The following is a 109,946-nucleotide window of genomic DNA, read 5'->3' as shown; positions in this document are numbered from 1 at the left end:
GCCGCGTGGAGACCTTCGTCACCAACGGCGCGCCGAACGACACCGCGCTGAAGCCGACCAACCGCGGCATCGAGCTGGTCGCCGTCGGCCACCCGAATGACCTGTTCGCCGGCGAGGAAGCCACCTTCCGCGTGCTGGTCGATGGCAAGCCGGCCGCCGGCCTGGAATTCGAGATCGTGCGTGGTGCCACCCGCTACCGCAACGCACAGGACGAACTGAAGGTCACCAGCGATGCCAAGGGCGAGATCAAGGTGACCTGGCCGGAAGCCGGCATGTACTGGCTGGAGACCGGCACCGAGGACAACAAGACCTCGGTGAAGCAGGCCGCCAAGCGCCGCCTCAGCTACGTGGCCACGCTGGAAGTGCTGCCGCAGTAATGTGGACCGCGATGCCGGGCATTCCCCGGCATCGCCGCCGCAACGCATCACCATGACCGATTCCCAGCTCGACATCGCCCGCCTCGGCGGCACCACCATGGGCACCACGTGGAGCGTGTCGCTGGTCGCGCCGCGCCAGCGCGACCTGCACCCGCTGCATGCCGGCATCCAGGCGCGGCTGGATGCGGTGGTGGCGCAGATGAGCACCTGGGAGCCTGGCTCGGACCTGAGTCGCTACAACCGCGCCGACGCGGGCCAATGGTGCGTGCTGCCGGCCGAGACCCGCTACGTTGTGGCCTGCGCACAGGCCATCGCTGCCGCCAGTAGCGGCGCCTTTGATCCCACCGTCGGCCCGTTGGTGGCACTGTGGGGTTTCGGTGCACATGCCGGCGAACGCCGCCAACCCGACGCTGCCACCGTGCAGGCCACGCGCGAGCGCTGCGGTTGGCAGCGCCTGCAATGGCGCGGCGATGCGCTGCTGCAACCGGGCGGACTGGAACTGGATCTGTCGGCGATCGCCAAGGGGTTCGGCGTCGATCACGTGGCCGCCTGGCTGCGCGATCAGGGCATCGCTGCTGCACTGATCGAGGTCGGTGGCGAACTGGCCGGCTACGGCCGAAAACCGGACGGCCACCCCTGGCGCGTACTGGTGGAATCCGCACCGGAAGAAGACGCGCACACCGAAACACCACCGCGGGTGCTGGCGCTGGAGGACAAGGCGGTGGCCACCTCCGGTGATCGCTGGCACCAGTACCAGGCCGATGGCCAGGCCTACAGCCACAGCCTCGATCCGCGTACCGGCAGGCCGGTGCGCCAGGTCGCCGCAGCGGTCACCGTGGTGGCCGACGACGCCATGCACGCCGATGCCTGGGCTACCGCACTGACCGTGCTCGGCCACGAACAGGGCATGGCGCTGGCCGAACGCGAAGGCTTGGCTGCACGCTACCTGCAGCGTGCAGCAGACGGCCCGCGGGAATTTCTCAGCAGCGCCTTCCAGCGCCTGCTCGACGAGCAGGACGCATGAGCGCACGTCCATCGCGCGCGTGGCTTGGCAACGCACTGGTCCTGCTCCTGCTGGCGCTGATCGCCTGGGCGCTGCTGCGACTGCATCTCGGCGAAGCCTGGTGGCAGGGCGCGCCGCCGGCACGGCAAACGCAGATCGCGATCATCGCCACCGCACTGTATGCGCTGGCCTGCGCCGCACTGCGGTGGCGTGGGCGACCGCGCGACGATGCTGCCTCTGGCGACGTCGCACCGATCCTGATGGTCTGGTCCAGCCAGACCGGTTTTGCCCGCGAACTGGCCGAACGCAGTGCCGAGGCATTGCGCGGTGCCGGCGTGCCGGTGCGTGTGCGCGGCCTGCATGAGGTCGACGCCACGCTGCTGGTCGACAGCCAGCGTGCATTGTTCATCGCCAGCACCACTGGCGAAGGCGACCCACCCGATCATGCGCTGCCGTTCCTGCGCGGCGTGATGACCTCACCGCCTGCGCTGCAGCACCTGCAGTACGGCGTGCTCGCACTGGGCGACCGCAGTTACGGCCACTTCTGCGGATTCGGCCACCAGCTCGACCAATGGCTGCGCCAGCACGGTGCGCATCCGCTGTTCGATGCGATCGAGGTCGACAACGCCGATCCGGCCGCGCTGCGCCATTGGCAGCAATTGCTGGGCCAGCTCGGCGGCGGCGCCAGCGAACTGCCCGACTGGAGCCCGGCCGAATACCAGCCGTGGACGCTGCTGCAACGTGAGCATCTGAACCCGGGCAGCCCCGGCGGCGCGGTGTATTGGCTGCGCCTGCAGCCCCCGGCCGATGCAGATGCGCAGTGGCAGGCCGGTGACATCGCCGAGATCGGCCCGCAGCACGCACCGCACACCGTGCGTGCCTGGCTGGACGCACAACGCTTCGATGCGGATACCGTGCTGGATGACGGGCAGACGTTGCTGGCACGCGTCGCGCGCTCGCACCTGCCCTCATTGGTTCCCCCGGGTGATCTGCCCGCATTGCTGGCGACCCTGCAACCGCTGCCCCATCGCGAGTACTCGATCGCCTCGGTGATGGCCGACGGTGCGGTCGAGCTGCTGCTGCGCCGCCAGCTGCGCGCCGACGGAACACCCGGCATCGGCAGTGGCTGGCTGTGCGACCACGCGGCCATTGGCGAGCCGGTGCAGCTGCGCCTGCGCCGCAACGACAATTTCCACGGCGTGCCCGCCGAGGTACCGCTGCTGCTGATCGGCAACGGCACTGGCATCGCCGGCCTGCGCGCACACCTGCACGAACGCGTGCGCAGTGGCGCCCGCCGCACCTGGCTGCTGTTCGGTGAGCGCACCGCCACGCACGACTTCCACTTCGGTGAAGAACTGCAGGCGATGCTGGCCGACGGCACGCTGGCGCGGCTGGATGCAGTGTTCAGCCGCGATGGCGGTGCGCATCGCTACGTGCAGGACCGGTTGCTGGCCGAAGCGGCAACACTGCGGCGGTGGGTGGATGAGGGCGCCACGATCCTGGTCTGCGGCAGCCTGCAGGGCATGGCCCCGGCGGTGGATGCGGTGATCGAACAGGTGCTGGGTGTTGCGGGCAAGGAAGCGCTGTTGCTGGCCGGTCGTTACCGGCGCGATGTGTATTGAGGTTGCCGCATCCACGCATGGCGTGGATCTACTGAACGCACCGACGCCTGCGAACCGCCTTCTGGTGGGTGCGAACCTTGGTTCGCACCATGACGCAGCATTGGCGGCCGTATCCACGCATGGCGTGGATCTACTGCGCGGCGTGTCCAGGCATGGCAACTACACCCCAGTAGATCCACGCCATGCGTGGATTGAGCCACCGGCGCCCAGGCATCATCCCGCCGCCGCACTGACCCGTATCGCCAACAACTCGCCACCGCCCTGCAACGCGTGCCGCTGACGTTCGCCGGCCGCCAACCACGCGGTATCGCCGGCCCGTAGCGCGGGCAGGCCGCTGTCGGCACCGAACTCCGCCTGACCGGACAGCAGATGCAACGCCCAGGCCACGCCCGGTTCGCAGAAGAAGAACATCGCGCCCACCAGCGGCCGATGCAGCAGTTCGGCCTGCAGCAGATCGCGTTTCCACATCAGGTTGAAATCGTGGGTGGTGCCATCCACCAGTTCGCCGTGCAGCCTTTCCTCTCCCGCAAAGCGCACGCGCCCGTGCGGCGGCAGCACCTGGGCCACGCGGCCATCCTCGAAATGCAGGCGCACGCCATTGCCCTGCAGCAGCACCAGTTCTCGCTCCACGCCGGGGAAGGCGGAGAACGCGGCGTCCTGTTCGATTTCGGCCACCGACAGGCGCAGCGCCCAGTCATCCCCCTGCGCGGGCAGGCGCAGGATCTCGCGGGTCCAGCCCAGGCCGTTGCGCCAACGTTCGCGGCGGTAGTCCAGGCGGGAGATCAACTGGCTCGGAGTGTGCAGCAGGGAGTCGATGTTCATCGGCGCATTGCATCATGCCGCGCGCCGTCGTGCATCACCGCGTGGCGAGCGTGCCCTGGCCACCGCACCCGCCGGCCAGCAGCTGCGAGTGCTTCAACCAGTCCTGGTCGGGGTAGTAAGCAAACACCATCGTGCCACCACGCAACGCATCGATCAGCGGCTTGGCCACCGACAGCCGCACCGCCGGGCAACCCAGGCTGCGTCCCAGCCGCCCCTGCAGCTGCGCGGTGGCCGGGTTCACATACGGCGCACCATGGATGACGATCGCGCGATCGCGCGCACGGTCATTGAAGCCCGGTTCCAGGCCGGCCAGGCGCAGCGAATAGCCGTTGCCGCCCATGTAGGTCTCCTGCGCGGTGAACGCGCCGAGGCTGGACATGAAACTGCCGTCGCGGTTGGAGAAGTGCTCGGTGCGGTTCTCGCCGCTGTTGCGGCCATGCGCCACCCATTCCTCGAACAGCAGGCGCTGGTGGGCCAGGTCGAACACCCACAGGCGCGGCTCGGTGGACGGGCGCGAGTAATCGATCACGCTGAGCCGATCACCGTTGATGCCCAGCTCCGGCCGCTGCAGCGCGCAGCGCATGGCGCGCGCCGCCAGCTGCAACACGTGGCGGTCGGCCTTGGGCGCACTGCGCGACAGCAGGGCAGCCAGATCATCGGCAGAGGTGGCGAGGGCGGGCGTCTGTGCCAGCGCCGGGGCGCTGGCCGAGGTCGCCAGCAGGCCGAACGCGGCCAGCCGGCACAGGCGGGATGCAGTCATGGGCACAACGAGGGGACTCAGTTGCCCTTGAGGGTGGACCCTGGCGGCTCGGATTCCAAGACCGGCTGCATTCCAGATTCAGCCGGGCTTGGGCGGACCGCCGGCAGCGAGGTCACCAGCAGGGTCGTGCCCGGCACCAGCACCTGGTACAGCTGGCGGGCGAAATCGGCCGGCAGCGCCATCGGCAGCGAGGGCGTGGCCAGCAGGTCCGGCGTGGCCTGGGCGCGATCCTGGCCCAGCAACGGGTAGGCCGTCCACTGGTGCAGGCGCTGGTTCACGTCCAGCGGGCTGGGGGTGTCGCTGTAACCCTGCCCCATCACGAACAGCGTGGTCCCCTGGAAGGCCGGCAGCGCGTCCGCCTTCAACGGCGACTCGCCGATCATCACGCCATCGCGCAGCACGTACAGGCGCTGGTCGTGCAGGCTGACCAGGATGCCGACCTGCCCGGCCGGGGCTGCGCTGTCGTTCCACCACGCCTGCGCCGGCGCTCCGCCCTCTGCCTCCGGCAGGGCCTGCCCACGCGCATTCACGGGTGCCAGTACCGACGGATAGGCCAGGGTCATCGGCGAGCTCTTGGCGTCGGCCACGACCACGGTATCGCCACGCTGGGTTTCGCTGAACAGCTTCTGCGCGAAGGCCTGCGGCAGGCGCACGCAGCCGTGCGAGGCGGGATGCCCGGGCAGGCTGCCGCCATGCAGAGCGATACCGTCCCAGGTCAGCCGCTGCATGTACGGCATCGGCGCGCTGTTGTAGAGGTTGGACCTGTGGTCCTTGTCCTTCTGCAGGATGGTGAACACGCCGGTTGGCGTCTCGTGCCCGGCCTTGCCCGAGCTGATCGTGGTCAGGCCGATGGCGATACCGTTGCGGTAGACATAGGCGCGCTGCTCATCGAGGCTGACCACCAGCACGATCGGGCCGGTCGGCGAGATTTCCGGATGCCACAGGTATTCGCCCGGCTTGAGGTCGGTCGGTCCGCGTACCTCGGCGGTGGCCGCAGCGGCAGCTGCAGGCTTGGCGGCCGGCGTAGGCGCAGCGGCGTGGGCCTGCAGTGGCAGGGTCAGTGCCAAGGCGAGCATCAGGGTGGTGGGGCGGTGCACAAGCATCCAGCGGGGTCCTTTCCATGCGGAGCGGCCACCGTACACCATCGGCCCGTGGTGGCCGCGGCAAAACCAGGCGCCGGAAATGAAATTGCCCGGCGACACAGCCATGTGTCGTACCGGGCAATCGTTACGTCCTTGTCGGCCTGCTGCCGCCCCCTCGCATCCTGCGCTGTGGGGGTAGCGTTGCATCCTGCACGCGGCCGCGTCTGTCCTGTTTGTATCTCAGCCCCTTCCACAGGTCTGTGATGCCACCATCCTGGTGAGTGGTGCCGCGTCCTGCGGCGGTCGGTGGTCACGGGCGTCCTGTCCGTGACCGGTGAACCAGCGTCCTGCCGGTTCCGACGATTCCTGCTGTCAGCGCCTCGGTACGGTTCGCACCGGTACCGATCCGGGTACCGGATCCGCCGGCAACAACCTGTTGCCTAGGGTGATCCGCTGTCGATTCCGTTCGACGATGGCTTTCCCTATCCCCTTCACCTGCGCCAAGTCCTCGACGCGATGAAACGGGCCGTGTCTGCGCCGGTGCTCGACGATCGCCTCGGCCTTGGCGGCTCCGACCATCGTCAATCCCTGCTGCAGCGCCTGGGCATCGGCGCGGTTGATGTCGATCGGTTCGGCGGCATGCGCCCCAGCGATCCACACGACCAGCACCAGTGCCCTCAACACGACACTCCAAGGCACGACGTGTATCTCCTTGTGATTCTGGACGTCCCGACCGGCAATCCCGTCGGTAGGAACAGTGTCCGTCACCACATGCACACAGCCTATCGGTTTCCTGGATTTCTAAAAGCCAGCCAAATACCCGACGTGATGTAGGAAAAACCCTACCCGTGGCACAGGCGTAGAATGGCGGGATCAGCCCATGCAACCGGAGTTTCAGATGGACAGCGCCAAGCTCGGCCAATTCGTCAATGACAAGTGGGACAGTGAAATCGTCCCGCAGTTGGTCGACTACATCCGCATTCCCAACAAGTCGCCGATGTTCGACGCCAATTGGGTGCAGAACGGCTACATGGAACAGGCGGTCACGCTGATGGAGAACTGGGCCAGGGCCCAGCAGCTGCCCGGCCTGAAGGTTGAAGTGGTGCGCCTGGAAGGCCGCACCCCGCTGATCTTCCTGGAAATTCCGGCCTCCGGCCCGGAAACCGGCGACGACACCATCCTGCTCTACGGCCATCTGGACAAGCAGCCGGAAATGACCGGCTGGGACGACGATCTCGGCCCGTGGACCCCGGTCCTGCGCGGCGACAAACTGTATGGCCGCGGCGGTGCGGATGACGGCTACGCCATCTTCGGCTCGCTGGCCGCGGTGCTGGCGCTGCAGGCCCAGGGCCTGCCGCACGCCCGCTGCGTGGTGCTGATCGAAGCCTGTGAAGAATCGGGCAGCTACGACCTGCCGGCCTACGTCGACCACCTGGCCGACCGCATCGGCAAGCCGTCGCTGGTGGTCTGCCTGGATTCGGGCTGCGCCAACTACGACCAGCTGTGGTGCACCACCTCGCTGCGCGGCCTGACCGGCGGCAACTTCACCGTGAAGGTGCTCAACGAAGGCGTGCATTCCGGCGATGCCTCCGGCGTGGTGCCGTCCAGCTTCCGCCTGCTGCGCCAGCTGCTGTCGCGCATCGAGGACCAGGACACCGGCCGCATCCTGATCGACGGCATGAACGTGGAAATCCCGGCCGAACGCCTGGAACAGGCCAAGCGCGCGGCCGAAGTGGTGGATACCGAGATCTTCGAGAAGTTCCCGATGGTCGACGGCCTGCGCCCCATGAACGAGGACCTGACCGAGCTGGTGCTCAACCGCACCTGGCGCCCGGCGCTGTCGGTCACCGGCGTCGGTGGCATGCCGCCGCTGGAATCGGCCGGCAACGTGCTGCGTCCACAGACCTCGGTGAAGCTCTCGCTGCGCCTGCCGCCGACTGCCGATGGCAAGACCTGCGGGGAACTGCTGAAGGAAGCGCTGCTGCGCGACCCGCCGAACGGCGCGCAGGTCACCCTGGACCTGGAAAAGGCCTCCACCGGCTGGAACGCACCGGCCATGGCGCCGTGGCTGACCCAGGCCATTGACGACGCCAGCCAGGCTTTCTTCGGCAAGCCGGCGATGTACATGGGCGAAGGCGGCTCGATCCCGTTCATGGGCATGCTGGGCGAGAAGTTCCCGGGCGCGCAGTTCATGATCACCGGCGTGCTCGGCCCGCATTCCAATGCACATGGCCCCAACGAGTTCCTGCACATCCCGATGGGCAAGAAGGTCACCGCCTGCGTGTCCAAGGTGATCAGCGAGCACTATGCCGCCAGCCTGCGCGGCGAGACCAGCGGTTCGCCGGTGGCTGCCGACAGCGGCACCCGCCACGGCGACCACGGCTGCTGCTGATTACGGCACACCGTGACGGACGCAGCCTGGCCTTGCTAGGCTGCGTCCACCCAAAGCGGAACACATGCACATGAATGGTCTGTTCGGCAGCAGCAGCTGGCTGTACATCCTGCTGGTCGGCTTCGTCGTCGGCCTGCTCGGGCGCTTCTTCATGCCCGGCAACAACCGCATGGGCTGCCTGCTGACCATCGTGCTGGGCATCATTGGCGCGCTGGTGGCCGGTTGGTTCGGCCAGTACATGGGCTGGTACGCTCCCGGCGAACCGGCCGGTTTCCTCGGTGCGGTAGTGGGCGCGGTGGCCGTGCTGGCCGTCCTGCGCCTGTTCAGCGGCCGCCGCTGACCCCGTCCCTCCTTCCCCCCTGCTCCCGACGTTGGCGCGCCCGGCGCGCCCGGATATGCCCGCATGACCGAACCCGCCTCCGATCCCCAGCGCAGCGCGCAGCGCCTGCAGTGGGCCCGTACCCAGCTCGATGACGCCAACGCGGTAGTCGAACGCGCTTCGGTGGATGCCGGCATGCGCAGCTACTGGCGTACCACCAGCACGCGCGGCAGCCACATCGTGATGGACGCCCCGCCGGGGCTGGAAGATCCGCGGCCGTGGCTGCGCATGCGCGGCCTGCTGCACGACAACGGCCTGCGCGTACCTGCATTGCTGGCGCAGGACCTGGAAGCCGGCTTCCTGCTGCTGGAAGATCTCGGCGGCCCGACCCTGGCCAGGATCCTCGACGAGCGCAACGCCGATGAATGGTTCGGCCGTTCGATCGAACAGCTGCTGCGCCTGCAGGCGATCCCGGTACCGGCCGACTTCGGCCAGTTCGGCGAAGCGCTGCTGCAGCGCGATGCCGGCCTGTTCGACGAATGGTTCCTGCAACGCCACCTGCAGCTGGAACTGGACTGCGGCGAGATCGAAGGGCTGCAGCTGGTACACCGCCGGTTGATGGACAACGCATTGGGCCAGGCCCAGCTGATGACCCACCGCGACTACATGCCGCGCAACCTGATGCCGGTCGACGACGGCCCCGCGGTGCTGGATTTCCAGGACCTGGTGCGTGGCCCGATCGCCTACGATGCGGTGAGCCTGTTCAAGGACGCCTTCCTGAGCTGGCCGCTGCAGCGCGTGGACGAGTGGCTGGCGCAGTACCACGAGCGCGCACGCGACGCCGGCCTGCCGGTACCCGACCGCGCCACCTTCCTGCGCGATGCCGACTGGATGGGTATCCAGCGCCACGTGAAGATCCTTGGCCTGTTCTGCCGCCTGCGCTACCGCGACAACAAGGGCCATTACCTGGACGACGCGCCGCGCTTCATCGGCTACCTGGATGAAGTACTGCCGCGCTACCGCGAGCTGGCACCGCTGCAGCAGCTGCTGGACGAGCGCATCAAGCCGGCGCTGGCCGAGCTGGGTGCACCGATGCGCGTGGCCCGATGAAGGCGCTGGTCTTTGCCGCCGGCCTCGGCGAGCGCATGCGCCCGCTGACCCTGCACACGCCCAAGCCGCTGCTGGAAGTGGCTGGCAAGCCGCTGATCGTCTGGCACCTGGAACGCCTGGCCGCACTCGGCGTGCGCGAGGTGGTGGTCAACACCGCGTGGCTGGCCGAGCAGTTCCCTGCAACGCTGGGCGATGGCAGCCAATGGGGCGTGCGCCTGCATTTCCTGCACGAAGGGCCGACCCCGCTGGAAACCGGCGGCGGCATCCTCAACGCATTGCCGGTGCTGGGCGATGCCCCGTTCCTGGTGGTGAACGGCGATATCTGGACCGATTTCGATTTCGCCACGCTGCCGCGCGAGCCGCAGGGCCAGGCACACCTGGTGCTGGTCGACAATCCGGCGCAACACCCCGACGGTGACTACCGCCTCGATACGCAGGGGGTGCTGCACCATGACCGCGAAGGTCCCTGCCTGACCTATGCCGGCATCGGCGTGTACCGTCCTTCAATCGTGGCCGACTGGCGCGCGGTGATCGGCGATGCGCCGGGCAGCGAGCGGCTGCCGCCGAAGTTCTCGGTGGTGCCGCTGCAGAAGCATTTCATGGCGCAGGGGTTGATGACCGGGCAGCACCATCGCGGGCGCTGGACCGACGTCGGCACCGTGGATCGCCTGCGCGCGCTGGATGCTGAATTGGCGGTGAACGGCTGAGCCCCTCGTGGCTGGACGCGTAGAGTCGACTGTTAGTCGACTGTCATTGTGAGCTAGCCGGGCGGTGTGGATTCGCGGGTGACGCCGTGAACCCGTCCCTGGGGGCTTGGCCGCGGCATCCATGCCGCGGACACCCCCGCGAACCCACGCCGACCGGCCTCTGACAGTTTCCGTGGGCGTCCAGCCACGGAAGAAAGAAAGAAAAGCAAGAGCGGGTCGCTTCGCTGCGCTTGCTCTGGTGACGACCAACGGTCGTCACCCACCACAAGCAAGACACGTGTCGACCAAGGTCGACACCCACCAACAGCAGTGCAGTACGCAGTTCCGGCAGATCGCGGGAACCTGTCGAAGGCGGGGTGGCTCAGGTTGCGGGGGCGTGAGCGCCATGGATGGCGCGATCGAGGCTACATGGACGTACTTGCGCCGTCCCCCGCAACCTGAGCCACCCCGCCTCCCCTCAGGAAGCCCGCTTTTGACGTTGCTGTTGAAGCTGCCGGCCAGCGGCCGGCACTACCGCGGGTGCAGGGCGCAGCCCTGCAAACAAACCCCACCCTCAGTAACGGGGCCGGCCTTCTTCCAGCACCTGGCGCAGGAACGGCACGGTGATCCGCCGCTTCGCCGCCAGCGATTCGCGGTCCAGCCAGTCCAGCAGCGTGATCAACCCACCCAGCTCGCGCCCGGTGTGCGACAGCAGCCACTCGATGGCCGCTTCGTCGATGGCCAGGCCGCGTCGCAGCGCGCGCTCGCGCAGCACCGCAGCACGACCTTCCTCATCCAGCGGCTGCAGCAGCACGCGCACGCACTGGCCCAGCCGCGAACGCAGGTCCGGCAGTACCAGGCCCAGTTCTTCCGGCGCCTTCTGCGCCGTGTACAGCACGGTCACGCCTGCTGCACGCGCGCGGTTGTGGAAATCAAACAGCGCGATCTCGTCCTCGCGGTTGCCGGCAACTTCGTCCAGCCCGTCCAGCGCCACCAGTTCGCGTGCGTCCAGCCCGTCGAGCGCTGCACGAACGCGGCCGGCGGCGCTGGCCAGTGGCACGTACGTCGGCAGGCGCCCGGCCTGCTCGGCGCTGGAGCACGTCGCCAGCGCCTGGTGGGTCTTGCCGGTGCCCGCCGCGCCTTCCAGGTAGACCCAATCGTGGCTGGCGCCGACCGCGATCGCACGCAGCTGCGCCAGCGCGCCATCCGGCGCACCGATGAAGGTCTCCAGGCGCTGGTCCCGCGGGTAATGCAGGGCCAGCGGCAGTTGCGGCACGCCCATCACTTCAGGTCGGGGCCCTTGTCGGTCGGAACGATGATATGGGGGGCGTCGACCACGCCATCAAGCACGATCGCCGGCTTCTCGCCCACGTACAGCTCGCTCTGGCGGTAACGCTGGTGGGCATAGCGCAGCAGCACGTTGGTCACCGCCGCCACCGGCAGCGCCAGCAGCATGCCGAGGAAGCCGAACAGCTGGCCGCCGGCCATCACCGCGAAGATCACCGCCACCGGATGCAGGCCGATCTTGTCGCCGACAATGCGCGGGGTCAGTACGTAGCTCTCCAGCAGCTGGCCCACGGTGAACACCACGCCGACCAGGATCAGCAGCTTCAGGTCGAAGCCCTGTGCCTGCACCAGCGCGGCAATCACCGCCATCAGCACGCCGGTGGTCGCGCCCAGGTAGGGGATGAAGCTGATCAGGCCGGCAATCAGGCCAATCAGCAGGCCCAGCTTGAGGCCTACCAGCGACAGGCCGCCGGCGTAGATCACGCCCAATGCCAGCATCACCAGGAACTGGCCGCGGATGAACGCCCCCAACACCTCGTTGGACTCACGCGCCAGCGCAGTGATGGTGCCGATGTGGTTGCGCGGAATCACCGAGGCCACCCGCTCGACCAGCTTGTCCCAGTCGCGCAGGAAGTAGAACGCCAGGATCGGCAGCAGCAGGATGTTGACCACCCAGGTCACCATCGCAAAACCCGAACGCGAGACGTAGCCCATGAACGTGGTGGCGACGCCGCCGGCCTGCTGCCAGTGGCTGCGCACCCACTCGATCAGGCGGTCCGGATCCAGCCACTGCATCACTTCCAGGCCGGTCTTCTGCTCGAACCAGGGAATCCCCTTTTCCATCAGCCACGCCTGCGCCTGCGGCGCGACCGCGATCAGGGTGCTGATCTGGCGCTCGATCATCGGCACCAGCACCAGCAGCAGCGCCACGATCACCAGCACCATCGCCGCGAACACCAGCACCACGCCGGTCATGCGCGAGCGGCCGGTGGCCTCGATGCGGTCCACCAGCGGGTCGCCCAGCCAGGCCAGTGCCAGCGCCAGCACGAACGGGGTCAGGATCGGGGCCAGCAGCCACACCACCCAGCCGACCAGGCCGGCGAACAGGATGTACTTCAGCCGGCGCAGGAACTGCGCGATTTCCGCTTCCGGGGTCAGGGTCATCGCAGGCGGTACTCATTGCTGACCGGTGCTGCGACCGGGGCACCGGTGGTGTCGTCGATCGGCGTCGGCAGGGCCGGCAGCGGCGCGCTCGGCACCAGTACACCGTTGTCGCCCAGCATGCGGTTGAAGCCGGCCAGGCCGGTGGTCATCTCCAGGCTCAGCTCCAGCTGGCCGGCCGAAGCATGCAGCGGGGTGACGTTGCGCACCACCGGCACCTCGCGCAGGCCGGCGGCAAGGCGCAGGTAGTCGTCGGCACTGTTGATGCCGGTGACCACCACGCGGTAGGTTCCGGCCTGGCCGACGGCGGCGCCGGCCTTCGCATAGCGCCTGACCAGCGCATCGGCGGCGCCATCGGCGCCGGCCGCCATCGCCCGCATGGCGTTGGCGTCCTTGCTGGTCCACTTGTTCAGCTCACGGCCGTTGTCGACGAACACCCAGTCCGCCTGCCAGCCGCCGTTGGCGCGGTAGAGCTTGCCGATCAGCTGCATCGGCGGTGAGTAGCGCGAGGAGGCGCGGGCCACGGCGGCACTGTCCTGGCGCCAGATGGCACCGGCCAGCGCCTGCTCGGCGGCACCGCCGCTGGGCAGGCCGAGCTTGTAGCCGCGCTCGATGGCGCGGTTCAGCAGTGGGCGGGCGGCATTGGCTTGCTGCACGCTGACCAAGCGCGGTCCGCTGCCGTCATCCACGGCCAGCCACACCACCGGCTTTGGTCGCGGCTGCGGCCACAGCGGCAGGCCCAGCGCCGAGACCAGCGAATCGACGTCGTCCTCGCGGAAACGGGCCACCAGCAGGGTCCGGAAGCTCGGCGCGCCGCTGGCGCCTACGCTCTGGTCCTGCTTGTAGTCGTAGCTGGCCACGTAGTCCTTGGCATTGCGCAGTGCCTGCACCACACCGGGGCGCGACATCACGTTGCGATCACCGGACAGCTTGCCCAGTACCACGCTCAGGGCGCGGGCCAGGGCGCCGTTGCGATCGGCTTCGGCTTGGCTGTTGACGGGCACTTCGGCCTCGTACGCGCCACTGGCGGTGGCGACATCACCCTCGGTGCGAAGGCCGCTCTGGGCCATCGTGGCCACCGGCAGGCTCAGCGCAAGGAGCAGGGTCAGAATCAGGCTGCGGCGCATCAGGACATCCATTGGCTCGACGTATCCGGGGGAATTGTTGCCCGAATACGGCCTTTGCGCCAATGCGGCCTGTTAAAATCGCCCGTTCAACCCCTGCCAGCGCCGACGCCCGTGACCAACACCCCGTCTTCCGCCCCCTCCCCCCTTACCTATCGTGACGCGGGTGTCGACATCGACGCCGGCAACGCGCTGGTCGAGCGGATCAAGCCCCTGGTCAAGCGCAGCTTCCGGCCGGAAGTGATGGGCGGCCTGGGCGGCTTCGGCGCCCTGTTCGACCTGTCCAACAAGTACCGCGAGCCGGTGCTGGTGTCGGGTACCGACGGCGTGGGCACCAAGCTGAAGCTGGCGCACCAGCTGAACCGCCACGATACGATCGGCATCGACCTGGTCGCCATGTGCGTGAACGACGTGCTGGTACAGGGTGCCGAGCCGCTGTTCTTCCTGGACTACTTCGCGACCGGCAAGCTGGACATCGACACCGCCGCGGCGGTCGTGGGCGGCATCGCCAACGGCTGCACCGAGGCCGGCTGCGCGCTGATCGGTGGTGAAACCGCTGAAATGCCCGACATGTATGCCCCGGGCGAATACGACCTGGCCGGCTTCACGGTGGCCGCGGTCGAGAAGAGCGAGCTGAAGGACGGCGCCAGCGTGGCTGCCGGCGACGTGCTGATCGGCATCGCCTCGTCCGGCCCGCACTCCAACGGCTACTCGCTGGTGCGCCGCATCTACGACCGTGCCGGCCGCCCGGCCGAGCTGGAGCTGGAAGGCGGCGTGAAGCTGGTCGATGCGCTGATGGCGCCGACCCGCCTGTACGTCAAGCCGATCCTGGCGCTGCTGAAGTCACACGGCGAGGCCATTCACGGCATGGCCCACATCACCGGTGGCGGGCTGACCGAGAACATCATCCGCGTGGTGCCCGACGGCCTCGGCCTGGACATCCAGGCCTCGTCCTGGACCCTGCCGCCGGTATTCCAGTGGCTGCAGAAGGAAGGCGCCGTGGCCGACAGCGAGATGTGGCGCACCTTCAACTGCGGCATCGGCTTCGTGCTGATCGTCGCGCCGGACCAGGAGGCTGCCGTGTCCGAGGCGGTCAGGGCGCAGGGCCTGGAGCACTGGACCATCGGCCAGGTGGTCACCGCCGAAGGCGCCGAGCGCGTCCACATCGGCTGAGCCCGGCAACCAGGAGCCCGCATGGACGCAACGCCCCCCCTGGCACCCACCCCGGTACCACCGCCGTTGGCGGCGGTGCCGGTCTTCAGCAGGCAGGACGCTGACCACCTGCGCGCGCTGTCCATCGCCCACTATGTGTTCGGTGGCCTGATTGCGCTGCTCTCGCTGTTTTTCATTCTGTACATCGTGCTCGGCATCAGTGCGCTGAGCGGCCATCTGCCGATGAACTCCGGGGGCCAGCCCTCGTCGCCGGCCGAACAGCGCCTGTTCGGCTGGGTGTTCACGGTCCTGGGGACCGTGTTCGTCGCCGGCGGCCTGGGCATGGCCGCATTCGTCATCCATGCCGGCCGCTGCGTGGCCCGGCGGCGTCGTTACCTGCTGTGCCTGATCGTGGCCGGCCTGCTCTGCCTGTTCGCGCCGCTGGGCACCGTTCTAGGGGTTTTCACCCTGGTCACACTGCTGCGCCCGCAGGTGAAGGCCGCCTTCGATGCAGCTGGCACGGCTGCATGACGATGCCGGGCGCGCCTCCGCCATTGCCACAGCAGACCCTGGCGCAGCTGCAGTTGGCCAGCCACCTGCAGACGCTGAAGGTGCTGTTCTACGCGCTGGCAGGTTTCCACTGGCTGGCCGCGTTGGCCTTCCTCGGTTTCATCGGCCTGGTCGCCAGTTCCCGGGGGTTGGACGAAGGCGCGGCGCTGGGCACGGTCTACGGGGTCATTTCGTTGTTGGCGGCGGCGCTTGGCTTCGTACAGCTGCACACCGCGCGCCTGCTGTCGCGCCGCACCGGGCTGGCCTGGTGCCAGCGCGCGGCATGGCTGGCAGTGCTTGCCGGCCCGTTGGGCATGGCGCTGACGGCCTATGCCCGGGTGTTCCTGTCCAAGCCTGACATGGCCGCATTGTTCGACCGCGGCGACCACCTCAGTGCCTGAGCCCGCAGGCAACCCATCGCTCCCTCCTGACCGATCCGACATGTCCGCGCCCGCCACCGCCGCAAACGCCACTGCCCGCGGCTATCGTGTTTCACTGCCCAAGAAGCTGGCCTTCGCCGCCGTACTGGCCGTGTTCCTGGTCAGCTGGATCGATCCGCTGTGGCCCGTCGAACAGGCCCTGCACAGCTCGCTGACCGTCGTCGGCCTGGCTGCCCTGCTCTGGGTGGACCGGCGTGGCTGGCTGGGCAATGGCGCCTTCATCGCGATCTGTGGCTTCATCGCACTGCATTGCGTGGGCGCGCGCTGGCTGTACTCCAACGTGCCCTACGACGCTTGGGCACAGGCGCTGGCCGGCTGGTCGCCGAATGCCGCCTTCGGCTGGCAGCGCAACCACTTCGACCGTCTCATCCACTTGTTGTTCGGCGTCTGCTTCACCCCCGCGCTGCTGCAGCTGGCCCGGCATGCCTGGCCGGCGCTGCGCCTGGGCCAGGCCTTCAGCCTGGCGGTGATGACGGTGATGTGCGCCAGCCTGGTCTACGAGTGGTTCGAGTGGGCCATCGCGCTGGCCCTGTCGCCCGACGCCGCCGAGGCCTACAACGGGCAGCAGGGCGACATGTGGGACGCTCATGCCGACATGCTGCTGGCGACCCTGGGCAGTCTGCTGACCTGGCCGTTGATCCGCCGGAGTGCCCGGCAATGAGCACGCCCACCCGCATTGCCGTGCTCGCCTCCGGCCGCGGCAGCAACCTGCAGGCCATCCTTGACGCAATTGCTGACGGCCGCCTGCCCGCCGAGGTTGTCGGCGTGTTCTCCGACCGCCCAGCCGCAGCCGCGCTGCAACGGGTCGGCGACAGCCTGCGCTGGGCGCATGCACCGAAAGAATTCGGTGACCGCGCCGCCTACGAGCAGGCCTTGGGCGATGCACTGGCCGCGGTCGCGCCGGATCTGATCGTCTGCGCCGGCTACATGCGCATTCTCGGCGCCGACTTCGTGCAGCGCTTCAATGGCCGGCTGGTCAACATCCACCCCTCCCTGCTACCGCTGCACAAGGGGCTGGACACGCATGCGCGGGCGCTGCACGCCGGCGATGCGGAGCATGGGGCCAGCGTGCACCTGGTGGTGCCCGAGCTGGATGCCGGCGCCGTGCTGGCCCAGGCGCGGGTGCCGGTGATGCCCGGCGATGACGCCGACAGCCTGGCGGCGCGTGTGCTGGCGGTGGAGCATCCGCTGCTGATCGCCACCCTGCAGCTGCTGTGCGCCGGCCGCCTGGCTGAACGGGAGGGCCAGCCACTGCTGGATGGTCACCCCCTGTTTAGCCCACTGGTCCTAGATTCCGCCGGGAACCTGAACCGGTAACGCCCACGCACACGCCCCGCTGACTGCGGGGCTGGCATCCTGCCCCCCTCCTGCAGCTCCTGTCCTCCATGAAGACCACGACCCTGCTGTCCACTTCATTGCTGCTGTCGCTTGTCGTGCTTCCCGGCGTGGGTTGGGGCCAGGCACAGGCGGTTGCCTCGCCGGTTCCGGCGCCAGCGGTGCAACCGCCGGCCGAAACGACGGCCCCGGCCCTGCCGGCATTGGCGTGGGAACCGCCGCCGCTGCAGCCGTTCAGCGCCACCTACCAGGCCTTCTACAAGGGCAAGGAGGCCGGCGACGCCAGCATGCAGGTCACCCACACCGGCGGCAACCAGTGGCGGGTGGACATGCAGGTGGTCGGCCGCCGCGGGTTCGCCAGCGTGCTGGGACTGAACATCGAGCAGAGCACGGTCTTCGAGGAGCGCGCTGGCACCTATGCACCGCTGAGCCAGAGCACGGTGCGCAAGGGCCTGTTTCTCGGCAAGAAGGCGGTCGGCACGTACAACTGGCAGGCCGGTACCGCGCAGTGGAGCGGCGATGTCGAGAAGAAGCGCGCACAGCCGATTCCGCTGCAGCCGGGCGACCAGAGTGCGCTGCTGATCAATCTGGCAATCATGCGCGACGCCCGCCCAGGCGCCGCGATGCACTACCGCTACGTGGACATGGGCAAGGTCCGCCAGCATGACTACCAGGCCGCGCCGCAGACCGAGAACGTCGAGGTCGGCGACCTGTCCTACAACGCGCTGCGGGTCTACCGGACCAACGGCGGCAAAAATGAAACCATCCTCTGGATCGCCAACGGGGTCCCCACCCCGGTGCGCATCCTGCAACGCGAAGACGGCGAAGACCGCGTCGATCTGCGCCTGATCGAATACCAAGGAGTCTGAGCATGAGCATCCCGACCCGCCCCCTCGCCTGGATCGCGGCCGCTGCCCTGTCCGTGGCCAGCCTGCCGGCCATGGCCCTGCAACCTTTCAAGGCGGATTACCTGGCCAGCTACATGGGCATGCAGGCCAACGGCACGATGACCCTGTCCAACGAAGGCAGCAACAAGTGGCGCTACAGCCTGCAGGTGAAGAACCAGCTGGCCGACCTGAGCCAGAGCACCGTGTTCGAGGAAGTACGTGGGCAACTGCGCCCGCTGAGCAGTCAGGACCGCTCGGCGCTGCTGGTGAAGAAGCGCAACGTGCAGGCCAATTACAACTGGACCAGCAACCAGGCCACCTGGACCGGCGACATCAAGCCGGACCGTGCCGGCCCCATCGCGCTGAAGGCCGGTGACATGGATGCGCTGCTGATCAACCTGGCGATCACCCGTGACCTGGCCGCCGGCAAGCCCCTGACCTATCGCATGGTCGACGAAGGCCGCATCAAGAACATGACCTACCGCGTGGTCGGCAAGGAATCGATCAACGTGGGCGGCAAGAGCTACGAGGCCACCAAGGTCTCGCGCGCCGACGGCAACAAGGAGCTGATCGCCTGGATCGTGCCGGAGTTTCCGGTGCCGGCGCGCATGCTGCAGCGTGAGGGCGGACGCGATGCGCTGGACCTGACCATCAAGGCGCTGAACTGACCGGAGATCCACGTCATCCAGGCATGGCGTGGATCTACTGGAAACCTGGAGTAGATCCACGCCATGCGTGGATGGACGCCCCGGGGAAAAACGCCCGCTTTCGCGGGCGTTTTTCTTACTTCTTTTCCTCGGCCGCAGCGGGCTTGAACTCGGTGCGGCAGTCCACGCGGATCTGCTCGCCGGTGCTGCGCCAGACGAAGGTGCGGCAATGACGGTTGCCGTCCTGGCTGTCGTTCACCGCGACCGCGTAGAACGACTCGATGATCTCGTCGCGCGAGACCGTGCCATCGCCGTTCCAGTCCATGTCCCTCTGCTCGATGCCCTGGGTAATGGCGATGTTGGCGTACCAGGCATAGCCCAGCCACGCCAGCACGATCAGCACCAGGGCCAGCAGTGCCTTGCGACGCGGGCTGAACTTGCCACGCAGGATCATGGCACGCGCCGGATGGTGGCGCCGAGCGAAGACAGCTTCTCTTCGATGTTCTCGTAGCCACGATCAAGGTGGTAGATGCGGTCGATGGTGGTCTCGCCGCTGGCCATCAGGCCGGCCAGGATCAGCGAGGCCGACGCACGCAGGTCGGTGGCCATCACCGGCGCACCGCTCAGGTGCTCGCTGCCACGCACGATGGCGGTGTGGCCTTCAACCTGGATGTCCGCGCCCAGGCGCAGCAGTTCGTTGACGTGCATGAAACGGTTCTCGAAGATCGTTTCGTTGATCACGCCCACGCCGTCAGCCACGCAGTTGAGCGCCATGAACTGGGCCTGCATGTCGGTCGGGAATGCCGGGTACGGCGCGGTGGTCAGGTTGACCGCCTTCGGCCGCTTGCCCTGCATGTCCAGGGTGATGGTGTCGTCGGTGGTCTCGATCTTCGCACCGGCCTCGACCAGCTTGGACAGCACCGCGTCCATGGTGTTCGGGCGCGCACGGTTGACCGTGACCTTGCCGCCAGTCATCGCTGCGGCCACCAGGAAGGTGCCGGTCTCGATGCGGTCGGGCAGCACTTCGTGGCGGCCACCGGACAGGCGCTCGACGCCTTCGATCACCAGGCGGGCGGTGCCCAGTCCTTCGATCTTCGCGCCCAGCGCGATCAGGCAATGCGCCAGATCGGTCACTTCCGGCTCCATCGCACAGTTGTCGAGGATGGTGGTGCCTTCGGCCAGCACCGCGCCCATCAGCACGTTCTCGGTGCCGGTGACACTGACCATGTCGAAGGTGAAGTGGCCGCCCTTCAGGCGCTTGGCGCTGGCCTTGATGAAGCCGTTCTCGACCACGATCTCGGCACCCAGTGCCTGCAGGCCCTTGATGTGCTGGTCGACCGGACGCGAACCGATCGCGCAGCCGCCCGGCAGCGACACTTCGGCCGCGCCGAAGCGGGCCAGCAGCGGGCCCAGCACCAGGATCGAGGCGCGCATGGTCTTGACCAGCTCGTAAGGTGCCACGTGCTGGTTGACCGAACGCGGGTCGACCACGATCGCGCTGCCGCGCGACAGCGTGCCCTGGTCGATGGTGACCTTGGCACCCAGTTCGCCCAGCAGCTTCACCGTGGTGACCACGTCGTGCAGGTGCGGCACGTTGGTGATCTCCACCGGCGCATCGGCCAGCAGGGTCGCGCAGAGGATGGGAAGGACGGCGTTCTTGGCGCCGGAGATGCTCACTTCACCGTGCAGCGCAGCGCCGCCGGTCACAACGATCTTGGCCATGTATTGGGAATCTTCTGCGGTTCAGCCGGCTTCGGCCGGGGTCACGGTTTTCAGCGCCAGCGCGTGGATCGCGCCGCCCATCAGGTCGCCGAGGGTGGCATAGACCATCCGGTGGCGGGCCAGCGGCATCTTGCCGGCAAAGGCCTCGCAGACCACGGTCGCTTCGAAATGCACGCCATCGTCGCCACGCACATCGGCGCGGGCGCCAGGCAGGCCGGTTTCGATCAGATTGCGGATGGTGTCGGCGTCCAACGGGCTTTCCTAATAAAATGTGCATCCATTCTACTTCCGCTGCGTGGCGTCCGCATGGCCGAATCCCTGTTGCCCCCCCGTTCTGCCGACCCTGCCGGCCTGATCGCCAGTGGCCGCCGCGTGTTCGAGATCGAGCGGCAGGCGCTGGAGGCCGTGGCTGACCGCCTCGGCGAGGCCTTCCAGCAGGCCTGCCAGGCGATCCTGGCCAGCCGCGGGCGTGTGGTCGCCACCGGCATGGGCAAGTCCGGGCACATCGCCCGCAAGATCGCCGCCACCCTGGCCTCCACCGGCACCCCGGCGTTCTACGTGCACCCTGGCGAGGCCGGACACGGTGACCTGGGCATGATCACCGAGGACGATGTGGTGCTGGCGCTTTCCTATTCGGGGGAGTCGGACGAGCTGCTCATGCTGTTGCCGGTGCTCAAGCGCCAGGGCAACCTGCTGATCTCCATGACCGGCCGCCCGCAGTCCAGCCTGGCCACCGCCGCCGATATCCACCTGGACGTCAGCGTGCCGGCCGAGGCCTGCCCGCTGGCGCTGGCGCCGACCTCCAGCACCACCGCCTCGCTGGCGATGGGCGATGCGCTGGCCGTGGCCCTGCTCGACGCACGCGGCTTCACCGCCGACGATTTCGCCCGCTCGCACCCGGCCGGCAGCCTCGGCCGCCGCCTGCTGCTGCACATCACCGATGTCATGCACACCGGCGACGACCTGCCCAGCGTGGGCGCCGATGCCAGCCTCAGCGAGGCGCTGGTGGAAATGAGCCGCAAGCGGCTCGGCATGACCGCCGTGGTCGACGCCGATGGCGTGCTGATCGGCCTGTTCACCGACGGCGACCTGCGCCGGGCGCTGGACAGCGCGCTGGACGTGCGCACCGCGAAGATCGCCGATGTGATGACCCGCAACCCGCGCACCATCGGTGCCGACCAGCTGGCCGTAGAGGCCGCGCGGCAGATGGAGACCCAGAAAATCAACGGCCTGATCGTGGTCGATGGCCAGGGCCGTGCGGTCGGCGCCCTGAACATTCATGACCTGTTGCGGGCCCGGGTGGTTTAACCGACAGTCCGTAGACCCCATTCAGTCTGTAATGCCCCACCCGCCCCCACCGAGCCTGATCGCCTGATGCCCTGGTCCCCGCTGCCCGCGTTCCCCGCCCACCTGCATGCCGCTGCGGTCCGCGTCCGCCTGGCCTGCTTCGACGTGGACGGTACCCTCACCGACGGTCGGCTGTACTACGACAAGGACGGCAACGAGAGCAAGGCGTACTTCGTGCAGGACGGTCTGGGCCTGAAACTGCTGCAGCAGCACGGCATCCATCCCGTGCTGATCACCGCGCGCAACAGCCAGTCCGCGCTCAAGCGCGGCGCCGACCTCGGCATCGACACCCAGATCGCCGTGGGCGACAAGCTGGCCAGCGTGCAGGCGCTGTGCGCGCAGCACGGCGTCGGCCTGGAGCAGGTGGCCTTCATGGGCGACGACCTGCCGGACCTGGCGCCGCTGGGCGCGGTCGGCCTGGCAGTGGCCCCGGCCAACGCCCACCCGTGGATCGCCGAGCGCGTGCACTGGCAGACCCGCGCCGACGGCGGACGTGGCGCCGCCCGCGAACTGTGCGACATCCTGCTGGCCGCACAGGGCCACGTGGATTCGGTGCTGGCGAGGTTCGGCGCATGAGCCTGCCGACACTGAACTGGCGCACCCTGCTGGGCGTCGGCCTGCTGCTGGCGGCGCTGCTCAGCAGCTGGGCCGCCCTGCGCAACCGCGACAAGGGCCCGGCCAACGACAGCCAGGAGCCGGGTGTGGACTACGTTCTGCACGACTTCCAGATCGTGGCCCTGGATGAGCACGGCAAGGAGTCGACCACCCTGCGTGCGCCGCGGCTGGAGCGCCAGCGTGGCGACCAGACCATCAACATCGCCACGCCGCTGTTCGAGATGCCGGACAAGGATGGCAAGCACTGGACCCTGCGTGCCGAGACCGGCTGGCTCAGCGCCAAGGGCGACCAGATGAAGCTGCGCGGCAATGTGGCCGGCGACAGCCCGGCCGATCCGGGCGTGGTGCCGACCACCTTCCGCACCGACCATCTGGACGTGTTCCCGAAGGAGAACCGCGCCCGCACCGACGCCCTGGTGACCATGACCCGCCCGGGCATGGAACAGTCCGGCGTCGGCTTCGAAGTGGATTCGAAGAACAACACGTATCATTTCCTCAGCCAGTCCAAGGGCCGTTACACGCCCAAACGCTGATTCCGCCGCCAGCCCGCGACGTCTCCGGACAGGCGCAGGGCCGGCAGCCCCACCCTCCGCCCCCGGCCCGCCCGGGAGGCCCCCACCGGTAGAACGGACCCCGATGAAGATTTCCTTTGCCGCCGTACTCGCGCTCGGTCTTCTTGTCCCCAGCGCCGCCTTCGCCAAGTCCACCGACCGCAACGAAGACATGCACATCGATTCCGGCGCCCAGTCCGGCACGCTCACCGGCGACGGCAAGACCGTGCTGTCGCAGGGCGTGATCATCACCCAGGGCACGCTGGACCTGCGCTCGTCCGAGGCCGAGATCTACCTCAAGGATGGCGAAGCCGTGCGCGCGGTGTTCACTGGCAAGCAGGCCAAGATGAAGCAGCAGCTCGATGACGGCACCTGGATGGATGCCGTTGCCGACCGCATCGACTACGACATCAAGACCGAGATCATCACCCTGACCGGCAACTACAAGGTCACCAGCGCGCGCGGCACCAATGCCGGCCAGCGCATGGTCTACAACACCCGCACCGGCGAAATGAACTCCGGTGGTGACGGCAGCCGTGTGCGCACCGTCATCCCGCCGAAGAACAAGACCCCGGCCGCGCCTGCGGCACAGCCCAAGGCCACCACGCCGGCGCAGCCGGCCGGGAGCAGGAAGTAATGCTCGTCGCCAAGGGCCTGCGCAAGAAGTACAAGCAGCGCGAAGTCGTCAAGGATTTCGGGCTGACCCTCGACGCCGGCGAAGTGGTCGGCCTGCTGGGCCCCAACGGTGCCGGCAAGACCACCTGCTTCTACATGATCGTCGGCCTGGTTGCGGCTGACGCTGGCAGCATCGTGCTCGACGGCAAGGACATCACCGGCGACCCGATGTATACCCGCGCCAAGCAGGGCGTGGGCTATCTGCCGCAGGAACCGTCGGTATTCCGCAAGCTGACCGTGGCCGACAACATCCGCCTGGTGCTGGAGCTGCGCGAAGACCTGGATGCGGCCGGCCGCGAGCGCGAATTGAACAGCCTGCTCGACGAACTGCAGCTGGGCCATGTTGCCGACCAGCTTGGCGCCAGCCTGTCCGGTGGCGAACGCCGCCGCTGCGAGATCGCCCGCGCCCTGGCAGCGCAGCCGCGCCTGATCCTGCTTGACGAGCCGTTCGCCGGTGTCGATCCGATTTCGGTCGGCGAGATCCAGCGCATCGTCACCCATCTCAAGCAGCGTGGCATCGGCGTGCTGATCACCGACCACAACGTGCGCGAGACCTTGGGTATCTGCGACCGCGCGTATATCCTCGCCGAGGGCAGCGTGCTGGCCCAGGGTTCGCCGGAAGCGATCCTGGACAACGCCGATGTACGCCGCGTCTACCTCGGGGATTCCTTCAAGCTGTGAAGCAGTCGCCGGGTCCCTTTCCTTCCTTTCGGCACAGGCATGAAGACTCGGCTGCAGACATCGTTGGGACAGCAACTGGTGCTTACGCCCCAGTTGCAGCAGGCGATCAAGCTGCTGCAGATGTCCACTACCGAGCTGGAGCTGGAAATCGCGCAGGCGGTGGAAAGCAATCCGCTGCTGGACTGGGCCGACAGCAGTGACAGCAGCAGTCCTGCCGGCGAAGGCGACGACAACGGCAACGATGCGCCCGCAGAACGCACCGATGCCGGCGACGACTGGGCGCCGGCGGAACTGGACTGGAACGCGTCCGGCAGCGGCGGCAGCTTCGACGATGACGACGACAATGGCAGCGCCGCCGAGCGCGTAGCCGAAACCGAAACGCTGGCCGACCATCTGCTGTGGCAGCTGCATCTGTCGCATCTGTCCCCACGTGATCGCAGCATCGGTGCCGCGCTCATCGATGCACTGGACGATGACGGTTATCTGCGCGAACCGCTGGGCACCATCGCCGACACCCTGTTGCCGGCGATCCACGCCGGCGAGGACGAGATCCTCGCCGTGCTGCATCGCATCCAGCGCTTCGATCCGGTGGGTGTGGCTGCACGCACGCTGGGCGAATGCCTGCTGCTGCAGCTGGATGTGCTGCCCGGCGAAACGCCCGGGCTGGCGCTGGCGCGACAGATTGCCGCAGGCCCGCTGGAACGGCTGCCACGCAGTGGCGTCGCCGGGCTTGCTCATGAGTTGAAGCAGCCGATGGACGAGGTCGAGACTGCCGTCGCGCTGCTGCGCTCGCTGGACCCGCGCCCGGGCACGCAGATCGCACCGCTGTCGCAGGACACTTACGTGGTGCCGGACGTGGTGGTATGGCGGCAGAACGGCGTGTGGCGCGCTGCACTGGCCGCCCATGCCGGGCCGAAGGTGGTGATCCACCGCGGCTACGAACAGCTTATCCGGCGTTGCGGCGATGCCGATGCCGGCTACCTGCGTGCCCAGCTGCAGGAAGCACGCTGGCTGCTGAAAGGCCTGCAGCAGCGCGGCGAAACCCTGTTGCGCGTCGTGCGCAGCCTGATCCTGCAGCAGGCCGGCTTCCTTGAATTCGGCGAGCAGGCGCTGCGCCCACTGACCCTGCGCGAGATTGCCACCGAACTGGGCCTGCACGAATCCACGGTGTCGCGTGCGATCGCCCGCAAGCACGTGCGCACCCCGCGCGGCACCCTGCCACTGCGGGCCTTCTTCGCCTCCGGCATCGATACCGAAGGCGGCGGCGAGGCGTCCAGCACCGCCATCCAGGCGATGATCCGGCGCCTGATCGACGATGAGAATCCGCGCAAGCCGCTTTCTGACGCCAAGCTGGCTGACCTGCTCAAATCGTCGGGAATCCCAGTAGCGCGGCGCACCGTGGCGAAGTATCGTGAAGCCATGAACATTTCCGCCTCGCACGAAAGGGTCAGAATCGCTTGACGCGCCGCCGCGCCCGGCGGAGAGGTTCATTGGCACATCCGAACACAGGAGAAACCCGATGCGCATCGAAACGTTTGGCAAAGATGTCGAAGTCACCCCGGCCCTGCAGTCCTATGTGGAGGAAAAGCTGGCCCGGATCGGAAAGCACTTCGACCAGCACTGCGAAGCGCGGGTGACCCTCAAGCTGCAGAAGACCGAACACCATGTCGACGCCAGCCTCAACATCCCGGGCCAGACCCTGCACGCGGAGGCCAATGCCCAGACCATGTATGCCGCGATCGACCTGCTTGCGGACAAGCTTGACCGCCTGGTGATCAAGCACAAGGAGAAAAAACAGCAGCACGCGCCGCTGCCGGTGGGCGACAATGGTGGCTGATCGCCACCGTTCCCCGCAGACATGCCCCTGACTGACCTCCTGGCGGCCGTGCAGACCCAGCTCTGCACGGCCACCGACCGTGACAGCGTCCTGCAGGCCGCCGCCGGGTTGCTGGCCTGCCGCCAGGCCAATGCCGAACAGATCTACCTGAACCTGTGCCAGCGCGAAGCCCTGGGCAGCACCGCGATCGGCCACGGCATCGCCATCCCCCACGGCCGCGCGCCTACCCTTGATCGCCCCCGTGGCGCCCTGCTGCGATTGGCCGCCCCGGTCGATTTCGGCGGCGACGAACCGGTGGACCTGGTGTTCGCCATGGCCGTCCCCGCCCACTACACCCACCAGCACCTGATGCTGTTGTCCGAGCTGGCCGAACTGTTTTCCGCGCCGGACATCCGCCAGGCCCTGCGCGAAGCGGGCGATGCCCGGGCGCTGCGCGAGGCGCTGGACATGACCCCTCCTGCGAGTGCCGCATGAATACCAGCATTACCGCCCGTGAACTGTTCGAACAGCAGCGCGAGCGGCTGGGGTTGCGCTGGGCCGCCGGCAAGTCCGGTGAGAAGCGCGAGCTGGAGGCCGGCAATACCGTCTCGCGGCGTCCCTCGCTGGCCGGCTACCTCAACGCGATCTATCCCAACAAGGTGCAGATCCTGGGCACCGAGGAACTGTCCTGGCTGGATGCACTGGAACCACGCCAGCGCTGGGAGACCATCGAAAAGATCATGCAGTCGCACCCGCTGGCGCTGGTGCTGACCCGCAACCAGCCCTGCCCGGAAGACCTCCGCGCCGCTGCTGACGAATCCGGCACGCCGCTGTGGCTCTCGCCCAAGCGCGGCCACGAACTGCTCAACCACCTGTCCTACCATCTGGCGCGTACGCTGGCGCCGCGGGTGATCCTGCACGGCGTGTTCATGGAGATCTATTCCATCGGCGTGCTGATCACCGGCGAGGCCGGATCGGGCAAGAGCGAGCTGGCGCTGGAGCTGCTCACCCGCGGCCATCGCCTGGTCGCCGACGATGCCCCCGAGTTCACCCAGATCGCCCCGGACGTACTCGACGGCACCTGCCCCGAACTGCTGCAGGACCTGCTGGAAGTGCGCGGCCTGGGCGTGCTCAACGTGCGCGAGATGTTCGGCGACACGGCTGTAAAGAAGAACAAGTACCTTCGGCTGATCGTCCACCTGACCAAGCCGATGACCGAACCCACCCCACATGGCTACGAACGCCTGACCGGCGATTCGGGCACCCGCCATGTGCTGGACCTGGACGTTCCGCTGATCACCCTGCCGGTGATGCCCGGCCGCAACCTGGCCGTACTGACCGAAGCCGCGACCCGCCTGCACATCCTGCGCACCAAGGGCATCGACCCGGCGGCTATGTTCATCGCCCGCCACAGCAACCTGCTGGAACGGCGAACACCCTGATTTCCCTGCCCCTCGAAGAGCCTGTCCATGAGCACCGTCACCCCCTCCGCCCCGACCCTGATCATCGTCAGCGGCCTGTCCGGCTCGGGTAAATCCGTCGCCCTGAAGACCTTCGAGGACCAGGACTACTACTGCTCGGACAACCTGCCGATCAATCTGCTGCCCGACTTCGTGCGCAGCCTGCTGGCCAACCATGACGGCAGCGCGCCGCGCCGCCTGGCCGTGGGCATCGACGTTCGCGGACAGGCCGATCTGAGCCAGCTGGGCAACTGGCGGCAGCTGGCCACTGACGCCGGCGTGGAAGTGAAGGTACTGTTCTTCGAGGCCAGCGATGAGGCTGTGCTCAAGCGCTACGCCGACACCCGGCGCCGTCATCCGCTGAGCCAGCTGGGCCTGTCGCTGCCCGAAGCGATCGCACGCGAACGTGAATTGACGGCACCGCTGCGCCGCGAGGCCGATGCGGTGATCGATACCAGCAACCTCAACGTGCATCAGCTGCGGCGGCGGATCATCACCGAGTTCACGCTGGACCATGCCACCGGACTGTCCCTGCTGTTCGAATCGTTCGCGTACAAGCGCGGCGTGCCGGCCGAGGCGGACTTCGTATTCGATGCGCGGGTGCTGCCCAATCCACACTGGGACCCCGATCTGCGTGCGCTGAGCGGCCGCGAACCGGGCGTGCGCGACTATCTGGAAGCACAGCCGGACGTGCAGCGTTACCTGGCCCAGCTGATGGATTTCCTCGATACGTGGCTGCCGAAACTGGGGGATGGCACCCGCAGCTACGTGACGGTGGCGTTCGGCTGCACCGGCGGCAAGCACCGCTCGGTGTTCCTGGCCGAGCGCCTGGCCCGGCATGCCCGCGAGATGGGCTGGGAAGATGTGGCCACGTATCACCGCGAACAGGATTGAGGGTGGTCGGCCGGGCTGCGCCCAGCACCCGCCGGTAGTGCCGGCCGCTGGCCGGCAACAGCAACAGCAACAGCAGAAGCGGCATTCCGTGGGATGGCGGGGCGGTGTGGATCTGCAGGACACGCCGTAGACCCCGCTCCGCGGTCCGGCCCAGCCGCTGGCGGCTGGGCGTTCGGGCGCTTGCGAAGCAGTGCTTCGCAAGCAAAGCGCCCTCACCCCTGGGGGCTCGATGGCGCCATCCATGGCGCCAACGGTCCTGCAGACCCACACCGCCCCACCTCTGACAGATTTCTGCTGCTGGTGGGTGTCGACCCTGGTCGACACGATGGATCCACGCGTGCGTGGATGAATCGCTGTCAGGCATCGAAAAACGGATGGGGTCGGATCTCTTTCTCAACTGAAAGGCTCCCCTTGCGAGCAACGCTGAATACGGGACACAGTGCCCCTCATCTGCTGCTATCGCCAATTCACCTTGACCTGTTAACGTGCAGTAATGACCTGTGGCATTCTCCTCGTAACACATCCGGGGGTCGGGCCCGCCCTGCTTGAGGTGGCGACCCGGCTCCTGCGGCAATTGCCGCTGAAAACCGAAGCTTTCGAAGTGCCGTTCGACGCAGACCTGGACGCCCTGCTCCCGCTCGCCTCGGCCGCCCTGCGGCGGGTCGATGCAGGGGATGGCGTGCTGATCCTGACCGACCTGTACGGCGCCAGCCCCGCCAACCTAGCCGGGCAGCTGGCCCGGTTGGGGACCCCGGTTCGCCGGGTATCGGCGCTGAGCCTGCCGATGTTGCTGCGGGTGATGAATTATCCGGAACAGGGACTGGATCAACTGCCCGCCACAGCCGCGGCGGGCACCCGTAATGGAGCGATAGTCGACGATGCTTGAACGAGAACTCACCGTGAGCAACCGCCTGGGCCTGCACGCCCGGGCCACCGCCAAGCTGGTGCAGACCCTGGCGCCGTTCCGCTGCAACGTGACCATGGCCGCCAAGGGCCGTGAGATCAACGCCAAGAGCATCATGGGCGTGATGCTGCTGGCCGCCGGCCAGGGCACTCCGGTCACGGTGCGCATCAACGGCGAGGACGAAGCCGCCGCGATGGAAGCGGTGGTCGGTCTGTTCGAGCGCCGCTTCGACGAGGACAGCTGAGCGTGCCGCGCGCGCGCGCCGGCCAGGCTCCTTCCGGCCAGCGGCCGGTCCAGCTGCTGGCTGGGCACGGTGCTGCCCGTGGCGCGGCGATGGGCCGCGCACGGGTACGCCTGCCGCATGCGCTGGAGGTGGCCGAGCAACGCATCGGCGCCCACCAGGTCGAGGCCGAGCTGGCCCGCCTGCATCGTGCGGTGGATGCCGCGCGCACGGAAATGCACGAACTGCGCCAGCGCCTGCATGGCGCATTGAACCAGGAAGTGGGCGAGTTCCTGGACCTGCACGCGCTGCTGCTGGACGATCCCGAGCTGTTGTTCGGGCTGGACGAGCTGATCCGCAGCGGTCCCTACAGTGCCGGCTACGCATTGCGCCTGCAGCGTGACCGCCTGGCCAAGGTCTTCGATGGCATGGACGATGCCTACCTGAAGAGCCGCATGGACGACCTGGACCATGTCATCGGCCGCATCCACGCGTTCCTGCAGCCTGAACGCGCGCCGGTGATGAAGGGCCTGGCCGGCGAGATCCTGGTCTGCGACAACATCGCCCCGTCCGAACTGGCCCAGCTGCAGGCCCAGGGCGTGGTTGGCATCGTCACCGCCGCCGGCAGCGCGCTGTCGCACAGTGCGATCCTGGCGCGCAGCCTGCATCTGCCGTTGATCGTGAACGTTCCGCAGCTGCTCAGCCGCATCGCCGATGGCGACGTGCTGATCATCGATGGCGCCGACGGCAGCATCACCGCCAACCCGCAGGCCGACAACCTGCGTGACTATCGCGCGCGCCTGAAGGAGCATGCGCGCGAGCAGCGCGAGCTCGGCCGCCTGCGCAGCAAGCCCAGCCGCACCCGCGACCAGGTCGACATCGCCCTGCTGGCCAATGCCGAATCGCTGGAAGACGTCACCCAGGCGCACGCGCTGGGCGCGCAGGGACTGGGCCTGTACCGCACCGAGTTCCTGTTCCTGCAGCGCAACGAGCTGCCGGATGAAGAAGAACAGTTCCAGACCTACCGGGATGCCGCGTTGGGCATGAGCGGGCGACCGGTCACCATCCGCACGCTCGATCTGGGCGCGGACAAGGCCGACCGCACCGGCCTGACCCTCAGCAATGAAGAGAACCCCGCCCTGGGTCTGCGCGGCGTACGCCTGTCGCTGGCACGCCCGAAGGTGGCCGATACCCAGCTGCGCGCGATCCTGCGCGCCTCCGCCTACGGCAAGCTGCGCGTGCTGGTGCCGATGGTCAGCACCCGCGAGGAGCTGCTGGCGGTGCGCCGGCGCATGCTCAAGCTGACCGAACAGCTGCGCGGCGAGGGCCACATGGTGTCCGACCACGTGCCGCTGGGCGCGATGATCGAAGTTCCTGCGGCAGCACTGGCGCTGGAGAGCTTCATCGACCTGGTCGATTTCCTGTCGATCGGCACCAATGACCTGGTGCAGTACCTGCTGGCCGCCGACCGCAACAACGAGGCACTGGGCGAACTGTATTCGCCACTGCATCCGGCCGTGCTGCGACTGCTGCAGATGGTGATCGAGACGGGCGCGCGTCACCGCATCCCGGTGGCGGTCTGCGGCGAGATGGCCGGCGACGCACGGATGACCCCGCTGCTGCTGGCGCTGGGCCTGACCGAGTTCAGCCTGCACCCCGGCACGCTGCTGGAAGTGCGCCGTGCGATCCGCGATGCCGATCTGGCCGCATTGCGCGCGCGCGCGCCCAAGCTGCTGGCCGCACGCGACCGCCGCGCGATCGAGCGCTGGCTGGCGCTGGTGGCCGAAACGGCCTGACTGCCGAGGGTAGTGCTGGTCGCTGGCCGGCAATCTCGTGGACTTCGATGGGGACGATTGCGGGCCAGCGGCCGGCGCAACCACCGCCCCTCGGCTATGCGTTGAAACATCCCCTTGCGATAATGACGCGCTGAACACCCCTGTTGCCGCATCCTTGCCGGGATCGCGGCTTTTCTTATCCCGCGGGAGCTGCGATGGCTGAAGCCGTACGCCACGACAAGACTGCGCGCCAACTGCGGATGCTGTCCGACGCACTGGACAGCGGTCGGCTGGGCCCGGTGCGTCGCCTGGTCAACACCCTGGCCCCGGCCGAGATCGGCAACCTGCTTGAATCGCTGCCGCCGGGCAAGCGTGAGGTGGTGTGGGGCCTGGTCGATCCGGAAGATGACGGCGAGGTGCTGGTCCACGTCGGCGACGACGTGCGCGAGAGCCTGCTCGCGGACATGGACCCGGACGAAATCATCGCCGCGGTCGAAGACCTGGACATCGACGACCTGGCCGACCTGGTCGAAGACCTGCCCGATACGGTCATCGACGAAGTCCTCAAGTCGATGGACCGCGAGAACCGCGAGCGCCTGGAACAGGTGCTGTCCTATCCCGAGGACAGTGCCGGCCGCCTGATGAACCCGGACGTGGTGACCGTGCGCGCCGACGTCAACGTGGACGTGGTGCTGCGCTACCTGCGCCTGCGCGGCGAACTGCCGGACCACACCGACCACCTTTTCGTGGTCAGCCGGCGCCATCAGTACCTTGGCCGGGTGTCGCTGGCGGCACTGGTGACCCACGAGGACACCACCCCGATCAACCGCCTGATCGACGACGAGCAGCCGGCCATCGACGTCGGCGAGAGCGACCAGGAAGTCGCGCGGCAGTTCTCCGACCATGACTGGATCTCCGCACCGGTGGTGGACGAGAACAACATCCTCGTTGGTCGCATCACCATCGATGACGTGGTCGACATCATCCGTGGCCAGGCCGAGCACCAGGCGCTGGGCGCCGCCGGCCTGGACGAGGACGAGGATCTGTTCAGCCCGGTCTGGCGCGCCATGCGCCGCCGCCTGATGTGGCTGTCGATCAACCTGTGCACGGCCTTCCTGGCCTCCAGCGTGGTCGGTCACTTCGAGGGCACCATCGACAAGCTGGTGGCGCTGGCGGTGCTGATGCCGATCGTGGCCGGCCTCGGTGGCAACGCCGGCACCCAGGTGCTGGCGCTGATGGTGCGCGGCCTGGCGCTGGGCCAGGTGGGCGCCTCCAACGCGCGCACCCTGCTGTGGAAGGAAGTGCGTGTTGCGCTGCTGAACGGCGTGATGCTCGGCTCGGTGCTGGGCCTGATCGTATTGGCCTGGTTCCATTCACCCGGGCTGTCTGCGGTGATCGCCATCGCGCTGACCTGCAACCTGCTGTTCGCAGCGCTGGCCGGCGTGCTGGTGCCGCTCACACTGAAACGCTTCGGCTTCGATCCAGCGCTGGCCAGCGGTATCTTCCTGACCGCAGTGACCGACTCGATGGGCTTCTTCACTTTCCTCGGCCTGGCCACGCTGGTGCTGCTGCACTGACCGCATCGAGGATCGGCCCCCGCCACGCGGGTCGTTGACTCCACCCAACCGGAACACCCATGGCAACAACGATCGAAAACTATTTCCAGCCCGGCTGGCGCGACCAGCAGCACACCTGCCCGGCCTGCGAGTGGAAGGGCAGCTCGCGCGCCATGGAGATGGAACTGGACGAGGACGCCACCGAGTATGACTGCCCGGTCTGCGAGAACCCGCTGCTGGTGGTCCTGCACCCGGATATGGCGCAGGTGCAGGCTGCGGCGGCGGCAGGCAATGCCGAAGCGCAGGAACAACTGGACATCATTGCCAGCTTCCCGCGCCCGCAGTGACGCGGCGCACGATGCCGCGCTGGCGACAGCGGACTACGATGCAGGCGATCTCGCCACTTCGGGAAACCCCATGGTCCGTTTGCTGTCGCGCTGGCTGCCACTGCTGGCCCTTCTGTTGATGAGCGCCTGCACGTCGCTGCCGGATGGCGCGCGGGGTCGCTTCGAAGCCCGCGCCGTGAAGGTGGATGGCGAGACGGCCTACTACCAGGTATTCATTCCGGCCGCATCGGCGCGTACACCGGGCTCACTGCCGGTCGTGCTGTTCCTGCACGGTTCGGGCGAGCGCGGCGCCGATGGCGTGAAGCAGACCCACGCGGGGCTGGGACCGTACCTGCGCGAGCAGGCCGCCGATTTCCCTGCGCTGGCCGTATTTCCGCAGGCGCCGGGACGCGGGGAATGGAGCGGGCGCAACAACCGTGTGGCCCTGGCCGCGCTGGATGCAGCGATCGCCGAGTTCGGTGCCGATCCGGCGCGGCAATACCTGACCGGCATGTCGATGGGTGGCTACGGCAGCTGGAATATCGCCTTGGACAACCCGCACCGATTTGCTGCGATCGTGCCGGTGTGCGGCGCGGTGCTGGCCCCGCGCGCGGTACGTCCGACCCTGTTCGTCGAACAGGTGGCCGGTGAAACCGACCCGTATGCGGCCATTGCCCAGCGCCTGCGGCAGACGCCGATCTGGATCTTCCATGGCGCGCTGGATGACGTGGTGCCGCCGAATGACGACCGCCGGCTGCACGCCGCATTCCAGAACGCCAACGCGCGTGACGTGCGCTACACCGAATACCCGGAAGGCAACCACAATGCCTGGGACGCCACCTACGCCGACCCGGCGATGTGGGAATGGATGTTCGCGCAGAAGCGCTGAGCCATAGCTTCTGCTGGGAAACATCTGTGGGTGGATGCCAACCGTTGGTCGGCTTGGGTATTGGTGGGTGCCGACCGTTGGTCGGCTCGGGTATTGGTGGGTGCCGACCGTTGGTCGGCACTATCTCTCCGCTTCGGGGTAATCCATTGCTTGGTACCTCCCATCGATCTCCCATCGGCACCAGGCATACGGATACTCTCCCACGCAGCTCGCCAAGTTCGCCCTGACCGGGTTGGCGACGATGTACATCGCATGGCGAAACAGTGATTCTTCAGAACGCATGGCGTGATCGTGATAGCTCGATTGCCAAAATGGTCCTGTCTTACCCAGCATGCGGTTGATCCGCAATGCACTGCTCGATTTGAAGCGTTGCATGATGTAGTCCAACGAGAACGCGCGGATCTCCACAAGCCAATGGATGTGGTCCGGCATGACCACATAGCAAGTGAGTGCGTCAGGCCATCATCATCAATGCGACGGAACACATCCATCACCTCCTGTGCCGCAGTGGCATCATCGAAGTAGCGTCGACGTTCCTGGGTGACGGTGGTCAGGATGTAGGATTGCCCGATCCGGGAATGACGGCCAAGGCGTAGGCGTGCGCGGTTCATGGGCCCAAGCGTGCGCCTGCCGGTATCCCTCTTCTATCGGGCAACCACGTCAGTACAGGTAGGCCCGGAACCATTCAATGGCCAGGCCCGCACTTCACCGCACTGATGGTTCGGTGCCGACCAACGGTCGGCACCCACCGGGTCGGATGAGGACAGATCAACCGCGCCGACCAACGGTCGGCACCCACCAAAGTGGTCAGCCCAGCAGGGTTTCCAGCACGGCCATGCGCACGGCGACGCCGTTGGCGACCTGGCGCAGCACCCACGACTGCGGGCCGTCGGCCACGTCATCGGTGACTTCCACGCCACGGTTGATCGGGCCCGGATGCAGCACCGCAGCGTCCTTGCCGGCACGGGCCAGGCGTTCGTTGGTCAGGCCGTACTGGGCGTGGTACTGCTCCAGCGACGGCACCAGGCCTTCTTCCATGCGCTCGCGCTGCAGGCGCAGCATCATCAGCGCGTCGGCGCCTTCCAGCATCGCATCGAAATCATCGCCGACCACGCAGCCCTTCAGGGTCTCGTCGTCCGGCAGCAGTGACTGCGGGCCGCACACGCGGATCTCGCCCACCCCCAGCGTGCGCAGCGCATGCAGGTCGGTGCGCGCCACGCGCGAGTGCTTCACGTCGCCGACGATCACCACCTTCAGCTTCGAGAAATCCGGGCCCTTGGCCTGGCGCAGGGTCAGCATGTCCAGCAGGCCCTGGGTCGGGTGCGCGCTGCGGCCGTCGCCGGCGTTGATCAGTGCGGTGCCCTCGCCCGCCGCCTCGGCCAGCGCGGCCACGGCGCCGTCATCGGGGTGACGCACCACGAAGCCGCGCACGCCCATTGCTTCCAGGTTGCGCAACGTGTCGCAGGCCGTTTCGCCCTTGCGCGTGGACGAGGTCGACGCGTCGAAGTTCAGCACATCGGCGCCCAGGCGCTGCGCGGCCAGCTGGAACGAACTGCGGGTGCGCGTGGACGGTTCGAAGAACAGCGTGCATACCGCAGAACCGGCCAGCACGTGGCGCTTGTTGCCGACACGGCCGACTGCGGCGTCACGGATCTGCCCTGCCCGGTCCAGCAACTGCAGCAGTGTTTCGCGCGGCAGGCCCTCTAGGGTCAGCAGGTGGCGCAGGCGTCCGGAGGCATCGATTTGCTGGGCAGTCATGGCGGGAGTCGTGCAGTCAGGGAATGGGGGTGGCGTCGTCGGGGGACGACAGCCAGCGGTCGATGATCACCGCCGCGGCCACAGCATCGAGGGCGGCCGCATCGCGGCGGCGCTTGCGTCCTTCGGCGCGCTCGACGGCGAAGCGGCGTGCGGCCTCGACCGAGCTGGAACGCTCGTCGATCATCACCACGGGCAGCTTGAAACGTTCCCGCAGCTGGCGGGCGAAGCCCTGCGCGCGCTTGCGGTTGGGCTGGTCCTGGCCGTCCAGCGTAAGCGGATCGCCGACCACCAGGCCGTCGGGCTTCCATTCCTTGAGCAGGCGCTCGATCGCGGTCCAGTCCGGGCCGTTGCCGTGCACATCGACCACGGCCACCGCGCGCGCATGGGCGGCGAAAGCACTGCCGATGGCCACGCCGATGCGTCGCGAGCCAACATCGAAACCCAGAACGGTGCCGTCACGGCGGATCGCCGGGGCAGCAGGAACCGGTGCGGGCGCGGCCGGCTCAGACATGGCCGCTGTAGTCGGTCAGCCGGAACAGGTCCACGCCGATGCGGGAAGCCGCCCCCTGCCAGCGCTGCTCCAGCGGCAGCTGGAACACCAGCTCGGCATCGGCCGGCACTGTCAGCCAGCTGTTCTCGGACAGCTCGCTTTCCAGCTGCCCTGCGCCCCAACCGGCACAGCCGAGGGTGACCACCGCATTGGCCGGGCCTTCGCCACGCGCCATCGCTTCGAGGATGTCGCGCGAGGTGGTCAGGTACAGGCCGTCGCCCACGGTCAGGCTGGAATCCCACGCGCGCGCGTCGTCGTGGATGACGAAGCCGCGTTCGGGATGCACCGGACCGCCATTGAGCACCATGCGCGCCTGCAGCTCGCCATCACCGGTGGTGATGTCCATCTGCGCAAGCACTTCACCCAGCGTGTATTCGGAAGGCTGGTTGACCAGTACGCCCATCGCCCCGTTCTCGTCGTGCTGGCAGATCAGCGCGACGCTGCGGGCAAAGGTCGCGTCGAGCAGCGACGGCAGCGCGACGAGCAGGTGATCGGCAAGGGAGGTCGGCATTACAGGCATGGATCCATTCTACCTGCTGGGGGCGGGATGGTCGCGCGATGGCGCCGAACCGCGATGGGCTAGGATGGTGCTTTGCCATGGAAGGTCATCGATGCAGTCTTCATCGCCCCTGACCCTGCCGGCACGCAGCGCCATCGTCCTGATCGCCCTGCTGCAGGGTCTGATGCTGTATGCCGCGCAGGAATTGTCCGATGCGTGGCCGTTCCGCGATATCGGCTGGCGCTACTGCTGGTACGCCTGGGTGCTGGCCATTCCCAGCGCGGTGGCGCTGAGCCTGGTCGAGCTGGGCCAACGCCGCCTGTGGCTGCAGGCGGCGCTCGGCTCGGTGGTGGTGCTGGCACTGGCCGCCTGGATCGGCTGGAACCTCAATGGCGAGGCCGCACTGGAATCGGGCGCGCTGCAGTTTCCGTTGACCCTGGGCATGGGCGTGGCGGTGTTCGTGGCCCTGCCCTGGTGGCAGTTCCAGCTGCAGCACGGTCAGTGGCGCGCCAGCTACCCCGAGCTGTTCGAGCGCGCCTGGCAGAACGGCTTGACCCTGGCCCTGGCGGCGCTGTTCACCGGGCTGACCTGGCTGCTGCTGTGGCTGTGGGCGGCGCTGTTCCAGCTGCTGGAGGTCACCTTCTTCCGCGATCTGTTCCGCCAGGATGCTTTCATCGCACTGGCCACCGGCAGCCTGGCCGGGTTTGGCGTGCTGATCGGGCGCACCCAGCATCGGGCGATCCAGATCACCCGCCAGGTGCTGTTCGCGATCTGCCGCGGGCTGCTGCCACTGCTCTCGTTCATCGCCGTGTTGTTCGTGCTGAGCCTGCCGCTTGCCGGGCTGGAACCACTGTGGGAGACCCGTTCGGCCGCCAGCCTGCTGGTGGTGGTGTCACTGCTGCTGGTGACGTTCACCAATGCGGTCTACCAGCAGGGGGAAGACTCCCCGCCGTACCCTCTCGTGCTGCGCCGTCTGGTCGAGGCCAGCCTGCTGGCGCTGCCGGTCTACGCCGCGCTGGCGCTGTATGCGCTGGGCCTGCGCGTGGTGCAGTACGGGTGGACAGTGGACCGGTTCTGGGCACTGCTGATCGCGCTGGCCGTGGCCGGCTATGCCCTGGGCTATGCGCTGGCGGTACTGCGTCGCCAGGGCCGCTGGCTGCAGGCGCTGGAACCGGTCAACCGCTGGATGTGCTGGGTGGTGCTCGCACTGGCCCTGCTGGGCAACTCGCCCCTGCTGGACCCGGTGCGGCTGACCCTGTCCAGCCAGCTGGAGCGCCTGCGCGCGGACCCGCCGGCGATCACCAGCAGTGACGTCAACGTGCTGCGCTTCGATCTTGGCCGCCGTGGCGTGCAGGCGCTGCGCGAGTTGCAGCGTGATCCGGCCATCATCGCCGATGCCAACGCGCCACAGGTGGTCGCGGCAGCACTGGCGCATACCTCCCGCTGGGACGACGGCCACCGCCTCGACAAGGGGCCGCAGGACGTCGCCGCCCTGCGGCGCGCACTGAAGCTGGCCGCCGGATCCAGTTCGCCACCGGACGACTGGTGGAAAGCTCTGGCCACCCGATCGATCAATGGCGAATCCTGCGCACAGAGCGAGCGCGACTGCCTGATCGTGCATCGCGACCTGGACGGTGATGGTACCGGCGAAGTGCTGCTGTGCGAGCTGTACACCCACCGTGGACCGGACTGCGTGCTGTACGCACGTGGCAGCGATTCCCAGTGGCGCCGGGCCGGTGCGCTGTTCGGCACCGTGAGCGGGCCGGCCGAGGCGATCAACCAGGCCCTGCGTAACGGCAAACTCACGCTCGTGCCACCGCGCTGGCCGATGCTGTCCATCGACGGGCACCCTGCAGTGGCCATCGATCCCGAACCCGAATCCGAATCCGAATCCAACGAGCCTTCCCCATGAGCGGTTACTGCCTGATTGCCCCCGGCCATCCGGTGCACGACTACTACCACGCCAACGAGTACGGCTTCCCGCAGCGGGACGAGCGTGAACTGTTCGAGCGATTGGTACTGGAAATCAACCAGGCCGGTTTGAGCTGGGAAACGATCCTGAAGAAGCGCGAGGGCTTCCGCGCAGCCTATGACGGCTTCGATGTGGACCGCGTGGCGGCCTACGCCGAGCAGGACATCGCGCGCCTGCTGTCGGACCCGGGCATCATCCGCAACCGCCTGAAGGTGCTGGCGGCGATCCACAACGCGCAGGTGATCCAGCAGTTGCGAGCCAGCCATGGCAGCTTCGCGGCGTGGCTGGATGCGCACCACCCGCGCAGCAAGGCCGACTGGGTGAAGCTGTTCAAGAAGACGTTCCGCTTCACCGGCGGCGAGATCACCGGCGAATTCCTGATGAGCCTGGGCTACCTGCCCGGTGCGCACGCCGAGGATTGCCCGGTGCACGCGCGGCTGTTGACGCTGTCGCCGCCGTGGCTGCAGGCCGCCGTACGTTGAAGGACGGCCGCCGGGCATGGCCCGGCGCTACCGGAACCGCCACGTAGTAGCGCCGGGCCATGCCCGGCGAACGCGGAGAGCGCGATCACACACCCATGTAGCGGCCAGGGCGGTGGTTGAACATCAGCACAAGGCTGAGCACCACCGCGCCGATGGCCGAGTACAGCACCTTGGAAGGCGACAGCACGAAGAACGCGGCCACCATCAGGCAGGCGTCGTAGGACATCTGCACCTTGCCCGCGCTCCAGCCACGGGTGCGCTGCAGGTACACCGCCAGGATGCCGATACCGCCGAGGCTGGCACGATGGCGGATGAAGAACAGGATGCCCAGGCCGGACAATGCGCCACCGACGATCGCCGAATACAGCGGGTGGATGTGCGAGAAGTCGATCCAGCGCGGCAGCAGGTCGGTCAGCACGCCACAGGCGGTGACCGCGGCGAAGGTCTTCAGGGTGAATTCCCAGCCCATGCGCCGCACCGCCACCCAGTAGAACGGCAGATTGACCAGCACGAACACCACGCCGAAGTTCCAGTCCAGCGCGTAATGCAGCAGGAACGCCATGCCGGCCATGCCGCCGATCATCAGTCCACTCTTGGCGAAGATGGCCAGGCCCAGCGAGGCCACCATCGTGGCCAGCACCATGCCCTGCACGTCCTCGGCGATCGAGTGACGCAGCGCTTTTTCGTCGGCGGTGGTACCGGCGCTGTCGGGCGGCGGGGTCAGCGGACCGGCGGTGACCAGGTGGCCGTCAGCGTCGTCGCACGGCGCGGGGCCATGGGAGGGAAGGGACATACGGGTGGGGAACAGCAGGTGGGGAGCGGTATTAGACACGATCTGCATGACAGTTGCAGATGAAATCGTTCAGCTGAATGCGCCCCGCCCTGCCCCGGGCCCGCCGCTGCTCAGCCCTTGCCGGCCAGATGGTGCGCCACCAGCGCGTTGGCATGGCCATGGCCCAGCCCATGCTCACTTTTCAGGAAGCTGACCAGTTCCATGTGTTTCAGGCCCTTCTTCCCTGCCAGCAGCCCGAGCCACTGGGCGACCGGCTGCCCATAGGTCTTCTCGATGGAGGGGAAGTACGAGGCCGGGCCCTTGGGCTTGGTGTCAGTGCTCATGTGCAGCTCCCGTTGAAGTCATTCATTCGACGAACCACAGACGCAGAAATCGACATACCCACACGTCCGACCCAGTGCCGACCAACGGTCGGCACCCACCAAAGCAGAATGCCGTTCCAACAGCTCGCGGGAAATTGTCGAAGGCGGGGTGGCTCAGGTTGCGGGGGCGTGAGCGCCATGGTCCCGAGGCATGCCTCGGACGGGTTGGGCAGGACGCCCAACCCCGGTCTTGCCGTGTGCGCAGGACAGCGCACACGAGCAAGCGCGACCGAGGCTACATGGGTGAGGGCGCTTTGCTTGCGAAGCACTGCTTCGCAAGCGCCCGAACGCACAGCCGCCAGCGGCTGGGCCGGGCCCCGGAGGGGGACTTGCGCCGTCCCCTGCAACCTGAGCCACCCCGCCTCCCACGGGAAGCCAGCTTTTGACGTTGCCGTTGACGTTGATTCGGCAGCTGCCGGGCGCAGCGCGGCCGTATCATCCCCTCATGCCCCGCGAAAACCTCAACGACCTGCAGGCCTTCGTCCACGTTGCCCGCGAGGGCAGCTTCACCAAGGCTGCCGCCCAGCTGGGCGTGTCCCAGTCCGCGCTCAGCCATGCCATGCGCGGACTGGAGCAGCGCCTGGGCGTGCGCCTGCTGACCCGCACCACCCGCAGCGTGTCCACCACCGAAGCCGGCGCCCGCCTGCTGGAAACGCTGGCCCCGCGCCTGGCCGAGATCGAGGATGGGCTGGCCGCGCTGGCCGAGTACCGTGAACGCCCGGCCGGCACCATCCGCATCAATGCCACCGGCCACGCCGCCGAGTACATCGCCTGGCCCAGGCTGGCGCCGCTGCTGCAGCAGTATCCGGATTTGAAGGTGGAACTGGCGGCCGACTACGGGTTGGCCGACATCGTGGCCGAGCGCTACGACATCGGCATCCGCCTGGGCGAGCGGCTGGCGCGCGACATGATCGCCGTACCGATCAGCCCGCCGCTGCGCATGCGCGTGGTCGGGGCGCCCAGCTACTTCCGCCAGCACCTGGTGCCGCGGCACCCGGACGACCTGGCCGGGCACAACTGCGTCACCCTGCGCCTGCCCACGCATGGCGGGCTGATGCCGTGGGATTTCGGCCAGGACGGCAATGAACTGAGCGTGCGTGTGAGCGGCCAGTGGATCTTCAACAGCATGGGCATGACCCGCGCCGCCGCGCTGGCAGGCAGCGGGTTGGCCTGGCTGCCGGAGGACCAGGTACAGCCGATGCTGGACGATGGCCGCCTGCTTTCGGTGCTGGACGACTGGTGCCCGCACTTCGATGGCTATTACGCGTACTACCCCTCGCGTTGCCACGTGACCGTGGCGATGCGGACGGTGCTTGATGCGCTGCGTGGGCCGATGGGGTGAGGATCAAGGAGTGCGGACCAACGGTCCGCACCCACCACCAACGGTCCGCCCCCACCACCAACGGTCCGCACCCAGCTGTTGATCAGCCCTTGGCCTGGGCGGCGCGCTGCGCGTTGTAGCGCTCGCCGACGATCGACACTTCGTCCAGCGCCTGTGCGATGCGTTGCAGCTCCTCCGGTGCCAGCTGCAGGTCGGCCGCGCCCAGGTTTTCCTCCAGACGATGGACCTTGGTGGTGCCTGGGATCGGCACGATCCACGGCGCCTGTGCCAGCAGCCAGGCCAGCGCCACCTGCGCCGGGGTCGCACCCCGCGCCGCCGCGATCGTGCTGATGCGATCCACCAGCGCCTGGTTGGCGCGACGCGCTTCCACTTCGAAACGCGGCACGCTGTTGCGGAAATCGTTGGCGTCGAAGGTGGTGTCGGCGTTGATCGCACCGGTCAGGAAGCCGCGGCCCAGCGGGCTGAACGGCACGAAGCCGATGCCCAGCTCCTGCAGCGTCGGCAGCAGTTCACGCTCCGGTTCGCGCCACCACAGCGAGTACTCGCTCTGCACCGCAGCCACCGGCTGCACCGCATGCGCGCGACGCACGGTGGCAGCACTGGCCTCGGACAGGCCGAAGTGGCCGACCTTGCCCTCGGCGATCAGGTCGCGCACGGTACCGGCCACGTCCTCGATCGGCACGTTCGGGTCGACGCGGTGCTGGTAGAACAGGTCGATATGGTCGGTACGCAGGCGCTTGAGGCTGGCTTCGGCCACGGCACGGATGTTCTCCGGGCGGCTGTCCAGGCCGGCATCGGTGCGCGCGTCCCTGAAACCAAACTTCGTGGCGATCACCAGCCTGTCGCGGTAGGGTGCCAGGGCCTGGCCGAGCAGGTCTTCGTTGGTGTACGGGCCGTACACTTCGGCGGTATCGAAGAAGGTCACGCCGCGCTCGACGGCAGCGTGCAGCAGGGCGATGCCCTGGCTCGGTTCGACCGGCTGGCCGTAGGCATGGGTCAGGCCCATGCAACCCAGGCCCAGGGCGGAAACCTTCAGGCCGCTGCGGCCGAGTTCACGTGTCTGCATCGTCGTACTCCAGAGGGGGAGTGCTGACGATACGCCTGCAGCGGCGATGGATTGAGCCGGTTGGACGACAGTCGGTCATGACTGGAATTCATCAATCGCCTGCGCGCCCAGTAGAGTCGACGGGTAGAGTCGACGGGTAGAGTCGACTGTTAGTCGACTGCGCTTCCTGACAGTCGACTCCACACATCGCCAGGTCACCGGATCTCGGAGATCTCCACCCCATCCAGGCCCTGCGACAGCGTGCGCGCGTCGCCGCCCTGGCTGAGCTTGATGCGCAGGCGCACTTCGTTCTGCGAGTCGGCGTAGCGCAGTGCGTCCTCGTAGCTGATCTCGCCGGCCTGGTACAGCTCGAACAGGCTCTGGTCGAAGGTCTTCATGCCCAGCTGGACCGAGTCCTTCATCACTTCCTTCAGCTTGTGGATCTCGCCGTCGCGGATGTAGTCCTGCACCAGCGGCGTGCCCAGCAGGATCTCCATCGCCACCTTGCGCGAGCGGCCGTCGGGCGACGGCACCAGCTGCTGCGCGACCACGCCCTTGAGGTTCAGCGACAGGTCCATCAGCAGCTGGTTGCGGCGGTCTTCCGGGAAGAAGTTGATGATGCGATCCATCGCCTGGTTGGCATTGTTGGCATGCAGCGTGGCTAGCACCAGGTGGCCGGTTTCGGCGAACGCGATGGCGTGGTCCATGCCTTCGCGGGTACGCACCTCGCCGATCATGATCACGTCCGGCGCCTGGCGCAGGGTGTTCTTCAGGGCCGCTTCCCAGCTGTCGGTATCGATGCCGACCTCGCGCTGGGTGATGATGCAGCCCTCGTGCTTGTGCACGAACTCGATCGGATCTTCGATGGTGATGATGTGGCCGGTCGAGTTCTGGTTGCGGTAGCCGATCATCGCCGCCAGCGATGTCGATTTGCCGGTACCGGTGGCACCAACGAACAGGATGATGCCGCGCTTGGTCATCGCCAGCGTCTTGATGATCGGCGGCAGGCTCAGCTCTTCCACGGTCGGAATGCGCGTCTCGATGCGACGCAGCACCATGCCCACCTGGTTGCGCTGGTAGAAGCAGCTGACGCGGAAGCGGCCGACACCGGACAGGCCGATGGCGAAGTTGCATTCATGCGTCTTCTCGAACTCCTCGCGCTGCGCAGGGGTCATCACGTTGAGCACCAGGTCGCGGCTCTGCTGCGGCGTGAGCGGAGTCTGCGTGATCGGCGAGATCTTGCCGTTGACCTTCATCGCCGGCGGCATGCCCGCAGTGATGAACAGGTCCGAGGCGCGCTGGTGCGCCATCAGCTTGAGGAACGAAGTGAAATCGATGGTGGTCGCGGTGGTGTTCACGGCAGGCTCCCGGAAAAGCGGTTTACCAGGTAACGGTCGGTGGAGGAAACAACACGGAGCGGCGGCGCCATTGCACGCGCCGCCCGTGGCTGCCCTGCCTTACTCGAACAGGCGCTTGTCCTTGGCGTAGTCGCGGGCCTGGTTGCGGGTGATCAGGCTGCGCTTGACCAGGTCCTGCAGGTGCTGGTCCAGGGTCATCATGCCGTACTGCTGGCCGGTCTGGATGGCCGAGTACATCTGCGCCACCTTGTCCTCGCGGATCAGGTTGCGGATGGCCGGCGTGCCGACCATGATTTCCCACGCTGCGGTGCGGCCACCGCCGACCTTCTTCAGCAGCGCCTGCGAGATCACCGCACGCAGCGACTCGGACAGCATCGAGCGCACCATCGGCTTTTCGCCGGCCGGGAACACGTCGATGATGCGGTCGATGGTCTTGGCCGCCGAGCTGGTGTGCAGGGTGCCGAACACCAGGTGGCCGGTCTCCGCAGCGGTCAGTGCCAGGCGGATGGTTTCCAGGTCGCGGAGTTCGCCGACCAGGATGATGTCCGGGTCCTCGCGCAGTGCCGAGCGCAACGCTTCATTGAAGCCATGCGTGTCGCGGTGCACTTCGCGCTGGTTGATCAGGCACTTCTGCGAGGTGTGCACGAATTCGATCGGATCCTCGACGGTGAGGATGTGGCCGTATTCGTTCTTGTTGATGTAGTCGATCATCGCCGCCAGCGTGGTCGACTTGCCCGAGCCGGTCGGGCCGGTCACCAGGATCAGGCCCTGCGGCTGCTGGATCACTTCACGGAACAGCGGCGGGCAGGCCAGGTCCTCGAGGGTGAGCACCTCGGACGGAATGGTACGGAACACCGCACCGGCACCGCGGTTCTGGTTGAACGCGTTCACACGGAAGCGCGCCAGCGACGGGATCTCGAAGGAGAAGTCCACTTCGAGGAATTCCTCGTAATCGCGGCGCTGCTTGTCGGACATGATGTCGTACACCAGCGCGTGGACCTGCTTGTGGTCCAGGGCCGGGATGTTGATCCGGCGAACATCGCCGTCCACGCGGATCATCGGCGGCAGGCCTGCAGACAGGTGCAGGTCGGACGCTTTGTTCTTTACGGAAAACGCCAGCAGTTCGGCGATATCCATGAGCGGCTACTCCCCAATAACGGCTTCGACTGGAAGGATCTTTCCCCGGGCGGCAGTATAGCCTCCTGATTCAATGGAACGCGTTACGTGGCCACTCCCCTGCCCCAGATCCTGAGCAACCTGCATGCCGCCGCCGAGGCGGCCGGCCGGCCCGATCCGCGCCTGCTGGCCGTGTCCAAGACCCAACCGGCCGAGGCCGTGGCTGCGCTGGCCGCACAGGGCCAGCAGGCCTTCGGCGAAAACTATGTGCAGGAAGCGCTGGCAAAGATGCAGGCGCTGCAGCACCTGGCGCTGGAGTGGCACCTGATCGGCCACCTGCAGTCGAACAAGGCCGATGCCGTGGCCACCCACTTCGACTGGGTGCAGAGCGTGGACCGGCCCAAGCTGGTAACGGCGCTGGCGCGCCATCGCCCGGCCGCATGCGGCCCGCTGAATGTGCTGATCCAGGTCAACATCGACGATGAATCCAGCAAGCACGGCTGTGCACCGGAGGAAGTGGACGCACTCGCCGCCGCAATTGCCGCCGAACCCACCCTGCGCCTGCGCGGACTGATGGCGATTCCCGCGCCGTGGCCCGAGGCCGAGCGCCGTCGGGATGCATTCGTGCGCATGCGCACACTTTTCGAGTCGCTGGCTGCCCAGCACGTGCAGATCGACACGCTGTCGATGGGCATGAGCAGCGACTACGCCGAAGCCATCGCCGAGGGCGCCACCCTGGTTCGCATCGGTACCGCCCTGTTCGGCGCGCGCCCGCGCCCAGCCTGACTTTCCAAGGAGCTTTCCATGGCAGCTGATTCCATCACTTTCATCGGCGGCGGCAACATGGCGCGCAGCCTGATCGCCGGCCTGATCCGTCAGGGCACACCCGCCGCGCACATCCACGTCGCCGAACCGGTGGCCGCACTGCGCCAGGCGCTGGCCGCCGACTTCGGTGTGCAGGTGCATGACAACGCGATTGATGCCGCTGCGCAGGGCAGCACCTGGCTGCTGGCGGTGAAGCCGCAGGTGCTGCGTGAGGTCTGCCAGTCGCTGCAGACGCTGGCCCAGGCAAACCAGCCGTTGGTGGTGTCGATTGCCGCCGGCATCACCAGTGCGCAGCTGCAGCGCTGGCTGGGAGGCGACCAGGCAGTGGTGCGCGCGATGCCGAACACCCCTGCCCTGCTCGGCGCAGGTGTGACCGGCCTGTTCGCCACACCGTCGGTGGACACGCAGCAGCACGCACAGGCCGAGAAGGTGCTGGCCAGCGCAGGCCGCACCGTCTGGATCGACAGCGAGGCGCTGATGGATTCAGTGACTGCCGTATCCGGCAGTGGCCCGGCCTATGTGTTCCTGCTGGCCGAAGCGATGGAAGCGGCGGGTATTGCCCAGGGCCTGCCAGCCGACGCCGCGCGCACGCTGGTGGTGCAGACCCTGCTGGGTGCCTCGCGCATGCTTGATGAAGCCGGTGAGAGCCCGGCCGAGCTTCGCCGCCGCGTGACCTCGCCGAACGGAACCACCCAGGCCGCGATCGAGAGCTTCCAGGCCGGTGGCTTCGAGGCGCTGGTGGACACCGCACTGCGCGCCGCGCAGGTGCGTGGGCAGGAACTGTCTGCGGCGAATGATTGATCCCGATGCGTGCCGACCAACTGTCGGCACCCACCGTCATCCACGTCTGGCGTGGATGCTCATTGCCCCAACGTGGTCATGACGAAATCGACGAAGCACTGCAACCGCGGGCGCGGCCTGCGGTCGGGCAGGTAGATCAGGTGCATCGGCCGTGGTTCAGGCAGATAGTCGCGCAGCAGCGGCTTCAACCGCCCTGCCGCGATCTCGCCGGCCAGCAATGCGGTCGGCTGCAGCGCCGGCGACCGCCGCTTCGCGCAACGCAAACCCATCATTGCAGGTCAGACGCGCCTCCCAATCCACCTGTTCGCCATTGGCCAACTGCCAGCCGTGGCCACCGCGCCAGGCCAGATGGCTCAGGCAGTCATGCCCTGCCAGATCGGCGGGCGTACGCGGCGTGCCGCGCCGGCGCAGGTAAGACGGCGCCGCGCACAGGCTCATCGCATACGGCGGCAGCGGCCGCGCCACCACCTCCTGCGATGGCAACGGCCCGACCCGGATCGCCACGTCGAAGCCGTCCTCGATCAGATCCACACGGCGGTTGCTCAGGTCCAGTTCGATGTTCAACTGCGGCTGCGCGCGCAGCAGGCCGGCCAGTTGTGGCGCCAGCACGCAGCTGCCCCAGGTGGTCGGCGCACTGACCCGCAGCAGGCCACGTGGCTGTACCTGCAGACCGGCCACATCGGCCTCGGCCTGCTGCACCTGCTCCAGCACCTGCCGGCATCCGGCCAGATAGGCGCTGCCGGCTTCGGTCAGGCGCTGGCGGCGGGTGTTCCGTTGCAGCAGCGCGGTGCCCAGATGCGCCTCCAGCTGCTGGATGTACTTGCCGACCATCACCGCCGACACCTGCAGCTGTTCGGCGGCCCCGGCAAAGCTGCCGCGCTCGGCCACGGCGACGAAGGCCTGCATGCAGCGAAGGGTATCCATTGCTAATCCAGAGTTAGGAATCTGCGAATCATACGCCGCTTACCTAACCCCAATATGACGGCGCAGACTGCGCTCACACCCTCACGCAAGGAACCGCCATGAAGATCCTCCTCGTCGGTGCCAGCGGCACCCTCGGCCAGGCAGTCGCCCGTCAGCTCGGCCAACAGCATCAGATTCTCGCCGCCGGCCGCAGCAGCGGCGAACTGCGCGTGGACCTGACCGATGACGCCAGCGTCGCCGAACTGTTCTCGCGTACCGGCGCAGTCGATGCGGTGATCTCCACCGCCGGCTCGGTGCATTTCGGACCGCTGCGGGAGATGACGCCCGAGCAGTTCACTATCGGCCTGCAGGACAAGCTGCTGGGACAGGTGCGGCTGGCACTGGCCGCGCAGCACCACCTCAATGCCGGTGGCTCGATCACCCTGACCAGCGGCATCATCAGCGCGCAACCGATCCGCGACGGCGTCAACGCCACCGCAGTGAATGCCGCACTGGAAGGCTTCGTGCGCGCCGCCGCACTGGAGCTGCTGCCGCGCGGCCTGCGCATCAACGTGGTCAGCCCGAACGTGCTGATCGAATCGATGGCGGCCTACGGCCCCTACTTCCCGGGCTTCGAAGCGGTAAGCGCACAACGCGCCGCACTGGCCTTCCAGCGTGCAGTGGAAGGCATCCAGAGCGGCGAGACGATCACGGTCTGGTAAGAAAAAGGGGACGGAGGGGATTAAGTCGTTTTCGTCCGCCGGGCATGGCCCGGCGCTACCGGGAGCGCGTTCCCTTTTTGTCGCTCACTCCCAGCGCATCGGGCCGTCGCCGCGTTCGCCGAGGACGTCGCCGGGGTTGGCCAGGCGGCAATGCTGCAGTGACAGGCAGCCACAGCCGATGCAGCCGGTCAGTTCATCGCGCAGCAGCTGCAGCATGTGGATTCGCACTTCCAGCTCGGTGCGCCAGCGCGCGGACAACCTGGCCCAATCCGCCTTGGTTGGTGCGCGGCCGTCAGGCAGGCTTTCGAAGGCACGGCCGACTGCTTCCAGCGGCATGCCCACCCGCTGCGCCACGCGGATCACCGCCAACCGGCGCAGCACGTCGCGGCTGTAACGGCGTTGGTTGCCCGAGGTGCGCAGGCTGCTGATCAGCCCCTTGCGCTCGTAGAAATGCAGTGCGGAAACGGCCACGCCACTGCGCTGGGAGACCTCGCCAACGCTGAGTTCCTGGGATGCCATTGCTTGACCTCAACTATAGTTGAGGTGGCATGCTGCTATCTTCGCCGCCCGTTGACAAGCGCGGCCCGCACCTGACCCGTATGACCCCGACCCTCTCTCCCGCCGACACCCACCTGCCGGCTGACAGCTCGATCCTGTCCGCGCGCTACCGCGCCACGACCATCGGCATGGTCGCACTGGTCGCGCTGCACGCCTTCGAAGCACTGGCCGTCGCGGCCGCGATGCCCACCGTGGCCGAAGCACTCGATGGACTGCGCCTGTACGCGCTGGCCTTTGGCGGCACCCTGGCCACCAGCGTGATCGGCATGACCCTGGCCGGACGCTGGGCCGACCGCCAGGGCCCGGCACGGCCGCTGTGGTACGGCCTGGCCTGCTTCGTGCTGGGCCTGCTGCTGGCCGGCTTCGCCGTGCGCATGGGCATGCTGGTAGCCGGGCGCCTGATGCAGGGCCTGGGCGCGGGCGCGATTTCGGTCTCGCTGTACGTGATGGTCGGCCGCAGCTACCCCGAGCACCTGCGGCCGAAGGTGTTCGCGGCATTCTCGGCGGGCTGGGTGGTGCCCTCGATGGTCGGCCCGGCGCTGAGCGGCCTGATCGTCCAGCATCTCGGCTGGCGCTGGGTGTTCCTGGCGGTGCCGCTGCTGGCAGTCCCTGCTGCCCTGTTGCTGCGGCCTGCGCTGGCGCGCATGCAGCCCTCCGCCGACAGCAACGACGACGAGGGGCGCGGCAACCTCGTGCGTTGGGCCAGTGGTGCATCGCTGGCGGCGCTGCTGCTGTACTTCGGCGGCCAGCAGCATGGTCCGACCGCCCTGCTCTGCATCGGCGTGGCGATGCTGGCGCTGCTGCTATGCGTGCATCGCCTGCTGCCGGCCGGAACGCTGATCCTGCGCAGGGGCCTGCCCAGCGTGATCGCACTGCGCGGCATCGCCGCTGCCGCATTCTTCGCCTGCGAAGCCTACCTGCCGCTGCTGCTGCAGCGCGAACGCGGGCTCCCGCCCAGCTGGGCCGGCGCGGTGCTCAGCCTCGGCGCACTCGGTTGGTTCGCCGGCTCCTGGCTGCAGGGTCACCAGCAGCGCGGTTGGTCACGCCAGCAGCTGCTGCGCGTCGGCACGGCGATGATGACGCTCGGTATCGCCGCAACGCTTGCGGTGTTGTTCAATGCAGTGCCATTGCTGGTGGCCCTGGTGGGCTGGACGGTCACCGGTTTCGGCATGGGCATGATCTACGCCAGCCTCTCGGTGCTGACGCTGTCACTGTCAGCAGCGCATGAGCAGGGTGCCAACACCTCTGCCCTGCAGCTGAGCGAGGCCCTGTCGGTTGCCACCGCGCTGGCGGTCTCCGGTGCGTTGTTCGCGCTGTTCGTGGAAAGCGCGCCGCACACCGGCTACCTGCTGTGCCTGGCGATCACCTTCGGCCTGGCGGTGCTGGCCGCGGTGATCGCGCGACGGGTGTAGCGCCGCCGGGTTTCGGTAGTGCCGTCCGCTGGCCGGCAACCTCCGCGCACGCGGGAATCCCATGATGGTGCCGGCCAGCGGCCGGCACTACCGGGTCCCCGTGCCTACGTCATCGATGTCCCGGTGCAGGATGCGCCGCACTTCCAGCACTGCCTGCGGGGTCTCCTGCACGCTGTGGCCGGAAATGATGACCTTCTCCGACTGTGCACCCGGCAGGTGCGCACTCCAGTACGGCACCAGTCCGTCATCGGACTTTTCCACCGGCAGCTCCGGCTTGCGCTGGGCGATGATCGAGTGGTACTTCAGTCGCGCTTCGATCGGCAGCTGCGCTGCGGCCTTCACGAATGGATCGCTGGCCTTGAGGTTGTCGATGCTGTTGGGGATCTTCGGCTTGGCGGTGCCGTCGACCTGCTGCTCGGCCTGTGCCAGCGCCATGAACACGTCCTCGAATTTGCCGAGAATGGTCAGCGGCAGGCGTACCAGGCGACCGATCAGCCGCCCGACCCTGTTGCCGGCGATATCCGTGCCCTGGTGCGGCGCGGCGATGAAGATCGCGCGTTCCACGTTCGGCTGCGCCTTGAAATGCAGCAGTGGCCCCAGCTTGGCCTGCACCCGCTTCAGCCGCTCGCCCTTCAGGTCATAGTTGGCCAGCAGGTCATCCCACAGCACATCACCCGAGTCGCTCACCAGCAGCCGCGCCAGCACGCCGCCCATGCTGTGGCCGATATAGACCATGTCCTTCGATGCGCGCGTGCTGCCGTTGGGGTCGAAGTGCTTGAGGGTGTCATTGAACGCGTTGGCGATCTCGTAGCGGTTCAGCGCGATCGGCGCGTTGGTCGGGTAGTAGACCTGCCACACCTGGAACTGCTGGCGCAGCTCGGGGTCGCCCATGATCTCGTTGGCCAGGTTCACCCAGGCTTCCGGGCTGCTGGCCAGGCCGTGCAGCATGAAGATGATGCGGCGGTTCGGGTCCCACGGCTGCATCAGGTAGATGTGCGGTTCGCCGATGCTCTCGCTCATGCCGAACAGGGTGCGCAGTGATTGCCGGGCGAAACCGCTCTGCGCCAACCACAGGCCATAGGCGGCGGTGAAGTTGCCGGCCAGCGGCACCTGCTCGCCATGCAGGGTGATGCGCTCGGTCGCTTCGGGCGAATAAGCGTCCAGCTCGACCCGGCGCGTGCGCATCACATCGTCCAGGTTGCTGCCTTCGAAGCGCAGCAGTGCGGTGACGTTGATCGAGGACATCTCACTGAACTCGGGCACCGAATCGTCGTGGCGATGACGGCGGCCACGGCGTGCGTCGTCCTCATCCTCCTGCGGCGCCTCAGCCTTGGCGCCCTCGGGTGCGATCACCGGTGCGACCAGCTTCGGCGGGTCCATCACCATCACCAGTTCGGCACCGAAGCCATCACGGCGATAAGTACTGCGCAGCCCGACGAAGCTGACCGTGCCGGCTGGCACCAGCTGCGCGGGAATGCTCTTCAGGTTCAGCTGCTGGTAGTTGGAAGCCAACGACCAGCTGCCGACCGAGATCGGCTTCGTGTAGTCCTCGCCCGCCAACGCAGCGGCGCGCGCGCGGACGAACAGCACCACCGCCGCCTTCTCGGCCGCGTAGTTGTAGTAGTCACGCACCTGTGTCTGCCGGTCTTCGAAGGCGCGATCCGATGGTGAGCGGCCGCTGTAGAACAGGTAGGCATAGGCGTAGCGCGCGGCTTCCAGCCAGGCGTCCAGCGCTGCGTCGCTCATCGGCGGATCACCGGCTGCGGTCTTCTTCGGCGTCAGCGCCAGCGCGGTCTTCACCCACAGTTCGGACAGCGCCGACAGCCGCTGCTCGACATTGAGATCGTCGGTCATCAGCAGCGTGCTGCGGCAGACCAGGAAGTCCTTCTCGCACTGCGATTCGTCCAGGCCTGCCGCGCTGAGCGTCTCTCGCGCGGCGGGGCTGAGCTTGCCGGTATTGAGCACGTCGGCACGCTTGTTGACCAGCGAATCGCTGGACTTGACCTGCTTGACGGTGACCATCGCGCAACCGCTGCTGACCAGCAGCAGGAAGGCGACGAACAACACCGGCAGCGCACGCTGCCAGCGGATCAGGAGGAGTCGAGTCATTACTGCGGGTCCTGCTCGGTGCCAGGTACGCCCTGGCGGATCACGGTGGAGAAGTGTTCGCCGCTGCCCAGGTCCAACGCACGCTGGGTGATGCGGCCCTTGTCGTGCAGCTCGGCGTACGGCACACCCGGGGTCAGTGCACCGACCTCCTGTGCGTACTCGGCCAGGTAGCCGGACAGCAACAGGCGGTAGTCCAGCGGCAGGCGCGGCGCGATCTGGCGGGCCAGGTCGAAGACGATCGTGGTGCAGTTGCTGGTGAGTGTGTTGTAGAAGCCCGGCTTCGCATCCAGTTCGCGCGCCTGCGCGATGTACGCGGCGAACAGCTCCTTCAGCTGCGCACGGTCCATGCCGTGCAGGCGGTACAGGTAGACATCCTCGCCGCGCGCGTTGGTGCGGGTGCGGATGATGTCGGTCTCCTCCGCGGCCACCAGGGTCATCTCGAATTTGCGGAAGAAGCCGCCCAGCGCCGAGAACGATTCGCCGCGTTCCTTGCGGATCTCCAGCGAGAACACCAGGTGGCGCCCATCGTCGAAACCGAACGAGATCAGGGTGTGGGCGATGGCCGGGCCCATCCAGTACGACAGCACCAGGTCGGCCGAACGCAACTGGTCCAGGTCGTACGCGCGGCGCACCCAGTGCGCGTCGTAGTCGGTTTCGCTGCGCCAAGTGAAATCACGCACGTTGTCGAGCACCACGTGGCGCCCGTCGAAGGACACCACATGCAGGCGCTGGGCCACGTCATCGGCCCATACGCGGTCCTGGCGCGGGGACAGCAGCAGCCACCACAGGCCGGCCAGTGCCAGCGATGCCCCGAACGCCAGGCCCAGGCGGCGCGAAGCATGGCCCCGCGCGACGCGCCACGACGCCCACAGCGCAACCAGCAGCCACAGCGCAGCGGCACCGGTGGACAGCCAGCCCGGCCCCGGCACCTGATAGGCCAGCAGCCCGGTCACCCACAACGCCGCCAGCGCCATGGCACTTCCTGTCATCCAACGTCCTGCGGCTCTCACTGGCATCCTGTCGCGGTCCCGAAGCCGCATAGTTAGCCACAAGCGGGTTCACCGTGGCATCTACGGCCCGTTCAGGCACGCCGGCGCACCGTCTGCTGCGGCCCGACGGCCAGATGGATCACACAGGAGCAACGATGGGCATCACTTCCGTGGCCGGCGTTCCGGTCCAACCCCGGCACCGCGCGACCTGCCACTGCGGCACGGTCGAGCTGCTGCTGGACCTGCCGGACGGGATCGTCGATCCCCGCCGCTGCGACTGCTCGATGTGCCGCCGCCGTGGCGCCATCGCCGCCAGCGTCCCCCGTCAGGGCCTGCAGGTGCTCCGCGGGCAGAACCACCTGCAGAAATACCAGTTCAATACCCATGTGGCCGAGCACTACTTCTGCGGGGTGTGCGGCATCTACACCCATCACCGGCGCCGCTCCAACCCCGACCAGTACGGCTACAACGTGGCCTGCCTGGAGGGCATTGATCCGTTCGCGCTGGGGGTTATTCCGGTCAGCGACGGGGTCAACCACCCGTCAGACCGCACCGGCTAGTGGCGCGTGCGCCGCGGCGGCGTGGCGATCTTCTGCCAGGGCGCCATGCCGCTGCGTCCCGCCCGCGCCGGGCGTTTCAGCCAGGGCCGGCGTGACGGTGCCTGTGGCGCGTCCTCGACCGGGGGAGGAAGGGGTCGACGGCCGGGCCAGAGATGGTCGAGCAGCCACATGGCAGGTCTCCGTGGGGGGACGGGGACGATCAAGACTAGGCCCGGGTGGGCATAGGCGACGTGAGCGGGACACGACAACGGGATGACGGCGGAGGCGGCGATGAGCCTGCTACACCATGTTCCCGACCAAGGCACCCGTCCTTTTCCGCAACAACAGGCGCAACACGGCGGCACAGGCGGCGGTCAGCAGCGCCAGTACACGCAGCAGTGTCGCCAGCGCCTCACTACTGGCGTGCTGCAGCTGCATGCCGCTTATCGTCGGTAGCAGTGCCTGCGCCTGTTCCCGCGCCCCCGTGGCCAGATAGGCACCGGCACGCACCAGCGATGCCGGCGACGCGCCCTGCAGCTGATGGCCGATCAGCAGCGCAAGGAAGGCAGTGACTGTGGCCAACGCGATGCCTTCGCCGGCCACCCGCACGGTTCCGAATATGCCTGCGGCCATGCCGGCACGCTGCACCGGTACCACGCTCACCGACAGTCCATCCATCAGCCCCCACGGCAAAGCCGTTCCTGCGCCGATCAGCATCAGCAACGGCACCCACTGCGACGGCGACGGATGCGATGCGTGGCGCGACAGCAGGTACAGACCAGAGGCACAGACCAGCAGGCCCAGCGTGCACAGCCGCGCACTTCCAACGCGCTCCGCCCAGCGCGCGGCCAGCATCGGCAGCACCAGCATCGGCGCGGACAGGGCCAGCATCTGCAGTCCCACCAGCGTCGCGCTCTGGCCATGCACGCCCAGCAGTTGCAGAGGTAACACGACCAGCAGCACCACGTAGCCGAAGCAGGTCGCCACCGGCAGCAACTGGACACCAAGGAACGCCGGTTGCGAGAACAGTGAGAGGTCCAGCAACGGTGAGGGGTGCCGCCGTTCGATGAAGACGAACACCCCGCCCAACAGCAGCGTCGCCAGCAGCGCCAGCTGCACGCGCGCGGCATGCAGGCCGAACTCGCCCGACCACAGCAGCGCCAGGGTCAACGCCGCCAGCGTCAGGCTGAAACTCAGCATGCCGCCGATATCCAGTGGTCGGCGCTCGCCATGACTTTCAGGCAACGCGCGTGCCCCCAGGCCGAAGGCCACCAACGTGAGCACACCGCCCGCGGCGAACACGCTGCGCCATCCCAATGTCTGCAGCAGCAGGCCCGCGAGCAGGGGCCCCAACGCCAGCCCCATGCCGAACGTGGTGCCCAGCAGGGCGAAGACACGGGCACGCGCCGGCCCCTGCCAGGCCTGTGCCAGCAGCGCCGTGCCGGATGCCAGCGCCGCCGCCGCGGCAACGCCCTGCAACCCGCGCGCCAGATCCAGCCATAGCAGCGTGCGAGCAAGGCAGACGGCGGCGGTGGCGGTGGTGAAGCCCGCCGTGCCCAGCAGGAACAGCCGCCGACGGCCATATCGATCGGCCAAGCCGCCCGCAGCGAGCAACAGACTGCCGAAGGTGAGCATGAAGGCGTTGGTCACCCAGGCCAGCGCGGTGGGCGATGCCGCCGCGGAACGGGCCAGCGCCGGCACCGCGACTGCACCGGCAGAGAAGGACAACGGCAACGCCAGCGCGGCCAGGCAGACCGCAAGCAGCGCCCAGCGCTGCTGCGCGCGGACAGGTACAGGGAGCATCGAATCCGGGGCCATGCGGGCCTCCATCCATCAGGGGCATTGATGATGGACAGGCCGCTATTCCAGAAAAACAGGCTCGGTGGACGTTGATTGCGGCGAGATGTTCCGCAATCATCCAAGCATGGACTCCATCTCCGCCCTGCTCGCCTTCGTCCGTACCGCGGAGGCAGGCAGCATCGTCGGTGCCGCCCGCGTACTCGGCCTGTCAGCCTCGGCCGTCGGCAAGCGCATCGCCCGGCTTGAACAGGAACTCGGCACGCGCCTGTTCCAGCGCACCACCCGCCGCGTGCATCTCACCGACGAAGGCGAACTGCTGCTGCAACGCTGCCGGCGTGCGCTGGATGAGCTTTCCGAAGCGCAGGCGGACCTGGCGCAGCGACAGCACGCCCCCAGCGGACTGCTGCGCATCGGCCTGCCCACCATCGGCTACCGCTTCCTGCTGCCGGTGCTCCCCGGCTTCCAGCAACGCTATCCGCAGGTGCAGCTGGAACTGGACTTCAACGACCGCATCGTCGATGTGGTCAGCGAAGGCCTGGATGCAGTGATACGCAGTGGCGAACTGGCCGATTCCAGCCTGACCGCACGGCGGCTGGGTGGTTTTCGTTTCATCCTCTGTGCGGCGCCGGGCTATCTGCAGATGCATGGAACGCCCGGCGATGTGGGCGACCTGCGCATGCATACCGCGCTGCGCTTCCGTTACCCCACCACCGGAAAGCTGCATCCGTGGCAGCTGCCGGGCATCGAAGGCGACGCCGGGGCGCGCCTTCCCACGGCGATGACCTGCAACAACATGGAGGCCGTGCTGGCCGCTGCGATCGGATGCATGGGCCTGGCCTGGATGCCTGACTTCCTCGCAGCCGACGCGCTGGCCGATGGCCGCCTGCAACAGGTGCTGCCCACACTGCCCACGCACCAGGGGCAGTTCTCGCTGCTATGGCCCGGTGGGCGCCATCCCAGTGCACGCCTGCGGGTGTTCATCGACTACGCCGTTGCGCACCTTTTCCGCAGCACCCCGGAAAAGGGGACGGAGGGGATTAAGTCGTAATTGGCCCTGCTGTGCCTGAAACGACTTAACCCCTTCCGTCCCCTTTTTCCTGGCGGCTGAAGCGGCGCGCGCCGGCGACGCAGATCACTGCGACCAGAGTCACCAGCACCATGCTGAGGCTGACCGATTCGTGCAGCAGCAGCGCGGCCAGGGCCAGGCCGAAGAAGGGCTGCAGCAGCTGCAGCTGGCCGACAGCGGCGATGCCGCCCTGGGCCAGCCCGCGGTACCAGAAAAGGAAGCCGATCAGCATGCTGAACACTGCCACGTAGCCCAGTGCCCACCACGCCGAGGCACCGACCGCAGAGAGCGAGGCCGGGCGCATCAGCACCGTCATCGGCAGCATCACCGGCAACGCCAGCAGCAATGCCCAGCTGATCACCTGCCAGCCGCCCAGATGACGGGCGAGCCGACCACCTTCCGCGTAGCCCAGCCCGCACACCACGATCGCCGCCAGCATCAGCAGGTCGGCCTGCAAGGAGGCTTCGATGCCGTTGCGCGCGGCATAGCCGACCACGCAGGCACTGCCCAGAAACGAGAACAGCCAGAACGCCGGGCGCGGCCGATCGCCACCGCGCAGCACGCCAAACACCGCTGTACTCAACGGCAGCAGGCCGAGGAACACGATGGTGTGTGCCGACGAAGCATGGCGCAGCGCGAGCGCGGTCAGCAGCGGGAAGCCGACCACAACGCCGAGGCTGACCACCACCAGCCCCGGCAGGTCGCCGCGCCGCGGCCACGGTTGGCGCAGCATCAACAACAGGCCCAGGCCGAGCACCGCGGCGATGGTGGCGCGTGCGGCGGTGACGAACCCGGCATCCAGCTGCAGCACCGCCAGGCGGGTGGCCGGTAATGAGCCGGCGAAGATCACCACACCGATGAAGCCATTGATCCAACCACTCGCCGACCGTTCCACGCCTGTACTCCTGAAGGTGCCGGACGATGCCCGGCTGCACCTGTATGGAAGCATCCAGCGCGGAACGACCCAGCTACAATCCAGTACAGCCGCAAGTAACTGTACTGCCCACACTTCCACTACGGTTCCACCATGCCGCGCCCGCTCACCCGCATCGAATCGGTCATCCAGACCGTCCGCACCCGCATCAGTGCACGGGTGGATGGCCCCGGCTCCCGCCTGCCTTCGGTACGTGCGCAGGCAGCGACCATGGGAGTTTCAGTCTCCACCGTGGTCGAGGCCTACGAGCGCCTGGCGGCCGAAGGCCTGATCAGTGCACGCGCAGGCTCGGGCTTCTACGTCAGTGGCCCGGCCGCACCGCTGACGCTGGCCGAAATGGAGCCGCGGCTGGATCGCGCGGTGGATCCACTGTGGGTATCACGACAATCGCTGGAAACGCCCGCGGGCGATCTCAAGCCAGGGTGCGGCTGGATGCCCAGTGACTGGCTGTATCACGATGGCGTGCGCCGCGGCCTGCGCGGGCTGGCGCGTGCCGATGCCATGCAACTGGTGGACTACGCCGGCCCGCTCGGGCTGCCCGCGTTGCGCCAGCTGCTGCAAAGGCGCAGCGCCTCGCTTGGCATCGATGCACCGATGGAGCAGATCCTGCTGACCGAATCCGGTACGCACGCGGTCGATCTGCTCTGCCGTTTCCTGCTCAAGCCCGGCGACTGCGTGCTGGTCGATGACCCGAGTTACTTCAATTACCACGCACTGCTCAAGGCGCACCAGGTGCAGGCCATCGGCGTGCCGTACACGCACAGCGGCCCGGACCTGGAGGCGTTCGCGCAAGCCCTGCAGGCGCATTCGCCGCGGCTGTACCTCACCAATTCCGGACTGCACAACCCGACCGGCGCGGTGCTTTCAGCCAACATCGCGCACCGCCTGCTGGGCCTGGCCGAACGCAGCGAGCTGATCATCGTCGAGGACGACATCTTCGCCGACTTCGAACTGCAGCCGGCACCGCGGCTGGCCGCGCTCGATGGACTGTCACGGGTGATCCACGTCGGCAGTTTCTCCAAGACGCTGTCGGCAGCGTCGCGCTGCGGCTACATCGCTGCGCGCCACGACTGGATAGAGGCATTGACCGACCTGAAGCTGGCGACCAGCTTTGGCGGCGGCCATCTGGCCGCGCAGTTGATGCACATCGCGCTGACCGATAGCGGTTACCGCCGCCACATGCAGTCCATACGTTCGCGCCTGGCCGATGCACGCCGGCACACACTGCGGAAGCTGCAGGCGCTGGGCATCACGCCGTGGCTGCAGCCGGAAGCCGGCCTGTTCCTGTGGTGCCAGCTGCCCGACGGCCGCGACGCCGCCGCACTGGCGCGGCACTGCCTGCGCGAGGGCATCGTGCTGGCGCCGGGCAACGCGTTCAGCCAGTCGCAGCGCGCGGCCGACTATCTGCGCTTCAACGTTTCGCAGTGCCAGGACCCGAGAATCTGGCAGGTACTGGCGCGCGCGCTGCGCTGAGCCGGGAATGCGCGACCAGCGCAGCCACCACCATGCGTACGCCCCGCAACTGGCCGCGACGATGCGGCAGCGGCGCGCAACGCCTCTTGCGCGCCGCGCTACAGTGGCATGTCCTCCGCCGCAGGAATCCGCGCATGTCCACGTTCTCCGATCCGCAGGCGGTGGCCCGCTATGCCGAAGCGCCGCTGCGCCAGGTGCCCGGTTTCCTCGCGTTGCAGCAGATGACCCGCCTGCTGCTGGCCGAACACGTTCCCGCACAGGGCCGCGTGCTGGTACTCGGCGCCGGGGGCGGGCTTGAGCTGAAGGCCTTTGCCGAAGCGCAGCCGGGCTGGCAGCTGCTGGGTGTGGATCCGGCCGCGCCGATGCTGGCCCTGGCCGAGCAGACACTGGGTCCGCTGATGCCGCGCGTGCAGCTGCTGGAAGGTTACATCGACGATGCACCCGATCTGCGCTTCGATGGTGCCAGCTGCCTGCTGACCCTGCACTTCCTCGACGCCGCGCAGCGCCTGCACACGCTGCGCGAGCTGCACAGGCGCCTGCAGCCCGGCGCACCGCTGGTGGTGGCCCACCACAGCGTGCCGCAGGATCCGGCCGGCAAGCTGCGCTGGTTGCAGCGCTACGCCGCGTTCGCCGAAGCCTCGGGGGTTGCCCACGCCGATGCACAGCGCGCGATCGACGCCATTGCCGAGCGGTTGCCGCTGCTGGCCCCCGAACAGGAGGTCGCGCTGATGCAGGAGGCCGGCTTCGATGGCGTGGAGCTGTTCTATGCGGGCTTCAGCTTCAAGGGCTGGGTGGCGTACGCCGGGTGATGTCTACGGCACCACGGTGATGCCGATCCGCTGCATCAACAGCGCCACCTGCTGCACGTCCAGCGTGGCGCCGCGCAGGTTGGTGCTGCGCAGGTCCAGCTCGCCCAGATCGGAATTGGTCAGGTCGCAGTCGGTGAAGTTGGCGCTGTTCCAGTCGATTCCCTCGAACTGGCCACCGGACAGGTCCGAGCCCGCGAAGCTTGCGCCACTCACGTTCGCACCGTCCCAGCGGTTCTCCCACAGTTCGCATTTCTCCAGCGTGACCCGCGAGAAATTGGCATAGCGCAGGTTCGACTTCTTGATGAAGGCGCTGCAGAACCAACTGCGCGTGGTGATCTGGTTCATGAAGCTGGCGTTGCTGAAATCCGCACCCTGCGCGCGGCACTCGCTGATCTCCAGGCCCAGCGCCTTGATGAAGTTGAAGTGGCACATGCTGATGTCGCAGCTGCGGAAGCTGGCCTCCTTCAATGTGGTGCCATTGAAGCGGCAGCCACTGCGGCTGTCGGCATCGTAGAAGCTGCAGTTGATGAACTCGGTGGCGGTCAGGTCGACACCGGAAAAATCGCACTCATGGAACTGCTGGTCGACCACTTTCTGGCCGGTGTACTGGTCCGCGCCGATGCGCAGCTTGCGGTGAACGGTGGGGGACATCAGGGATTCCATGCCAGGTGCCCCGCCATCATGCCGGGCCGCGAGGGCGATCCATAGACGTGGGCGCGGGCGGATTCACCGGCAGTCCAGCCGCCCTGCGTCCCCCAATGCCGAATGCACGTTGTTGCACGTTAATGCACGAACGTGCAGACTTGCAGCATGAGCTCCGATCCCAGCCCCCTCCCCGCCCAGCGCACCCGGCAGATCCTCGAGGAACTGCGCCAGCAGGGCCGCGTAGTCGCCGCCGAACTGGCGCGCCGCTATGCCGTGTCCGAAGATTCGATCCGCCGCGATCTGCGCGAACTGGCCGCACAGGGCATGTGCCAGCGCGTTTACGGTGGCGCCGTGCTGCCACCGCCCAAGGAACGCCCGCTGCGCGAGCGCCTGACCCGCGACCGCGGCGACAAGGCCGAGCTGGCCGCCCGCGTCTGCGCGTTGCTGCACCCCGGCCAGGTCGTACTGCTCGATGCCGGTTCAACCAACCTGGCGATCGCCCAGCAATTGCCGGCCGCCCTCGGCCTGACGGTGATCACCAATGCCCCGCAGATCGCCACCGCCGCCAGCATGCTCGAAGGTACCTCGGTGCAGCTGATCGGCGGACGCCTGGCCAGCGGTGGCGGTGCGGTCGGCGCCGAGGCATTGGCCCAGGTGCAGCGCCTGCGTGCCGACGTGTACCTGCCCGGCCCCTGCGCGGTGGACGGCGACACCGGCGTGTGGGCAATGGATGCGGAAGAAGCCACGCTGAAACGCGCGATGGTGGCCTGCAGTAGCCGCGTCATCGTCGCCGCCACGACTGAAAAGCTCGGTGCCCGCGGCAACTGGCAGATCGCCAGCCTCGACGAGATCGACGACCTGGTGCTGACCACCACCGCGCCGCCCGCATTGGCGGCACGCTTCCGCGCCGCCGGCATCGCGGTACACCCCACTCCCCCCTGACCGTACCGCTCATGTCCGTTGCCAACCGCGCGCGTGCCGAACAGCACGCGACCCGCGCTGCGTTCTTCATTCCCGGCTTCGCCACCGCGCTGTGGGCCACCCTGGTGCCGTTCGCAAAGGCACGCACCGGGATCAACGACGCCACGCTGGGGCTGGTGCTGCTCTGCCTCGGTGCCGGTTCGCTGCTGGCAATGCCGTTGTCCGGCGTGCTGGCCGCGCGCCTCGGTTGCCGGCGGGTGATGGTGGCCAGCAGCCTGCTGATCTGCCTGACCGTGCCCGGCCTGGCGCTGGCCGGTTCGGCCTGGACACTCGGGCTGGTCCTGTTCGTGTTCGGTGCCGCCGTGGGCGCGATGGACTGCACGATGAACGTACAGGCCGTCATCGTCGAGCGCGAAGCACGGCGCGTGATGATGTCCGGCTTCCATGCCTTCTTCAGCATCGGTGGCTTCCTCGGCGCGGCCACCATGACCGTGCTGCTGTCCGCACAGCTGCCGCCCTTGGCATCGGTGCTGATCGGCGTTGGCGCCATGCTGCTGGTGATGCTGTTGTCGGCGTCGTACTGGCACAGCGAACGCATGCCGCATGACACGCCGATGCTGGCCCTGCCACACGGCATCGTGCTGTTCATCGGCGTGCTGGCGTTCGTCGCCTTCCTCGGCGAAGGTGCGATGCTCGACTGGAGCGCGGTGTTTCTCAGCGACGTGCGCCGCGTCGATGCAAGCCTGGCCGGCATCGGCTATGTGGCCTTCACCCTGACCATGACCGTCGCGCGCCTGTTCGGCGATGCACTGGTGGCGCGCGTGGGCCGCCAACGCGCGATCGTGTTCGGGGCCCTGCTCGCCGCTGCGGGCGTGCTGGTGCTGACCCTGGTCACGCCGTGGCAGGCGTCACTGATCGGCTATGTGCTGGTCGGCCTCGGCTGTGCCAACATCGCACCCGCGCTGTTCTCGCTGGCCGGCCACCAGACCCGCATGCCCGGCGCCCTGGCGATCACCGCCGTTTCCACGCTCGGCTTTGCCGGCATTCTCGCCGGGCCGGCACTGATCGGTTTTGCTGCCAACCACTTCGGCCTGATCGCTGCATTCATCGGCGTTGCCACGGCCTTGTTGCTGGTGGCGATGTCCACGCGTTGGCTGCGGGTGTAGCCCAAGGCATCAACGCCGCCTGCGCCGCAGCTTCATCCGCAACCGCCGATAGCCGATCACCGTCGCCGTGGCACACAACGCGGTGCCAGCAGCACTCAGCAGCAGCAACACCGCCAGCCGGGCACCTTCCTGGCGCAGCATCGCCGGCAGGTCCCAGCTGTGCAGGAAGTAGAACAACCAGCGCCCCACCCGCTCGCGATGCCCCATCGTCAGCAACGGATCGCCGGTCGCCAGATCGAGATAGACGCGCGTCGCCTCCGCATCGCCAAAGTCCACCACTGCCACCGGGAAGCGGCGTACCGCCGCACCATTCATGGCCTCGGGCGCACGCGGATAGAAGTAGGCATCCGGTACATGTCGGACCACGAAATCCTGCATCGGCGCATCGGACAGCGCCCGCACCTTCTGCTGCAGCCACGCGGCCGGCAGCAACCGCGCAACCTGCAGGCGCCCATGGGTGCTGGACACGATGCGGGTGCCGCCCTTCCCATCCAGCAGCACCGCGAACAGCTCACCACCGATGCGCCGCCACTGGATCTCAACTGGCCGGAAGCACTCAGCATCGGCCACCGCCAGAAGCTTCGCCGGATCGCCCAACGCGCCATCCACCGCCACCGCGCCGCCACGATAGCGCCCACCGTCGATCGCAGCATGCGTGCTGCTGAAGACACCCAATGGATTCATCGACATCAGGCCACTGAAGATCCAGGTGAACACGAAGGCCGCTGCCACCAGACCGATCAGATGGTGCCAGCGCATCCACGGCTCGACGTACGGTGTCTTCGCACCGGAACGATAGTGCCCACGGAAACGCCAGCGCCACACACCCACCACGATGCCGCTGACCGCCGCCAGCGTGCACAGTGCGGACAGCACGATCACCACCCACGTCCACACCGGGTCCACCGACTGCATGCGCAGGAAATACAACCAGTGCAGCCAGGCGCCCACATAGTTCCAGCGCTGCTGCACATGAGGGGCGTCCAGCACCACTTCGCCGGTACGCGAGGACACGTACAGGTCGCCCGGCTGCGCGCCGCCCACCTCGACGCGATAGAGCGGTCGATGCACATCCAATGCGCGCGAATGCGTCCAGCGGTCCTCCTCCACGCGCAGCGCACCCACAAAGGCCGGGCCTCCGGCGAACTGTGCAGCGGATGCTTCGGCGCGCTGTGCCGACACCGGCAGCAGCGCCTGGCCGGTCACGGCAGACCAGGCGCCCACATTGCTGCCACTTCGCACCACATACGCCGGCTCGCCGCGTAGCGTGGTCAATGCCACAGCCTCCGGCTCGGCCTGCACGGCGGCAGGCAGTACCGACAGCCCCTGCAGGTCGCGGGCCTCACCCAGCACCGGCAACGCCGCCAGCCGCTCGCCGGGCGTCAGCTTCGGGTAACCAATGAACAGCATCACCATGCCGCTGACGAACCACAGCAGCATCAGCAGGCATCCGCCGATGCCCAGCCAGCGATGCACCAGGTAGGTCCAGCGCCTGGCGGTGGATCGCAGCGTCATGGCCGGCCTCCTCAGAAGCGATGGTCGACGGTGAATTCGACGCGCCGGTCCGCACCCAGCAGCCATTGCGTGCTGGTGTAGTACGCGGTGGCGTAGTACGCCTTGTCGAACACGTTGAACAACCGCGCGGACAGCCGCGTGCGCGGTGCCGCCTGCCAAGTCAGTGCCAGGTCGGTGGTGCTGTAGCCGGGCAGCTCCAGTGTGTTGGCGTTGTCGGCGTAGCGCTTGCCGACGTAACGCACGCCACCCGCCGCACTCCAGTCCGGTGCGAACTGCCAGTTCAGCCACATACTGGCCAGGCGCTCGGCTACGTTCGGCGGCACGTTGCCATCACGCGATACCAGCACCGCCGGCGAACCCGTGGTTTCCAGGAAGTCCTCGAACTCGGCCTTCAGCACCGTCGCGTTGGCATCGAGCGACCAGTGCGGCGCGACGTTCCAGGTCAACGACGCTTCAATACCGCGCGAGGTCTGCGCCCCCACCTGCACGCGGCGATCCGGCACCAGCGGATCACGGCTGAGCAGACCGGTCTTGCGGATGCGATACGCCGCCAGCGTCCACTCGCCGCCATCGAAGGCCTGCTTCAGGCCCACCTCGATCTGCCGGCCCTTGGCCAGATCGAAGGCACCGTTGGCTGGGCTGATCATCAGCAGTCCACTGACCGGGTCCGCCGCCTGTGAGTACTGCGCGTAGAGGCTCAGCGCCGGCTGCAGCGCGAATACGGTACCTGCACGCCAGCCGGTGCTGCTGTAGGTCTTCGAGAACGCGTTCTGGCCACTGATCAGATCGGTGCGATCGATGCGCGCGCGGTCGTGGCGCAGCCCACCCAGTACCGACCAGCGTTCGCTCAACGCCAGCCGGTCCTCCACGAACAGCGCGTACTGCTCGGCGCGGTTGCGATAGCGCGGCAGGTTCGGCGCGTCGCTGGCGAACTGGCCCGGCACCGGATCGAACGGATCGACCGGGCCCGAGCTGCCGGCATAGGTGTTGTTGGTGTGCTTGAAGTGCGCGCGGTTGGCATCCAGGCCCACCGCGAAGTTGTTCTGCAGGCCACCCGCCGTTCCCTGCACGCGCAGCGTCGAGGTCAGTCCGGTCTGGTCCTGGTTGTGGGTGATCTCGGTATTGCCCGAGCGATCGATCAAGCCGGTAGCGCGGTTGTAGACATAGGCCTCGGCATTGCGCCAATCACGCTGGCTGTCGATCTGGTAGACGCGGGTTCGCCATTCCACGTTCGCGTTCGGTGTCCACAGCGCGTCGAGCTGGGTCCAGCGGTCGCGGAAGCGGATCTCGCTGTCATCGACGTTGTAGTTGCGGTGGCGCAGCGCCTCCAACTGGCGTCCCTCCACCAGCGGCGTGCCGAAGTAGCGCATCGGCTTCTGATGGCCCTGCGCGTGGGTGAGGGTCAGCTGCAGGTCGGTGCGCGGCTGCCACAGCAGCGCGCCGGAGAAGGTGGCATCGCCGTTGCGTCCCCGATCGACCCAGCCACCGCTGTAGTTGCCGCTCACATCCAGCCGGTAGGCCAGCTCGGGCGTCAGCGCGCCACCACTGCCGAAGCCCAGCCGCGCGGTGTCCTCGCTGCCCACTGTCACACTGATCTCGTTTTCGATGGCACCGCGCGAGGGCTTCTTCGGCACGATGTTGATCACCCCGCCGATCGCACCGTCGCCGTGGATGACCGAGGCCGGCCCGCGCAGTACCTCGATGCGCTCGATCGACCAGGTATCAAATGGGAAGGTGATGCCCACGCCGCCGTACTGGCGCAGCCCGCCGTACAGCCGCATCACCGAAGCACCGTCGGTGAAGCCACGGCTGGAAAGCGCGCTCAAGCCGTTGCCCGGGTGCGGCATGGCACTGATCGCACCCGCCCGGCTGATCGCATCGTTGAGGTTGCTGTCGCCGCGCTGTTCCAGCTGTTCGCGCGAAATCACCGTCAGGCTGGCCGGCGTCTGCAGCACGCTCAGACCCAACGCAGAGCCGGCGCTGGCGGTGGACGACAGCTCGCCGCTGCGGGCATCGACCACGCGCACGGTCTCCAGCGTGGTCGGGGGTGCCGCGTCGGCGGCAAGCAGGGGCGCGGCATGCAGGAGCAACGCGCACAGGACAGGCAGCGTCGCCCGGCGCAGGCGCGCGGAGTTGGGGTTCGTTTTCATTTTTTCACGGCATGCAAGGCCACCCCGCGATGGCAGGGCAGCAATCAGAAAGGGACAGACACGCGCGTGCGGGCACCGGCCGTGGCCGGCAACCTCATGGAAAAACGATCAGTGCAACGCGCGTGCGGCTCAGGCAGCCATCAGTGCGGGTGGCCCACGCGCTCCCAACGTGCCGCCGATTCGTTGCGGCAACGCCTGCACGGCACCGCGCAACGCACGGCACACCGGAGCCATCGGCATCAACAGCAGCACTGCCGCCACCAACAGGGTGATCAACCGCGCTGCAATCAGGCAGTAATCACAATCCACGCCCATCTCATGATCGGCATGCGGATCGGCGGGCGGCTTCTTTGCGGTCTCGCCGTGCGGCATCGCCATCGCGTGATGGTCGTGGTGCCCTTCCAACGCGTGCTGAGCATGTTCTGCCTGCATTGCGTGGTCCATGGCCGCCACCGGCGCAGCGGCAGCCACGTGACCATGCGCCAGCCAGCGGCTCACCAGCGGGGCAAGCAGCACCAGCAGCATGGCAAGCCATGCCAGGGCCTGGAACCGGCGGTGGAGAACAGAACGGCGCACGTCGCCATTCTACGGGGCCATGGCCAACCTTGGACCCCGTTCAGGGTTTGCCCCCTGCGACACGGTGACGCAGGAGCTCGCCTCGCGCGGCGACATGTGAATGCACCACACCGCGGTCCCTGCGCTTGCGGGCTCTGCCTCGCCAACGTTAGGGTTCAATTGGCCACGGCAAGGAGCCAGAGGAAGCTGCATGACCACCCGCATCACACACCGGCAGCGCATCAGCCTGCTCGGCCTGACCGCGCTGCTTGCTGCCTGCGCCGACAAGGGGCCGCCCCCACCGCCAGAGCCGCTGGAACTCTCACAGCCCATCGCCGTGGACGCGCCCGGCCAGCAGGTGCAGTTCGAGTTCGAAACCACGGCGCGCAATTTTGCCAGCTACCGCACTTATGCGGTGGAACTGGATCTGCAGCACGTCTCCCCATCGCCAGATGCTGCTTCTCCGCGCGACCTGCACATTCCTTTACGCGTTGGACTTCAGCAATGGTCCGGCGGCACTTGGCAGCCGCTGGCAAGCCCCGACGCGTATCAGATCGCACAGTCGCAATCTGGCCAGCCACTGCCAGACTGGCACCGCGGTAAGGGTCTGAACTACGCCCAGATCCAACGGGGCAGCGATGGCGCATACCGATTGCATGTCGCGTTGCTGCCGTTGCAGGCGCATGGCCGGTATCGGGTCCAGGTCAGCACGGTTGAAGACATCGCACCACTTCGTGGCGCAAGCGCCAGGATGCTGATTCACGAATCGCGTCCGCTCGCCAAGTAGCACAGCGCCTTCGTACACCTTCCAGGAGGAACACCACGCACATGGACAAGCCACGCTACATCGTCGATATCGTCATTGCGGCACCGGGTACACCGCTTCTCGACCCCGCAACGCAGCAGCCGCTGAGCAATCCGGATGGTTCCCCGCAGACATCCGGGCCCGGTCACATGTTCTACGTCCTGCGAGCACCGGGGAAAGATCCAGCGAGCTACGGCTTTGCACCGATCAAGCACGGCAGCATGAACGGACCTGGCGACATCGTGGACAGCGATGCAAAGACCTACAAGAACCCGCATTACACGCGCTCTCTGGAAATCACCGAAGCCCAGTACAACAAGCTCAAGGCGTTCGGCGACGATCCAGTGGCGCACGGCTTCAGCAAGCACTACGCCGACGTGCGCCACAACTGCGTGGACTTCACCTGGGGCGCATTGAATCATGCCGGCATCCAGCGCAAGCACAGCCTGGACGTGAACAGCATCGGCGGCCCCGTCGGCCAGTTGCTGCCCGATGTCCGCATTCCGCTGGGCGTCCAGTCACAGGGCAAGGACGGCTATCGTCCGCTGCGCAACATCCATGGCGTGGACAGCATTGAGCCCCCTTTCCCCAACAGCGAACTCAACCGCACCACCACTCATCCCCTGCCCGAGCGCAGCTTGAAGCAGCGTCTGCTCAGCGAAACCGATGGCATTGATGGCCCCTTGAGCGAGCGTCTGGCTGCGGACGCGCGCGCACCGGGGCACAGCCTTCATGCCTTGGACCAGAAAGTGCGTACCGCACTCGCCCAGGCCAGCGAACAGCAGGGACTGCCCCCCCGGCCAGGAGCACGAACGACTGGCCGGCCATCTGACCCACGCGGCGGTGCAGGCCGGCTTCAGCGAAAAGGACACGCTGCAGGTGGCATTCAGTTCAAACAGCACCGCCGAGGCACCCGGCTACGTATTCCTGCATCGCAGCGGCGACACCGCCTCGCCGGACCCTGCCGCCAATCGCCAGCGCCTGTCCCTGCTCGATACGCAGCAGGGCGACGCGGATACGCTGTATCAGCAGGCCAATGTGCAGCAGCAATCCCGCGACGCAAGCCGGCTGGCGCAGGACGAGCAACAGGCACAACAGCAGGAGTCGCCGCGCATGGCCTGACCCAGCCGCATCAGGCGCCGACACCGTTCCCGCATCAACTCACGTACTGCGCCTGGCCGTTCCCGAACGACCAGTTCTCCTTCTTCACTTCCACAAGATTGATGAACACGTCTTCGCGGCGGATGCCCACCGCCGCATGCAGTCCATCGGCGATGCCGGCGTACAACGCCTTTTTCTGCTCGAGCGTGCGCCCTTCGTTCCAGGTGATCTGGATGCAGATGAAGTCGTCGGTGCGATCCACGCCCAGGTAGCCGGGATCGTAGATCAGCGTGCCGGGCGCGTGTTCCTGGAAGATCTGGAAGCGGTCGTTCTCCGGCACGCCCACTGCGCGCAGGGCCTGGTAGATGGTTTCACCGACCCGTTGCAGGTAGTCGGCGGATTTACCTTTGCGAAGATCGATGCGGGCGAGCGGCATGGTGGCACTCCAGACTGGATGGGTACGACGACAGGCTGAGACTACGCCTGCCCGGGGCGGTGGGACAGCACAGGGATGGAACCCTCTGGCTCCATGCGTGGCATGGTCCCCGCCTCCGGCGCTCGGGGTGACGCGATTGCCATGGCGGCATCCCTCCGGAGTCGTCATGTGCACGGTCGGCAGGGGCGGCGATGTGCGCCATCAGTGATGGGCCGCACTACTCGCGGGTGCTGGACGGCACACATCGGGAAACGTCTGGCCTGCCTAGGGACAGTTGAGAATTTTCCTTACAGACCGATGTGATTGCCCGGCTTGAAGATCGCCGCGCCGGGGCAAGACACCTTGGCCGGGATTGGCGTCTCGAATAAACGAACGAATACTCATCGCTGCGGTTTACGTCGCAGCAGAGAGAATGCACCGATTGCCTTCAATGGCGGCCGGTGCGTGGGGATCGACTACGGCGCGAATTGCAAACAGCCGTCAGTCGCGCACGCAGATGGAGAAGAATTTCCACTATAAAGTTTCCGGAAGCATCGCCGATCTCGGAAGCACACCCCTAACACATAACAGCCAAACATGCTGCTTGAAATTCCATTCATCAATATTCTTCCGGTGATAGTGCCACCGGCGCTCATCCTCTTTGGATTTATCTATCTTTGGTATCGGGCAGAGTCACTCCATCACATAAGACTACGGCTGATCCGGATCTTCGTCTCAAGGCGCGACCTGACCAACGAAACAATAAATCAACATATTTTGGATGAATCGTCGCTTCTCGCATTTCGATTCAGCAGCGGGATAAAGGCGGAAACACTGCAAGATGCAGAGGGTGTTATTTCGTTCGCCCTTGCAAAAAACATCCCTCTATCTTTGATTAGCCGAGCGGGAAGGGCGTTCGACATTTCTGCACTGACCATGCGTGAAAAGCAGTTGCCGCGCCGAGGGCAGAACATCATTGTTTTTTTGCTTGCCCTATTCTTCTTCGTTCCTGCTGTCATCCTAGCCGGCATGTCTACTGAAGGTGACTTCATGACGTCGCTCAAGGAGACAGGAACAAAAATCTGGCTCTCGCCAGACCATGTATCCCAACGCAATTGGTTTCTCAAAGGCGTGACCATCGAGAAAAATGTCCTCTGCCAACCCCTTGCGCCACGCTCGGGCGAGCCGAAGCCCTCCAACTGGCTCAGCCCGAGGGACAAGGAAATTCTGTGTGAGGTCTTCAACGATGCCAAACTGTCCAAAGTTATCAACGAGGAAGTCAAGGCCCAGCGCCGCAGTTTGATCTACTTAGCTGTATTGTGTGGGGGAATGAGCGTTTTCACGTTCATCCTCATGATTCAAGGTCTCACCGCGCAGAATCTCGCGCAGCGCCTTCAGAAGACAAACCCCGCTGCACAGCAGGCCGTCATTGCGAGACCCCGGAAGCTTTGCATTCACCTGTCGATTTTTGGACAGCGTCGACGTTCCGACCACTGATCAAGCAAACACGAAAAAGCCGGCTCAAGGCCGGCTTCTTCATAACACCTGAAAAATCAGGGTTCTATTTGGTGGGCGGTACAGGGATCGAACCTGTGACCCTTGCCGTGTGAAGGCAATGCTCTACCGCTGAGCTAACCGCCCGGTGTGTTGCTGAGCCGCTCATTATAGGGGCTTTTCAGAGGCCGTCAACACTTTTTCACATTCGTGTTCACGGGTGTTTTCGGGGCGCGCAGCCGAGCATGGCTCGGCTCTACAGAACAGCGGGTTCACAGGCGTTTCGGGGCATGCAGCCGAGCCCAGCCCGGCGCTACCGGAATCACATCGTATGGGTCGGCTTGTCCGAGCCGGTCAGGCCGGCCAGCAGGGTCTCGATCTTGTGGCGCACGCCCTCGCCTTCGGCACCGTCGGCCAGCTGCACGCCGATGCCGGCGGTGCGGTTGCCCTGTGCGCCGGCCGGGGTCACCCAGATCACCTTGCCGGCCACCGGCAGGCGCTCGCTGGAATCGGGCAGGGTCAGCAGCAGGAACACCTCGTCGCCCAGGAAATAGCGCTTGGGTGTGGGCACGAAGATGCCGCCATTCTTCACGAACGGCATGTACGCGCTGTACAGCGCGGCCTTGTCCTTCACAGCCAGGGACAGGATGCCCTGGCGGGCGTTGCTGGCACTCATCGATTTCCCCTTGCGGCAGGCCGCTCGTTCACCTTGTTCCAGGCCAGCAGCAACTCGACCACCGCGAGGTCTGCACGCACCGTGGTGCGCAGCAGGTCGCGGGTGCGGTTGGCCGCATCGAACCAGGCTGCAAGCTTGTGCAATCGCTCCGGCGTGGTCAAGGCATCGGTACTGGCCTGGGCCAGCGCCAGATCGGCAGCGAAGCGCAGGCGCAGCGCCGCGTTGTCATCACCGCACCACTTCTGCGCCAGCTCCACCGCGCCGGTCTTGCCGGCGGCCAGCTGTTCCAGATCTCGACCGACTTCGCGGCGCAGGCTCAGGCCGTCTTCGCGCAGCCAGTTGTCGGCCTGGCCGGGATGGCCGCGGGCGGCCTCCAGCGCTTCGCGCACCGATGCTTCACTGTGGCCCAGCTGCTGCAGCCAGGCCAGTGCTTCGTGCTGCGGCGGCAGCTTGAATTCCAGTCGCTGGCAACGGCTGCGGATGGTCTGCGGCAGGCGTGCCGGATCGCTGCTGATCAGCCACAGATAGCGGCCGGGCTGCGGCTCCTCAAGCGTCTTCAGCAGCGCGTTGGCGGCCGAACGGTTGATCGCATCGGCCGGATCGACGATCACGACCTGCGCCACGCCGTACTGCGGGGTCAGCGCCAGCTTTTCGGTGATCTCGCGCACCTGCTCGATGACGATCTCGGTACGCAGCTTGTCGCCGCTCTTGTTCGGAATGAAGCTGACCAGCTGCAGGTCCGGATGGGTGCCGGCGGCGATCAGCTGGCGCGTGCGCGTGGCGTGCGTTGCATCACCCTGCGCCAGCACGTGGTCGGCCAGCGCCAGCGCCACCTCGCGCTTGCCCAGCCCGGCCGGGCCGCAGATCAGCAGGCCATGACCGAGGCGACCGGCGTCGAGCGCGGCCACGGTCTGGTCGAACGCGCGCTGCTGCCACGGCGAAAACGTGCTCATGCGCCCTCCCCGTCCTGCAGCCAACGCTCGATACGTGCGACCACATCGGCGGCCACGCGTTCCTGCACCTGGCCGGCGTCGATCAGCGCGAAGCGCTGCGGGTCCTGCTGTGCGCGGCTGCGGAACACGGCGCGCACGCGCTGGAAGAAATCGTCCTGCTCGCTCTCGATGCGGTCCGGCCACAGGTCGCGGCCGTTGGCGCGGGCGCGGCCCACCGCCACATCCACATCCAGCAGCAGGGTCAGGCCCGGCAGCAGGCCGACCGCGCGGCGCTCCAGGTCGGCAATCCACTGCGGATCCAGGCCACGGCCGCCGCCCTGGTAGGCGTAGCTGGAATCGGTGAAGCGATCGCTCAGCACGTAGGCACCGCGCTGCAGCGCCGGCCGGATCACCTGGCGCACATGCTGGGCGCGTGCGGCGAACACCAGCAGCAACTCGGCTTCGGCGCTGAGCGGCTCGGCAGCGATCTCGGCATCAGGCTTCAGCACCAGGCCGCGGATGCGCTCGGCCAGTGGCGTACCGCCCGGCTCGCGGGTCAGCACCACCTCGTGGCCGTGGCTGCGCAGGCAGTCACGGATGGCATTGATGGCGGTGGTCTTCCCCGCGCCCTCGCCGCCTTCCAGGCTGACGAAACGCGGGTGACGAAGCAGCGCGGGACTCATTGCGCCGGGATCTCCTGGGTACGTTGCTGGCGCAGCTGCTGCAGGTAGCGGGCTACGGCGGCGTTGTGCTGCTCCAGGCTGGGCGAGAACACGTGAGCGCCGCTGCCGTCGCCCACGGCGACGAAGTACAGCGCGTCGCCGGCGGCCGGCTGCGCGGCGGCCATCAGCGCGTCGCGACTGGGCATGGCGATCGGGGTCGGGGTCAGGCCCGCACGGGTATAGGTGTTGTACGGCGTATCGGTGGTCAGGTCGCGGCGGCGGATGTTGCCGTCATACGCGGCACCGATGCCGTAGATCACGGTCGGGTCGGTCTGCAGGCGCATGCCGATCTTCAGGCGGCGCATGAACACGCCGGCGATCTGCGGGCGCTCGCTGGCCAGCGCGGTTTCCTTCTCGATGATCGACGCCAGCGTCAGCAGTTCGTAGGGCGTGTTGATCGGCAGGTCCGGCGCGCGGCTTTCCCAGGCTTCGTCCAGCGCCTTTTCCATTGCGGCGTGGGCGCGCTTGAGCACGTCCAGATCACTGTCGCCGCGCTGGTAGACGTAGGTCTCCGGCAGGAAGCGGCCTTCCGGGTGCTGGCCACCGAAGCCGAGGCGCTGCATCAACGCGGCGTCATCCAGGGTATCGGTGGTGTGCAGCAGCGGCTCGGCGCGCTTGAGTGCAGCACGCAGCTGGCGGATGTTCCAGCCCTCGACAATGGTGACGCGGTGCTGCAACACCTTGCCGGCGCGCATGCGCAGCAACAGCTCGCGCGGGGTCAGCTCGCCACTGAGCGCGTACTCGCCTACCTTCAGCTTGCCGGCCGCATCGAGCTGGCGCGCCAGCAGTTGCCACTGGGTGTCCTGGCCCTCGTCCACGCCGGCATCGCGCAGCTTGCGCAGCACGCTGTTCATGCCATCGCCGCTGGCGATGACCACGCTCTCGGCGGTCGGGGTGATCGGGGCATCGGCGAACCGGGTCTGCTGGTAGAAGAACCACGCGCCCGCGCCGGCCACGACGGCGGCCAGCACCACCACCAGCGTTACCACGAACAGACACCCGCGCTTGGCTCCCGCCATGGACTACCTCTGAACTCGATTCCGTCGTGCAGGATACCGTGCCGGTGGATTGGGGTCATGACCGGGGTCGCGCCTGCGTGCCGACCAACGGTCGGCACCCACCACAATCCATGCCTGGCGCGGCGATCAGTAGATCCACGCCATGCGTGGATGAATGGCCATGGAGGACTCCGTGCCGACCAACGGTCGGCACCCACCGTGGGGGAATGGCGTTGCCGGCCAGCGGCCGGCACTACCGGTGCACGCCTAGCCCTGCTGGCCCAGCGCGCGCAGCAGGCCGCGGGCCTTGGCGCGGGTCTCGTCCAGTTCCTTGTCCGGGTCCGAATCGACCACGATGCCGGCGCCGGTGCGGAAGCTCACCTCCTGGCCGTCCACTTCGGCGGTGCGGATCAGGATGTTCAGGTCCAGGTCGCCATCGCGGTTCAGCCAGCCGAACGCGCCGGTGTAGGCACCACGTGGCACCTGCTCCAGCTCGCTGATGATCTGCATGCAGCGCACCTTGGGGCAGCCGGTGATGGTGCCGCCCGGGAACGTGGCGGCGATCACCTCGCCGGGCGTGACCTCCGGGCGCAGGTGGCCGCTGACGTTGCTGACGATGTGGTGCACATGCGCGTAGCTCTCCACGGTCATCAGCTCATCGACCACCACGGTACCGGGCAGGCAGATACGGCCCAGGTCGTTGCGCTCCAGGTCGATCAGCATCACGTGCTCGGCACGCTCCTTGGGGTGGCCGACCAGTTCCTGGATGCGCGCGGCATCATTGTCGCCCTCGAAGCGCGGACGCGTGCCGGCAATAGGACGCGTCTGCGCGTGGCCGGCATGCACCGACACCAGCCGTTCCGGCGAGGAACTGACCACGTGGCGGCCGTGCGCGCTGAACAACCCGGCGAACGGTGCGGGGTTGGCACGGCGCAGCTGCGAATACAACGCCTGCGGGCTGACCGGCGCGGCGAACTGCGCGCTCCAGCGCCGCGACAGGTTTACCTGGAACACATCGCCGGCACGCAGGTAGTCGATCACCCGGCGCACGCCATCGGTGAAGCGCTGTGGCGCATCCTCGCCGACCGACTGCGGCGGCTGCCAGCCCTGCCCGGCCTCCGGCAATGCCTGCGACGCCAAGGTCATCAGCGCCTCCAGCAGGGTCTGCTCACCGGCTTCGGCGATGACGAAGCTGGCGTCGTTCTGGTGGTCGTGCAGCACCGCGGCCGGGCAGCGCAGCGCCAGCGCGGTCGGGCGGCCGTCCGCGCGCGCGCGCGCCGGCAGCACCGGTTCGATCTGGCTGGCCACTTCGTAGTCCAGCATCAGCGCCCAGCCGCCACGGAACGGCAGGCTGTGGCTGCCGTCGTGCGGCAGACGTTCGTGCTGCCAGGCGCGATCCAGCGCCTGCAGGAACGTGCCGGGCTGCACGGCACCCTGCAGGTCGCGCACCTGGCCATCGGCGTCCAGCCGCAGGCCCTCGCCCTGCGTGGCCAGCAGCAGGCTCCAGCGGCCCTGGGCGGTGCCCGAGGCAGTGGATTCCATCAGCAGCGGGAAGCGCGCCGGGTCATGCTGCTGCAGGGCCAGCAGATCGATCGGGTGCGGCAGCGGGTGGATCAGCGGTGCGTGGGTCATGGCGGCCAGGTCGGGGGTTCAGATGCACGGAAGCCGCCTTGCGGCGGCTCCGTAGAACGCGGCATCGAGCATGGCCCGACGCTACAACTCGGTCAGACGCGCTTGAAGATCAGCGTGCCGTTGGTGCCGCCGAAGCCGAAGCCATTGGACATCACCACGTCGACCTTGGCCTGGCGTGCTTCGTTGGGCACGTAGTCCAGGTCGCAGCCTTCGCCCGGCTGCTGCAGGTTGATGGTCGGCGGAATGACGTTGTCCTGCAGCGCCATCACCGAGAAGATCGCTTCCACGCCGCCAGCAGCGCCCAGCAGGTGGCCGGTCATCGACTTGGTGGAGCTGACCATCATCTTGTAGGCGTGGTCGCCGAAGGCGGTCTTCATGGCCATGGTCTCGCCCAGGTCGCCCAGCGGCGTGGAGGTGCCGTGCGCGTTGAGGTAACCCACCTGTTCCGGGGTCACGCCCGCGTCCTTCATGGCCATGACCATGCAGCGCGCGGCGCCTTCGCCGTTCTCGCTCGGTGCGGTCATGTGGTACGCGTCGGAGCTGGCGCCGAAGCCGGCCAGTTCACAGTAGATCTTTGCGCCACGCGCCTTGGCGTGCTCGTACTCTTCCAGGATCAGGATGCCGGCGCCGTCGCCCAGCACGAAGCCGTCACGGTCCTTGTCCCACGGGCGCGAAGCCTGTTCCGGGGCGTCATTGCGGGTGCTCATGGCCTTCATCGCGCAGAAGCCACCCAGTGCGGTCGGCGACGAGCCACGTTCGGCACCGCCGACCACCATCACGTCGGCGTCGCCGTACTGGATCATGCGCATCGCGGTACCGATCGAATGGTTCGAGGTCGCGCACGCCGACACCGCCGAGAACGACGGGCCCTTCAGGCCGGTGATGATGCTCAGCTGGCCCGGCAGCATGTTGATGATGGTCTTGGGCACGTAGAAGGGCGAGATCTTCTTGCCCTCGTGGAACTCGATGGTCTGCTCTTCGATGCCGAGCAGGCCGCCGATGCCGGCGCCGACGATGGCGCCGATGCGCTCGGCATTGGCGTCGGTGATCTCCAGGCCCGAGTCGTGCAGGGCCATGAACGAGGCACCGAGGCCGTAATGGATGAACGGGTCCATCTTCTTGGCATCCTTGCCGCTGACCCGGAATTTGCCGAACAGTTCGTTGTCGGCGGTGATGTCAAAGCCCTTGACCTCACCTGCAATCTTGGTGGTGAACCGATCCAGGTAGGCATCAGAAATGTTGGTCAGCGGACCGATGCCCGAACGACCGTGGGTGATGCCTTCCCAGCTGCTGGCCAGATCATTGCCCAACGGCGAGACGATACCCAGGCCGGTTACGACGACGCGACGCTTCATTGCTGATTCTCCTGACCCGAAGGTTCAATCGGGTAACACGGTTTGCTTCGGTGTGATGCCCAAACACACGGGGCCGCAACTGCGGCCCCATGGGGTGCGGTGCGCGGCGAGCGTGAGCCCGCGCGCGCACTGCCGTCTGACATCAGGCCTTGACGTGGGCCTTGATGTAGTCGATGGCGGCCTGCACGGTGCTGATCTTCTCGGCTTCTTCGTCCGGGATCTCGCACTCGAATTCTTCTTCCAGGGCCATCACCAGCTCGACGGTGTCCAGCGAGTCAGCGCCCAGGTCATCGACGAACGATGCGCTGTTGGTGACTTCTTCTTCCTTGACGCCAAGCTGTTCGACGACGATTTTCTTGACGCGTTCTTCGATGGTGCTCATGGGATCTCGCTCCAGATGGAGTTGTGGTTCAAAAGTGGTCGCCATCAAGGGCGATGGCCGTGGGATAGTGTAGTGGAAACCGGCGCGGCCTTGCATTGCAGCAAAAACCCCCGCAGATCAACCACTTGCGGCGCAATCCCTGCGCCCCTTGCTTACGGCATGTACATGCCGCCGTTCACATGGAGGGTTTCGCCGGTGATGTAACCGGCAGCCGGGCTGGCCAGGAAGGCCACCGCATGGGCGATGTCTTCCGGCGATCCCAGGCGTTCGAGGGCGATGTCGTTGATCAGCGCGGTGCGCGCTTCTTCCGGCAACGCCTTGGTCATGTCGGTGTCGATGAAGCCAGGTGCGACAACATTGACGGTGACGCCGCGCGAACCGATTTCCTTGGCCAGCGACTTGCTGAAGCCGATGATGCCGGCCTTGGCCGCGGCGTAGTTGGCCTGGCCGGCGTTGCCGGTCACGCCCACCACCGATGCGATGTTGATGATGCGGCCCTTGCGTGCCTTCATCATGCCGCGCATCACCGCCTTGCTGGTGCGGAACACGCTGGTCAGGTTGGTGTCGATGATCGACGCCCAGTCCTCGTCCTTCATGCGCATCAGCAGGTTGTCGCGGGTGATGCCGGCATTGTTGACCAGGATCGAGATCGGGCCGAATTCCTTGGCGATGCCATCGAGCACGCTGTCCAGCGCGGCGGCATCGGTGACGTTCAGCGCGCGGCCGTGACCGCCGTGGGCAGCCAGGCGTTCGCCGATCGCGGCAGCGCCGGATTCGGTGGTGGCGGTGCCGATGACGGTGGCGCCCTGGGCGGCCAGCAGATCGGCGATGGCGGCGCCAATGCCACGGCTGGCACCGGTGACCAGTGCGATTTCACCCTGCAGGGGCTTGCTCATGATGTTTTCCTCAGACGGGAGCGGCCGCCGCACCGTGCCGCTTGCAGCGGCCACCGGTACGGCCGGCAGGAACAGGGAAGGTCAGGCCGACCATGCCTCGCGGGCGGCTTCGAAGTCGCCCGGCGTGGCCAGCGGACGGCCGTCGATGGCCTTGTCGATGCGCTTGACCAGGCCGGTCAGCACCTTGCCTGGGCCGCACTCGGCGATCTGGGTGATGCCGCGGGCGGCCAGCGCCTGCACGCAACCGGTCCACTGCACCGGCTGGTACAGCTGCTGGACCAGCGCGGTGCGGATGGCGTCCACGCCGTCGTGCACCTGGGCATCGACGTTCTGCACCACCGGCAGCTGCGGCGCCTGCCAGGACAGGCCGGCCATCACTTCGGCCAGGCGGTTGGCGGCTTCGCGCATGAGCGGGGTGTGCGAGGGCACGCTGACGGCCAGCTTGACCGCCTTGCGCACGCCCTTCTCGGCCAGCAGCGCCAGTGCACGGTCGACCGCATCGGCGTCGCCACCGATCACGATCTGGCCCGGCGAATTGAAGTTGGCCGGCACCACCACCTGGCTGCCTGCGGCTTCGGCGCAGACGTCCAGCACCAGCTGGTCTTCGGCACCGAGCACGGCGGCCATGGCCCCGACACCGGCCGGTGCCGCTTCCTGCATCAGCTGGCCACGCAGGCGCACCAGGTGCGCACCGTCATGCAGGCTCAGCGCGCCGGCGGCGACCAGGGCGGTGTACTCGCCCAGGCTGTGGCCGGACAGCACCGACGGGCGCGGGCCGCCCACGGCGTTCCAGGCGCGCCACACGCCGATGCTGGCGGCCAGCAGGGCCGGCTGGGTGTATTCGGTACGGTTGAGCATTTCCTCCGGGCCGCCCTGGGACAACGCCCACAGGTCGACACCGGCACCATCGGATGCCTCGGTGAAGGCTTCACGCACCTGCGGGTGCAGTTCGGCCAGCTCGGCCAGCATGCCCACAGACTGCGAGCCCTGGCCGGGGAAGACAAAAGCGAGGGTGGATACGGTCACGCGGTCATCCGCTTGTTGCAATCGAAGCGGGCCATGATAAGGGGGAATCCGCTGTGTCGTCTGTACGTGCGCGTATGCAGGCGTATGGAGCAATGACAGGGTCAGATCCCTTTTCCACCGGAAATGGGATCTGACCCCGGCCGACGATCAGCAGAACAGCTGCAGGACGTCCAGATCGCCGTCGGCGAGGAAATCCACGCACAGGCCCACCAGCATCAGCACGCCAGCAGTGCTGGCACCGTGGGTGATGAAGATCGAATGGGCCAGCGCGCGCGCTGACCGGCCCAGCTTCATGCAGACCCTGGCCAGGCTGCGCAGGCGGCCACTGACCGCATGCACGTGCTCGCGCACCGGTGCCTGGGCACCGCCCATCGCCTCGGCCATCATCGCCTGCAGGTGCTCGGGGCGGTCGGCATAGTACTTGGCCACGCCATAGCCGAACATCAGCCAGTCGCGGGCCTGGGCTTCGGACAGGTCCATCACTTCCAGTGGATCTTCCTCGAAGTCGATGAAACCGACCTTGTCGCCATCCCAGGTGAGGTTGCGCGGCAACGGCTGGCCGAAATAGGCGCCGCGCGCATGCGCTTCGGCAATGGCCTGCATCGCCGCCATGACCAGCCGATCACGACCGGCCTCGTCGGCCTGGCGCAGGCAGGTATTGAACGAGCTGCCGTTGTCGCCGATTACCAGCGCGGCATGGCCGGTGCCCAGCACGTCAGGCACGTTCACACCCTGCGCCTGCAGTTCTGCAAGGCGGCGGGCCTCGGTTTCGCGTGCGGCGTCGCCGCCACGGTGCGGAGGAGGACGAAGGGCATCGAGGTGGAAACGACGGGCAACAAAATTGAGCAGGCCAAGGGCCAGCGCCCGGCTTCCCTTGCCGTACTGCTTCAGCCAGGCACGTTGCCCTTCGATGACGATGGGCTCAACCATGACAGGTCCTCCTTAAACGCGTTACGGCCCCGGAGGGCCGCAACGACAAAGCTTCACATTGTCGTAACTTGCACTATCAATAGCGCAACAGAGCCGAACCCCACGTGAAGCCACCACCGAAGGCCTCCAGCAGCAGCAGCTGGCCGCGCTCGACCTTGCCCGAACGCACGGCGGCGTCGAGCGCCAGCGGCACCGAGCCGGACGAGGTATTGCCATGCTTGTCGACAGTCACCACCACCTGGTCCATCGACATCTCCAGGCGCTTGGCGGTGGCTTCGATGATGCGCAGGTTGGCCTGGTGCGGAATCAGCCAATCCAGGTCGGACTTGTCCAGGCCGTTGGCGGCCAGGGTCTCGTCCACGACCGAGTCCAGCGCCTTGACGGCGTACTTGAACACGTCGTTGCCCTTCATGTTGATGGTGCCGCCACCGTTGGCGCCGTCCTTGAAACCGCTCGAGACGCCGACCGGGTTCCACAACAGCTCCTTCTTGCTGCCGTCGGCATGCAGGTGTGTGCTGAGGATGCCGGTCTCTTCGTCGGCCTTGAGCACGACGGCGCCAGCGCCATCGCCAAACAGTACGCAGGTGGTGCGATCGTTCCAGTCGACCATGCGGGTCAGCGTTTCGGTGCCGATCACCAGCACGTGCTTGCAGTCACCGGAACGGATGAATTTATCGGCCACGCCCAGCGCGAACACGAAGCCCGAGCAGGCTGCGTTGACGTCGAAGGCGGGGCACCCGGCCACACCGAGCTTGGCCTGGATCAGGCACGCGGTGGACGGGAAAATAAGGTCAGGCGTGGTCGTACCGACCACGATCATGTCGAGCTGCGAAGCGTCGATGCCTGCGGCTTCCAGCGCGCGCAGGGCGGCGTTGTAGCCAAGGTCGCTGGTGGTTTCGCCTTCGGCCGCGATGTGCCGTTCACGAATGCCGGTGCGCGACTGGATCCACTCGTCCGAGGTTTCGACCATTTTTTCCAGGTCGGCGTTGGTCAGGACTTTTTCCGGCAAATAGCTGCCGGTGCCCGCGATCCTCGAGTAGATCCGCTTGCTCATCATGTTTCCTGTTGCGCGGGCCGCCGATCACCGGCACGCCCGGGAAAGAAGGCAAAGGCCGCTGCCCGGAGGCAGCGGCCTTCCCGGCACATCAATCTTCTTCGACGGCCGAGGTCTTGGTCTGGATGACCTTCTTGCCGCGGTAGAAACCATCGGCAGTGATGTGGTGACGCAGATGCACTTCGCCGGTGGTCGGGTCGGTCGACAGCTGCTTGGCGCTCAGGGCGTCATGCGAACGGCGCTGGCCGCGGCGGGACGGGGTAACACGGGATTTCTGGACAGCCATGGGATTGCTCCAAACTCGGTTCGTTTTGCTTCGTCGTTTCGTCGCACAGGACGCCAGCGCCCAGCACACTTTTCGCTTTCGCCGCAGCCGCCGACGACAACCGGCTGCTATTGTTTCTTCAATGCCGCCAACGCCGCAAACGGGTTGGCCTTCTTTGTTTCTTCTTCGCTCGGCGCCCAGTCCTTGTCGACTGCTTCACCGTCGGGCGACAGCGGTACCACCGGCACCGCCAGCACCAGCTCGTCCTCGACCAGATCCAGCGGCTTCAGCTGGCCATCTTCCGGCACCAGCAACGCCTCGTATTCCTCCGGCAGGGACGATTCCTCGTCCTCGTCGCGGATCAGGCCAAGCCTCTGGGTCACCTTCACCGGCAACAGGAATCGCTGCATGCTGCGCTGACAGGTCAGCGGCAACGCGGTGTCGATGGTCAGTTCCACATAGGATACCCGCAAGACGTCGTCGCGACCGAATTCAAGCGAGTAGACGCACTCGCCGTCGGTATCTGCGACCAACCCCTGCAGGCGGGTCAATTCAGCCAGGGAGACCTGACCGTCGAAGCGCCTTCGCGCTACAACCATCCGCCAGGCATCCAGCGTTTCGGGCACGTTCGCGGACATAAGCCGCTGAATACTAAGGATCGGAGCGGCGGCTGTCAAATGCCCGCCATACAGGACTTGCCGCTGGCGCTGCAGACGGGCCAGACTGCTTCGCCCTGCCCCGGTATTGTCGCATGTCACTGGTCCTGGCCTCCACGTCCCGCTACCGCCGTGAACTGCTGCAGCGGCTGGGCCTGCCCTTCGACTGCGCGCGCCCTGAGGTGGATGAAACCCCGTTGAACAACGAAGCGCCATTGGCCCTGGCCACCCGCCTGGCCGCCACCAAGGCGGTCGAGGTGGCGTGCCGGCATCCCGGCGCGTGGGTGATCGGCTCGGACCAGGTCGCGGACCTGAACGGCCAGCCACTGGGCAAACCGGGTACGGTCGAGGCCGCCTGCGCACAGCTGGCGGCGATGTCCGGGCAGACCGTGCACTTCCATACCGCCGTCTGCCTCAGCCGTGATGGAGCATCATTCACGGCCACCGATCTGACCGAGGTCCGCTTCCGTGCACTGGAACCGGACGAGATCGCCCGCTACGTGGCCACCGAACAGCCGCTGGACTGCGCCGGCAGCTTCAAATGCGAGGGCCTGGGCATCAGCCTGTTCGACGCCATCGACAACCGCGACCCGACCGCGCTGATCGGCCTGCCGCTGATCACGCTATGCGGATTGCTGCGCAGGGCAGGTTTCGCGGTGCCGTGAACGGTAGAGCCGAGCCCATGCCCGGCTGTTTTTTTTGAGGCTGCCTGCCATCTGAAGCAGAAGCAGCGGAGCATCGGCTCGGCTCTACAGGACCAGCGGACCTCAACGGACCTCGAACGCTTGCTCCTGCCATTGCTCCACGCTGCCGTCGCGCCCGTGCAGGCGCAGGCCCAGCCAATGCCTGCCCGGCGCGAGCGTGGCGGTATCCAGCGAGGCATCAAAGCCCACCGCCGGATGCTGCGGATCGGTACTGTCCGGCCAGGTGTGGCGCACGTCGAACACACGCCCGTAGCGGGCATCACCGATGGAGCGGCCATCGACCAGCACTTCAACCCGCGCCAGGCCGACGCCATCCTTGAACGCCCAGCCCTTGATCGCGAGCGTGCCGGACACCTTCTCGCCGTTGGACGGCGCATCCAGCCACGCCATCGCCGGCGTCACGCACGGCCCTTGCGCGCGCTGCACCGGCAGGCGGAACAACAGGAAGCGCTGGAATCCGTGATCACTGCTGACCACGCGTGGCGCAGGCAGCGGGCCCACCTGATCGCAGATGGCGTGATAGCGCGCCAGCAGTTCGCGATAGCGCTGGTCGCTGGGTGACAGCACCAGCAGCATCGGCGCCGTGCGCTCGCCCTCATGCAGCAGGCCCCACTGTGCCAGCTGTGCGGTGCGGCCATGCTTGTCATTGAGCGGATGCGGCAGCACCTCGATGTTGCCATTGCCCAGCTGGAAACCCAGTTCAGCGCCAACCTTGAAGTTGCCGGCCAGCACGCGTGTCCCTTGCGGCATCTGCCGCAACTCCTCGCGCACCGCTACCGCCAGGGGTTGCCAGCCGGCGAAATTGCGCGGGTAGTACTTGCTGCCGGCCATCTGCTCGCGCAGTGCCGGCGTGGAGGCCATCAGGTAGTAGCCGAAGGCCAGCACCATGCCCGCACCGGCCAACCACCAGCCGGTGCGGCGCAGCCAGCGCGGCCAGCCGTTGAGCACCACCGGCACCGCCACCAGCAGTGCGAGGTAACCCGGCAGCGGCCAGTGGAAACTGATCCGCTCGACGTCAGTAAAGAAGCCGAGCACGAAAATGCCCAGCGTGGATACGCCGCCCACCAGGCCGAAATAGCGCCACTGCACGCGCGCGCCGCCACCGCTCCGGGTTCCTGCCAGCGCTACCTTCCACATCGCCATGCACAGGATCGGCGTCACCAGCATCGGCTGGATCACCAGGAACCACAGCCCGCCCCATTCGAAGGCCCAGGGATGACGCTCGACCACCTGGAATTTCAGCCCGGCATCGTGGTTGTCCGCATTCCACGCCAGCAGTGGCAGCCACGCCAGCACGCCCACCGCCAACGCGACCCATACGCGCGGATCGGCCAGCATGCGCCTCCCCTGCGGCAATGCCAGCAGCGCAATGAAACCCACGCCGATGACACCGATGAAGCGGTAATGGCTGAGCGCACCGATCAACAGGCCCAGCGCCAGCTTCATCGCCGAGGAGGCATCCACGTTGTGCAGCAGGCGCGCGCCGGCATGCAGGCAGATCACCGCCGCCAGTGCCATCGGCACGTCCGGCACCGCCAGCAGGCCCAGCGTCGCCGACAACGGCATCAACAGCGTGAGGCTGCCCGCCTGCCAACCGGCCACGTTGCCGAACCAGCGCGTGGCCGTGCGCACTACCAGCAGCGGCAGCAGCGCACCGATGGCCAGGAATGGCAGGCGCAACGCGAGCACGTGATGGCCACCGATCTCAACGCCCAGCCGGGCCAGCCACGCGGTCAGCCCGGGCAGGTCCGAATAGGCTGCGGCCAGATGCTGGCCTTCCTGCCAATAGAACGCTTCGTCGACGAACAGCGGCAGGCGCGCGGCAACGATCAGCTTGGCCGCTGTGACCAGCGTCCATAACCAGAGAAATATCGTCCGTGCGCGCTGTTCGCCTTGCATTGCTCTATGGATAATCGAGTGGATTCCAGATCTGAGACGATCATGCCAGCCTCGTCCCCCAATCCCAGCATGCTAACCGATCAATTGCGTCAGGCCCTGCGGGAGGCACAGGATCAGGTCAACGCACTGGTGCTGGGCAAGGTGCCGGAAGTCAGGCTGGCCTTCGTCGCATTGCTGTCCGGCGGCCACCTGCTGATCGAAGACCTGCCCGGCCTGGGCAAGACCACGCTGGCGCATGCGCTGGCCAGCAGCCTGGGCCTCAGTTTCCAGCGCGTGCAGTTCACCTCAGATCTGTTGCCGGCCGATGTGCTGGGCGTGTCGGTGTATGAAGCCGGCAGCCGCCAGTTCCAGTTCCACCCAGGCCCGGTATTCACCCACGTACTGCTGGCCGACGAGATCAATCGCGCCCCCCCGCGCACGCAGAGCGCGTTGCTGGAAGCGATGGCCGAGCAGCAGGTCACCCTGGACGGGCAGACGCACCCGCTGCCGGACCCTTTCTTCGTCATCGCCACACAGAACCCGGTGGACCTGTCAGGCACCTTCCCGCTGCCGGATTCACAGCTGGATCGCTTCCTGCTGCGGCTGGCGATGGGCTATCCCAGCGCCCAGGCCGAGCGCGAGCTGCTGCGTGGCAGCGACCGCCGCGACCTGATCGCGCGGGCCGTGCCGAAGCTGGATGACACCCAGGTGCGCACGTTGCGCGACGCGGTGAACCAGGTGCATGCCAGCGACGCGCTGATCGACTATGTGCAGGCCCTGCTGACCCGCAGCCGCCAGCACGCAGGCGTGCGCGTCGGCCTGTCGCCGCGTGCCGGCCTGGCGCTGCTGCGTGCAGCCAGAGCACATGCACTGCTGCTGGGTCGCGGGCATGTGGTGCCCGAGGACGTGCAGACGCTGTTCGTCGCCGTGGCCGGCCACCGGTTGGTGGCGGAAGCCGAATCCAGTTCGGGGCCGGCATTGGCACGCGCGATCCTGCAGACCGTCGCGGTGGATTGAACGTGGCCACACGCTGGGCACGCATGCAGCTGCTGGCTCGGCCGCGCAGGCCCGAAGCCTTGCCGAAGCGACTGGATCGCCATCGCATCTATGTGCTGCCCACCCGCTTCGGCCTGTTCGTTGCAATCCTGCTGGCAGCCATGCTGCTGGGCGCGCTGAACTACAACAACAATCCCGCCCTGCTGCTGGCCCTGCTGCTGGCGGCAGCGGCAATCGCCAGTGCCATTGCCGCGCATCTCCAGTTGTCCGGCGTACAGATCGACGCGATCTCCGCCGAGCCGGTACCGGCCGGGCAACCCTTGCGCCTGCGCGTGGACCTCTCTCTGCGGGATCCGCGTGCGCGGCACGGCCTTCATCTCCAGCTGGGCGACAGCCAGGCCTGGACCTCGCTGCCTGCACACGGCCGTGGTGAAGTGGAACTGGAGGTTCCCAGCGAACGCCGGGGCTGGCTGGAGCTTCCACGTATCCGCCTGTCCACGACCCAGCCCCTGGGCCTGGTGCGGGCGTGGTCGTGGGTGTGGCCGGAACAGCCGCTGCTGGTCTACCCACTGGCCGAAGCCTTGGCGCCTGCACTGCCGGAGAGCGGCAGCGATCCGCTGCATACCCGTGCCCACGCCAGCGGCGAGGAACTGCATCAGCTGCGCCCCTACCGGGCGGGCGATGCGCCGCGCAGCATTTCCTGGAAGCACTCGGCACGCCGCGACAGCCTGCTGGTGCGCGAGTACGAAAAACCGGTCGGCATCGAAGTAGTCCTCGACTGGCGCGCATTGGCGCCGCTGGGCCAAGAAGCACGCATCGCTCGATTGGCGCGCTGGGTGGATGTAGCCGAGCGCGAGGGCCGCCGCTACACCCTGTTGCTGCCTGCACACCCGCCGTTCGGGCCCGGACTGGGCGCCAGCCACCACCACCTGTGCCTGCGCGCGCTGGCGCTGATGCCGCATGACTGAGACCCCGGAGCTGCTCGACCGCAACGCCCGCAACTGGACCCTGGCCAGCGCGGCGCTGGCTCTGTTGCCGCTGCTGCTGCAGCTGCCGCCACTGCTGGCGGGCGTGATCGCGCTGGCGGCGATTTTCACCGCCGCCCTGTCGCGGCGGACAGTGCTGCCGATGCCGGTGCGCCTGCTGCTGGTGCTGGCCATGCTCGGCGCCATCGTCTGGCAGATGGGCATGGTGCGCCCAGGACGCGACACCGGTTGCGCGCTGCTGGCCGCGATGCTGGCGATCAAGTCCAGCGAGCTGCGCAGCCTGCGTGATGCCCGCAGTCTGCTCGGCTTTGCGCTGTTCTCGCCCTTTGCAGCATTCCTGCTCGACCAGGGGCCGCTGACAACAGCACTGGCCGCGCTGGCCGGGGTCAGCGCACTGCTCGCCCTGCAACGCCTGGCCCAGGATGAAGGCCATGCTGGCCGCCTGCCGTTGCGCGGGCAGCTGCGTGGTGTCGGCCGCCTGCTGGCGATCGGCCTGCCGCTGGCATTGGCCTGCTTCTGGCTGTTCCCGCGCCTTGCCACGCCACTGTGGGGCGTTCCCGAGCGCGCCGTGGGTACACCGGGGCTGTCCGACAGCATGGAACCCGGCCAGTGGCTGGACCTGATGGCCGACGACACCCCGGCGTTGCGCGTGCAGTTCTTCGGTGCCCCACCCGAGCCGGCGCAGCGCTACTGGCGCGGCCCTGTACTGACCGCCTTCGATGGACGGCGCTGGACACGCGAGCCTGCGAGCGCGCGGCGACCTGCTGCGGTGGTTGAAGCCGGTACACAGGGCTGGGATTACCAGATCGACTACGAGCCGACTGACCGCCGCCAGCTTGTGGCGCTGGACCTGCCCAGCGGTGCGCCTGCGGGCAGCATGCTGGATGCGGACATGAGCCTGCGCAGCGAGCGCCCGCTGGCCTCGCTCAGCCGCTGGCGATTGCATTCGGCCCCTCCACGGCAGTTCGACAGCACGCTGTCGCCCCTTCTGCGCCGCGCGACGCTGCAGCTGCCGGCCGGCTTCAACCCGCGCACCGCCACCCTGGCCCAGCAATGGCGACAGGACGCCGGCGGTGATGACGAGGCCATCGTGCGCCGCGCGCTGCAGTGGATCACCACCGATTTCTCGTACACGCTGGATACCCCGGCGGCGGGGCGCGACCCGATCGACGAGTTCCTGTTCGGCTACAAGGCCGGCTTCTGTGAACACTTCAGCTCGGCTTTCGTGGTGCTGATGCGCAACGCGGGTGTACCCGCGCGGGTGGTGACCGGTTTCGCCGGCGGCACCCGCAACCGCATCGGCGACTACTGGGTGGTGCGGCGGATGGATGCCCACGCCTGGGCCGAGGTGTGGCTGCCGCAGCGCGGCTGGGTACGGGTAGACCCGACGGCGGCCGTGGCACCGGAACGCATCCTGGACACGCTGGACGACCGCCTGCAGGCCGGCACGGACACACCACTGCGACAGCGGTGGCTGCAGCTGGGCCAGATGGGGGATTGGCTGCGCCGCGGCTGGAACGATCTGGTGCTGTCCTTCGATGCGCGCCGCCAGCAGCAACTGCTCAAGCCTTTCGGGCTGGACGATCTGGGTCCCGGGCAGCTGGTCGCCGGCTTCGTCGTGGCCGCCCTGCTGGCACTGGCGTGGATGGCCTGGCTGCTGGCCCGCGGCGAGCGCGAACGCGACCCGCTGCTGCGCGCCTGGCATCGCCTCGGGCGACGCTACGCCCGCCTCGGCCTGGCCCGAGAACCGCACGAAACCGCACAGCACTGGGCACAGCGGGTTCACCGGCAGCGACCCGACCCGACCCTGCTCGCGCTCAGCCAGCGTTTCGCCGACGCGCGCTACGCTGGAACTTGCAACGACCTCGCCTCATTATTGCGGGACCTGCGCAGGCATCGCCCGACTTCCGGAGCCTCCCCATGAACACCAAGTTCCTCCTCACCGCTGTGGCCACGCTGGCCCTGTCGGCCTGCGCCACGGCCCCGAAGCCGCTGCAGGGACAGTTCAGCCTGGTCTCTCCTCGCGACTCGGTCGCTACCCAGCAGGTCGGCACGCCGGTCCGTTGGGGCGGTCGCATCATCGAAACCAAGCCTGGCCAGGGCGAGACCTGCTTCCAGATCATCTCGCGCCCGCTCAATGGCAGTGGCCGCCCGAACACCACCTCGTCCGATGCCAGCGACGGCCGCTTCATCGCCTGCCGTGCCGGCTTCTACGACCCGGCGGTGTTCGAGGCCGGTCGTGACGTCACCTTCATCGGCAAGATCGACGGCTACCAGAACACCCGCATCGGCGAGTACGACTATCGCCTGCCGAAGCTGGCGGCCGATGTCATCTACCTGTGGCCGGAACAGCGCCAGGTCGATGTGGTGCCCTACCCCTATGGCCCGTGGGGTCCGGGTCCGTGGGGCCCTTACTGGGGCGGCTATGGCCGCTGGGGCTGGTGGTGATCGCCACCGCACAGGCATGACGGAAAGGCCGCCCTCGGGCGGCCTTTTTCATCCACGCATGGCGTGGACAGGGGCTTCAACGCCCAGGCGCACCGAAATGCCCCAGCGGTGCCCCCGCCAGCAGGTGCATATGGATATGGAACACGGTCTGCCCGGCATGCTCACGGCAGTTCATCACGATGCGGTAGCCGTCCTGCGCGAAGCCCTCGCGGCGCGCGTACTCGGCAGCGGCCAGGGCCAGTTTGCCGATCAGGTGCGCCTGCGAGGGCTGCAGGTCATCCAGGGTCGGAATGATCTCGTTCTTCGGGATGAACAGCACATGCACCGGCGCCTGCGGTGCGATGTCCTTGAAGCCCAGCACCTCGTCATCCTCGTAGACGATGGTGGCCGGGATCTCACGACGGATGATCTTGCTGAAAAGGGTTTCGTTGCTCATGGTCGGCCTCGGCGGAGATGTCTCCCGCATTGTAGGCCGCCCACGCCCGGCCACGTCCGGCCGTTGCTCAATCGCGGAATTCGCTGCGCGTACCGAACGCGTGCGACAGCGTGCCACGATCAACGTATTCGAGCTCGCCGCCCAGCGGCAGGCCCTGCGCCAGGCGGCTGGGCTGTACCTTGCGTGCGCGCGCCAGCTGCGCCAGGTAATGCGCGGTGGCCTCGCCCTCGACAGTGGCGCTGGTGGCGATGATCAGCTCCTGCACCTCGCCTTCGGCCAGCCGTCGCTCCAGCTGCTCCAGGCCCAGTTCGCGCGGGCCGACGCCATCGAGCGGCGACAGTCGCCCCTGCAGCACGAAGTAGACACCGCGGAAGCCGGTGGCGTTTTCGATGGCCAGGCGGTCGGCCGGCGATTCGACTACGCACAGCTGGCTGCGCTCGCGGCTGCCGTTGGCACAGGTCGGGCACAGCTCGGTTTCGCTGAAATCGCGGCACTGCGCACAGTGGCCGATGCGCTCCACCGCCAGCGCCAGTATCTGGGCCAGGCGCTGGCCACCTTCGCGCTCACGCTCTAGCAGGTGGTAGGCCATGCGCTGCGCCGTCTTCTGGCCCACGCCAGGCAGCACCCGCAGCGCGTCGATCAATTGTTCAAGCAGGGGTGCGGACACGGCGGTGTGCTTTGATGGCGTCGAGCAAGCTCGACAGCTACGTGTAGAGTCGAGCCATGCTCGACTGAGGGTTGCAGCGGGCGCCTGCAGCAGCAGGCGCCCCGCCAAGAATCAGAACGGCAGCTTCATGCCCGGCGGCAACTGCATGCCAGCGGTGGCCGAACCCATCTTCGACTTCGACTCGGCATCGATCTTGTTCGAAGCATCGTTGAAGGCGGCGGCGATCAGGTCTTCCAGCATCTCCGGGTCGCTGGTCAGCGACGGGTCGATGCGCACCTTGCGGCATTCCTTGGCGCCGGTCAGGGTCACGCTGACCATGCCGCCACCGGCACTGCCGGTCACTTCGATCCTTGCGATTTCTTCCTGGGCCTTCTGCAGGTTCTCCTGCATCTTCTGGGCCTGCTGCATCAGTTGGGCGATGTTGCCGCGCATAGTCTCTTACTCGTCAAAAGAACGGATGGAATCGGAAACAACCCGGGCACCGTGCTGCTGGATCAGCACCTGCACCTCCGGATCGTCCATGAAAACAGCCTCTGCCACCTGCTGCCGCTCACTACGCTGGCGGTCGGCACGCTGATGCAGGGTCTCGGCCGGAACGTGCTCGATCTCCACGGTCTCGACCACGATCTTCGGGGCCTGGCCAAGGGCTTTCTCCAGCATCTCGCCCAGGGCGGCCAGCGCACGCTCAGAGCGCAGGTACTCAAATCCGGGCGAAAGGCCCAGTTTCAAGGTCCCGTGCTGGCAACTGATGAAGGCAGCGTTGGCCGCCAGCTGCCGCGACGGGCCGCTGAGGCCGCTGTTGGCAACCAGATCCAGCCAGTCCTCGGCCGTGGCCAGATCGCTGACACCTTCCAGCGGCGCGGTCCCCTGCACTGGCGCGGGCTCGGCCGGCGCGATGGCAATGCCTTCAGTGCGGAACGGGCGCTCGGGCGGTGCAGGCTCGCTGGCAGCCACGACGGGAGCCGGCGGCTCATGCCAGGGCGCGACCATGGCGGCGTCTGGCCCCGCCATCTCGGCCGCCAGCGCCTCGTCACGCGCCTCGGTTTCGTCGGTGGCCCACGGCGGCAGGTCGTCGCCCGCTTCCGCTTCAGCAGCCGGTGGAGCGGCCTCGGCCTTCATCGGCGGCGGCTGCACAGGCTCTTCCACCGGAACCGGCTCGGGCTCCGGCGTCGGGTCCGGTTCGGGTTGCGGGGCCGGCTCGGGTTCGGGTTCAGGTTCGCGCGGCGCGGCCTGCACCGGAGCGGCCACCTGCGCCACCACGGCCGGGCTTGCCGAAGCGGCGGCAGTCGCCGGCATCGCTTCGTGGGTACCCGCACCGGTGCCACCACCGGCAGCATTGCCACCCGGCGCATTGCCTGCACCATCCACCGACTTCGGTACCGGCGGGACTGCTACGGCCGGGCGGAATGCCAGCATCCGCAGCACGGCCATTTCGAAACCTGCGCGCGGGCTCGGCGCCAACGGCAGGTCGCGGCGGCCATTCAGCGCCATCTGGTACCAGAGCTGCACCACTTCCGGGCGCAGGCGCTTGGCGAATGCGACGGCGTCCAGGCCTTCGGCAGCGGCCGCACCCGGTACCAGCTGCTGCACCTGGATGCGATGCAGGCCTTCGGCCAGCGCTTCCAGCACGCCACTCCAGTCCGGTGAGAACTCGGCCAGCGCGGCCACCACCTGCAGCAGGCGCGGGCCATCGCCCTCGGCCAGCGCATCGAGCATCGCCGCCACCTGGGTGCGATCGACCGTGCCCAGCATGGTGCGCACCACGTCCTCGCGCAGCGCGCCGCCGGCATAGGCGATCGCCTGGTCCAGCAGCGACAGGCCGTCGCGCAGGCTGCCGTCAGCGGCCTTGGCCAGCTGTACGATGGCACTACCGTCTGCCTCGATCTCTTCTGCCGCCAGGATGCGCGTCATCTGGCCCTGGATCTGATCCTCGTCCAGGCGCTTGAGGTTGAACTGCAGGCAGCGGCTGAGCACGGTGACCGGCAGCTTCTGCGGCTCGGTGGTGGCCAGCAGGAACTTCACGTGCTCCGGCGGTTCTTCCAGCGTCTTCAGCAGCGCATTGAACGCCGCCTTGGACAGCATGTGCACTTCGTCGATCAGGTAGACCTTGTACTTGCCGCGCGACGGCATGTACTGCGCGTTCTCGATCACCTCGCGCACGTCATCCACGCCGGTGTTGGACGCGGCATCGATTTCCAGCAGGTCGATGTAGCGGCCGGCGTCGATGTCCAGGCAGGCCGCGCACTGGCCGCACGGGTCGGCGCTGGTGCCCTGCTCGCAGTTCAGCGACTTGGCGAAGATGCGCGCGATGGTGGTCTTGCCCACGCCGCGGGTACCGGTGAACAGGAACGCGTGGTGGACACGGCCGCTGTCCAACGCGTTGCTGAGCGCACGGACCACGTGTTCCTGGCCCACCAGCTCGGCAAAACGCTTCGGACGCCACTTGCGGGCAAGGACGAGGTAGGACATCAGGCCACCGTTTTCCATCGGATGTTCCATTGTGCCATGCCTGTCCAGCCCCCTCGCCAACAATGCGCCCGGATGCGTCCGTGATCTGGGCGCTTGTGTCCGGCCGCGCCGCCCGCTAGAATCTGCGCCCCTGCTGAGGCGTTTGCCGGTGGCAGGGATCCGGAGAGGTGTCCGAGTGGTTGAAGGAGCACGCCTGGAAAGTGTGTAAGCGTCTAAACCGCGCTTCGGGGGTTCGAATCCCCCTCTCTCCGCCAGATTACGCAAACCCCTGTTTACGCAGGGGTTTTTGCTTTTCTGGGGTGATCTTCGGCGGGACACAAATCGGGACACATCTCTCTCGATGCGCATCCCACACCACCTCGTTCGCGCGCCCTCAGGGCTCTGGTCTTTCCGGCAACGGGTCCCCACCGATCTCCAGGCCATCGTTGGCCGGCGCATCTTCAAGCGCACCCTGCGCACGTCCGAGCTGGCCGTGGCCCAGTTGCGCGCCCTGCAACTGGCGGCGCGCTATGCTCAAGCCTTCGACGTGTTGAGGGAGCAACGCATGGGAATCAAGGAAGAGGACATCGACGCGCTACTCAGGCGCCTGACCGATGGCGACCCGCTACAGCAGTTGATCTTGAACCGGACCAAGACAGCAGACGGGACGGTGACCGAGCACTGGCAAATCGACACGCCAGACGATGTCAGGCTCTATCAGCAGATGATGGAGCTCTCTGCCTCTCAGCCCAGTGAGCTGAGCGAGTTGATCCGTGAGGGCGTGCCGCCCATGCCCGTGGCCCGTCGCGTGACCAAGCCTGCCGTGGAGACCATCACCTTGGGCAAGGCCCGCGACGGGTGGCTGGCCAGCATCCAGCCCGGCTGCCTGCCCAAGACCTACACCATCAAGAAGACCGCCATCGAGGCGTTGGTGTCCTTCTTGGGCGACAAGAGCAAGCTGCACTCACTGACCAGGTCCGACTTGGCCCGCTGGTATCAGTTCATGCGAGATGGCGGCGCAGCCACCCCCACCCTGACCAATAAACAGTCCTATATCGGGGGCAAGGGCGGGTTTTTCGAGTGGGCCATGGCCTCCGGCCACTATCCCAAGGGCGACAACCCGGCCGCAGGCCATGTCACCTACTCCACCCGCGAGAAGCGGGCTAGGAAGCGGTTCGGCTTTAAGGCCTATGACAGTCATCAGGTCCAAGCGCTGTTCGCACCGGCCGCGTTCGAAGAGCTGGCCCTGTCCGCCCGTTGGGCCTCGTTGCTGGGTCTCTACACGGGTGCCCGGGCATCAGAGGTCGGCCAGCTCTTGGTCGAGGATGTCTTGACGGTGGACGGACTGCCCTGCATTAGGATTTCTGACGAGGGGGAGCACCAGAAGGTCAAGACCGAAGTCAGCCTGCGCACGATCCCCGTGCATCCCGACCTCATTGAGCTGGGCTTCTTGGACTGGGTGGGCACCCTTCGAGCCCAGAAGGCACCACGGCTCTTCCCCGCCGCCAAGGCGAACGCCAAAAACGGCGCGGGCAACTGGATCACCAAGGCATTCGGCCGACACCTGGAGCAGGTCGGGGCAAACTGGCCGGAAGCCAAGCGTGGCTTCCACTCCCTCCGAAAAACGCTGATTCAGGAGCTCCAAGGCGCTGGCGTGGTCTCCGAGCTCCGGGCCCAACTGGTGGGCCATGAGCTGGACGACGAGCACCATGCCACCTACAGCCGGACCTTCACGGTCCGGGAAAAGCTGAAAGGCCTTAAAGGCGTCTCGCCGGGGCTGGCTGTGCTTTCTTACGAGCTCAACCTGCCTGCGCTTCGCGCCCTCTTGACCGTGGAGCCCAGCTCCGACAAGCAAAGGAAAGCTGGTTGATGAGCATCGTTCCACACGAATCACGCGTCGCGGTTCTTCTGGATTGCGACAACGTCAATCCGGAGATTGTGGATCACGCCCTTCTCATGGCCGCGCAGTTCGGACGGGTTGTCGTTCGGAGGGGTTACGGCAACCACGCCACGCTGGCTAAGCGCTGGCAGGAGACTTTGGTCCGACAGGCCTTCACTCCATGCCTCCAGTATCAATACGCGGCGGGCAAAAACACAGCTGACATGGCGTTGGCTTTGGACGCTCTGGAGGCAATGTTTGACCAACGAGCGGACACCTTTTGCCTAGTGACCAGCGACTCTGACTTTGCCTACCTTTGTCGCAAGCTCCGAGAGCGAGGAGCCACCGTCTGCATCGTTGGTGAAGCCAAGACACCAGAGGCATTGCGCAACGCCTGCGACCAGTTTTTCGAGTGGCAACCAGCAGAGTCGAATGCATCCTGCGAGGAATCACCTGCCCCGCCCCCCAAGGACTCCCACGGCAAAGTGGAGGCACCCAAGCCGCTTCCCAAACGCCGCCCTCGCTTTCTTGTCGACGCGGTCTCCTTGCTAGCCGATGGGACCACGGACGGGGAAGTAGTGCTAGGAACGCTTGGCCACTATCTGAAACGGACTGACCCATCTTTCTCCCCGAACGCCTATGGCCACTCCGGGCTCCTGAACATGATCAAGACGTATGACCTCCTGACAGCCTCACAAGCATCCGGCGGACACTGGCTTGTTAAGCTGGCACCGCAAATCGAATCGGCCGATGTGTGACTGCTTTTGCTGGTCGGCTTTCGACTCCTAGGCATTGGAAAGCAACTTCAAGATCTGTGAACCAGCGCAGATTCCTCCCCTTGCCAATCTTCCAGCCAGTGCTTCGATGTGAATACTTTTCACATCTGGAACCTCAGAAATCCTATGCCCGCAAATGTTGAGCTCCGTATCGCCAGCCGCCTGCTCCCGACCCTAATAGCCCAGAGCGACACGCGCGACGTCAATGCCAGAGAAATCGACGTTCAACACGCCATTGATGTCGCCGCGCTGCTCATGCGAAGGTTCGCTGGCTCACCCCACGGCCAGGCCCAGCAAGCCTACACATCCAGCCCGACCTGTCGACCATCTCCACGAGCCTCGACGGTTGACCGCGAACAGTTACCACCCACCTTCCCCTCGCAGGAAGACTGGCGGAAGGCTCGCGGTCTCCAGCCAGTTAAGACACAACAGCATTCGCCGAAGCGCGTGAGCGGTCCATCCCTCCCGTAAAACTCAGGCGGAACGCTCATACGAAGGACCAATACGGAACGCTCCAAGCGATCACCAAAGGGGAAACATGGAACTGTTTTTACATCAGAGCCAGCAGAAAAGTCAGCTTGGCCATCGCTACACCAAGGCATTCCGAGAAGCGGTGGAGTTGTATGTGGTCTCCGCATACCTGACTGAGTGGGACGACGCTTTAAAGATATCGCCCCAATGCAAGCGATTCCGATTCATCGTTGGAAAGGACTTCGGCATTACGCGAAAAGATGCCTGTCGGAAGGTCCTGAGGTGGCTAGCTCCATCGAGAAAGGCCGAGTTCCTGGTTGCCGATGGAATCCGCGGCTTTCATCCCAAGTCAGTCATTTGGAAGGACCTGAGCGGTGACGCGTTCATGATCATCGGTTCTTCAAACCTAAGCAAAGCAGCCTTCAACAGCAATGTGGAAGCGAACATCCTCGTATCGATTTCCGCCAGTGAGTTCAATGATGTCAGAGCTTGGATAGACTGGATCGAGGAATCATCCATCCCTGTTTCAGAGGACTGGCTGGAGCTCTACACGGAAGCAGTCCGTCCGCCCAAAATCGGCAACGATGAGAACAAGGCATCCTTCGCCGACGAGGCCCCCACCGTAGCCTTCAAGCTTCCTTGGCCCGCGAACGCTGAGGAGCGTGTCCAGGAACGCCAGAAACAGATGAAGGCCTTTGAGAAGCACAAAAAAGGACTCATGGCCCTTTTCAGGCGAACTGCGAAAGGCGAGATAAAGAACAACGAGTTTTATGAACTGCTGCCAAGCCACTGGAGCTTTGAGCTTGGCAATCGATTGCAAGGAAGAGGATGGGAGAGACTGGGGATGGCGGCAGATTTTAAGGAGATAGCCCAAGCTTTCATCGCCATTGAAGATGCCTCCAAGCGAGACCGTGATGATGTCGTCAGGCGAGAGATAGACCGCCTTCATGATCGCGCCAATCCAGCACGCCGAGCTTTCCTGTCGGAAATGCTCTGCCTTCGATTCCCTAACTCTTACCCCGTCCTCAACAATCCGGTTCGTGCCTTCTTGGTCAAGCATCAACTCAGCGCTCCGCGTGGATCCAGCGAAGGCTCGAAATACATCGATCTCGCGAAGAAGCTTCGGACGGCCCTCCGCGCAAACCCTGGCTACATCGCGAAAAATCTGGCCGAACTTGATCTGCTGATCTGGGACTCATCGGAATACAACCCGCAGGGGTGACTCGCACGCGGCACCATCAGCCCTTACCGAGCTAGTGCATTAGCCGGAAAACGTCTCCGGACGCAGTCATGACAACCAGTCCCGCATTCGCGGGGCTCTTTCGTTCAATGGAGGGTGGGCGGCCGTGGCTTCAAAACTGGCGCGGAGGAGTTCCCTGCAGCCGACGAAATGGCCTGCCGTTCAAGAGCGAACTGGGACGGCGAAGGGAGGGCCTCCAGCTCGACCGCCTTGCGGAGGATGTCCGCATCTACCTCTGCCAGCGCCTCAGCCGACCCGCGCAACCGCGCCTTCTCGAGCTCCTTGGTCCGCTGCTCCAGCGCAGACAGGCGGCGCTCCCGGCGCTGCGTCCATTCGGGCCGCGAATAGCCGTTGGTTCCCATGGGATAGTCGGTGTTGAAGCGCTCCCATTCGTGCTGAGCTAGGTGACGTAGGCGTTCAGCCCTGCCCAGCGACACCAATCGCAAGGCGCGCCCCAGGATCGCCGCTCGCAGTGCCCGGACCTGAAGAACCGCTTTGGTGATCCACTGCCGCAAGAGGACCGTCTCCCCAGCCTTTGCCAGTTCGGCTTGAGCCCATTCGAGACCAGCACGGATGCGCTGGGTCGACAGGTCTGCCCTAGCGCGCGCGATGTCCCGCAGGTCGCGCAAGGCATCACTCACACGCTCGACGAGACTGACCGGGCGCTGCCCTTCGGTCGCTTCGTGCTGGAGGGCCACGACCTGAGACAGCCGCATCCCGGACACGCCTCGAATCTCGAGTCCAGGAGCCAAGCCCTGCATGGAGGACGGCCGGCCACCTTGGCCATGACCGACCGACGCAGGCATGGGAACTGCCCTGCCCTCGCGCCCAGCTTGGAGGGTGAGATGGTCCAGATGTTCGACGTTGCCGACCTCTATGACGTCGTTCTCCGCTACCAGCCGGCTGTCCATGCCCTTTCTGGACAGCGCAGTTGCTGCCTTTCCAAGGTGTCTCGTGGGCTCTCTAGATAGGGCTACGGCTCGGAGTTCGTCACCCCGGTCCGACGCCGCCCGAGCCTGCTCTGCCAGACTCCGATGATCGATTGTGACCGTCAGGCCAGCCGCTTCAAGGTGTGCGTTGGTCGTTTCAGCAACCATCTCCCGGACCCACTGGACTTGTACTTTTCCCGACACGCCCCCATCGAGCTCGCGCGTTTTCTCGCCAAACCCATCCGGCCCAATGCGTCTGGTGCTGGCAAGCAGGTGCACGTGATGATTAAGCCCGTCCGGGGTCCCAGGGGAGTGAATGCTAGCTTGGATGGCGAACTGGTAGCGATCCACCAAGGCCTCGGCGATGGAAAACGCCAGGTGTGCGCGCTGTTCTTCCGAAAGCTCATGGGGCAACGACAGCTCGAACTCGCGAGCCACCGTAGCGTCCTTACGACGCTCAGCGGCCTCCGCGACGGCCCAGAGCTCGCCGGGCACCAGTGCCCAGTCGGGCGCATCTGGGGGTGCGAGGCAGAAGGTCTCGACAACGCCGCTCCGACGGCGGTAGTCGTGCTGCTGCCCGGTGATGACATCGGACAGCAGCAAGCCACCTCGATAGGCGGCTGCGGCGACGGCGGATTGGCCTTTGGCTCGGCTGAACGTCTTGACCGCCGCGTGGAAGATAGCCATGGAAACTCCTAAGAAATAGAAGTCTTTATGGCTCAACTTTTGCCTTTGGCAAGCCTCGCAGAGGCTTGGGGTTCCAGGGGCGCAGCCCTTGGCGCACGCATCCGTCAGGATGCCTAAGTGCGCTCTTGCCTTTCATCCTCCATACTGTCCACCAATCTAAGAAATAGGAAAGCTAAGGATGAGCGACAAACCGACTGATGACAAAGAAGCAGAAGATGACAAAAAAGCGGCAGCCATTGAAGTGATTACGCGCGCCGCTGAAGCAGGCGACCCGTTCGACTCAAAGGATCCTGATCGCAAAATGGAACCGGATCTTCGATCACTCCCATCCATACGTTCCATTCAAGATGCCGCAAATGAACTTGGGGAACCAGATCCAACCAGCGGAATCCAACAAGGAAAAAATGGGGATTACAACATCACCACAGATAGCGCAAGGGAAACCGGCAAGGCGTGTCGAGAAATACTTACTCGCCGCGAAAACAAGAATACAAGGCGCAAGATAGGATCTGCCTTAGCCGGGATGTCACAAACGCCGAAGATTTCCCCGAAGAAGAAGATGTTCGTTACAAACCTCCCAGGGATCTCCGACTAACGAGCTTAAGGACTGCGACTCCAACTCAACGCCAACTGACTAGGCTGGCGCTGCCGGGCTCCCTAGACGTTCAAAAGCCTTTTTATAGGGCCACGCCGCGCTTGGCGGCGAACTGCATCGCAGGGGTCAGCATGGAGAGGTCGAACTCATCCATGTGACCTTTAAGGTATTGCGCCGTTGCTTCGCGGACACACGGATCCGGCTGCACTGCCTTGAATCGAGCGCGGCTATCGAAGGCGTAGCCATCAAAGTCGGCTTCGTAAAAACGGCAGTGGCGAGAGCCGTTCGACGCCAGAAGATCGAATACGACATTGCCAAATACTTGGCGTCGCCGCAGCTCTTCAGCCACGTCTTCCAAGTTCTCCTGCGGCAAGCTCTGCCCTGTCGCCATGACGACGACCGAGAAGGCTTCCGATGAAGAACTTATGACGACAAACTTTCGCATACCTTGCCTTTTGAACGGCTGATTCGTTGATGGCCACTCTCTACAAGCGAAAACACCTCATCCACAATGGCGACTGCCTCTTCACGCGTCTTTAGCATTCGCGTGGTGTCCACGTTGCCGTCCATGTGGAAGAGACGGTGCCGAAGGTTATGCCACAGCTGGTAACCTTCGACAAGAGTTTGCTGAACTTCTAGTGAGCAGGTCGCCTGATAGGTAGACAGGACTCTCGGCGTGGGTGCTTCCAAATCAAAATAATCACCTAGCTTTTCCCTAACATTTAGCGCGATACCGCCCTCTTCGCCCAGAAGCTGGAAGCAGTAGCCCTCAAGTCCTCGCAACGCGGGGTAGGCGACCGCAGAATAATCTTCCAGGGCAATGCCCACCTGCGTGAGCGCCAGCGAGGATGAAAACTGGATACGGACGGCGTCACGAAGGTAATCGTGAACGATAGGAATCTTAACCTCGAGGTTCTGCTTGATCTGCTCGACCGACAAAGGGACAGAGTAAATGTCCTTTTGGTGAGCAAGGATCTTGTCCACAGGAAGCATGGTTTGCACTGCATCCAATGCCCACCCGGCGACCTTTCCATGCACGCCTTGCATGTGGAACGTGCCATTCTTGTAGTGCTTGAAAGTCAGTCGCTCGCCATTTGTGCCAACCACACGAATCAGCCTGTAGTTGGCTGTCGTCTCGTCGCCGTTGATTTCCACGCCCTGCTCAAGCAGGTAATCCAAAACAAAGGCAACCTTCTCATCCTCGAAACGAGGGAGACTCGCATTGAGAGGGGAAGGAGAACCATACCCGCACCGATCCTTGATGGCATCCCCAAGAACCTCAAAGGTCGCCGCATCAAACCCCGACGAGTTGCCGATGGTGAACTTTCCGCCGTTATTGGCGAAGATCTGGACCAAGAAACGCTTCCCATTTAGCTCTCCGCTATGGTGAGTCAGTCGCCCTTCCTTCACGACCCGCTCGGCCAAATCAGTCGCGCCAGCATCCACCAGAGCGGATTGCACTTTTGCGCAATCGAGAAAAATGTCCTTGAACCGCTTCTCCGCCACTGCCGCCCCCTGATCGTCCTTAACACTAGATGATAACAGATCTGTGAGGCATGGATAGGAACACAAGCCGCCGTCCGGCGTTGACCTGGATGATCCGACATGAACTAGCTAACAAAACAGAATCGTCATTTATATTTCATTCATGTTCAAAAAATGAACTGTTAGCTTACTTCAGTTAAACAGTACGGTAATGACTCCGAAAACGGTCCGCCCCGCCGAACGCAAGCCATTGATAAATATGAAACTCCAGGTGCATTTTCGCGCGGTACGATTGGCTAGGCCGACGTGCAAAACGGCACCTTTCAGGCGATGCCTAAGGCCGTGAACAAAACCCCGATTATTCGTTGACGATTTTTAGGCCCGCAGTATCTGTACTTCCATCCTTCAGATGGAAGCAACGCAGTGACCTCCCCCACCTCGAAACACCTCAACTCCTACTTGGCCGACCCAACTGGCACGCTCAAGCTGACAGACGTTCGCATTGGCCGCGTCCGCATCGGCGAAATGATTGTCACCGGCCGAGAAGCAGCCATCCATGCTCAAGAGATCATCAACGACGCCTGTGAGCGGACCCGTCGAGCGAACCTTGGAAAGAATGGCACGCGCTACCCCGAGCCGCTCCCCGTGGCCGCCCCTGCTCGATTGCTGTCTATCGAGATCCGGGACTACCTGGCTGACCGCGAGCGCATGGGCCTGACACGCAACACCATCGAGTCCACGGCGCGGACATTGAAACTGCTCCAGATGGCCTGCGGGGACATTCCTGTTTCTCGAATCGACCATACCCACATCTACAGGTTGTGGGACCTTCTGCGATGGGCTCCGCCGCTACTACTGTCGGACCCCATGTATCGAGATTGGACGTTCGAGCAGGCGGTAGCGCGAGGCAAGAAGTTGTGCGTCGATCCGCCTGCTCCCGCCACAGCTGAAAAGCACCGCAGGTTCTTGGTTACGTTCTTCGGGCGGTTGGAAGAAGCAAAGGCCATCATCGCCTCGCCCATGCGCGTCTTCGCGGAGGTCAAGAAAGACCTGGCTATTGACCCCAACAAAGCCGAGAGGCTGTTTGATGAGCAGGATTTGCAGCGCATCTTCGCCCCTCAGACCTTCATCCCTTGGGCAATGAAATCCCCGCATCGTTGGTGGGTGCCCATGATTGGCTTATATACCGGCGCACGTATCAATGAAGTGGCTCAGCTCAAGTTGCACGACATCGTTCAGGAGAGCGGCGTATGGTGCATCCGCATCCAAAAGACCATCGACAGCGACCTTGGCCATAAAGACCGGAATCGAAGCCGCCAAAGCCTAAAAGGCAAAGCAGCCGTCCGAACGCTCCCCATTCCCCAACCGCTGCTCGATGCTGGTTTCCTGGCGTTCGTGGAGGACATCCGCGCTTGTGGCCATCCTCGCCTCTTCCCCCACCTATCTGCCGGGGTGCGACGCGACAATGGCGACACCAATGCCCGTTACAGCCAAGGCGTCCTCAACCAGTTCAGCCGATACATGAAGGATCTCGACTTTCCTAAAGGCGTCGGGTTCCACGCTTTCCGGCATACCCTTGCCACCGAGCTGCATCACATGGGGGTGGCCGATGAGGACATTGCCCTGGTCACCGGCCACTCCATCAGCAAGCGGGTCCCTGTGCTGCACGAGGCCTATTTCCACAAGAAGCCCGCGTTGGCACGAACAAAGCAGATCGCAGTCCTGGAGAGGTATCGCCCTGACGTGGTGCTGCCGGTCTACCAAGCGGGCCAGTTCAAGGGGGCCTTGTCCGACCCTCGCAAGTTCTATCCTTGAGAAAATCGACCACCTAGAACTGCGGTCGTCGACCAAGGGGAGGGACGGGAGGGACGGCGTTATGAATGTCTCGAACCAACGCCTGGAAGTTGGTGTTGTATCCCGGCCCATCACTGAGATCTACGAACATCCTTCCCCTAAGATTTACAGGGGTGTTCCCGGCATCTCGCTGATCTTTGATGACTGGGATGAATCTCATAGACAAGGGATCGCTGGCAAGCTGTGCGGCGGTCACTAGATGCTCATACCCAACCCCACCCAAGCGCTGGTTTGCGCGGTTCATGTAGTTTTCGGTGCAGACCACGATCACCCGATCACAGGCAGCTGCCTGTTCCATGAAATGGGGCAGGTCCTGTCCGAACCGAAGGTGTGTTCGGTCCGAGATTGCGTCGACACCGTTCGCCCGCAAATCAATCACGAGCCTACGGACCCACTCCAGATGCTCAGGGGAATCCCAAGAATAGGAAACGAAGACCTTAGGGGGCAGAGATGGGTCATCCTGCAAGATGCCGTTTCGGACCAGGACATCTAGCAGATCAACGTCCTTCACCGCCCAGTGAGTGCGGGTGTGTTCCCAGTTTCGCTCCGAGATATCCAGCTGGCCAAACATCTCCTTTAGGCGTTCAGCTGGGATAGGGCCTATTCTCGCGTCAATGGACCAAGTGATCCGCACACCCCCGTAACGAACTTGGATGTCCTCGATCCGACCGACCTGCGAGGAAGGTCCAACGTCACGTCCTCGATCTTCATAGGCAAACAGAGTAGGAAGCCCCTTAAGGGCGGCAATAGTATCCGCATTCAAGGTAGCAAAACGCTCTGCTAGCGGCGGAACAGTGTGCTCAAGGTAACGCGGCAGCTCAAGGATGAACTCGTCCTCATCCCAAGTCCCCTCCCGATACACCATCAACAAGTTATACATACGCCCTCCATACTGACTGAGTTAGCCACGACAGATGACCAGGCCTTTCCGACTGGAGGAGCCCCTACATTGAGTTGCGGCGATGAGGATCAATGTGCCGACATCTCTCGAATGGCTTGGAAACCACGAATCACCTCAGATGTCTGCTCATATTCTTCGGCGGAGAGCAGCGAATACTTCGAGTCCAACACCAATGGCTCACAACCGAAATCAACCTCTGCATCGTCGACCAGCAACAGGATGAGCTGAGATCCAATCGGCCGTTCGTCTCTGATGAAGTGAAGAAGATTCAGGTGATTGATGTCATCCTGATCCTGCTGTTTGGGCGAATCCAGCACAATCGGACATCTCACAGCATCCTCCGCATCCCAGATGAGATGAAGGATTGCATAAACGTAAGCGAGGATGGCGCGGGGCCGGTCACTTCCGGTCTCTTGAATCTTGAGCATCAGCGACTTAAGAAAGTCTTCTTGAAACATGACGCTGAGCTTCCCGGCAAAGCCAGTCAACAACCGAGCATACGTCTCGAGGATCTCCTTCTTTCGCTCTGTTGAGCGCGCATTTTTTAGCCGCTCCGCCGCCTGCTTAATCCGATAGTCCAGAGTGGCGATCTCCTGAACAAGATCAGCAACCTGATCGTCCAGCTGTGAGGAGAATCGCTTCTGTCCTGCTCGCTCAAGTAAACGTGCAAACGTGACCTGCCCCCGTCTGCGAGTGAGAAGCTCATTGAACCTTTGCTCGTCCTCGGTGGCGTCTTTGAGGCGCTGACGACTGATGGCGATCTCACCAGATACAATCGCCTGAGCATTCATCACCTCAACTAAGACATCGTCTGTCCGACTTTCATCTTGCGCCAACGCAAACCGTTCACCAAACGAGTTCTCGTGAAGCTGACCACAGGTCGGGCACTCTAAGTCTTCACCCTCATGCTTTACAGCGAACATGTAGTCCGCATGCAACTCCCTGCGAACGCGATCGAGAATCTCTCGCTGAGCCTCCAGTTGTAGTCGGCGCTGGGTCAAGCCTGAGAGCTTTGCTCGCTCTTCCTCACGGACCTCCACCAGCTGTTGGAGCATGCCCACCACGCGCTCAATCTCCTCGGAAAAGACTTCCGGATCGATTTCTACGTCGATGTCTTCAGCAACCGTGTTCTTGGCTCGTTTCTGAAGCGAGCGCAATCCATCCAACTGCTTAGCCGGCTCAACTTTGGCAGCCGTTGCTGTCGCCTGGAGCTCTAAGGCATCGAAATACTCAGCGCCTGTCACGCCTACATGAAAGTTAACAACGTCTTCTCGCCAGCGAGCGAACTGCTCCAGACGAGCAAAGGAAGTCCAAGGACTGCTCCATCCAGCGTCTTGGTCCACATAGAAAGGGATAAACAGGTAGGCCGGCGGCGGAACAACCACCTTCTCGGCCCGATTTTTCAGCCGAAGCTTGGCACCCAGCAACTCATAGAGAGCCGGCGCGAGCCCTTCAGTGACACTGGTGTAGCAACCTCTGACGCGCTCTGATTCGATCAATGTGAAGGTTTTTCCCTCCTTCAACATGACGTAGGAATCGCCGTCTACAGTGAACTCCAGCGCCGATATGACGCTCGCACCTTTCCAATCCGGATGGATCTCTGCCGCTTCTGCGCCCAGCGTCCCATATATGGACTTGGCTAACGATGACTTGCCTACGTCATTTAGGCCCTTGATCACCGTCACGTCGGGGTGGAACTCGACCGACCTTGCTTTTCGTTCCCGATGGGATACGAGATGAAGCCTTTGAAAGACTAAGTTTTTCATGAGTCCTGGTCCTTAGACTGCGCACCAGCATCCGGAAGTTATTGGGAGTGGTTTTCATAGAAAGTCATCATTACGACAATGAGTTCCTGCTCCGGGGAAAGCGCAGCAGCGCCGTATCCAGAGTCGCTTCGAGCGATCGCCACGGCAGCGTTCGCCATGTCAAACAGCGTTGCACTATTGGCCATGACGCTCTCACCCGCTGCGACGAGGATTTGCCTGTCTCGGCGAAACGCTCCATCCAACGGGCTCTGCATCCTTGAGAAGTAGTCCGGATAGGCTTCCCGGAGCTTGACCCGAACGGGAAATGGCACGTTGTCTTTGTGTAGCTCTGCGAGGACATTTGCCCAAGCACCAGCGGCTGGTGCTACAGATCGTGCGCTGTCAAGCATCAGGTTAAAGGACGCCCGGTCGATCCCTTTTGCACTGCAAACCTCGGAAATGGTCCCGGACGGCCTTTTAGCTACAGTCCGTCTACGCAACTCGTCAAACAGCGTTCTGTAGAAAGCCTTGGGCCGAATGTGAGCGCCTTTGACGTGCTGATCTAAGAAGTTGGTCACCAAGCCGACAGCGGTTTCGTTGTGTGTATCCAGATGAATCTGGGCAATGGAAACCGTTAGCTGCTCCCGGAGAGGCTCCTCAAAGTCCTCGCCCAGTTCGTCCGCCAAGCAGGTCCTCATAGCCTCCCACTCTGTAGGCTTCAACACCTCAAAGAGTCGCTCACCAGATGGCTCAGAGGCCTTTTCGGTGACAGGGAAGCCGTAGCCGCTTCCCACGTTGGTCACGAACTGGAAAGTGACTTGCTCCTGCTTTAGCTGAGCAGCCTTGGCGCACAATCGCCCAAGGATGGAAGGTAGAGCGTCGCCACTCTTACCCTTCTTCCGATTCGTCAGCCTCTTCAGCGTCCAAGCCTTTTTTTCGCTGGTCTTGATCTGATAGAACGCGGCGCGTGATGGCTGGTCTGGACAATCCAGGACAGCGATGTCCTCATGCAACTCGCAAAGGAGCACGTAGTTCCCTGATCCCTGGTGCAGGGTCAGCAACCGAGCCAAAGCCCAGTTCTTTTGGTAATCGAAGCGATCCGCAGAGATAGCGCCGCCTTCCTCTGCCAATTGAGCCGTGGACAGAAAGTCAGCGATGACGGTCGAACTCATTTCCCGAGGCCCCTTCCGTCGGATCTCCTTGCCCGACGCCTTGCCGCGATTAGAGGGATGTTTGTGACCCAAGTCAACATTGGGCCTACACACTCAGCATAATCAATGAGTTGCCTGCCGGGCTGGTGTTTCCCCACGGCTCGGCTAACGCCCCCTCCAAACGTCCAAAGCGACCACCTAAGAAAAACATTTGGGGTGCCACTTCCCTGTGGCAGGCGCAGTCACTTCTTCTTGGGTTTCGGGGGCGGCGTTTTGATCGTCTCAACCACCGAGCCCTTCTTGTCACGTTCCGCTTCCTTTACGGGCTTGAATCTCCCTGAACCCGCATCGCGTCCGATCTTCTTCGTTGCCATCTGGAGCTCTCCTTATAGAAGGAAACCAACGACAGTCACCGTTTGAGCTTTTTCAGCAACCAAAGCGCCGCATCCGCGCGCTCTTCCGGCGAAAGCTCTTCCAACGCCAGAATAACGTCGGCCATGTGGTCATCTCTCGCGACCAAGTAGGCCATTGGCACGCCCAGCACTTCGGCCAAACGCGCGAGCCCGTCCAGGTCAATCCCACTGACCTCGGTCTCATACCGGTTGACCCGGCTGCTCGCCAGCTTCTTATCGAGCCCCATCAGAACCCCCAGCGCTCGCTGGCTGGCGATGCCGCGCAGTTCCCGGGCCTGTTTGAGGCGGGCGGCGAACAATGAACGGGGGGAAGCCTTGGACACGTGAACGAATGTTGAAAACTTGGGTGGACAGCATGACGTGGTCCCTCAATGCATGGCAGACTCTTCATGAAATGTAGCACCCTCCCGACCAACCACAGGGGTTTTCATGAAGAAGAACCAGACAAGGATGGCCGCCGCCCTGGTGGCCACGCTGCTGTTGAGTGCACATGTCGTTTCCGCCCAGGAAGCCAGCCAGTCCAACCCGGAGTCAGGAAAGCCGGGCTTTTTCCGCCAGCTTGGGACCAGCCTGAAGAATGCGGGCCAAGAAATGATGGGGGGGAAGCCCGCCGGGGCCACCACCCAAGCCTCTGGCAACCAGCCGATCTACGCCCCGGTCAGCGGTGCAGGGAAGCTGCCCGGGCTCTTCAAATCCGATAACCACCAGCTTGCCCAGCAAGGCCGACTGGACTGGCCCCGGGTCGCCCTGACATTCCAGGAGTGGGGAACGTCCCTGCGCTGCTGGACCGTCGAGGCCCGCATCTGGACAAGCCCCTCCGCGTCGACCACAGAGGTCTTCCAGACCTGCGCCAATGCAGCCCTGACGGAGACCGACGACCTGGGCGACATCGCCGAGCTCAACACGGCGGCACTTTGGAAAGGGCGCGACAGCCTGACTGGGATTCGAGTGCCGGCAGGCAAACCGAACACCGGGGCTAGTCGGTCCAGCGGCCCCAATCCGCCGAGCCAGCCGTTCGTCCTCAACGTGAGCCGTCCAGGTGTGTCCGACCGGGCTGTCGACGTAGCCCTTCGCGTGGCCTGGGTAAGCGGCTTCATCCAAACATCGGATCTGCACCCGGGAGCCAGCGGTCTGCTGACGCCCTTCAAAGATTCGAGGATGTGGCTCGCTGGGTTCAAGCCGGAAGGCAATCGAGACCGGTAAGCCCTCTCCTTCTCTACCCGTCCGGGGCGGCCCACCGCCGCCCCTCATCACTCCCAAGGAATGATTATGAAAGCACCGAAGCTTGCCTTCGCCGGCTTGGCGACCGCTTTTGCATTGACCGCCTGCGGCGGCCCGCCTTCCAACGCGGACGCCCAGAAAGCGCTGGTCACCCTGCTCGAGCAGAGCGGAGCCGGGCAGATCTCCGATGTCCCCGAGTTCCAAATCAACGGGTGCGTTGAAGCGAAAGACACCGCCGGATACCGCTGCGACACCAGCGGCAAGGTGGCTATCGACATTGGCGGCCGCCGAGTTCCGGTTCCTATCGGCAAGAACCTGCGCTACGTCAAAGAGGATGGGACTTGGAGGGCCTACGCCAAATGAGCGTCCCTCCCCCTCTTCTTGACCAGTCGCCCCCTGCCCGGCGCAAGTTGATGCCCCCCAGGGACCGGTTCTTCTGGTGGTATTCGGGAACCTTGCTCTTCCTCGGACCTTTTGGGTTCATTGTTGGGCCGCTTATGGCCCGGCGAGGAACACGGAAGGTAGGACGCCTCTACCCCGCCGAATCTCGAGTGGCTCAGGCTAGGGATAAAGGGTTCGCTTGGTGGCAGTGGTGGGCCATGACCGTGCTGACGCTGATGGGCGCACTGGGGGCCTTCGCTGTCCTAAGCGGGCTGCCGATGTTCCTGTTCGTGATGTATGCACAGCTGACTCAGTAGCCACCTAGCCGACCATAATCGATAGCTTTACGCCAAACGCGCTGTATGGCCAGAAATAAACACCCAAGCTCGCAATCAGCCTATACGCCACTCACAAAAAAGCCCGGGAAAACCGGGCTTTTTTGTCATCTTACGTTACGCCATCCCTTAAAGCGCAGGGAAGAGATCGTTGAACTCTTCGATGCGAAGCATCCGAATGTCGGTGACAGAGGGCTTAAACCAAGGGAAGGCCGCACTAAGGGCTTGCGCAGCCAGAACACAGCTGACAGCCGTCACAGTAGGACCACCAAAATACACACTGCCTTGCTGCCTGTTGAAACCCTTTGCTACCAAAACGCGACCGATATCGGCATACGCATTCTGGTATGAGGCAACATGGTAGTTAGCCTGAAGCGCTTTTTGGTCCAAATCAAAAGCAATCGCATACATCCTGCTCGCATCCTTAGGCAGAGATTGAGTTAAAGATTCCTTGGCCGCCTCTTCGGCGAGCCGATGTATAACTGGATCATAGCGGCCCATGAGGATCCCCATTTGAGATTACACTTGACATTGTAACAAGATGCTGGCAAGGCGCAAGTAGGTGCAAATATCATAGCTCCAAGCGTTCAGCTGGGCACTAGTAGTCGATCCTCCTCTGTCACCTT

At 65.8% G+C, this 109,946-nt stretch carries 114 protein-coding genes, 2 tRNA genes and 3 pseudogenes (1 of these 119 only partly in view); 60 read left to right on the top strand and 59 right to left on the bottom strand.

All coding sequences use genetic code 11. The annotated features are described in order from the left end of the window. The 3 genes in view from AC5P8J_RS08015 to AC5P8J_RS08005 are tightly spaced (at most 52 nt apart) and all read left to right on the top strand, a layout consistent with a single transcriptional unit that may run on beyond the window. Positions 1-377 carry the final stretch of a DUF4198 domain-containing protein gene (locus AC5P8J_RS08015; RefSeq protein WP_021202574.1) on the top strand. The gene continues 427 nt to the left of window position 1, outside the view, so the window shows 377 of its 804 coding nt (coding positions 428-804); its start codon lies off the left edge, out of view; its stop codon occupies positions 375-377. Positions 378-429: 52 nt separating this feature from the next. After that, on the top strand, positions 430-1,401 hold the full coding sequence (locus tag AC5P8J_RS08010; protein ID WP_494539976.1) for an FAD:protein FMN transferase: 972 nt from the start codon (positions 430-432) through the stop codon (positions 1,399-1,401). Beyond that, a complete protein-coding gene (locus tag AC5P8J_RS08005; RefSeq protein WP_021202576.1) occupies positions 1,398-3,002 on the top strand; it encodes a sulfite reductase subunit alpha in 1,605 nt (534 codons plus the stop codon). The genes AC5P8J_RS08010 and AC5P8J_RS08005 overlap by 4 nt, the downstream gene beginning before the upstream one ends. Before the next feature lie 213 nt (positions 3,003-3,215). Here the strand turns inward: AC5P8J_RS08005 and AC5P8J_RS08000 are convergent, their stop codons facing one another. From AC5P8J_RS08000 to AC5P8J_RS07985, 4 genes are all read right to left on the bottom strand, one after another. Beyond that, a complete protein-coding gene (locus AC5P8J_RS08000) occupies positions 3,216-3,824 on the bottom strand; it encodes a HutD/Ves family protein (protein ID WP_021202577.1) in 609 nt (202 codons plus the stop codon). 34 nt (positions 3,825-3,858) lie between these two features. Continuing rightward, positions 3,859-4,584, bottom strand: coding sequence for a murein L,D-transpeptidase catalytic domain family protein (locus tag AC5P8J_RS07995; protein WP_019659426.1), 726 nt, complete (start codon positions 4,582-4,584; stop codon positions 3,859-3,861). 17 nt (positions 4,585-4,601) lie between these two features. Beyond that, positions 4,602-5,687, bottom strand: a complete 1,086-nt coding sequence (locus AC5P8J_RS07990) for a L,D-transpeptidase (RefSeq protein WP_019659427.1) — start codon at positions 5,685-5,687, stop codon at positions 4,602-4,604. Positions 5,688-6,038: 351 nt separating this feature from the next. After that, positions 6,039-6,350 carry a ComEA family DNA-binding protein gene (locus AC5P8J_RS07985; RefSeq protein ID WP_494539992.1) on the bottom strand — a complete coding sequence of 104 codons (312 nt, stop codon included), beginning with the start codon at positions 6,348-6,350 and terminating at the stop codon, positions 6,039-6,041. Positions 6,351-6,564: 214 nt separating this feature from the next. On the opposite strand from AC5P8J_RS07985, the gene AC5P8J_RS07980 reads away from it, so the two are divergent. The 4 genes from AC5P8J_RS07980 to murU all read left to right on the top strand — a co-directional run bounded on the left by AC5P8J_RS07980 (position 6,565) and on the right by murU (position 10,194). Continuing rightward, positions 6,565-8,058 (top strand): M20 family metallopeptidase, encoded by a 1,494-nt coding sequence (locus AC5P8J_RS07980; RefSeq protein ID WP_021202579.1) that lies wholly within the window; start codon positions 6,565-6,567, stop codon positions 8,056-8,058. A 70-nt stretch (positions 8,059-8,128) separates the two neighbouring features. After that, entirely contained in the window at positions 8,129-8,398 is a 270-nt protein-coding gene (locus tag AC5P8J_RS07975) for a GlsB/YeaQ/YmgE family stress response membrane protein (RefSeq protein WP_019659430.1), read from the top strand. Positions 8,399-8,461: 63 nt separating this feature from the next. Beyond that, complete coding sequence (locus tag AC5P8J_RS07970) at positions 8,462-9,487, top strand: aminoglycoside phosphotransferase family protein (protein ID WP_019659431.1); 1,026 nt, start codon at positions 8,462-8,464, stop codon at positions 9,485-9,487. Then, on the top strand, positions 9,484-10,194 hold the full coding sequence (murU, locus tag AC5P8J_RS07965) for an N-acetylmuramate alpha-1-phosphate uridylyltransferase MurU (RefSeq protein WP_494539977.1): 711 nt from the start codon (positions 9,484-9,486) through the stop codon (positions 10,192-10,194). The genes AC5P8J_RS07970 and murU overlap by 4 nt, the downstream gene beginning before the upstream one ends. Positions 10,195-10,747: 553 nt before the next feature. Here the strand turns inward: murU and hda are convergent. The 3 genes from hda to AC5P8J_RS07950 are packed head-to-tail and all read right to left on the bottom strand — an operon-like array spanning position 10,748 to position 13,760. Then, positions 10,748-11,455 (bottom strand): DnaA regulatory inactivator Hda, encoded by a 708-nt coding sequence (gene hda, locus AC5P8J_RS07960; protein ID WP_021202582.1) that lies wholly within the window; start codon positions 11,453-11,455, stop codon positions 10,748-10,750. Further along, positions 11,455-12,624, bottom strand: a complete 1,170-nt coding sequence (locus AC5P8J_RS07955; protein WP_021202583.1) for an AI-2E family transporter — start codon at positions 12,622-12,624, stop codon at positions 11,455-11,457. The genes hda and AC5P8J_RS07955 overlap by 1 nt, the downstream gene beginning before the upstream one ends. Next, entirely contained in the window at positions 12,621-13,760 is a 1,140-nt protein-coding gene (locus AC5P8J_RS07950) for a DUF2066 domain-containing protein (RefSeq protein WP_019659435.1), read from the bottom strand. Before AC5P8J_RS07950 ends, AC5P8J_RS07955 begins: the two co-directional genes overlap by 4 nt. Before the next feature lie 99 nt (positions 13,761-13,859). On the opposite strand from AC5P8J_RS07950, the gene purM reads away from it, so the two are divergent. The 7 genes from purM (at position 13,860) to AC5P8J_RS07915 (ending at position 18,776) form a co-directional block, all read left to right on the top strand. Further along, complete coding sequence (gene purM / locus AC5P8J_RS07945) at positions 13,860-14,918, top strand: phosphoribosylformylglycinamidine cyclo-ligase (protein ID WP_134732241.1); 1,059 nt, start codon at positions 13,860-13,862, stop codon at positions 14,916-14,918. A 21-nt stretch (positions 14,919-14,939) separates the two neighbouring features. Further along, the gene (locus AC5P8J_RS07940; protein WP_019659437.1) at positions 14,940-15,428 is read left to right on the top strand and encodes a hypothetical protein; all 489 of its coding nucleotides are present in this window, start codon (positions 14,940-14,942) and stop codon (positions 15,426-15,428) included. Next, positions 15,425-15,847 carry a hypothetical protein gene (locus AC5P8J_RS07935; protein ID WP_111102984.1) on the top strand — a complete coding sequence of 141 codons (423 nt, stop codon included), beginning with the start codon at positions 15,425-15,427 and terminating at the stop codon, positions 15,845-15,847. The genes AC5P8J_RS07940 and AC5P8J_RS07935 overlap by 4 nt, the downstream gene beginning before the upstream one ends. A 40-nt stretch (positions 15,848-15,887) precedes the next feature. Next, on the top strand, positions 15,888-16,547 hold the full coding sequence (locus AC5P8J_RS07930; protein WP_019659439.1) for a DUF2238 domain-containing protein: 660 nt from the start codon (positions 15,888-15,890) through the stop codon (positions 16,545-16,547). Beyond that, positions 16,544-17,203 (top strand): phosphoribosylglycinamide formyltransferase, encoded by a 660-nt coding sequence (gene purN, locus AC5P8J_RS07925; RefSeq protein WP_021202586.1) that lies wholly within the window; start codon positions 16,544-16,546, stop codon positions 17,201-17,203. Before AC5P8J_RS07930 ends, purN begins: the two co-directional genes overlap by 4 nt. Positions 17,204-17,271: 68 nt before the next feature. Next, entirely contained in the window at positions 17,272-18,090 is an 819-nt protein-coding gene (locus AC5P8J_RS07920; RefSeq protein ID WP_021202587.1) for a DUF3108 domain-containing protein, read from the top strand. A 2-nt stretch (positions 18,091-18,092) separates the two neighbouring features. Then, positions 18,093-18,776, top strand: a complete 684-nt coding sequence (locus tag AC5P8J_RS07915) for a DUF3108 domain-containing protein (protein ID WP_021202588.1) — start codon at positions 18,093-18,095, stop codon at positions 18,774-18,776. Between the two features lie 115 nt (positions 18,777-18,891). Here the strand turns inward: AC5P8J_RS07915 and AC5P8J_RS07910 are convergent, their stop codons facing one another. Genes AC5P8J_RS07910 through AC5P8J_RS07900 form a run of 3 tightly spaced genes read right to left on the bottom strand, consistent with a single transcriptional unit; the run spans position 18,892 to position 20,729 of the window. After that, the gene (locus AC5P8J_RS07910; RefSeq protein WP_019659443.1) at positions 18,892-19,209 is read right to left on the bottom strand and encodes a hypothetical protein; all 318 of its coding nucleotides are present in this window, start codon (positions 19,207-19,209) and stop codon (positions 18,892-18,894) included. Further along, positions 19,206-20,477 (bottom strand): UDP-N-acetylglucosamine 1-carboxyvinyltransferase, encoded by a 1,272-nt coding sequence (gene murA, locus AC5P8J_RS07905; RefSeq protein WP_019659444.1) that lies wholly within the window; start codon positions 20,475-20,477, stop codon positions 19,206-19,208. Before murA ends, AC5P8J_RS07910 begins: the two co-directional genes overlap by 4 nt. Before the next feature lie 21 nt (positions 20,478-20,498). Continuing rightward, positions 20,499-20,729, bottom strand: a complete 231-nt coding sequence (locus tag AC5P8J_RS07900) for a BolA family protein (RefSeq protein WP_021202589.1) — start codon at positions 20,727-20,729, stop codon at positions 20,499-20,501. Between the two features lie 54 nt (positions 20,730-20,783). On the opposite strand from AC5P8J_RS07900, the gene AC5P8J_RS07895 reads away from it, so the two are divergent. The 16 genes from AC5P8J_RS07895 (at position 20,784) to AC5P8J_RS07820 (ending at position 34,186) form a co-directional block, all read left to right on the top strand. After that, positions 20,784-21,785: a KpsF/GutQ family sugar-phosphate isomerase gene (locus tag AC5P8J_RS07895; protein WP_227844084.1), complete on the top strand. Its 1,002-nt coding sequence runs from the start codon at positions 20,784-20,786 to the stop codon at positions 21,783-21,785. 66 nt (positions 21,786-21,851) lie between these two features. Beyond that, on the top strand, positions 21,852-22,400 hold the full coding sequence (locus AC5P8J_RS07890) for a KdsC family phosphatase (RefSeq protein ID WP_134732236.1): 549 nt from the start codon (positions 21,852-21,854) through the stop codon (positions 22,398-22,400). Further along, on the top strand, positions 22,397-22,972 hold the full coding sequence (gene lptC, locus AC5P8J_RS07885) for an LPS export ABC transporter periplasmic protein LptC (protein ID WP_019659447.1): 576 nt from the start codon (positions 22,397-22,399) through the stop codon (positions 22,970-22,972). Before AC5P8J_RS07890 ends, lptC begins: the two co-directional genes overlap by 4 nt. Positions 22,973-23,075: 103 nt before the next feature. Beyond that, on the top strand, positions 23,076-23,627 hold the full coding sequence (gene lptA / locus AC5P8J_RS07880) for a lipopolysaccharide transport periplasmic protein LptA (protein WP_019659448.1): 552 nt from the start codon (positions 23,076-23,078) through the stop codon (positions 23,625-23,627). Next, on the top strand, positions 23,627-24,346 hold the full coding sequence (gene lptB, locus AC5P8J_RS07875; RefSeq protein ID WP_019659449.1) for an LPS export ABC transporter ATP-binding protein: 720 nt from the start codon (positions 23,627-23,629) through the stop codon (positions 24,344-24,346). Before lptA ends, lptB begins: the two co-directional genes overlap by 1 nt. A gap of 39 nt (positions 24,347-24,385) precedes the next feature. Beyond that, the gene (locus AC5P8J_RS07870) at positions 24,386-25,807 is read left to right on the top strand and encodes an RNA polymerase factor sigma-54 (RefSeq protein WP_188250361.1); all 1,422 of its coding nucleotides are present in this window, start codon (positions 24,386-24,388) and stop codon (positions 25,805-25,807) included. Between the two features lie 58 nt (positions 25,808-25,865). Next, positions 25,866-26,183 (top strand): ribosome hibernation-promoting factor, HPF/YfiA family, encoded by a 318-nt coding sequence (gene hpf, locus AC5P8J_RS07865; protein ID WP_004147311.1) that lies wholly within the window; start codon positions 25,866-25,868, stop codon positions 26,181-26,183. Between the two features lie 21 nt (positions 26,184-26,204). Beyond that, complete coding sequence (locus tag AC5P8J_RS07860) at positions 26,205-26,657, top strand: PTS sugar transporter subunit IIA (RefSeq protein WP_019659451.1); 453 nt, start codon at positions 26,205-26,207, stop codon at positions 26,655-26,657. Then, positions 26,654-27,604, top strand: a complete 951-nt coding sequence (gene hprK, locus AC5P8J_RS07855; RefSeq protein WP_019659452.1) for an HPr(Ser) kinase/phosphatase — start codon at positions 26,654-26,656, stop codon at positions 27,602-27,604. The genes AC5P8J_RS07860 and hprK overlap by 4 nt, the downstream gene beginning before the upstream one ends. A gap of 27 nt (positions 27,605-27,631) precedes the next feature. Beyond that, the gene (rapZ, locus tag AC5P8J_RS07850; RefSeq protein ID WP_019659453.1) at positions 27,632-28,516 is read left to right on the top strand and encodes an RNase adapter RapZ; all 885 of its coding nucleotides are present in this window, start codon (positions 27,632-27,634) and stop codon (positions 28,514-28,516) included. A gap of 493 nt (positions 28,517-29,009) precedes the next feature. Continuing rightward, positions 29,010-29,402 (top strand): PTS sugar transporter subunit IIA, encoded by a 393-nt coding sequence (locus AC5P8J_RS07845; protein ID WP_019659454.1) that lies wholly within the window; start codon positions 29,010-29,012, stop codon positions 29,400-29,402. Further along, positions 29,395-29,664 carry an HPr family phosphocarrier protein gene (locus AC5P8J_RS07840; protein WP_005408385.1) on the top strand — a complete coding sequence of 90 codons (270 nt, stop codon included), beginning with the start codon at positions 29,395-29,397 and terminating at the stop codon, positions 29,662-29,664. Before AC5P8J_RS07845 ends, AC5P8J_RS07840 begins: the two co-directional genes overlap by 8 nt. Positions 29,665-29,666: 2 nt before the next feature. Further along, positions 29,667-31,436, top strand: a complete 1,770-nt coding sequence (gene ptsP / locus AC5P8J_RS07835; RefSeq protein ID WP_021202592.1) for a phosphoenolpyruvate--protein phosphotransferase — start codon at positions 29,667-29,669, stop codon at positions 31,434-31,436. Between the two features lie 194 nt (positions 31,437-31,630). Continuing rightward, positions 31,631-32,992 (top strand): magnesium transporter, encoded by a 1,362-nt coding sequence (mgtE, locus tag AC5P8J_RS07830; RefSeq protein ID WP_019659456.1) that lies wholly within the window; start codon positions 31,631-31,633, stop codon positions 32,990-32,992. A 59-nt stretch (positions 32,993-33,051) separates the two neighbouring features. Next, positions 33,052-33,318, top strand: a complete 267-nt coding sequence (locus tag AC5P8J_RS07825) for a hypothetical protein (protein WP_019659457.1) — start codon at positions 33,052-33,054, stop codon at positions 33,316-33,318. Positions 33,319-33,388: 70 nt separating this feature from the next. Then, positions 33,389-34,186, top strand: coding sequence for a carboxylesterase family protein (locus AC5P8J_RS07820; RefSeq protein WP_227854429.1), 798 nt, complete (start codon positions 33,389-33,391; stop codon positions 34,184-34,186). A gap of 120 nt (positions 34,187-34,306) precedes the next feature. Here the strand turns inward: AC5P8J_RS07820 and AC5P8J_RS07815 are convergent. The 4 genes and pseudogenes from AC5P8J_RS07815 to AC5P8J_RS07800 all read right to left on the bottom strand — a co-directional run bounded on the left by AC5P8J_RS07815 (position 34,307) and on the right by AC5P8J_RS07800 (position 37,014). Further along, positions 34,307-34,797, bottom strand: a pseudogene (locus AC5P8J_RS07815) (REP-associated tyrosine transposase). Positions 34,798-34,993: 196 nt separating this feature from the next. Continuing rightward, the gene (locus tag AC5P8J_RS07810) at positions 34,994-35,944 is read right to left on the bottom strand and encodes an aspartate carbamoyltransferase catalytic subunit (RefSeq protein WP_021202595.1); all 951 of its coding nucleotides are present in this window, start codon (positions 35,942-35,944) and stop codon (positions 34,994-34,996) included. A 16-nt stretch (positions 35,945-35,960) separates the two neighbouring features. Next, the gene (ruvX, locus tag AC5P8J_RS07805) at positions 35,961-36,455 is read right to left on the bottom strand and encodes a Holliday junction resolvase RuvX (RefSeq protein WP_005415547.1); all 495 of its coding nucleotides are present in this window, start codon (positions 36,453-36,455) and stop codon (positions 35,961-35,963) included. Further along, positions 36,448-37,014, bottom strand: a complete 567-nt coding sequence (locus AC5P8J_RS07800; protein ID WP_058979385.1) for a YqgE/AlgH family protein — start codon at positions 37,012-37,014, stop codon at positions 36,448-36,450. The genes ruvX and AC5P8J_RS07800 overlap by 8 nt, the downstream gene beginning before the upstream one ends. 91 nt (positions 37,015-37,105) lie before the next feature. Here AC5P8J_RS07800 and AC5P8J_RS07795 point away from each other — a divergent pair, with 91 nt between their 5' ends. Next, the gene (locus AC5P8J_RS07795) at positions 37,106-38,905 is read left to right on the top strand and encodes a DUF4153 domain-containing protein (protein WP_494539978.1); all 1,800 of its coding nucleotides are present in this window, start codon (positions 37,106-37,108) and stop codon (positions 38,903-38,905) included. Next, positions 38,902-39,447 (top strand): DNA-3-methyladenine glycosylase I, encoded by a 546-nt coding sequence (locus AC5P8J_RS07790; RefSeq protein ID WP_346473250.1) that lies wholly within the window; start codon positions 38,902-38,904, stop codon positions 39,445-39,447. Before AC5P8J_RS07795 ends, AC5P8J_RS07790 begins: the two co-directional genes overlap by 4 nt. An 85-nt stretch (positions 39,448-39,532) precedes the next feature. On the opposite strand, the gene AC5P8J_RS07785 is transcribed toward AC5P8J_RS07790, so the two are convergent. Both AC5P8J_RS07785 and AC5P8J_RS07780 read right to left on the bottom strand, forming a co-directional pair. Further along, positions 39,533-40,240 (bottom strand): YitT family protein, encoded by a 708-nt coding sequence (locus AC5P8J_RS07785; RefSeq protein WP_029379885.1) that lies wholly within the window; start codon positions 40,238-40,240, stop codon positions 39,533-39,535. A 110-nt stretch (positions 40,241-40,350) separates the two neighbouring features. After that, the gene (locus tag AC5P8J_RS07780) at positions 40,351-40,563 is read right to left on the bottom strand and encodes a DUF4287 domain-containing protein (protein ID WP_111098566.1); all 213 of its coding nucleotides are present in this window, start codon (positions 40,561-40,563) and stop codon (positions 40,351-40,353) included. A gap of 484 nt (positions 40,564-41,047) precedes the next feature. Between AC5P8J_RS07780 and AC5P8J_RS07775 the strand changes: the two genes are divergently transcribed. After that, on the top strand, positions 41,048-41,944 hold the full coding sequence (locus AC5P8J_RS07775) for a LysR family transcriptional regulator (RefSeq protein ID WP_494539979.1): 897 nt from the start codon (positions 41,048-41,050) through the stop codon (positions 41,942-41,944). Positions 41,945-42,026: 82 nt separating this feature from the next. On the opposite strand, the gene AC5P8J_RS07770 is transcribed toward AC5P8J_RS07775, so the two are convergent. The 3 genes from AC5P8J_RS07770 to AC5P8J_RS07760 form a co-directional block, all read right to left on the bottom strand. After that, positions 42,027-43,010 (bottom strand): aldo/keto reductase, encoded by a 984-nt coding sequence (locus AC5P8J_RS07770; RefSeq protein WP_019659467.1) that lies wholly within the window; start codon positions 43,008-43,010, stop codon positions 42,027-42,029. 194 nt (positions 43,011-43,204) lie between these two features. Next, on the bottom strand, positions 43,205-44,347 hold the full coding sequence (locus AC5P8J_RS07765; RefSeq protein ID WP_019659468.1) for a PilT/PilU family type 4a pilus ATPase: 1,143 nt from the start codon (positions 44,345-44,347) through the stop codon (positions 43,205-43,207). Between the two features lie 99 nt (positions 44,348-44,446). Beyond that, positions 44,447-45,484 (bottom strand): type IV pilus twitching motility protein PilT, encoded by a 1,038-nt coding sequence (locus AC5P8J_RS07760; protein WP_006422551.1) that lies wholly within the window; start codon positions 45,482-45,484, stop codon positions 44,447-44,449. Positions 45,485-45,571: 87 nt separating this feature from the next. Between AC5P8J_RS07760 and AC5P8J_RS07755 the strand changes: the two genes are divergently transcribed. Then, positions 45,572-46,249, top strand: coding sequence for a YggS family pyridoxal phosphate-dependent enzyme (locus tag AC5P8J_RS07755; protein WP_111098568.1), 678 nt, complete (start codon positions 45,572-45,574; stop codon positions 46,247-46,249). Positions 46,250-46,267: 18 nt separating this feature from the next. Then, complete coding sequence (proC, locus tag AC5P8J_RS07750; protein ID WP_021202601.1) at positions 46,268-47,089, top strand: pyrroline-5-carboxylate reductase; 822 nt, start codon at positions 46,268-46,270, stop codon at positions 47,087-47,089. 59 nt (positions 47,090-47,148) lie between these two features. Here proC and AC5P8J_RS07745 read toward each other — a convergent pair. Further along, positions 47,149-48,013: pseudogene (locus tag AC5P8J_RS07745) on the bottom strand (LysR family transcriptional regulator). Positions 48,014-48,084: 71 nt separating this feature from the next. Here AC5P8J_RS07745 and AC5P8J_RS07740 point away from each other — a divergent pair. Continuing rightward, positions 48,085-48,714, top strand: a pseudogene (locus AC5P8J_RS07740) (short chain dehydrogenase); the annotation flags it as partial. A gap of 84 nt (positions 48,715-48,798) precedes the next feature. On the opposite strand, the gene soxR reads toward AC5P8J_RS07740, so the two are convergent. Continuing rightward, positions 48,799-49,233 carry a redox-sensitive transcriptional activator SoxR gene (gene soxR / locus AC5P8J_RS07735; RefSeq protein WP_111098569.1) on the bottom strand — a complete coding sequence of 145 codons (435 nt, stop codon included), beginning with the start codon at positions 49,231-49,233 and terminating at the stop codon, positions 48,799-48,801. Positions 49,234-49,262: 29 nt separating this feature from the next. Here soxR and AC5P8J_RS07730 point away from each other — a divergent pair, with 29 nt between their 5' ends. After that, a complete protein-coding gene (locus AC5P8J_RS07730; RefSeq protein ID WP_021202604.1) occupies positions 49,263-50,684 on the top strand; it encodes an MFS transporter in 1,422 nt (473 codons plus the stop codon). Between the two features lie 87 nt (positions 50,685-50,771). On the opposite strand, the gene AC5P8J_RS07725 is transcribed toward AC5P8J_RS07730, so the two are convergent. Together AC5P8J_RS07725 and AC5P8J_RS07720 are read right to left on the bottom strand one after the other, a co-directional pair. Next, positions 50,772-52,793 carry an esterase/lipase family protein gene (locus AC5P8J_RS07725; RefSeq protein WP_329859213.1) on the bottom strand — a complete coding sequence of 674 codons (2,022 nt, stop codon included), beginning with the start codon at positions 52,791-52,793 and terminating at the stop codon, positions 50,772-50,774. Continuing rightward, positions 52,793-53,767 carry an Lnb N-terminal periplasmic domain-containing protein gene (locus tag AC5P8J_RS07720; protein WP_227854430.1) on the bottom strand — a complete coding sequence of 325 codons (975 nt, stop codon included), beginning with the start codon at positions 53,765-53,767 and terminating at the stop codon, positions 52,793-52,795. The genes AC5P8J_RS07725 and AC5P8J_RS07720 overlap by 1 nt, the downstream gene beginning before the upstream one ends. Positions 53,768-53,937: 170 nt before the next feature. Here AC5P8J_RS07720 and AC5P8J_RS07715 point away from each other — a divergent pair, with 170 nt between their 5' ends. Next, the gene (locus AC5P8J_RS07715) at positions 53,938-54,342 is read left to right on the top strand and encodes a GFA family protein (protein ID WP_058979411.1); all 405 of its coding nucleotides are present in this window, start codon (positions 53,938-53,940) and stop codon (positions 54,340-54,342) included. Positions 54,343-54,621: 279 nt separating this feature from the next. Here AC5P8J_RS07715 and AC5P8J_RS07710 read toward each other — a convergent pair whose 3' ends face one another. Continuing rightward, positions 54,622-56,139, bottom strand: a complete 1,518-nt coding sequence (locus AC5P8J_RS07710) for an MFS transporter (protein WP_227854425.1) — start codon at positions 56,137-56,139, stop codon at positions 54,622-54,624. Between the two features lie 106 nt (positions 56,140-56,245). Here AC5P8J_RS07710 and AC5P8J_RS07705 point away from each other — a divergent pair, with 106 nt between their 5' ends. Next, entirely contained in the window at positions 56,246-57,169 is a 924-nt protein-coding gene (locus AC5P8J_RS07705) for a LysR family transcriptional regulator (protein ID WP_058979452.1), read from the top strand. 25 nt (positions 57,170-57,194) lie between these two features. Here AC5P8J_RS07705 and AC5P8J_RS07700 read toward each other — a convergent pair whose 3' ends face one another. Continuing rightward, the gene (locus AC5P8J_RS07700) at positions 57,195-58,082 is read right to left on the bottom strand and encodes a DMT family transporter (RefSeq protein ID WP_260808477.1); all 888 of its coding nucleotides are present in this window, start codon (positions 58,080-58,082) and stop codon (positions 57,195-57,197) included. Positions 58,083-58,214: 132 nt separating this feature from the next. Between AC5P8J_RS07700 and AC5P8J_RS07695 the strand changes: the two genes are divergently transcribed. Together AC5P8J_RS07695 and AC5P8J_RS07690 are read left to right on the top strand one after the other, a co-directional pair. Continuing rightward, entirely contained in the window at positions 58,215-59,594 is a 1,380-nt protein-coding gene (locus AC5P8J_RS07695) for an aminotransferase-like domain-containing protein (RefSeq protein ID WP_021202610.1), read from the top strand. Positions 59,595-59,728: 134 nt separating this feature from the next. Beyond that, on the top strand, positions 59,729-60,403 hold the full coding sequence (locus tag AC5P8J_RS07690) for a class I SAM-dependent methyltransferase (protein ID WP_111098574.1): 675 nt from the start codon (positions 59,729-59,731) through the stop codon (positions 60,401-60,403). A gap of 3 nt (positions 60,404-60,406) precedes the next feature. On the opposite strand, the gene smqnr is transcribed toward AC5P8J_RS07690, so the two are convergent. After that, positions 60,407-61,054: a SmQnr family pentapeptide repeat protein gene (smqnr, locus tag AC5P8J_RS07685; protein ID WP_111098575.1), complete on the bottom strand. Its 648-nt coding sequence runs from the start codon at positions 61,052-61,054 to the stop codon at positions 60,407-60,409. A gap of 159 nt (positions 61,055-61,213) precedes the next feature. Here smqnr and AC5P8J_RS07680 point away from each other — a divergent pair, with 159 nt between their 5' ends. Together AC5P8J_RS07680 and AC5P8J_RS07675 are read left to right on the top strand one after the other, a co-directional pair. Beyond that, positions 61,214-61,990 (top strand): DeoR/GlpR family DNA-binding transcription regulator, encoded by a 777-nt coding sequence (locus AC5P8J_RS07680; RefSeq protein ID WP_021202613.1) that lies wholly within the window; start codon positions 61,214-61,216, stop codon positions 61,988-61,990. Positions 61,991-62,001: 11 nt separating this feature from the next. Further along, positions 62,002-63,135, top strand: a complete 1,134-nt coding sequence (locus AC5P8J_RS07675; protein WP_227854118.1) for an MFS transporter — start codon at positions 62,002-62,004, stop codon at positions 63,133-63,135. A gap of 9 nt (positions 63,136-63,144) precedes the next feature. Here AC5P8J_RS07675 and AC5P8J_RS07670 read toward each other — a convergent pair whose 3' ends face one another. From AC5P8J_RS07670 to AC5P8J_RS07660, 3 genes are all read right to left on the bottom strand, one after another. Beyond that, complete coding sequence (locus tag AC5P8J_RS07670) at positions 63,145-64,650, bottom strand: PepSY domain-containing protein (RefSeq protein ID WP_227854117.1); 1,506 nt, start codon at positions 64,648-64,650, stop codon at positions 63,145-63,147. An 11-nt stretch (positions 64,651-64,661) separates the two neighbouring features. Next, entirely contained in the window at positions 64,662-66,800 is a 2,139-nt protein-coding gene (locus AC5P8J_RS07665) for a TonB-dependent receptor (RefSeq protein WP_227854116.1), read from the bottom strand. Between the two features lie 129 nt (positions 66,801-66,929). Then, the gene (locus AC5P8J_RS07660) at positions 66,930-67,325 is read right to left on the bottom strand and encodes a DUF2946 family protein (RefSeq protein WP_227854119.1); all 396 of its coding nucleotides are present in this window, start codon (positions 67,323-67,325) and stop codon (positions 66,930-66,932) included. Between the two features lie 241 nt (positions 67,326-67,566). Between AC5P8J_RS07660 and AC5P8J_RS07655 the strand changes: the two genes are divergently transcribed. Next, positions 67,567-68,142 carry a hypothetical protein gene (locus tag AC5P8J_RS07655; protein WP_021202618.1) on the top strand — a complete coding sequence of 192 codons (576 nt, stop codon included), beginning with the start codon at positions 67,567-67,569 and terminating at the stop codon, positions 68,140-68,142. Between the two features lie 536 nt (positions 68,143-68,678). Here the strand turns inward: AC5P8J_RS07655 and AC5P8J_RS07650 are convergent. Next, positions 68,679-68,894, bottom strand: a complete 216-nt coding sequence (locus tag AC5P8J_RS07650) for a hypothetical protein (RefSeq protein ID WP_227854115.1) — start codon at positions 68,892-68,894, stop codon at positions 68,679-68,681. Positions 68,895-69,039: 145 nt separating this feature from the next. On the opposite strand from AC5P8J_RS07650, the gene AC5P8J_RS07645 reads away from it, so the two are divergent. Beyond that, positions 69,040-69,282: a hypothetical protein gene (locus AC5P8J_RS07645; protein ID WP_227854114.1), complete on the top strand. Its 243-nt coding sequence runs from the start codon at positions 69,040-69,042 to the stop codon at positions 69,280-69,282. A 34-nt stretch (positions 69,283-69,316) separates the two neighbouring features. Here AC5P8J_RS07645 and AC5P8J_RS07640 read toward each other — a convergent pair whose 3' ends face one another. Continuing rightward, positions 69,317-69,697: a tautomerase family protein gene (locus AC5P8J_RS07640; protein WP_103283119.1), complete on the bottom strand. Its 381-nt coding sequence runs from the start codon at positions 69,695-69,697 to the stop codon at positions 69,317-69,319. A gap of 576 nt (positions 69,698-70,273) precedes the next feature. Here AC5P8J_RS07640 and AC5P8J_RS07635 point away from each other — a divergent pair. Next, positions 70,274-71,173 (top strand): DUF6216 family protein, encoded by a 900-nt coding sequence (locus AC5P8J_RS07635; RefSeq protein WP_180876260.1) that lies wholly within the window; start codon positions 70,274-70,276, stop codon positions 71,171-71,173. Between the two features lie 69 nt (positions 71,174-71,242). Here AC5P8J_RS07635 and AC5P8J_RS07630 read toward each other — a convergent pair. The 14 genes from AC5P8J_RS07630 to AC5P8J_RS07565 form a co-directional block, all read right to left on the bottom strand. Next, a tRNA-Val gene (locus AC5P8J_RS07630) sits at positions 71,243-71,317 on the bottom strand. Between the two features lie 175 nt (positions 71,318-71,492). Beyond that, on the bottom strand, positions 71,493-71,846 hold the full coding sequence (locus AC5P8J_RS07625; RefSeq protein WP_005412452.1) for a PilZ domain-containing protein: 354 nt from the start codon (positions 71,844-71,846) through the stop codon (positions 71,493-71,495). After that, complete coding sequence (locus AC5P8J_RS07620; protein WP_329841339.1) at positions 71,843-72,799, bottom strand: DNA polymerase III subunit delta'; 957 nt, start codon at positions 72,797-72,799, stop codon at positions 71,843-71,845. Before AC5P8J_RS07620 ends, AC5P8J_RS07625 begins: the two co-directional genes overlap by 4 nt. Beyond that, the gene (gene tmk / locus AC5P8J_RS07615; RefSeq protein ID WP_019659493.1) at positions 72,796-73,461 is read right to left on the bottom strand and encodes a dTMP kinase; all 666 of its coding nucleotides are present in this window, start codon (positions 73,459-73,461) and stop codon (positions 72,796-72,798) included. Before tmk ends, AC5P8J_RS07620 begins: the two co-directional genes overlap by 4 nt. Then, the gene (gene mltG, locus AC5P8J_RS07610; RefSeq protein ID WP_019659494.1) at positions 73,458-74,519 is read right to left on the bottom strand and encodes an endolytic transglycosylase MltG; all 1,062 of its coding nucleotides are present in this window, start codon (positions 74,517-74,519) and stop codon (positions 73,458-73,460) included. Before mltG ends, tmk begins: the two co-directional genes overlap by 4 nt. Positions 74,520-74,765: 246 nt before the next feature. Then, on the bottom strand, positions 74,766-76,130 hold the full coding sequence (locus AC5P8J_RS07605) for an aminodeoxychorismate synthase component I (RefSeq protein ID WP_227854112.1): 1,365 nt from the start codon (positions 76,128-76,130) through the stop codon (positions 74,766-74,768). Positions 76,131-76,222: 92 nt separating this feature from the next. Then, entirely contained in the window at positions 76,223-77,485 is a 1,263-nt protein-coding gene (fabF, locus tag AC5P8J_RS07600) for a beta-ketoacyl-ACP synthase II (RefSeq protein WP_019659496.1), read from the bottom strand. A gap of 142 nt (positions 77,486-77,627) precedes the next feature. Next, complete coding sequence (gene acpP / locus AC5P8J_RS07595; protein WP_005415509.1) at positions 77,628-77,867, bottom strand: acyl carrier protein; 240 nt, start codon at positions 77,865-77,867, stop codon at positions 77,628-77,630. 152 nt (positions 77,868-78,019) lie between these two features. Next, a complete protein-coding gene (gene fabG / locus AC5P8J_RS07590) occupies positions 78,020-78,763 on the bottom strand; it encodes a 3-oxoacyl-ACP reductase FabG (protein WP_005408312.1) in 744 nt (247 codons plus the stop codon). An 81-nt stretch (positions 78,764-78,844) separates the two neighbouring features. After that, positions 78,845-79,789, bottom strand: coding sequence for an ACP S-malonyltransferase (gene fabD / locus AC5P8J_RS07585; protein WP_019659498.1), 945 nt, complete (start codon positions 79,787-79,789; stop codon positions 78,845-78,847). Between the two features lie 147 nt (positions 79,790-79,936). After that, positions 79,937-80,719, bottom strand: coding sequence for a BUD32 family EKC/KEOPS complex subunit (locus AC5P8J_RS07580; RefSeq protein WP_019659499.1), 783 nt, complete (start codon positions 80,717-80,719; stop codon positions 79,937-79,939). Positions 80,720-80,795: 76 nt separating this feature from the next. Then, positions 80,796-81,773, bottom strand: a complete 978-nt coding sequence (locus AC5P8J_RS07575) for a beta-ketoacyl-ACP synthase III (protein WP_019659500.1) — start codon at positions 81,771-81,773, stop codon at positions 80,796-80,798. Between the two features lie 91 nt (positions 81,774-81,864). Continuing rightward, positions 81,865-82,059, bottom strand: a complete 195-nt coding sequence (gene rpmF / locus AC5P8J_RS07570) for a 50S ribosomal protein L32 (RefSeq protein ID WP_005408308.1) — start codon at positions 82,057-82,059, stop codon at positions 81,865-81,867. 107 nt (positions 82,060-82,166) lie between these two features. Then, positions 82,167-82,676: a YceD family protein gene (locus AC5P8J_RS07565; protein WP_019659501.1), complete on the bottom strand. Its 510-nt coding sequence runs from the start codon at positions 82,674-82,676 to the stop codon at positions 82,167-82,169. A gap of 113 nt (positions 82,677-82,789) precedes the next feature. On the opposite strand from AC5P8J_RS07565, the gene AC5P8J_RS07560 reads away from it, so the two are divergent. After that, positions 82,790-83,359 (top strand): Maf family protein, encoded by a 570-nt coding sequence (locus AC5P8J_RS07560; RefSeq protein ID WP_019659502.1) that lies wholly within the window; start codon positions 82,790-82,792, stop codon positions 83,357-83,359. Between the two features lie 102 nt (positions 83,360-83,461). Here AC5P8J_RS07560 and AC5P8J_RS07555 read toward each other — a convergent pair whose 3' ends face one another. Beyond that, entirely contained in the window at positions 83,462-85,297 is a 1,836-nt protein-coding gene (locus AC5P8J_RS07555) for a glycosyltransferase family 39 protein (protein WP_019659503.1), read from the bottom strand. A 42-nt stretch (positions 85,298-85,339) separates the two neighbouring features. Between AC5P8J_RS07555 and AC5P8J_RS07550 the strand changes: the two genes are divergently transcribed. Genes AC5P8J_RS07550 through AC5P8J_RS07535 form a run of 4 tightly spaced genes read left to right on the top strand, consistent with a single transcriptional unit; the run spans position 85,340 to position 89,706 of the window. Next, complete coding sequence (locus AC5P8J_RS07550; protein WP_021202627.1) at positions 85,340-86,293, top strand: AAA family ATPase; 954 nt, start codon at positions 85,340-85,342, stop codon at positions 86,291-86,293. 23 nt (positions 86,294-86,316) lie between these two features. Further along, on the top strand, positions 86,317-87,240 hold the full coding sequence (locus tag AC5P8J_RS07545; protein WP_031269638.1) for a DUF58 domain-containing protein: 924 nt from the start codon (positions 86,317-86,319) through the stop codon (positions 87,238-87,240). Beyond that, positions 87,233-89,182, top strand: a complete 1,950-nt coding sequence (locus AC5P8J_RS07540) for a transglutaminase TgpA family protein (protein ID WP_021202629.1) — start codon at positions 87,233-87,235, stop codon at positions 89,180-89,182. Before AC5P8J_RS07545 ends, AC5P8J_RS07540 begins: the two co-directional genes overlap by 8 nt. Beyond that, positions 89,179-89,706: a Slp family lipoprotein gene (locus tag AC5P8J_RS07535; RefSeq protein WP_019659507.1), complete on the top strand. Its 528-nt coding sequence runs from the start codon at positions 89,179-89,181 to the stop codon at positions 89,704-89,706. The genes AC5P8J_RS07540 and AC5P8J_RS07535 overlap by 4 nt, the downstream gene beginning before the upstream one ends. 76 nt (positions 89,707-89,782) lie before the next feature. On the opposite strand, the gene AC5P8J_RS07530 is transcribed toward AC5P8J_RS07535, so the two are convergent. The 4 genes from AC5P8J_RS07530 to dnaX all read right to left on the bottom strand — a co-directional run bounded on the left by AC5P8J_RS07530 (position 89,783) and on the right by dnaX (position 93,296). After that, on the bottom strand, positions 89,783-90,142 hold the full coding sequence (locus AC5P8J_RS07530; RefSeq protein ID WP_005408300.1) for a histidine triad nucleotide-binding protein: 360 nt from the start codon (positions 90,140-90,142) through the stop codon (positions 89,783-89,785). A 67-nt stretch (positions 90,143-90,209) separates the two neighbouring features. After that, entirely contained in the window at positions 90,210-90,809 is a 600-nt protein-coding gene (gene recR, locus AC5P8J_RS07525) for a recombination mediator RecR (protein ID WP_019659508.1), read from the bottom strand. 111 nt (positions 90,810-90,920) lie between these two features. Beyond that, positions 90,921-91,241, bottom strand: a complete 321-nt coding sequence (locus AC5P8J_RS07520) for a YbaB/EbfC family nucleoid-associated protein (protein WP_019659509.1) — start codon at positions 91,239-91,241, stop codon at positions 90,921-90,923. Between the two features lie 6 nt (positions 91,242-91,247). Beyond that, entirely contained in the window at positions 91,248-93,296 is a 2,049-nt protein-coding gene (dnaX, locus tag AC5P8J_RS07515; RefSeq protein ID WP_495216762.1) for a DNA polymerase III subunit gamma/tau, read from the bottom strand. A 143-nt stretch (positions 93,297-93,439) separates the two neighbouring features. Between dnaX and AC5P8J_RS07510 the strand changes: the two genes are divergently transcribed. The 4 genes from AC5P8J_RS07510 to AC5P8J_RS07495 all read left to right on the top strand — a co-directional run bounded on the left by AC5P8J_RS07510 (position 93,440) and on the right by AC5P8J_RS07495 (position 97,605). After that, positions 93,440-93,532, top strand: a tRNA-Ser gene (locus AC5P8J_RS07510). Between the two features lie 86 nt (positions 93,533-93,618). Continuing rightward, on the top strand, positions 93,619-95,127 hold the full coding sequence (locus AC5P8J_RS07505) for a DUF6538 domain-containing protein (RefSeq protein ID WP_495216754.1): 1,509 nt from the start codon (positions 93,619-93,621) through the stop codon (positions 95,125-95,127). After that, entirely contained in the window at positions 95,127-95,894 is a 768-nt protein-coding gene (locus AC5P8J_RS07500; RefSeq protein WP_072168240.1) for an NYN domain-containing protein, read from the top strand. The genes AC5P8J_RS07505 and AC5P8J_RS07500 overlap by 1 nt, the downstream gene beginning before the upstream one ends. A 556-nt stretch (positions 95,895-96,450) precedes the next feature. Beyond that, complete coding sequence (locus tag AC5P8J_RS07495) at positions 96,451-97,605, top strand: phospholipase D family protein (RefSeq protein WP_072168241.1); 1,155 nt, start codon at positions 96,451-96,453, stop codon at positions 97,603-97,605. Positions 97,606-97,709: 104 nt separating this feature from the next. Here AC5P8J_RS07495 and AC5P8J_RS07490 read toward each other — a convergent pair whose 3' ends face one another. Then, a complete protein-coding gene (locus AC5P8J_RS07490; protein WP_495216752.1) occupies positions 97,710-99,239 on the bottom strand; it encodes a MobA/MobL family protein in 1,530 nt (509 codons plus the stop codon). 178 nt (positions 99,240-99,417) lie between these two features. Between AC5P8J_RS07490 and AC5P8J_RS07485 the strand changes: the two genes are divergently transcribed. Beyond that, complete coding sequence (locus tag AC5P8J_RS07485; protein WP_152236268.1) at positions 99,418-99,834, top strand: hypothetical protein; 417 nt, start codon at positions 99,418-99,420, stop codon at positions 99,832-99,834. An 82-nt stretch (positions 99,835-99,916) separates the two neighbouring features. Here the strand turns inward: AC5P8J_RS07485 and AC5P8J_RS07480 are convergent, their stop codons facing one another. After that, on the bottom strand, positions 99,917-100,279 hold the full coding sequence (locus tag AC5P8J_RS07480) for a type II toxin-antitoxin system RnlB family antitoxin (protein WP_152236269.1): 363 nt from the start codon (positions 100,277-100,279) through the stop codon (positions 99,917-99,919). After that, complete coding sequence (locus tag AC5P8J_RS07475; RefSeq protein ID WP_495216751.1) at positions 100,258-101,340, bottom strand: type II toxin-antitoxin system RnlA family toxin; 1,083 nt, start codon at positions 101,338-101,340, stop codon at positions 100,258-100,260. Before AC5P8J_RS07475 ends, AC5P8J_RS07480 begins: the two co-directional genes overlap by 22 nt. 402 nt (positions 101,341-101,742) lie before the next feature. Between AC5P8J_RS07475 and AC5P8J_RS07470 the strand changes: the two genes are divergently transcribed. Continuing rightward, positions 101,743-103,134, top strand: coding sequence for a site-specific integrase (locus AC5P8J_RS07470; protein WP_495216750.1), 1,392 nt, complete (start codon positions 101,743-101,745; stop codon positions 103,132-103,134). Positions 103,135-103,147: 13 nt separating this feature from the next. On the opposite strand, the gene AC5P8J_RS07465 is transcribed toward AC5P8J_RS07470, so the two are convergent. The 5 genes from AC5P8J_RS07465 to AC5P8J_RS07445 all read right to left on the bottom strand — a co-directional run bounded on the left by AC5P8J_RS07465 (position 103,148) and on the right by AC5P8J_RS07445 (position 107,682). Beyond that, entirely contained in the window at positions 103,148-104,053 is a 906-nt protein-coding gene (locus AC5P8J_RS07465) for a toll/interleukin-1 receptor domain-containing protein (RefSeq protein WP_495216748.1), read from the bottom strand. 89 nt (positions 104,054-104,142) lie between these two features. After that, positions 104,143-105,840: a coiled-coil domain-containing protein gene (locus AC5P8J_RS07460; protein WP_495216746.1), complete on the bottom strand. Its 1,698-nt coding sequence runs from the start codon at positions 105,838-105,840 to the stop codon at positions 104,143-104,145. Between the two features lie 38 nt (positions 105,841-105,878). After that, positions 105,879-106,991: a dsDNA nuclease domain-containing protein gene (locus AC5P8J_RS07455; RefSeq protein ID WP_495216744.1), complete on the bottom strand. Its 1,113-nt coding sequence runs from the start codon at positions 106,989-106,991 to the stop codon at positions 105,879-105,881. 221 nt (positions 106,992-107,212) lie between these two features. After that, positions 107,213-107,344: a hypothetical protein gene (locus tag AC5P8J_RS07450; protein WP_258179534.1), complete on the bottom strand. Its 132-nt coding sequence runs from the start codon at positions 107,342-107,344 to the stop codon at positions 107,213-107,215. Positions 107,345-107,379: 35 nt separating this feature from the next. Further along, positions 107,380-107,682 (bottom strand): helix-turn-helix domain-containing protein, encoded by a 303-nt coding sequence (locus AC5P8J_RS07445; protein WP_495216761.1) that lies wholly within the window; start codon positions 107,680-107,682, stop codon positions 107,380-107,382. Between the two features lie 130 nt (positions 107,683-107,812). Between AC5P8J_RS07445 and AC5P8J_RS07440 the strand changes: the two genes are divergently transcribed. From AC5P8J_RS07440 to AC5P8J_RS07430, 3 genes are all read left to right on the top strand, one after another. Beyond that, on the top strand, positions 107,813-108,586 hold the full coding sequence (locus tag AC5P8J_RS07440; protein ID WP_495216743.1) for a hypothetical protein: 774 nt from the start codon (positions 107,813-107,815) through the stop codon (positions 108,584-108,586). Between the two features lie 66 nt (positions 108,587-108,652). Then, positions 108,653-108,967, top strand: coding sequence for a hypothetical protein (locus tag AC5P8J_RS07435; protein WP_053505548.1), 315 nt, complete (start codon positions 108,653-108,655; stop codon positions 108,965-108,967). After that, a complete protein-coding gene (locus tag AC5P8J_RS07430) occupies positions 108,964-109,302 on the top strand; it encodes a hypothetical protein (RefSeq protein ID WP_495216742.1) in 339 nt (112 codons plus the stop codon). Before AC5P8J_RS07435 ends, AC5P8J_RS07430 begins: the two co-directional genes overlap by 4 nt. 147 nt (positions 109,303-109,449) lie before the next feature. Here the strand turns inward: AC5P8J_RS07430 and AC5P8J_RS07425 are convergent, their stop codons facing one another. Next, positions 109,450-109,821, bottom strand: coding sequence for a virulence factor (locus AC5P8J_RS07425; RefSeq protein WP_495216741.1), 372 nt, complete (start codon positions 109,819-109,821; stop codon positions 109,450-109,452). Between the last annotated feature and the right edge of the window lie 125 nt (positions 109,822-109,946).

The sequence above is a fragment of the Stenotrophomonas sp. YJH_SMC_37 genome (assembly GCF_059370035.1).
The sequence above is the reverse complement of the archived record's forward strand: the minus strand, read 5'-3'. Positions and strand labels throughout refer to the sequence as shown.

Coding starts and splice junctions, on each gene's coding strand:
- AC5P8J_RS07545 (WP_031269638.1), top strand. CDS start 86,317: ATGCAGCTGCTGGCTCGGCCGCGCAGGCCCGAAGCCTTGCCGAAGCGA.
- AC5P8J_RS07660 (WP_227854119.1), bottom strand. CDS start 67,325: ATGCTGCTGGTGCTGCTTGCCCCGCTGGTGAGCCGCTGGCTGGCGCAT.
- AC5P8J_RS07915 (WP_021202588.1), top strand. CDS start 18,093: ATGAGCATCCCGACCCGCCCCCTCGCCTGGATCGCGGCCGCTGCCCTG.
- AC5P8J_RS07635 (WP_180876260.1), top strand. CDS start 70,274: ATGCTGCTTGAAATTCCATTCATCAATATTCTTCCGGTGATAGTGCCA.
- AC5P8J_RS08005 (WP_021202576.1), top strand. CDS start 1,398: ATGAGCGCACGTCCATCGCGCGCGTGGCTTGGCAACGCACTGGTCCTG.
- AC5P8J_RS07500 (WP_072168240.1), top strand. CDS start 95,127: ATGAGCATCGTTCCACACGAATCACGCGTCGCGGTTCTTCTGGATTGC.
- AC5P8J_RS07540 (WP_021202629.1), top strand. CDS start 87,233: ATGACTGAGACCCCGGAGCTGCTCGACCGCAACGCCCGCAACTGGACC.
- proC (WP_021202601.1), top strand. CDS start 46,268: ATGGCAGCTGATTCCATCACTTTCATCGGCGGCGGCAACATGGCGCGC.
- mltG (WP_019659494.1), bottom strand. CDS start 74,519: ATGGCGGGAGCCAAGCGCGGGTGTCTGTTCGTGGTAACGCTGGTGGTG.
- AC5P8J_RS07870 (WP_188250361.1), top strand. CDS start 24,386: ATGAAGACTCGGCTGCAGACATCGTTGGGACAGCAACTGGTGCTTACG.
- AC5P8J_RS07670 (WP_227854117.1), bottom strand. CDS start 64,650: ATGACGCTGCGATCCACCGCCAGGCGCTGGACCTACCTGGTGCATCGC.
- AC5P8J_RS07580 (WP_019659499.1), bottom strand. CDS start 80,719: ATGGTTGAGCCCATCGTCATCGAAGGGCAACGTGCCTGGCTGAAGCAG.
- AC5P8J_RS07535 (WP_019659507.1), top strand. CDS start 89,179: ATGAACACCAAGTTCCTCCTCACCGCTGTGGCCACGCTGGCCCTGTCG.
- AC5P8J_RS07460 (WP_495216746.1), bottom strand. CDS start 105,840: ATGAAAAACTTAGTCTTTCAAAGGCTTCATCTCGTATCCCATCGGGAA.
- AC5P8J_RS07935 (WP_111102984.1), top strand. CDS start 15,425: ATGACGATGCCGGGCGCGCCTCCGCCATTGCCACAGCAGACCCTGGCG.
- AC5P8J_RS07955 (WP_021202583.1), bottom strand. CDS start 12,624: ATGACCCTGACCCCGGAAGCGGAAATCGCGCAGTTCCTGCGCCGGCTG.
- AC5P8J_RS07505 (WP_495216754.1), top strand. CDS start 93,619: ATGCGCATCCCACACCACCTCGTTCGCGCGCCCTCAGGGCTCTGGTCT.
- hda (WP_021202582.1), bottom strand. CDS start 11,455: ATGGGCGTGCCGCAACTGCCGCTGGCCCTGCATTACCCGCGGGACCAG.
- AC5P8J_RS07725 (WP_329859213.1), bottom strand. CDS start 52,793: ATGACTCGACTCCTCCTGATCCGCTGGCAGCGTGCGCTGCCGGTGTTG.
- AC5P8J_RS08010 (WP_494539976.1), top strand. CDS start 430: ATGACCGATTCCCAGCTCGACATCGCCCGCCTCGGCGGCACCACCATG.
- AC5P8J_RS07705 (WP_058979452.1), top strand. CDS start 56,246: ATGGACTCCATCTCCGCCCTGCTCGCCTTCGTCCGTACCGCGGAGGCA.
- AC5P8J_RS07920 (WP_021202587.1), top strand. CDS start 17,272: ATGAAGACCACGACCCTGCTGTCCACTTCATTGCTGCTGTCGCTTGTC.
- AC5P8J_RS07665 (WP_227854116.1), bottom strand. CDS start 66,800: ATGAAAACGAACCCCAACTCCGCGCGCCTGCGCCGGGCGACGCTGCCT.
- fabG (WP_005408312.1), bottom strand. CDS start 78,763: ATGAGCAAGCCCCTGCAGGGTGAAATCGCACTGGTCACCGGTGCCAGC.
- hprK (WP_019659452.1), top strand. CDS start 26,654: ATGAATACCAGCATTACCGCCCGTGAACTGTTCGAACAGCAGCGCGAG.
- AC5P8J_RS07800 (WP_058979385.1), bottom strand. CDS start 37,014: ATGCCTGTAATGCCGACCTCCCTTGCCGATCACCTGCTCGTCGCGCTG.
- soxR (WP_111098569.1), bottom strand. CDS start 49,233: ATGGCATCCCAGGAACTCAGCGTTGGCGAGGTCTCCCAGCGCAGTGGC.
- lptB (WP_019659449.1), top strand. CDS start 23,627: ATGCTCGTCGCCAAGGGCCTGCGCAAGAAGTACAAGCAGCGCGAAGTC.
- AC5P8J_RS07980 (WP_021202579.1), top strand. CDS start 6,565: ATGGACAGCGCCAAGCTCGGCCAATTCGTCAATGACAAGTGGGACAGT.
- AC5P8J_RS07950 (WP_019659435.1), bottom strand. CDS start 13,760: ATGGATGTCCTGATGCGCCGCAGCCTGATTCTGACCCTGCTCCTTGCG.
- murA (WP_019659444.1), bottom strand. CDS start 20,477: ATGGCCAAGATCGTTGTGACCGGCGGCGCTGCGCTGCACGGTGAAGTG.
- lptA (WP_019659448.1), top strand. CDS start 23,076: ATGAAGATTTCCTTTGCCGCCGTACTCGCGCTCGGTCTTCTTGTCCCC.
- AC5P8J_RS07995 (WP_019659426.1), bottom strand. CDS start 4,584: ATGACTGCATCCCGCCTGTGCCGGCTGGCCGCGTTCGGCCTGCTGGCG.
- dnaX (WP_495216762.1), bottom strand. CDS start 93,296: ATGGAAAACGGTGGCCTGATGTCCTACCTCGTCCTTGCCCGCAAGTGG.
- AC5P8J_RS07690 (WP_111098574.1), top strand. CDS start 59,729: ATGTCCACGTTCTCCGATCCGCAGGCGGTGGCCCGCTATGCCGAAGCG.
- AC5P8J_RS07555 (WP_019659503.1), bottom strand. CDS start 85,297: ATGCAAGGCGAACAGCGCGCACGGACGATATTTCTCTGGTTATGGACG.
- AC5P8J_RS07625 (WP_005412452.1), bottom strand. CDS start 71,846: ATGAGTGCCAGCAACGCCCGCCAGGGCATCCTGTCCCTGGCTGTGAAG.
- AC5P8J_RS07760 (WP_006422551.1), bottom strand. CDS start 45,484: ATGGATATCGCCGAACTGCTGGCGTTTTCCGTAAAGAACAAAGCGTCC.
- AC5P8J_RS07440 (WP_495216743.1), top strand. CDS start 107,813: ATGAAGAAGAACCAGACAAGGATGGCCGCCGCCCTGGTGGCCACGCTG.
- AC5P8J_RS07780 (WP_111098566.1), bottom strand. CDS start 40,563: ATGAGCACTGACACCAAGCCCAAGGGCCCGGCCTCGTACTTCCCCTCC.
- AC5P8J_RS07890 (WP_134732236.1), top strand. CDS start 21,852: ATGCCCTGGTCCCCGCTGCCCGCGTTCCCCGCCCACCTGCATGCCGCT.
- AC5P8J_RS07425 (WP_495216741.1), bottom strand. CDS start 109,821: ATGGGCCGCTATGATCCAGTTATACATCGGCTCGCCGAAGAGGCGGCC.
- AC5P8J_RS07720 (WP_227854430.1), bottom strand. CDS start 53,767: ATGGCGCTGGCGGCGTTGTGGGTGACCGGGCTGCTGGCCTATCAGGTG.
- AC5P8J_RS07730 (WP_021202604.1), top strand. CDS start 49,263: ATGCTGCTATCTTCGCCGCCCGTTGACAAGCGCGGCCCGCACCTGACC.
- AC5P8J_RS07910 (WP_019659443.1), bottom strand. CDS start 19,209: ATGATCCTGCGTGGCAAGTTCAGCCCGCGTCGCAAGGCACTGCTGGCC.
- AC5P8J_RS07465 (WP_495216748.1), bottom strand. CDS start 104,053: ATGTATAACTTGTTGATGGTGTATCGGGAGGGGACTTGGGATGAGGAC.
- AC5P8J_RS07710 (WP_227854425.1), bottom strand. CDS start 56,139: ATGGCCCCGGATTCGATGCTCCCTGTACCTGTCCGCGCGCAGCAGCGC.
- AC5P8J_RS07820 (WP_227854429.1), top strand. CDS start 33,389: ATGGTCCGTTTGCTGTCGCGCTGGCTGCCACTGCTGGCCCTTCTGTTG.
- smqnr (WP_111098575.1), bottom strand. CDS start 61,054: ATGTCCCCCACCGTTCACCGCAAGCTGCGCATCGGCGCGGACCAGTAC.
- AC5P8J_RS07695 (WP_021202610.1), top strand. CDS start 58,215: ATGCCGCGCCCGCTCACCCGCATCGAATCGGTCATCCAGACCGTCCGC.
- AC5P8J_RS07990 (WP_019659427.1), bottom strand. CDS start 5,687: ATGCTTGTGCACCGCCCCACCACCCTGATGCTCGCCTTGGCACTGACC.
- AC5P8J_RS07655 (WP_021202618.1), top strand. CDS start 67,567: ATGACCACCCGCATCACACACCGGCAGCGCATCAGCCTGCTCGGCCTG.
- tmk (WP_019659493.1), bottom strand. CDS start 73,461: ATGAGTCCCGCGCTGCTTCGTCACCCGCGTTTCGTCAGCCTGGAAGGC.
- AC5P8J_RS07530 (WP_005408300.1), bottom strand. CDS start 90,142: ATGAGCAACGAAACCCTTTTCAGCAAGATCATCCGTCGTGAGATCCCG.
- AC5P8J_RS07860 (WP_019659451.1), top strand. CDS start 26,205: ATGCCCCTGACTGACCTCCTGGCGGCCGTGCAGACCCAGCTCTGCACG.
- AC5P8J_RS07775 (WP_494539979.1), top strand. CDS start 41,048: ATGCCCCGCGAAAACCTCAACGACCTGCAGGCCTTCGTCCACGTTGCC.
- hpf (WP_004147311.1), top strand. CDS start 25,866: ATGCGCATCGAAACGTTTGGCAAAGATGTCGAAGTCACCCCGGCCCTG.
- AC5P8J_RS07810 (WP_021202595.1), bottom strand. CDS start 35,944: ATGACTGCCCAGCAAATCGATGCCTCCGGACGCCTGCGCCACCTGCTG.
- rapZ (WP_019659453.1), top strand. CDS start 27,632: ATGAGCACCGTCACCCCCTCCGCCCCGACCCTGATCATCGTCAGCGGC.
- lptC (WP_019659447.1), top strand. CDS start 22,397: ATGAGCCTGCCGACACTGAACTGGCGCACCCTGCTGGGCGTCGGCCTG.
- AC5P8J_RS07490 (WP_495216752.1), bottom strand. CDS start 99,239: ATGGCTATCTTCCACGCGGCGGTCAAGACGTTCAGCCGAGCCAAAGGC.
- AC5P8J_RS07790 (WP_346473250.1), top strand. CDS start 38,902: ATGAGCGGTTACTGCCTGATTGCCCCCGGCCATCCGGTGCACGACTAC.
- AC5P8J_RS07840 (WP_005408385.1), top strand. CDS start 29,395: ATGCTTGAACGAGAACTCACCGTGAGCAACCGCCTGGGCCTGCACGCC.
- fabF (WP_019659496.1), bottom strand. CDS start 77,485: ATGAAGCGTCGCGTCGTCGTAACCGGCCTGGGTATCGTCTCGCCGTTG.
- AC5P8J_RS07550 (WP_021202627.1), top strand. CDS start 85,340: ATGCCAGCCTCGTCCCCCAATCCCAGCATGCTAACCGATCAATTGCGT.
- AC5P8J_RS07640 (WP_103283119.1), bottom strand. CDS start 69,697: ATGCCGCTCGCCCGCATCGATCTTCGCAAAGGTAAATCCGCCGACTAC.
- AC5P8J_RS08000 (WP_021202577.1), bottom strand. CDS start 3,824: ATGAACATCGACTCCCTGCTGCACACTCCGAGCCAGTTGATCTCCCGC.
- AC5P8J_RS07770 (WP_019659467.1), bottom strand. CDS start 43,010: ATGCAGACACGTGAACTCGGCCGCAGCGGCCTGAAGGTTTCCGCCCTG.
- AC5P8J_RS07605 (WP_227854112.1), bottom strand. CDS start 76,130: ATGACCCACGCACCGCTGATCCACCCGCTGCCGCACCCGATCGATCTG.
- murU (WP_494539977.1), top strand. CDS start 9,484: ATGAAGGCGCTGGTCTTTGCCGCCGGCCTCGGCGAGCGCATGCGCCCG.
- AC5P8J_RS07825 (WP_019659457.1), top strand. CDS start 33,052: ATGGCAACAACGATCGAAAACTATTTCCAGCCCGGCTGGCGCGACCAG.
- AC5P8J_RS07795 (WP_494539978.1), top strand. CDS start 37,106: ATGCAGTCTTCATCGCCCCTGACCCTGCCGGCACGCAGCGCCATCGTC.
- AC5P8J_RS07895 (WP_227844084.1), top strand. CDS start 20,784: ATGGCCGAATCCCTGTTGCCCCCCCGTTCTGCCGACCCTGCCGGCCTG.
- AC5P8J_RS07495 (WP_072168241.1), top strand. CDS start 96,451: ATGGAACTGTTTTTACATCAGAGCCAGCAGAAAAGTCAGCTTGGCCAT.
- AC5P8J_RS07560 (WP_019659502.1), top strand. CDS start 82,790: ATGTCACTGGTCCTGGCCTCCACGTCCCGCTACCGCCGTGAACTGCTG.
- AC5P8J_RS07785 (WP_029379885.1), bottom strand. CDS start 40,240: ATGTCCCTTCCCTCCCATGGCCCCGCGCCGTGCGACGACGCTGACGGC.
- AC5P8J_RS07975 (WP_019659430.1), top strand. CDS start 8,129: ATGAATGGTCTGTTCGGCAGCAGCAGCTGGCTGTACATCCTGCTGGTC.
- mgtE (WP_019659456.1), top strand. CDS start 31,631: ATGGCTGAAGCCGTACGCCACGACAAGACTGCGCGCCAACTGCGGATG.
- AC5P8J_RS07485 (WP_152236268.1), top strand. CDS start 99,418: ATGAGCGACAAACCGACTGATGACAAAGAAGCAGAAGATGACAAAAAA.
- AC5P8J_RS07970 (WP_019659431.1), top strand. CDS start 8,462: ATGACCGAACCCGCCTCCGATCCCCAGCGCAGCGCGCAGCGCCTGCAG.
- AC5P8J_RS07430 (WP_495216742.1), top strand. CDS start 108,964: ATGAGCGTCCCTCCCCCTCTTCTTGACCAGTCGCCCCCTGCCCGGCGC.
- ruvX (WP_005415547.1), bottom strand. CDS start 36,455: ATGTCTGAGCCGGCCGCGCCCGCACCGGTTCCTGCTGCCCCGGCGATC.
- AC5P8J_RS07575 (WP_019659500.1), bottom strand. CDS start 81,773: ATGAGCAAGCGGATCTACTCGAGGATCGCGGGCACCGGCAGCTATTTG.
- AC5P8J_RS07715 (WP_058979411.1), top strand. CDS start 53,938: ATGGGCATCACTTCCGTGGCCGGCGTTCCGGTCCAACCCCGGCACCGC.
- AC5P8J_RS07650 (WP_227854115.1), bottom strand. CDS start 68,894: ATGAAGGCTGTGCCCCGGTGCGCGCGCGTCCGCAGCCAGACGCTCGCT.
- AC5P8J_RS07940 (WP_019659437.1), top strand. CDS start 14,940: ATGGACGCAACGCCCCCCCTGGCACCCACCCCGGTACCACCGCCGTTG.
- AC5P8J_RS07845 (WP_019659454.1), top strand. CDS start 29,010: ATGACCTGTGGCATTCTCCTCGTAACACATCCGGGGGTCGGGCCCGCC.
- AC5P8J_RS07930 (WP_019659439.1), top strand. CDS start 15,888: ATGTCCGCGCCCGCCACCGCCGCAAACGCCACTGCCCGCGGCTATCGT.
- AC5P8J_RS07455 (WP_495216744.1), bottom strand. CDS start 106,991: ATGAGTTCGACCGTCATCGCTGACTTTCTGTCCACGGCTCAATTGGCA.
- AC5P8J_RS07450 (WP_258179534.1), bottom strand. CDS start 107,344: ATGGCAACGAAGAAGATCGGACGCGATGCGGGTTCAGGGAGATTCAAG.
- rpmF (WP_005408308.1), bottom strand. CDS start 82,059: ATGGCTGTCCAGAAATCCCGTGTTACCCCGTCCCGCCGCGGCCAGCGC.
- AC5P8J_RS07520 (WP_019659509.1), bottom strand. CDS start 91,241: ATGCGCGGCAACATCGCCCAACTGATGCAGCAGGCCCAGAAGATGCAG.
- purN (WP_021202586.1), top strand. CDS start 16,544: ATGAGCACGCCCACCCGCATTGCCGTGCTCGCCTCCGGCCGCGGCAGC.
- AC5P8J_RS07565 (WP_019659501.1), bottom strand. CDS start 82,676: ATGTCCGCGAACGTGCCCGAAACGCTGGATGCCTGGCGGATGGTTGTA.
- AC5P8J_RS07620 (WP_329841339.1), bottom strand. CDS start 72,799: ATGAGCACGTTTTCGCCGTGGCAGCAGCGCGCGTTCGACCAGACCGTG.
- AC5P8J_RS07480 (WP_152236269.1), bottom strand. CDS start 100,279: ATGCGAAAGTTTGTCGTCATAAGTTCTTCATCGGAAGCCTTCTCGGTC.
- AC5P8J_RS07680 (WP_021202613.1), top strand. CDS start 61,214: ATGAGCTCCGATCCCAGCCCCCTCCCCGCCCAGCGCACCCGGCAGATC.
- AC5P8J_RS07675 (WP_227854118.1), top strand. CDS start 62,002: ATGTCCGTTGCCAACCGCGCGCGTGCCGAACAGCACGCGACCCGCGCT.
- AC5P8J_RS07435 (WP_053505548.1), top strand. CDS start 108,653: ATGAAAGCACCGAAGCTTGCCTTCGCCGGCTTGGCGACCGCTTTTGCA.
- acpP (WP_005415509.1), bottom strand. CDS start 77,867: ATGAGCACCATCGAAGAACGCGTCAAGAAAATCGTCGTCGAACAGCTT.